General features: G+C 63.7%; 94 protein-coding genes and 2 pseudogenes. 50 read left to right on the forward strand and 46 right to left on the reverse strand.

What is annotated here, in order from left to right; translation table 11 throughout:
* Positions 1 to 216: 216 nt before the first annotated feature.
* The 5 genes from BN2475_RS09870 (at position 217) to BN2475_RS09890 (ending at position 5,563) form a co-directional block, all read left to right on the forward strand.
* On the forward strand, positions 217 to 1,158 hold the full coding sequence (locus BN2475_RS09870; protein ID WP_094779473.1) for an SDR family NAD(P)-dependent oxidoreductase: 942 nt from the start codon (positions 217 to 219) through the stop codon (positions 1,156 to 1,158).
* Positions 1,155 to 2,999, forward strand: a complete 1,845-nt coding sequence (locus tag BN2475_RS09875) for an FAD-dependent oxidoreductase (RefSeq protein ID WP_245841242.1) — start codon at positions 1,155 to 1,157, stop codon at positions 2,997 to 2,999. Before BN2475_RS09870 ends, BN2475_RS09875 begins: the two co-directional genes overlap by 4 nt.
* Positions 2,996 to 3,334 (forward strand): NIPSNAP family protein, encoded by a 339-nt coding sequence (locus BN2475_RS09880; RefSeq protein ID WP_094779344.1) that lies wholly within the window; start codon positions 2,996 to 2,998, stop codon positions 3,332 to 3,334. The genes BN2475_RS09875 and BN2475_RS09880 overlap by 4 nt, the downstream gene beginning before the upstream one ends.
* Positions 3,335 to 3,599: 265 nt before the next feature.
* A complete protein-coding gene (locus tag BN2475_RS09885) occupies positions 3,600 to 5,021 on the forward strand; it encodes an MFS transporter (protein ID WP_094779345.1) in 1,422 nt (473 codons plus the stop codon).
* Between the two features lie 290 nt (positions 5,022 to 5,311).
* Positions 5,312 to 5,563 carry a hypothetical protein gene (locus BN2475_RS09890; protein WP_094779346.1) on the forward strand — a complete coding sequence of 84 codons (252 nt, stop codon included), beginning with the start codon at positions 5,312 to 5,314 and terminating at the stop codon, positions 5,561 to 5,563.
* A 131-nt stretch (positions 5,564 to 5,694) separates the two neighbouring features.
* Here BN2475_RS09890 and BN2475_RS09895 read toward each other — a convergent pair whose 3' ends face one another.
* The 3 genes from BN2475_RS09895 to BN2475_RS34590 form a co-directional block, all read right to left on the reverse strand.
* Positions 5,695 to 5,946, reverse strand: coding sequence for a hypothetical protein (locus BN2475_RS09895; RefSeq protein WP_094779474.1), 252 nt, complete (start codon positions 5,944 to 5,946; stop codon positions 5,695 to 5,697).
* Between the two features lie 78 nt (positions 5,947 to 6,024).
* Entirely contained in the window at positions 6,025 to 6,408 is a 384-nt protein-coding gene (locus BN2475_RS09900) for a hypothetical protein (RefSeq protein WP_094779347.1), read from the reverse strand.
* 53 nt (positions 6,409 to 6,461) lie between these two features.
* Positions 6,462 to 6,602: a hypothetical protein gene (locus BN2475_RS34590; RefSeq protein WP_162844465.1), complete on the reverse strand. Its 141-nt coding sequence runs from the start codon at positions 6,600 to 6,602 to the stop codon at positions 6,462 to 6,464.
* Positions 6,603 to 7,155: 553 nt separating this feature from the next.
* On the opposite strand from BN2475_RS34590, the gene BN2475_RS09905 reads away from it, so the two are divergent.
* Entirely contained in the window at positions 7,156 to 7,707 is a 552-nt protein-coding gene (locus tag BN2475_RS09905) for a cytochrome b (protein ID WP_094779348.1), read from the forward strand.
* An 84-nt stretch (positions 7,708 to 7,791) separates the two neighbouring features.
* On the opposite strand, the gene kdgR is transcribed toward BN2475_RS09905, so the two are convergent.
* Positions 7,792 to 8,670 (reverse strand): DNA-binding transcriptional regulator KdgR, encoded by an 879-nt coding sequence (gene kdgR / locus BN2475_RS09910; protein WP_094779349.1) that lies wholly within the window; start codon positions 8,668 to 8,670, stop codon positions 7,792 to 7,794.
* 89 nt (positions 8,671 to 8,759) lie between these two features.
* Positions 8,760 to 9,530: a 2-dehydro-3-deoxy-D-gluconate 5-dehydrogenase KduD gene (gene kduD, locus BN2475_RS09915; RefSeq protein ID WP_094779350.1), complete on the reverse strand. Its 771-nt coding sequence runs from the start codon at positions 9,528 to 9,530 to the stop codon at positions 8,760 to 8,762.
* A 356-nt stretch (positions 9,531 to 9,886) separates the two neighbouring features.
* Between kduD and kdgT the strand changes: the two genes are divergently transcribed.
* Positions 9,887 to 10,903, forward strand: coding sequence for a 2-keto-3-deoxygluconate transporter (kdgT, locus tag BN2475_RS09920; RefSeq protein WP_094779351.1), 1,017 nt, complete (start codon positions 9,887 to 9,889; stop codon positions 10,901 to 10,903).
* A 146-nt stretch (positions 10,904 to 11,049) separates the two neighbouring features.
* On the opposite strand, the gene BN2475_RS09925 is transcribed toward kdgT, so the two are convergent.
* The gene (locus BN2475_RS09925) at positions 11,050 to 11,649 is read right to left on the reverse strand and encodes a GNAT family N-acetyltransferase (protein ID WP_094779352.1); all 600 of its coding nucleotides are present in this window, start codon (positions 11,647 to 11,649) and stop codon (positions 11,050 to 11,052) included.
* 294 nt (positions 11,650 to 11,943) lie between these two features.
* A complete protein-coding gene (locus BN2475_RS09930) occupies positions 11,944 to 13,389 on the reverse strand; it encodes an NAD-dependent succinate-semialdehyde dehydrogenase (RefSeq protein WP_094779353.1) in 1,446 nt (481 codons plus the stop codon).
* Positions 13,390 to 13,754: 365 nt separating this feature from the next.
* Here BN2475_RS09930 and BN2475_RS09935 point away from each other — a divergent pair, with 365 nt between their 5' ends.
* From BN2475_RS09935 to BN2475_RS09955, 5 genes are all read left to right on the forward strand, one after another.
* On the forward strand, positions 13,755 to 13,958 hold the full coding sequence (locus BN2475_RS09935) for a cold-shock protein (protein ID WP_008922053.1): 204 nt from the start codon (positions 13,755 to 13,757) through the stop codon (positions 13,956 to 13,958).
* Between the two features lie 270 nt (positions 13,959 to 14,228).
* Positions 14,229 to 14,621 (forward strand): hypothetical protein, encoded by a 393-nt coding sequence (locus tag BN2475_RS09940; RefSeq protein WP_094779354.1) that lies wholly within the window; start codon positions 14,229 to 14,231, stop codon positions 14,619 to 14,621.
* Positions 14,622 to 14,959: 338 nt separating this feature from the next.
* Positions 14,960 to 16,381: a hopanoid biosynthesis associated radical SAM protein HpnJ gene (hpnJ, locus tag BN2475_RS09945; RefSeq protein ID WP_094779355.1), complete on the forward strand. Its 1,422-nt coding sequence runs from the start codon at positions 14,960 to 14,962 to the stop codon at positions 16,379 to 16,381.
* The gene (gene hpnI, locus BN2475_RS09950) at positions 16,378 to 17,538 is read left to right on the forward strand and encodes a bacteriohopanetetrol glucosamine biosynthesis glycosyltransferase HpnI (protein ID WP_094779356.1); all 1,161 of its coding nucleotides are present in this window, start codon (positions 16,378 to 16,380) and stop codon (positions 17,536 to 17,538) included. Before hpnJ ends, hpnI (BN2475_RS09950) begins: the two co-directional genes overlap by 4 nt.
* A 103-nt stretch (positions 17,539 to 17,641) precedes the next feature.
* Positions 17,642 to 18,685 carry a lysylphosphatidylglycerol synthase domain-containing protein gene (locus tag BN2475_RS09955; protein ID WP_245841250.1) on the forward strand — a complete coding sequence of 348 codons (1,044 nt, stop codon included), beginning with the start codon at positions 17,642 to 17,644 and terminating at the stop codon, positions 18,683 to 18,685.
* A gap of 72 nt (positions 18,686 to 18,757) precedes the next feature.
* On the opposite strand, the gene BN2475_RS09960 is transcribed toward BN2475_RS09955, so the two are convergent.
* Both BN2475_RS09960 and BN2475_RS09965 read right to left on the reverse strand, forming a co-directional pair.
* Entirely contained in the window at positions 18,758 to 20,161 is a 1,404-nt protein-coding gene (locus BN2475_RS09960) for an ATP-binding protein (RefSeq protein ID WP_094779358.1), read from the reverse strand.
* Positions 20,158 to 20,817, reverse strand: a complete 660-nt coding sequence (locus tag BN2475_RS09965) for a response regulator (RefSeq protein WP_094779359.1) — start codon at positions 20,815 to 20,817, stop codon at positions 20,158 to 20,160. Before BN2475_RS09965 ends, BN2475_RS09960 begins: the two co-directional genes overlap by 4 nt.
* A 327-nt stretch (positions 20,818 to 21,144) precedes the next feature.
* Between BN2475_RS09965 and BN2475_RS09970 the strand changes: the two genes are divergently transcribed.
* The 7 genes from BN2475_RS09970 (at position 21,145) to BN2475_RS10000 (ending at position 26,989) form a co-directional block, all read left to right on the forward strand.
* The gene (locus tag BN2475_RS09970; RefSeq protein ID WP_094779360.1) at positions 21,145 to 21,510 is read left to right on the forward strand and encodes a hypothetical protein; all 366 of its coding nucleotides are present in this window, start codon (positions 21,145 to 21,147) and stop codon (positions 21,508 to 21,510) included.
* A 12-nt stretch (positions 21,511 to 21,522) separates the two neighbouring features.
* A complete protein-coding gene (gene hpnI, locus BN2475_RS09975) occupies positions 21,523 to 22,800 on the forward strand; it encodes a bacteriohopanetetrol glucosamine biosynthesis glycosyltransferase HpnI (RefSeq protein ID WP_094779361.1) in 1,278 nt (425 codons plus the stop codon).
* A complete protein-coding gene (gene hpnK / locus BN2475_RS09980) occupies positions 22,790 to 23,611 on the forward strand; it encodes a hopanoid biosynthesis-associated protein HpnK (RefSeq protein WP_094779362.1) in 822 nt (273 codons plus the stop codon). The genes hpnI (BN2475_RS09975) and hpnK overlap by 11 nt, the downstream gene beginning before the upstream one ends.
* Before the next feature lie 17 nt (positions 23,612 to 23,628).
* Complete coding sequence (locus BN2475_RS34230) at positions 23,629 to 23,805, forward strand: hypothetical protein (protein ID WP_159444542.1); 177 nt, start codon at positions 23,629 to 23,631, stop codon at positions 23,803 to 23,805.
* A 171-nt stretch (positions 23,806 to 23,976) separates the two neighbouring features.
* Complete coding sequence (locus BN2475_RS09990; protein ID WP_094779363.1) at positions 23,977 to 24,636, forward strand: response regulator; 660 nt, start codon at positions 23,977 to 23,979, stop codon at positions 24,634 to 24,636.
* Complete coding sequence (locus tag BN2475_RS09995; RefSeq protein WP_094779364.1) at positions 24,636 to 26,000, forward strand: sensor histidine kinase; 1,365 nt, start codon at positions 24,636 to 24,638, stop codon at positions 25,998 to 26,000. Before BN2475_RS09990 ends, BN2475_RS09995 begins: the two co-directional genes overlap by 1 nt.
* Positions 26,001 to 26,209: 209 nt before the next feature.
* Positions 26,210 to 26,989 carry a ProQ/FinO family protein gene (locus tag BN2475_RS10000; RefSeq protein ID WP_094779365.1) on the forward strand — a complete coding sequence of 260 codons (780 nt, stop codon included), beginning with the start codon at positions 26,210 to 26,212 and terminating at the stop codon, positions 26,987 to 26,989.
* 16 nt (positions 26,990 to 27,005) lie between these two features.
* Here the strand turns inward: BN2475_RS10000 and BN2475_RS10005 are convergent.
* Positions 27,006 to 27,874, reverse strand: a pseudogene (locus tag BN2475_RS10005) (TAXI family TRAP transporter solute-binding subunit).
* Positions 27,875 to 28,140: 266 nt separating this feature from the next.
* Between BN2475_RS10005 and BN2475_RS10010 the strand changes: the two are divergent.
* The 3 genes from BN2475_RS10010 to hypF all read left to right on the forward strand — a co-directional run bounded on the left by BN2475_RS10010 (position 28,141) and on the right by hypF (position 32,734).
* Positions 28,141 to 28,629 carry a DUF6084 family protein gene (locus BN2475_RS10010; protein WP_143325764.1) on the forward strand — a complete coding sequence of 163 codons (489 nt, stop codon included), beginning with the start codon at positions 28,141 to 28,143 and terminating at the stop codon, positions 28,627 to 28,629.
* The gene (locus BN2475_RS10015; protein ID WP_143325765.1) at positions 28,626 to 30,056 is read left to right on the forward strand and encodes a hypothetical protein; all 1,431 of its coding nucleotides are present in this window, start codon (positions 28,626 to 28,628) and stop codon (positions 30,054 to 30,056) included. Before BN2475_RS10010 ends, BN2475_RS10015 begins: the two co-directional genes overlap by 4 nt.
* A 272-nt stretch (positions 30,057 to 30,328) precedes the next feature.
* Entirely contained in the window at positions 30,329 to 32,734 is a 2,406-nt protein-coding gene (gene hypF, locus BN2475_RS10020) for a carbamoyltransferase HypF (RefSeq protein ID WP_094779368.1), read from the forward strand.
* A gap of 198 nt (positions 32,735 to 32,932) precedes the next feature.
* Here hypF and BN2475_RS10025 read toward each other — a convergent pair whose 3' ends face one another.
* Positions 32,933 to 33,820 carry a LysR family transcriptional regulator gene (locus tag BN2475_RS10025; RefSeq protein WP_094779369.1) on the reverse strand — a complete coding sequence of 296 codons (888 nt, stop codon included), beginning with the start codon at positions 33,818 to 33,820 and terminating at the stop codon, positions 32,933 to 32,935.
* A gap of 328 nt (positions 33,821 to 34,148) precedes the next feature.
* Here BN2475_RS10025 and BN2475_RS10030 point away from each other — a divergent pair, with 328 nt between their 5' ends.
* From BN2475_RS10030 to catA, 6 genes are all read left to right on the forward strand, one after another.
* Positions 34,149 to 34,877, forward strand: a complete 729-nt coding sequence (locus BN2475_RS10030; RefSeq protein WP_094779370.1) for a FadR/GntR family transcriptional regulator — start codon at positions 34,149 to 34,151, stop codon at positions 34,875 to 34,877.
* Positions 34,878 to 35,355: 478 nt separating this feature from the next.
* Positions 35,356 to 36,435, forward strand: coding sequence for a sugar ABC transporter substrate-binding protein (locus tag BN2475_RS10035; RefSeq protein ID WP_094779371.1), 1,080 nt, complete (start codon positions 35,356 to 35,358; stop codon positions 36,433 to 36,435).
* A gap of 8 nt (positions 36,436 to 36,443) precedes the next feature.
* A complete protein-coding gene (locus tag BN2475_RS10040) occupies positions 36,444 to 37,433 on the forward strand; it encodes an ABC transporter permease (RefSeq protein ID WP_425435502.1) in 990 nt (329 codons plus the stop codon).
* Positions 37,433 to 38,203 (forward strand): ATP-binding cassette domain-containing protein, encoded by a 771-nt coding sequence (locus BN2475_RS10045; RefSeq protein ID WP_094779373.1) that lies wholly within the window; start codon positions 37,433 to 37,435, stop codon positions 38,201 to 38,203. The genes BN2475_RS10040 and BN2475_RS10045 overlap by 1 nt, the downstream gene beginning before the upstream one ends.
* 377 nt (positions 38,204 to 38,580) lie before the next feature.
* On the forward strand, positions 38,581 to 39,738 hold the full coding sequence (locus BN2475_RS10050) for a muconate/chloromuconate family cycloisomerase (protein WP_094779374.1): 1,158 nt from the start codon (positions 38,581 to 38,583) through the stop codon (positions 39,736 to 39,738).
* A gap of 79 nt (positions 39,739 to 39,817) precedes the next feature.
* Positions 39,818 to 40,726, forward strand: coding sequence for a catechol 1,2-dioxygenase (gene catA / locus BN2475_RS10055; protein ID WP_094779375.1), 909 nt, complete (start codon positions 39,818 to 39,820; stop codon positions 40,724 to 40,726).
* 84 nt (positions 40,727 to 40,810) lie between these two features.
* Here catA and BN2475_RS10060 read toward each other — a convergent pair.
* Positions 40,811 to 41,034: pseudogene (locus tag BN2475_RS10060) on the reverse strand (oxidoreductase); the annotation flags it as partial.
* Positions 41,035 to 41,560: 526 nt separating this feature from the next.
* Here BN2475_RS10060 and BN2475_RS10065 point away from each other — a divergent pair.
* Positions 41,561 to 42,307 carry a glucose 1-dehydrogenase gene (locus BN2475_RS10065; RefSeq protein ID WP_094779376.1) on the forward strand — a complete coding sequence of 249 codons (747 nt, stop codon included), beginning with the start codon at positions 41,561 to 41,563 and terminating at the stop codon, positions 42,305 to 42,307.
* A 146-nt stretch (positions 42,308 to 42,453) separates the two neighbouring features.
* Here BN2475_RS10065 and BN2475_RS10070 read toward each other — a convergent pair whose 3' ends face one another.
* Together BN2475_RS10070 and BN2475_RS10075 are read right to left on the reverse strand one after the other, a co-directional pair.
* Positions 42,454 to 43,353 carry a LysR family transcriptional regulator gene (locus BN2475_RS10070; RefSeq protein ID WP_094779377.1) on the reverse strand — a complete coding sequence of 300 codons (900 nt, stop codon included), beginning with the start codon at positions 43,351 to 43,353 and terminating at the stop codon, positions 42,454 to 42,456.
* 153 nt (positions 43,354 to 43,506) lie between these two features.
* On the reverse strand, positions 43,507 to 44,736 hold the full coding sequence (locus tag BN2475_RS10075; RefSeq protein ID WP_094779475.1) for an amidohydrolase family protein: 1,230 nt from the start codon (positions 44,734 to 44,736) through the stop codon (positions 43,507 to 43,509).
* Between the two features lie 298 nt (positions 44,737 to 45,034).
* Between BN2475_RS10075 and BN2475_RS10080 the strand changes: the two genes are divergently transcribed.
* Both BN2475_RS10080 and BN2475_RS10085 read left to right on the forward strand, forming a co-directional pair.
* Entirely contained in the window at positions 45,035 to 46,066 is a 1,032-nt protein-coding gene (locus tag BN2475_RS10080; RefSeq protein ID WP_094779378.1) for a sensor domain-containing diguanylate cyclase, read from the forward strand.
* A 386-nt stretch (positions 46,067 to 46,452) separates the two neighbouring features.
* Positions 46,453 to 46,722, forward strand: coding sequence for a hypothetical protein (locus tag BN2475_RS10085; protein ID WP_162844466.1), 270 nt, complete (start codon positions 46,453 to 46,455; stop codon positions 46,720 to 46,722).
* A gap of 115 nt (positions 46,723 to 46,837) precedes the next feature.
* Here the strand turns inward: BN2475_RS10085 and BN2475_RS10090 are convergent, their stop codons facing one another.
* The 3 genes from BN2475_RS10090 to BN2475_RS10100 are packed head-to-tail and all read right to left on the reverse strand — an operon-like array spanning position 46,838 to position 52,229.
* Entirely contained in the window at positions 46,838 to 49,774 is a 2,937-nt protein-coding gene (locus BN2475_RS10090) for an Hsp70 family protein (RefSeq protein WP_174641916.1), read from the reverse strand.
* Positions 49,771 to 51,666 carry an Hsp70 family protein gene (locus BN2475_RS10095; protein WP_094779380.1) on the reverse strand — a complete coding sequence of 632 codons (1,896 nt, stop codon included), beginning with the start codon at positions 51,664 to 51,666 and terminating at the stop codon, positions 49,771 to 49,773. Before BN2475_RS10095 ends, BN2475_RS10090 begins: the two co-directional genes overlap by 4 nt.
* Complete coding sequence (locus BN2475_RS10100; protein ID WP_094779381.1) at positions 51,663 to 52,229, reverse strand: DUF2760 domain-containing protein; 567 nt, start codon at positions 52,227 to 52,229, stop codon at positions 51,663 to 51,665. Before BN2475_RS10100 ends, BN2475_RS10095 begins: the two co-directional genes overlap by 4 nt.
* A gap of 274 nt (positions 52,230 to 52,503) precedes the next feature.
* Here BN2475_RS10100 and BN2475_RS34840 point away from each other — a divergent pair, with 274 nt between their 5' ends.
* Positions 52,504 to 52,806, forward strand: a complete 303-nt coding sequence (locus BN2475_RS34840; protein WP_174641918.1) for a hypothetical protein — start codon at positions 52,504 to 52,506, stop codon at positions 52,804 to 52,806.
* A gap of 32 nt (positions 52,807 to 52,838) precedes the next feature.
* On the opposite strand, the gene BN2475_RS10110 is transcribed toward BN2475_RS34840, so the two are convergent.
* On the reverse strand, positions 52,839 to 54,059 hold the full coding sequence (locus BN2475_RS10110; protein ID WP_174641920.1) for a tyrosine-type recombinase/integrase: 1,221 nt from the start codon (positions 54,057 to 54,059) through the stop codon (positions 52,839 to 52,841).
* A 168-nt stretch (positions 54,060 to 54,227) separates the two neighbouring features.
* Here BN2475_RS10110 and BN2475_RS10115 point away from each other — a divergent pair, with 168 nt between their 5' ends.
* Complete coding sequence (locus BN2475_RS10115) at positions 54,228 to 55,301, forward strand: DNA-binding protein (protein WP_094779383.1); 1,074 nt, start codon at positions 54,228 to 54,230, stop codon at positions 55,299 to 55,301.
* A 359-nt stretch (positions 55,302 to 55,660) separates the two neighbouring features.
* On the opposite strand, the gene BN2475_RS10120 is transcribed toward BN2475_RS10115, so the two are convergent.
* The 8 genes from BN2475_RS10120 to BN2475_RS10155 all read right to left on the reverse strand — a co-directional run bounded on the left by BN2475_RS10120 (position 55,661) and on the right by BN2475_RS10155 (position 63,029).
* Positions 55,661 to 56,278, reverse strand: coding sequence for a DNA-3-methyladenine glycosylase I (locus BN2475_RS10120; RefSeq protein ID WP_094779384.1), 618 nt, complete (start codon positions 56,276 to 56,278; stop codon positions 55,661 to 55,663).
* Between the two features lie 21 nt (positions 56,279 to 56,299).
* On the reverse strand, positions 56,300 to 56,587 hold the full coding sequence (locus BN2475_RS10125) for a YciI family protein (protein WP_094779385.1): 288 nt from the start codon (positions 56,585 to 56,587) through the stop codon (positions 56,300 to 56,302).
* Positions 56,588 to 56,651: 64 nt separating this feature from the next.
* Entirely contained in the window at positions 56,652 to 57,239 is a 588-nt protein-coding gene (locus BN2475_RS10130; protein WP_094779386.1) for a TetR/AcrR family transcriptional regulator, read from the reverse strand.
* Between the two features lie 172 nt (positions 57,240 to 57,411).
* Positions 57,412 to 58,974 (reverse strand): DHA2 family efflux MFS transporter permease subunit, encoded by a 1,563-nt coding sequence (locus BN2475_RS10135; protein ID WP_094779387.1) that lies wholly within the window; start codon positions 58,972 to 58,974, stop codon positions 57,412 to 57,414.
* 81 nt (positions 58,975 to 59,055) lie between these two features.
* On the reverse strand, positions 59,056 to 60,315 hold the full coding sequence (locus BN2475_RS10140) for an HlyD/EmrA/EmrK family protein (RefSeq protein ID WP_094779388.1): 1,260 nt from the start codon (positions 60,313 to 60,315) through the stop codon (positions 59,056 to 59,058).
* A 41-nt stretch (positions 60,316 to 60,356) separates the two neighbouring features.
* Positions 60,357 to 61,871: an efflux transporter outer membrane subunit gene (locus BN2475_RS10145; RefSeq protein ID WP_094779477.1), complete on the reverse strand. Its 1,515-nt coding sequence runs from the start codon at positions 61,869 to 61,871 to the stop codon at positions 60,357 to 60,359.
* Between the two features lie 99 nt (positions 61,872 to 61,970).
* Positions 61,971 to 62,408 carry a MarR family winged helix-turn-helix transcriptional regulator gene (locus tag BN2475_RS10150; RefSeq protein ID WP_094779389.1) on the reverse strand — a complete coding sequence of 146 codons (438 nt, stop codon included), beginning with the start codon at positions 62,406 to 62,408 and terminating at the stop codon, positions 61,971 to 61,973.
* Between the two features lie 321 nt (positions 62,409 to 62,729).
* Positions 62,730 to 63,029 carry a hypothetical protein gene (locus tag BN2475_RS10155; protein ID WP_174641924.1) on the reverse strand — a complete coding sequence of 100 codons (300 nt, stop codon included), beginning with the start codon at positions 63,027 to 63,029 and terminating at the stop codon, positions 62,730 to 62,732.
* 316 nt (positions 63,030 to 63,345) lie between these two features.
* On the opposite strand from BN2475_RS10155, the gene BN2475_RS10160 reads away from it, so the two are divergent.
* Complete coding sequence (locus BN2475_RS10160; protein WP_094779391.1) at positions 63,346 to 64,707, forward strand: MFS transporter; 1,362 nt, start codon at positions 63,346 to 63,348, stop codon at positions 64,705 to 64,707.
* 305 nt (positions 64,708 to 65,012) lie between these two features.
* Here BN2475_RS10160 and BN2475_RS10165 read toward each other — a convergent pair whose 3' ends face one another.
* Positions 65,013 to 67,625, reverse strand: coding sequence for a penicillin-binding protein 1A (locus tag BN2475_RS10165; protein WP_094779392.1), 2,613 nt, complete (start codon positions 67,623 to 67,625; stop codon positions 65,013 to 65,015).
* A gap of 159 nt (positions 67,626 to 67,784) precedes the next feature.
* On the opposite strand from BN2475_RS10165, the gene fabV reads away from it, so the two are divergent.
* A complete protein-coding gene (gene fabV / locus BN2475_RS10170) occupies positions 67,785 to 68,981 on the forward strand; it encodes an enoyl-ACP reductase FabV (protein WP_094779393.1) in 1,197 nt (398 codons plus the stop codon).
* Positions 68,982 to 69,134: 153 nt separating this feature from the next.
* Here fabV and BN2475_RS10175 read toward each other — a convergent pair whose 3' ends face one another.
* Together BN2475_RS10175 and BN2475_RS10180 are read right to left on the reverse strand one after the other, a co-directional pair.
* The gene (locus BN2475_RS10175; RefSeq protein WP_245841245.1) at positions 69,135 to 69,515 is read right to left on the reverse strand and encodes a hypothetical protein; all 381 of its coding nucleotides are present in this window, start codon (positions 69,513 to 69,515) and stop codon (positions 69,135 to 69,137) included.
* A gap of 161 nt (positions 69,516 to 69,676) precedes the next feature.
* Positions 69,677 to 70,300 carry a glutathione S-transferase family protein gene (locus tag BN2475_RS10180; RefSeq protein WP_094779394.1) on the reverse strand — a complete coding sequence of 208 codons (624 nt, stop codon included), beginning with the start codon at positions 70,298 to 70,300 and terminating at the stop codon, positions 69,677 to 69,679.
* Between the two features lie 617 nt (positions 70,301 to 70,917).
* Here BN2475_RS10180 and BN2475_RS10185 point away from each other — a divergent pair.
* A complete protein-coding gene (locus BN2475_RS10185; RefSeq protein WP_094779395.1) occupies positions 70,918 to 71,793 on the forward strand; it encodes a lipid A biosynthesis lauroyl acyltransferase in 876 nt (291 codons plus the stop codon).
* A 62-nt stretch (positions 71,794 to 71,855) separates the two neighbouring features.
* On the opposite strand, the gene BN2475_RS10190 is transcribed toward BN2475_RS10185, so the two are convergent.
* Positions 71,856 to 72,101: a hypothetical protein gene (locus BN2475_RS10190; protein WP_094779396.1), complete on the reverse strand. Its 246-nt coding sequence runs from the start codon at positions 72,099 to 72,101 to the stop codon at positions 71,856 to 71,858.
* A 342-nt stretch (positions 72,102 to 72,443) separates the two neighbouring features.
* Between BN2475_RS10190 and BN2475_RS10195 the strand changes: the two genes are divergently transcribed.
* The 4 genes from BN2475_RS10195 to BN2475_RS10210 all read left to right on the forward strand — a co-directional run bounded on the left by BN2475_RS10195 (position 72,444) and on the right by BN2475_RS10210 (position 77,926).
* Positions 72,444 to 74,483 (forward strand): M64 family metallopeptidase, encoded by a 2,040-nt coding sequence (locus tag BN2475_RS10195; protein ID WP_094779397.1) that lies wholly within the window; start codon positions 72,444 to 72,446, stop codon positions 74,481 to 74,483.
* Positions 74,484 to 74,499: 16 nt separating this feature from the next.
* On the forward strand, positions 74,500 to 75,267 hold the full coding sequence (locus tag BN2475_RS10200) for a hypothetical protein (RefSeq protein WP_143325766.1): 768 nt from the start codon (positions 74,500 to 74,502) through the stop codon (positions 75,265 to 75,267).
* Between the two features lie 1,047 nt (positions 75,268 to 76,314).
* Positions 76,315 to 77,151 (forward strand): helix-turn-helix transcriptional regulator, encoded by an 837-nt coding sequence (locus BN2475_RS10205; protein WP_245841247.1) that lies wholly within the window; start codon positions 76,315 to 76,317, stop codon positions 77,149 to 77,151.
* 286 nt (positions 77,152 to 77,437) lie between these two features.
* Positions 77,438 to 77,926: a hypothetical protein gene (locus BN2475_RS10210; RefSeq protein ID WP_143325767.1), complete on the forward strand. Its 489-nt coding sequence runs from the start codon at positions 77,438 to 77,440 to the stop codon at positions 77,924 to 77,926.
* 637 nt (positions 77,927 to 78,563) lie between these two features.
* Here BN2475_RS10210 and BN2475_RS10220 read toward each other — a convergent pair.
* Entirely contained in the window at positions 78,564 to 79,460 is an 897-nt protein-coding gene (locus tag BN2475_RS10220; protein ID WP_094779401.1) for a LysR family transcriptional regulator, read from the reverse strand.
* 168 nt (positions 79,461 to 79,628) lie between these two features.
* On the opposite strand from BN2475_RS10220, the gene tam reads away from it, so the two are divergent.
* Together tam and BN2475_RS10230 are read left to right on the forward strand one after the other, a co-directional pair.
* A complete protein-coding gene (tam, locus tag BN2475_RS10225; protein ID WP_094779402.1) occupies positions 79,629 to 80,405 on the forward strand; it encodes a trans-aconitate 2-methyltransferase in 777 nt (258 codons plus the stop codon).
* Positions 80,406 to 80,613: 208 nt separating this feature from the next.
* The gene (locus tag BN2475_RS10230) at positions 80,614 to 80,979 is read left to right on the forward strand and encodes a hypothetical protein (protein ID WP_094779403.1); all 366 of its coding nucleotides are present in this window, start codon (positions 80,614 to 80,616) and stop codon (positions 80,977 to 80,979) included.
* 45 nt (positions 80,980 to 81,024) lie between these two features.
* Here the strand turns inward: BN2475_RS10230 and BN2475_RS10235 are convergent, their stop codons facing one another.
* The 3 genes from BN2475_RS10235 to BN2475_RS10245 all read right to left on the reverse strand — a co-directional run bounded on the left by BN2475_RS10235 (position 81,025) and on the right by BN2475_RS10245 (position 85,040).
* The gene (locus BN2475_RS10235; protein ID WP_094779404.1) at positions 81,025 to 82,239 is read right to left on the reverse strand and encodes a porin; all 1,215 of its coding nucleotides are present in this window, start codon (positions 82,237 to 82,239) and stop codon (positions 81,025 to 81,027) included.
* 44 nt (positions 82,240 to 82,283) lie between these two features.
* Positions 82,284 to 83,735 (reverse strand): APC family permease, encoded by a 1,452-nt coding sequence (locus BN2475_RS10240; RefSeq protein ID WP_174641922.1) that lies wholly within the window; start codon positions 83,733 to 83,735, stop codon positions 82,284 to 82,286.
* 300 nt (positions 83,736 to 84,035) lie between these two features.
* The gene (locus tag BN2475_RS10245; protein ID WP_094779405.1) at positions 84,036 to 85,040 is read right to left on the reverse strand and encodes an AraC family transcriptional regulator; all 1,005 of its coding nucleotides are present in this window, start codon (positions 85,038 to 85,040) and stop codon (positions 84,036 to 84,038) included.
* A gap of 210 nt (positions 85,041 to 85,250) precedes the next feature.
* Between BN2475_RS10245 and BN2475_RS10250 the strand changes: the two genes are divergently transcribed.
* From BN2475_RS10250 to styD, 3 genes are all read left to right on the forward strand, one after another.
* Positions 85,251 to 87,236, forward strand: a complete 1,986-nt coding sequence (locus BN2475_RS10250; RefSeq protein ID WP_094779406.1) for a primary-amine oxidase — start codon at positions 85,251 to 85,253, stop codon at positions 87,234 to 87,236.
* A gap of 7 nt (positions 87,237 to 87,243) precedes the next feature.
* Positions 87,244 to 88,224 carry a hypothetical protein gene (locus BN2475_RS10255; protein ID WP_094779407.1) on the forward strand — a complete coding sequence of 327 codons (981 nt, stop codon included), beginning with the start codon at positions 87,244 to 87,246 and terminating at the stop codon, positions 88,222 to 88,224.
* Positions 88,225 to 88,288: 64 nt separating this feature from the next.
* Positions 88,289 to 89,767 carry a phenylacetaldehyde dehydrogenase StyD gene (styD, locus tag BN2475_RS10260; RefSeq protein ID WP_094779408.1) on the forward strand — a complete coding sequence of 493 codons (1,479 nt, stop codon included), beginning with the start codon at positions 88,289 to 88,291 and terminating at the stop codon, positions 89,765 to 89,767.
* Between the two features lie 127 nt (positions 89,768 to 89,894).
* Here styD and BN2475_RS10265 read toward each other — a convergent pair whose 3' ends face one another.
* The 6 genes from BN2475_RS10265 to nirB form a co-directional block, all read right to left on the reverse strand.
* Complete coding sequence (locus tag BN2475_RS10265) at positions 89,895 to 90,260, reverse strand: ArsR/SmtB family transcription factor (protein WP_094779409.1); 366 nt, start codon at positions 90,258 to 90,260, stop codon at positions 89,895 to 89,897.
* Positions 90,244 to 90,705 carry an SRPBCC family protein gene (locus BN2475_RS10270; protein ID WP_094779410.1) on the reverse strand — a complete coding sequence of 154 codons (462 nt, stop codon included), beginning with the start codon at positions 90,703 to 90,705 and terminating at the stop codon, positions 90,244 to 90,246. The genes BN2475_RS10265 and BN2475_RS10270 overlap by 17 nt, the downstream gene beginning before the upstream one ends.
* A gap of 207 nt (positions 90,706 to 90,912) precedes the next feature.
* Positions 90,913 to 92,280 (reverse strand): MFS transporter, encoded by a 1,368-nt coding sequence (locus BN2475_RS10275; protein WP_094779411.1) that lies wholly within the window; start codon positions 92,278 to 92,280, stop codon positions 90,913 to 90,915.
* Positions 92,281 to 92,490: 210 nt separating this feature from the next.
* The gene (locus BN2475_RS10280) at positions 92,491 to 96,663 is read right to left on the reverse strand and encodes a bifunctional nitrate reductase/sulfite reductase flavoprotein subunit alpha (protein ID WP_094779412.1); all 4,173 of its coding nucleotides are present in this window, start codon (positions 96,661 to 96,663) and stop codon (positions 92,491 to 92,493) included.
* Between the two features lie 43 nt (positions 96,664 to 96,706).
* Positions 96,707 to 97,060: a nitrite reductase small subunit NirD gene (gene nirD / locus BN2475_RS10285; protein WP_094779413.1), complete on the reverse strand. Its 354-nt coding sequence runs from the start codon at positions 97,058 to 97,060 to the stop codon at positions 96,707 to 96,709.
* Between the two features lie 90 nt (positions 97,061 to 97,150).
* Positions 97,151 to 99,691: a nitrite reductase large subunit NirB gene (gene nirB / locus BN2475_RS10290; RefSeq protein WP_094779414.1), complete on the reverse strand. Its 2,541-nt coding sequence runs from the start codon at positions 99,689 to 99,691 to the stop codon at positions 97,151 to 97,153.
* 675 nt (positions 99,692 to 100,366) lie between these two features.
* Between nirB and cobA the strand changes: the two genes are divergently transcribed.
* Positions 100,367 to 101,182: a uroporphyrinogen-III C-methyltransferase gene (gene cobA, locus BN2475_RS10295; RefSeq protein WP_245841248.1), complete on the forward strand. Its 816-nt coding sequence runs from the start codon at positions 100,367 to 100,369 to the stop codon at positions 101,180 to 101,182.
* Between the two features lie 31 nt (positions 101,183 to 101,213).
* Here cobA and BN2475_RS10300 read toward each other — a convergent pair whose 3' ends face one another.
* Entirely contained in the window at positions 101,214 to 102,095 is an 882-nt protein-coding gene (locus tag BN2475_RS10300; RefSeq protein WP_094779415.1) for an MOSC domain-containing protein, read from the reverse strand.
* Positions 102,096 to 102,483: 388 nt separating this feature from the next.
* On the opposite strand from BN2475_RS10300, the gene BN2475_RS36510 reads away from it, so the two are divergent.
* The 3 genes from BN2475_RS36510 to BN2475_RS10315 all read left to right on the forward strand — a co-directional run bounded on the left by BN2475_RS36510 (position 102,484) and on the right by BN2475_RS10315 (position 105,451).
* Positions 102,484 to 102,702: a heterodisulfide reductase-related iron-sulfur binding cluster gene (locus BN2475_RS36510; protein WP_425435498.1), complete on the forward strand. Its 219-nt coding sequence runs from the start codon at positions 102,484 to 102,486 to the stop codon at positions 102,700 to 102,702.
* A 41-nt stretch (positions 102,703 to 102,743) separates the two neighbouring features.
* On the forward strand, positions 102,744 to 103,148 hold the full coding sequence (locus BN2475_RS10310; protein ID WP_094779416.1) for a heme-binding protein: 405 nt from the start codon (positions 102,744 to 102,746) through the stop codon (positions 103,146 to 103,148).
* Between the two features lie 119 nt (positions 103,149 to 103,267).
* Entirely contained in the window at positions 103,268 to 105,451 is a 2,184-nt protein-coding gene (locus BN2475_RS10315; protein ID WP_094779481.1) for a malate synthase G, read from the forward strand.
* 251 nt (positions 105,452 to 105,702) lie between these two features.
* Here BN2475_RS10315 and galU read toward each other — a convergent pair whose 3' ends face one another.
* Together galU and BN2475_RS34595 are read right to left on the reverse strand one after the other, a co-directional pair.
* A complete protein-coding gene (gene galU, locus BN2475_RS10320; RefSeq protein WP_094779417.1) occupies positions 105,703 to 106,620 on the reverse strand; it encodes a UTP--glucose-1-phosphate uridylyltransferase GalU in 918 nt (305 codons plus the stop codon).
* 303 nt (positions 106,621 to 106,923) lie between these two features.
* Positions 106,924 to 107,067 carry a hypothetical protein gene (locus BN2475_RS34595; protein WP_162844467.1) on the reverse strand — a complete coding sequence of 48 codons (144 nt, stop codon included), beginning with the start codon at positions 107,065 to 107,067 and terminating at the stop codon, positions 106,924 to 106,926.
* A gap of 240 nt (positions 107,068 to 107,307) precedes the next feature.
* Here BN2475_RS34595 and BN2475_RS10325 point away from each other — a divergent pair, with 240 nt between their 5' ends.
* Complete coding sequence (locus BN2475_RS10325) at positions 107,308 to 108,546, forward strand: acyltransferase family protein (RefSeq protein ID WP_094779418.1); 1,239 nt, start codon at positions 107,308 to 107,310, stop codon at positions 108,544 to 108,546.
* Between the two features lie 221 nt (positions 108,547 to 108,767).
* Here BN2475_RS10325 and BN2475_RS10330 read toward each other — a convergent pair whose 3' ends face one another.
* From BN2475_RS10330 to BN2475_RS10340, 3 genes are all read right to left on the reverse strand, one after another.
* A complete protein-coding gene (locus BN2475_RS10330) occupies positions 108,768 to 111,239 on the reverse strand; it encodes a glycosyltransferase family 4 protein (protein WP_094779419.1) in 2,472 nt (823 codons plus the stop codon).
* Entirely contained in the window at positions 111,236 to 112,702 is a 1,467-nt protein-coding gene (locus BN2475_RS10335) for a flippase (RefSeq protein ID WP_094779420.1), read from the reverse strand. Before BN2475_RS10335 ends, BN2475_RS10330 begins: the two co-directional genes overlap by 4 nt.
* A gap of 111 nt (positions 112,703 to 112,813) precedes the next feature.
* The gene (locus tag BN2475_RS10340) at positions 112,814 to 115,015 is read right to left on the reverse strand and encodes an NHL repeat-containing protein (RefSeq protein ID WP_094779421.1); all 2,202 of its coding nucleotides are present in this window, start codon (positions 115,013 to 115,015) and stop codon (positions 112,814 to 112,816) included.
* Between the last annotated feature and the right edge of the window lie 328 nt (positions 115,016 to 115,343).

Genomic DNA, 115,343 nt, shown 5'->3' on the forward strand with positions numbered 1-115,343 from the left:
TCCAGGCCCTCAGCGGTCGCCCAGAGTTCGCGCTTCAGCGCGTTACTCTGCTCCCATTAGTCGCTATGTACGAATTGTCCTGCGATGCGCTGTCTTTGTCCAATTCCCGCAGCAAGTGCGTCGCTATACTTTTTTCCATGTGAGGCACGGTTGAACCGCGCGACGGCGAGGGCCGGCCAGCGCACCGTACCGACGATCAAAACCATGGAGATTCGGATGACTAATCAAATCAGCCAAGGCAGCAGCGGCGCAACCGCGCGGCACTGGCTCGCGCTCGACGGCCAGGTCTGCGTGGTAAGCGGCGCGGCCGGCGGCATCGGCAGCGCGATCGCCCACGTGCTAGGCGACGCCGGCGCACGGGTGGCGCTGCTCGACCGCGATGAGGAAAAGTGCCGCGCGCTCGCGCAAACGCTGAACGCCAAGGGCATCGACGCACGTGCGTTCGCTTGCGATATCGGCGATATCGATAGCGTGCGCGCGACGGTGAACGACGTCGAGTCGGCATACGGCGCCGCGGACGTGCTGGTCAACAACGCCGGGCTGTTGCGCCCGGGCGGCATCGAGGAGATTGGTCTGGACGCATGGAACGCGATACTGCGAGTGAACCTGACCGGCTACATGCTGTGCTCGCAGCAGTTCGGTCATGGCATGTTGAAGCGGGGCGCGGGCGCGCTCGTCCATGTTGCGTCGGTGGCCGCGCATCATCCGCAAACCTACAGCGGTGCATATAGCCCCGGCAAGGCCGGCGTGGCGATGCTGTCGAAACAGCTCGCGGCGGAATGGGGGCCGCGCGGCATTCGCAGCAATACGGTGTGTCCGGGCATGATCCGCACGCCGTTGTCCGCTGCGTTCTATGAGCACGGCGATATCGAGCGCCGCCGCAGCGCGATGACCGCAAGCCGCCGCATCGGCGAGCCCAACGATATCGCCGATGTCGTCGCGTTTCTGGCCAGCGCACGCGCCGCATATGTGAACGGCGCGGAGATCGTCGTCGACGGCGGACTCGAAAGCATGCTGATGGACCTCGTGCCGCGGCCCGGCTTCGAGGCCACGCAGACCGCGCAGACCACGCAGACCACCCAGACCACCCAGACCACCCAGACCGCGCAGGCCTCGCAGACCGATCCGCGGACGCTCAAGCAAGGACGTGCATCATGACCAACACCACGCACAGCGCCACGCTGACGTGCGACGTGCTCGTCATCGGTTCGGGCGCGGGTGGTCTCTCGACGGCCATCACCGCGCGCAAGCAGGGACTCGACGTGATTGTGATCGAGAAGGAGCCGTTTTTCGGCGGCACTACCGCGTTTTCCGGCGGCGTGCTGTGGATTCCTGGAAATCGTCACGCGCAGAGCAACGGTGTGAGCGATACGCGCGAAGCGGCGCTCACCTATATGCGCAACGAGACCGGCGCATTTTTCGACGCCGCCGCTGTCGATGCGTTTCTCGATGCCGGGCCACAGATGCTCGACTTCTTCGAACGCGAGACCACGGTCAAATTCGTGCCGACGCTCTATCCCGACTATCACCCGAACGTCGGCGGCGGTGTGGACATCGGCCGCTCGGTCGTCGCCGCGCCATTCGATGCGCGTGCGCTCGGCAAGGACATCGCACGTCTGCGGCCGCCGCTGAAGACGATCACGTTCATCGGCATGATGTTCAACTCGTCGAACGCGGACCTCAAGCATTTCTTCAACGCCACGCGTTCGCTGACTTCCGCGCTTTACGTGGCCAAGCGCCTGGCCAGCCATCTGAAGGATCTCGTGTTGTACCGGCGCGGCGTGCAGATCACGAGCGGCAACGCGCTCGCCGCGCGTCTGGCGAAGTCCGCGCTCGACCTCGGCATTCCGATTCACACGAACACTGCGGCTCGCGAGTTGCTCGTCACGGGCCAACGCGTGACGGGGGCGCTCGTCAGCGGGCCGGACGGCGAAATGCGCATTGCCGCGCGGCGCGGCGTGGTGCTCGCGTGCGGCGGCTTTTCGCATGACGTGGCGCGTATTGCCCACGCGTATCCGCATGTGCGGCGCGGCGGCGAACACGTGTCGCCGGTGCCGTCGGGTAATACCGGCGATGGCGTCGGCATGGCGCAACGGCTCGGCGCGCAAGTGGCGATCCGTTACCCGCAACCGGCGGCCTGGATGCCGGTGTCGCGGGTGCCGATGCGCGACGGCAGCGTCGGCGTGTTCCCGCATCTGCTGGATCGCTACAAGCCCGGCATCATCGGCGTGACGCGTACGGGCAAGCGCTTCACGAACGAAGCGAATTCGTATCACGACGTGGGCGCGGCGATGATCGAAGCCTGCGCGAACGGGCGCGAGACCGCGATGTGGCTGATCTGCGATCACGCGACGATCCGCAAGTACGGGCTCGGCTACGCAAAGCCCACGCCGGTCCCGCTCGGGCCGCTGCTGCGCAACGGCTATCTGAGCACCGGCCGCACGCTCGCCGAACTGGCGCGCAACGCGGGCCTCGACGGCGCCGCGCTGGAAGCAACGGTGAAACGCTACAACGTCGGCGCAGCGCACGGCGAAGACCCCGAGTTCGGGCGCGGCACGACCTCGTTCAACCGTTACCTTGGGGACCCGCAGCAGCGGCCGAACCCGTGCGTTGCGCCGATTGGTGACGGGCCGTATTACGCGCTGAAGGTGGTGATGGGCGACCTCGGCACCTTCGACGGTATTTCGACGCGCGTGACCGGTGAAGTGCTCGATGTAGCGGGCACGCCGATCGCGGGTCTATACGCGGTTGGCAACGATCGCGCGAGTGTGATGGGCGGCAACTACCCGGGTGCGGGGATCACGCTCGGGCCGATCATGACCTTTGGCTATCTGACCGGCCGCCATCTGGCCGGCTTGAGCGAAGCGGACGTCAACGTTGGCCACGGCGGCCACGGCGGCCAAAGTGACCAAAGTGACCAAAGTGACCAAAGTGACCAAAGCGGCCAAAGCGGCCATCCCGCTGGCGCAACCGCAACCGCATTGAGGACAGGCACATGAGCAGCGGCAAACCTTTCGTCGATCACCGCATCTACACGATCCGGCCGCGCGGCATGTCGGAATTCATCGACGTATTCGACCGGCTCGCGATGCCGATCCAGGTGAAATATCTCGGCGCGCCGGTTGGCTTTTATATGAGCGACATCGGCGCATTGAATCAGGTTGTCCACCTGTGGGGCTACGAAAGCATCGCTGATTACGACCAGCGCCGCACCGCTCGCGACGCCGATCCGGAGTGGCCCGCCTATCTGCAGGCTTCCGCGCATCTGATCGTTGCGCAGGAGAGCCGGATCATCAGGCGCGTCGACTTCAGAAGCCTGGCGATGCTGCGCTAGCGGCGCGATACAAGGCACGAAAAGAGCACGATAAGGGCACGACAAGGGCGCGACACAGGAGGAGACAGACATCACCGATCAAACACTGCGCCGTGCGCGAGTCACGCGCCGGCTACCGCAATATCAGTAGCATTCCGAACAATAAAAAAATCATTTCATCCTATCACGGAGACATTGCAATGAAAGAGCCCCAGACAGTCAGGGCGGAAGTCCTGCGCCCGTACGATCCCGAACCTCGCTTGAAGCGCGCGCAAGGAGACGTCAAATGACTCACGCCGAACGCAGTGTGGATGTTCAGACTTTCATCGACCACCAGCGCTTCTCGCCGTTTCAATGGACGATTCTCGTCCTGTGCTTCCTCGTCGTTGCAGCGGATGGTTTCGATACGGCCGCGATAGGGTTCATCGCACCGTCGCTGGTGCAGCAGTGGGGCATCGCGCGCAGCTCGCTTGGCCCCGTGATGAGCGCGGCACTGGTCGGGCTCGGCATCGGCGCGCTCGCAGCCGGTCCTTGCGCGGATCGCCTCGGACGCAAGACGGTGCTGGTGTTGTCGGTGTTCTTCTTCGGTGTATGGAGCCTCGTGGCGGCTCGCGCGACGTCGATCGAATCGTTGACGCTACTGCGCTTTTTCACCGGTCTCGGTCTCGGCGCGGCGATGCCGAATGCCGTCACGCTGATGTCCGAATACGCACCCGCGCGAATCCGCGCGGTCGCGGTCAACGCGATGTTCTGCGGCTTCTCATGCGGCCTCGCGCTCGGTGGCCTCGCGTCCGCGTGGCTGATTCCGCATTTCGGCTGGCCCAGCGTGCTGGTGGCTGGCGGTGTCGGGCCGATCGTGCTGACCGTGTTGCTGCTGCTAATGCTGCCGGAGTCGGTGCAGTTTCTGGCCGTGCGCGGAAGGGCAGAGGATCGGCGTATCGCGCGCATCTTGCAACGTATTGCACCGCATAGCCGCTTCGACGGATGCCGTTTCGTTGCGGCCGATGGGCATGCGGGCCGCGAATCTACGGCGGATAGTGCGGACAATGCGGGCAACGCCGGCGAGCGTGGCCAATGGGCGCTCGGCATCGTGCTGTCGTCACGTTACCGCTTCGGCACGCTGATGCTGTGGCTCGCCTATTTCATGGGATTGCTGATCTACTACCTGCTCACCAACTGGCTGCCGACGTTGTTCAAGGACACCGGCTTCTCCGGCGAAAAGGCCGCGCTGATGACGTCGCTCTTTCCACTCGGCGGTGTGCTCGGCAACCTGTGCGTCGGCTGGATCATGGACCGCTTCGCCGGTCATCGTGTCGTCGCGCTGACTTATGTGCTGGTCGGTGCGCTGGTGTTGCTCGTGGGACGTGGCGTCGGCCACCAGGTCTGGCTCGGCACGCTGATTTTCCTGACCGGCACGGTGGCCACCGGCGCGGTGACGTCGATGTCGGCGCTCGCCGCAAGCTTCTATCCGACGCGCTCGCGTGCGACCGGCGTGGCCTGGATGCTGGGGATCGGCCGCGTCGGGGGAGTGGCGGGCGCGCTGGTCGGCGCGGCGCTGATGGGGCTGGGCTGGCAGTTCGGCGCGGTGTTCAGCCTGCTGGCTGTGCCGGCGATCATCGCGGCCGGCGGCGTGTATCTGATGATGCGCCGCATGCCGCTCGATGAATCGGCAATGGATGCGGCTGTTGCCGCGGCCGCGGTCAAATGACTGCTGCGTGACACGGGACGGGGTCTCGCAGCGGGGAGTGTGGCTGCTCGATCTTCCAGTAGAGGGTTCGACGGCGTGCCGCATCAAGGCAGCAGAGCTTCTCCTGGAACTTCTCGCAGAAGCTCTCGCGGAAGTTCTCAATAAGCAGCCGCTTCCATTGTGGTCTGAAAAACAACAGTGAATTCAGGATTCGCGGATTTATCCCGTCGCGCCCGGCACCTAGACTGGCTGCACCGCTGCGCGAAAGTCACATCAGCAGTGCGATCGAGACAATCTCTGGAGGTGGTTTCATGAAGTCGCTCATTCAAACTGTTGCTCTCGCCGCTGTTCTCGCCGCGCCGGTTGCGTCGTTCGCGCAGCCGGCCAGTCAGCCTGGGTCGCAGGATGCACAGGCCACGCAGATACAAGCTGACGAGCAGCGCGACGCCACTCAAACCGATAACAGCGGATATGGCGCGAGTAGCCACGGTACGTGGCAAGCCGGTCGCGACACCGATACCACGGTCAGCTCCTATTCGCCGCCGATCCGCAATGCGCGCTAGGCATCTAAAGTAGCTGCACACCTAAGGTACTTGAACACCTGAGGTACTTGAGCACCTGAGCGGATCACGAAGCAAACCATCACCATGCGCGCGATGAACACTTCGTCGCGCGCATGCCATCCGGTTTCCTGCTAGGGCGTGCGCAACAACAACGCCATCTCGTTGCGCAGCAGCGCGAGCAGATCGTCATCGCTAGGCCGCGTGCCCCAATGCCGCGCACCGGCTACCGATGCGATCGCTATCCATGAATGAGGCGGAAACCATTCGCGCAACAGTGCGCCGTCCTGGCGCAAACACAGTTGGCCGGTCTGTTCGCTGTATTCGGCGCTGATGAGCGAGCCATCGATGTGCGCCGTTACTCGTCTTGGATCGTTGCGTAGCAAGTCGTCGCTCCTGCAAAAGGGGTGGCGCGAATGCCAGCGCGGCACGGCCGCGTCATCGACGCTGCCGTGGCCCATGCGTCAGTGATCGCCGCGACCGTGGTCGTCGCCATGGCCATGCCAACCATTGTCGTGACCGCGCCAGTCGCCGTGCGGACCGCGGGCCTCACGCCATTCGCGCTGATCGTGATGACGCTCTTCCCACTCGCGCCGTTCCCAGTAGCGGTGGCCATCGTAATAACGCTCGCCATACCAGCCGGGGCTTACTACCACGACCGGAGGAGGCGGAGGCGGGGCTTCATACACCGGCGCAGGCGCGACATACACTGGCGCAGGCGCGTACGCGACGCCCGGCACGCCGATGTTCACGCCGACGTCGACGTGAGCGAGAGCGGCCGACGATGCACCGATCGAGAGGCCTGCAACGATCGCCAACGACATCCAGCGGTTTCGTGAATTGTTCATGTTTTATTCCCGGGTTTTACGATTGAGATGGGACGTTCTTGCGCGTGCTGCGCTTAGTCATGGTCGTGATCATGATGGTGCTCATGGTCGTGCTCATGGTCGTGATAACCGCCGCCATCGGGGACCACGATGCAACCGCTCAACGCGCCGCCGAGCGTCGCTGCCAGGATGATGAGCGCGAGGATTTTTTTCATGATGTTGCTCCGTAGCGTTTGTTTGTCCTTGTGACCCGAACTCTACTGAGCGGCGATATTTCGGTTGTGTTTGTGTGTAACAGGACGTGTCGATTCGGATGCGGCCGGCTCACGTGCGCAAGATGGGAAAAGGGCGCAGGCACTGTGCCGTGTCGGGTAGGCGGACAATCATCAGAGTGGCGAGCAAACCTTTGAACGCACTGCGAAAAGGCGCTGGTTTCAGGCATTGCACGTGCCGCTGCAGGTAGAACGGCTCATGCTCGAACAGTTCACGCGTCAATGACATCGTATTTCGCCGCGGATGTGCGACGCGGATACATTCAGTTGCAGACTCGGGATGTCGAGCGGCAACGTGCACGGTCGCTCGTCTGTTGCGCGTGTGCGTTTATATTTTCGAGATGATGCGCGTCGGGTGCGTCCTCAGCTTACGTTAAGATTTGGCCCGTAGCATCCGGAAATCGCAGCACCCGTAAAACGTACGCCCAGCCTTGCCGCATCCCGATGCGGCAAGGCTGTCTCCAATCGACAGCAATACGATCCGCAGATCACTCTGATGAAGCAATCCGACGAAGGCGCCTCGCGCTACTACACAGCGGGCTATGACGGTGTAGCCCGGTTTTTTCACTGGCTGGTGGTCTTGTTGATCGCCGCGCAGTTCGTGATCGGCTGGACCATGCCTGATATTCACAAGGGCACGCGTCCTGAAGGTCTGATCGCCTGGCATCTCGGTGTGGGTGCAGCGCTGATTGCCGCGGTGGTGCTGCGGATCGTCTGGCGAGTCGTTCACCCGCCGATGCTGGCGCCACTATCGCCTTTTCTGCGCGTCGTATCGAAGATCACGCACGGTCTGCTCTATCTTGCGCTATTGGTCGTACCGGTGCTGGGGTGGGCCAATGCGTCGTCGCGCGGCTGGTCGGTCAAGCTGTTCGGGCTGTTGCCGTATCCGGCGATTTCGTCGGTCGGCTCACCGGTTGGTCATGAGATGGGCGACATCCACGGTTATCTGGCGTGGGTGTTGTTCGCGCTGATTGCGCTGCATTTCGCGGCGGCGCTGTTTCACCGCTTCATCCTGAAGGATCAGGTGTTGCAGCGCATGCTGCCGTGATCGCGGTTTGCAACTCGCGGTTTGCAACTCGCGGTTGGCAGCTCGCGGTTTGCAATTCGCATGCAGCGCGCTAGCCGCGCGCTGCTACCCGGCGGCGGCATGCTCCGCTGGCGTCGCTTCGCGATAGCCGAGCCGGGCCGAGATCGAGCGACCCGACTGCTTGAGCAACGCGACGTAGTGTGACTTCGTGTCGGCGCCGCAGCGCATGGTCGGAAACGAAATCGACAGGCCGGCGATCACGTGGCCGAAGCGATCGAACACCGGCACCGCGATACACTGCAGTCCTTCCTCCTGCTCCTCGTTGTCCTCGCCATAACCTTGCTCGCGCACGCGCGGCAGAATGCTGAGCACCGCTTCCGCGCAGGTGAGCGTTTTCGGCGTCGACTTGCGCAATTCGATGTGCGAGAGCACGTCGCGTGCGTCGGCCGGGTCCATCCATGCGAGCAGCACCTTGCCGATCGCCGTGCTATGCAGCGGATTGCGCCGGCCGATGCGCGACTGCATGCGCAACCCGTAGTCGGCGTCGATCTTGTGGATGTAGATAATCGCGTCTTCGTCGAATGCGCCGAGGTGGACCGCTTCGCGCGTCACCTGACCAATGCGCCGCATCTCGACGTCGGCCTCGCGCACGAGATCGACGCTCTCCAGCGCCTTCGCGCCGAGTTCGAAGAGACGAATCGTGAGCCGGTAGCGCTCGGTTTCAACTTCCTGGGTCACGTAGCCGAGCGCCTTCAACGTCTGGATCACGCGATGCACCGTGGTCTTCGACATGCCGAGCCGTTGCGACAGTTCGCTGATGCCGATCTGCCCGCTGTCGCCGATCGCGCCCAGTATCGCGAACACGCGGCCGATCGACGACGCCGACTCGCCCCGTTCGTTGCCGGGGCCGCCGCTCTCGACACTTTGCGCGTCCTGCACCTGCGCGGCGCTGTCGTCCTTGCGCTGTTTGCCTGTTGCTGCCATTTCCGTGTTCCCTATCCATACGAACCGGCGTTGCCGATCAGCGTCGCTTGCGCGCGAGAGCATACCGTGTCCCGCATGTTTCTGTCGGGCTAGCGCGCGAGCCACCCGCCGTCTACAGCCAGTGTATGCCCATGCACGTAGTCCGACGCGGACGACGCGAGAAACACGACCGGTCCCGCGAGATCGTCCGGTGAGCCCCAGCGGCCCGCCGGGATGCGGTCGACAATTTCTTCGTTGCGCTGCGCGTCGTTGCGTAACGCCGCTGTGTTGGCGGTCGCCATGTAGCCGGGCGCGATCGCGTTCACGTTGATGCGCTGCGCGGCCCATTCGTTCGCGAGCAGCCGCGTGAGACCGAGCACGCCGCTTTTCGCCGCCGTGTACGACGCGACCCGTATGCCGCCCTGAAACGACAGCATCGACGCAACGTTGATGATCTTGCCGCCGCTTTGCTGTTTGACGAACTGGCGCGCGGCCGCTTGCGACAGAAAGAACAGGCTCTTCAGATTGACGTCGATGACGGCGTCCCAATCCGCTTCGGTAAAGTCGAGCGCGTGCTCACGGCGAATGATGCCGGCGTTGTTCACGAGGATGTCGATGCGCCCGAACGCTTCGAGCGCAGCGCGCACGATGTCGTCGACCGGTGCGATCGACGCGAGGTCGGCGCGCACGTCGGCGAAGCGGCGGCCGGTCGCCTCGACGCGTGCGGGCGTCGTGCCGGTGTCGGCGCGGCTCACGCCGACGATGTCGCAACCGGCCGCGGCCAGCGCGACCGCCATCGCGGCGCCGAGCCCCGTGTTGCTGCCGGTGACGATGGCGACCTTGCCGGTGAGATCGAATGTATTCACTGTTTTCAAACCCATGTCATATGCCGATGGTCGTCGCGATGGAGCAGGCGGCTCGTCAACGCAGCTCGCGCACCGCGAGGTCGTTGCGGGCGCATCGCCGCGTGCTTGTGGCGGCGCCGTTCCGGTCAGGAACTGTAGCGCAGAATTGCATTTCGGAACATCGGTCCGAAAAGTTTTCAAGGTGACATCAAGCCTGATAAGGCTGCTAGACCGCACGCGGGTAAACGATGACACATGATTTATCAATGAACGGAACGGCGTTCCTTTTGCAGGTGCTATATTGCGCCGGGAAGGGAGCAGCCCGGCGCCAGAACGGGACATTACCCCGGGTGATCCACCCGCTAACAGGACGCAAAGTCCATGGAGGAGGCATGAAGCTCAAGAAGGCCCTCGACCGCATTCCTGGCGGACTGATGCTGGTGCCGCTGTTGCTTGGCGCCTGTGTGCATACGTTCGCGCCCGGCGCGGGCAAATACTTCGGGTCGTTCACCAACGGCCTGATCACCGGCACTGTGCCGATTCTCGCGGTGTGGTTCTTCTGCATGGGCGCGACGATCGACCTGCGCGCGACCGGCACGGTCTTGCGCAAGTCGGGCACGTTGCTCGCGACCAAGATGCTGGTGGCGTGGATCGCGACGCTGATCGCAGCGCACTTCATTCCGGTTGACGGCATCAGGAGCGGGCTCTTCGCCGGGCTCTCCATCCTCGCAATCACGACGTCGATGGACATGACCAACGGCGGTCTTTACGCAGCGGTAATGCAGCAATACGGCACCAAGGAAGAGGCAGGCGCGTTCGTGCTGATGTCGGTCGAGTCGGGACCGCTCGTCAGCATGATCATTCTCGGCGCCACCGGTGTCGCATTCTTCGAGCCGCGGCTGTTCGTCGGCGCGGTGCTGCCGTTCCTGATCGGCTTCGTGCTGGGCAATCTCGACGGCGATCTGCGCGAGCTGTTCGGACGCTGCGTGCATCCGCTGATTCCATTTTTCGGCTTTGCGCTGGGTAACGGCATCGACCTGAACGTGATCGTGAAGAGCGGCTTGCCGGGCATCGCGCTCGGTCTCGCGGTGATCGTCGTAACCGACATTCCGCTGATCTTCGCCGACCGCTGGATTGCGGGTGGCAATGGGGCGGCGGGGCTGGCGGCGTCGTCGACGGCGGGCGCGGCGGTGGCCAATCCGGCGATCATCGGCGACATGATTCCGAGCTTCAAGCCGCTGGTGCCGGCCGCGACCGCGATGGTCGCGACCGCTTGCCTCGTGACCGCGATTCTGGTGCCGATCCTCACCGCGCTGTGGGTGCGCCGGCATCAGGCGCGCGACGTGTTGCGCGAGGAGTTCGCGGCCGCGCAGGCGGCGCCGCTCAACGAGCCGGACGCACGCGTTTGACGTTAGTTCGAGGCTGCCTCTGACACCGCGTTTGAAGTTGCGTTTGAAGTTGCGCTTCAAGTCGCGTTTGAAGTCGCGTCATGCAGCCTGTTTGCGTCCGACATGCGGCATGAACGGGCCATGATGCGTGACGGCGACGGCGCGCTTTACCGCCCGAGCCTTGCTTCGAGCATCGCCTTCACGCGAGGCCATTCATCATCGATGATGCTAAAGCGCACCGAGTTGCGCTTGCGTCCATCCGGCATGATCCGTTCATGGCGGACCACGCCTTCCTGTTGAGCACCGATCCGCAGAATCGCCGCGCGTGACTTCTCGTTGAGTTCATCGGTGGTGAATTGCACGCGCACGCATTGCAGCGCGTCGAACGCGTGACTCAGCAGCAGGTACTTTGCCTCGGTGTTCACCGCCGAGCGCTGCACAGACTCGCTCAACCACGTGTGGCCGATTTCGAGCTTGCGATTGACGCGGTCGATCTTCCAGAAGCGCGTGCTGCCGACAATCGCGCCGCTTTCGCGCAACACGATCACGAACGGCATCACGGTGCCGGCCGTGCGTCCATCGAGCGCGGTTGCGAGGTAGCCGCCGATAGTGTCCGGCCTCGGCACTACGGTCAGCTTCAGGTTCCAGAGTTCGCCGTCGGCGGCGGCATCGACGAGCGCTTGCGCGTGTTCTTGCCGCAGCGGCCGGAGTTCAACCGTCGTGCCGGTCAGAGTGGGCTGCATGAGTCGAGGAGTGGTGTGGTCCATGGCAATAAAAAAGGTCCGCGAGCGAGAGCTCGCGGACCCGTTTGGTGATTCGAAACAGCGCGGGCTGAGGATCACAAGGCTCGATCACAAGGCTCGGTGACGAGGCTCGGTCAAAAAGCTCGCCTTCGCCGGCACGCGCTGGCCCAGGCGTGGGCTAAGGTATGAGCCCGGGCAAGAGGCCGGGTAAGAGCCCGGATAAGCGCCCGGCTAAGAGGCCGGGTATGAGCCCGGATAAGCGCCCGGCTAAGAGCCCGGGTAAGAGCCCCGATAACCGCCCGGCCCGGCTAAGAGCCCTTAAACCGCCATCACCGACACCGCCTTCGTGACCAGATAGCCTTCCATCGCTTCCGGACCGCCTTCTGAACCGTAGCCGGAATCCTTCACGCCGCCGAACGGCATTTCCGGCGAAGGCGTGGCAGGCTGGTTGATCCACAGCATGCCGACTTCCATCTGCTGCGACAGCAGATGCACGTTGCTGAACGACTTCGTGTACGCGTAGCCGGCGAGACCGAACGGCAGACGGTTAGCTTCGGCGATCGCTTCCTCGAGCTTGTCGAAGCCACGAATCGCCGCGATCGGGCCGAACGGTTCGTTATTGAACACGTCGGCTTCGAGCGACACGTTGGTCAGCACGGTCGGTGCGAAGAAGTTGCCCGCATTACCGACCCGTTCGCCGCCCGTCTCGACTTTCGCGCCGGTCTTGCGCGCGTCGTCGAGCACCTTGGTCATCGCGGTGAGCCGGCGCGCGTTGGCGAGCGGCCCGAGGGTCGTGCCTTCCGCAAGGCCGTCGCCGAGCTTGAGGCTTTCGGCGTGCTTGACGAGCGCCGCGACGAATTCTTCGCGGATGCTGTTGTGCACGAGGAAGCGGGTCGGCGAAATGCAGACCTGGCCCGCGTTGCGGAATTTCGCGCCGCCGGCCGCTTTCACGGCGAGCGCCACGTCGGCGTCGTCAGCCACGATGACGGGCGCATGACCGCCCAGCTCCATCGTCGCGCGCTTCATGTGCGCGCCGGCCAGCGCGGCTAGTTGCTTGCCGACCGGCGTGGAGCCGGTGAACGTGACCTTGCGGATCACCGGATGCGGAATCAGGTAGCCGGAGATTTCGGCCGGGTCGCCGAACACGAGGCCGACCGTGCCGGCCGGCACGCCGGCTTCGACGAAGGCCCGCAGCAGCGCCGCCGGCGACGCCGGGGTTTCTTCCGGCGCCTTGACGAGGAACGAGCAGCCGCACGCGAGCGCCGCGCAGAGCTTGCGCACCACCTGGTTGACCGGGAAATTCCATGGCGTGAACGCCGCCACCGGACCGATCGGTTCCTTGAGCACCAGTTGCTGCGCGGCGAGGTTGCGCGACGGCACGATCCGGCCGTACACGCGGCGGCCTTCGTCGGCGAACCATTCGATGATGTCCGCGGCGGCCAGCACTTCGACGCGCGCTTCGGCAAACGGCTTGCCCTGTTCCTGCGTCATCAGGCGGGCGATGTCGGAGGCGCGCTCGCGCACCAGCGCGGCGGCCTTGCGCATCGTCGTGGCGCGTTCGTTGGCCGGAATCTTGCGCCACGCTTCGAAGCCACGTTGAGCGGCTTCGAGCGCGCGATCCAGATCGGCGATACCGGCATGCGCCACCTTGCCGATGGCCTCGCCCGTGGCAGGGTTGATGACGTCGAGGGTCTTGCCGCTGGCGGCGTCACACCATTCGCCGTTGATCAGGAGTCGGGTATCGGTGTAGCTCGGGATGGCCATGCTGGGTTCCTGTAAGTGGAAAAACGACAGGCCGCGCGCTCGCGAAACAATCGGACGAGACCTGCGCGGCCATGGATGGACTGCCGATACCGAATATCTTATCTGATTGGCGAAGATCGCATTGCCCACCCGCCCGGGCACGGTGCGCGCCGCTTGGGGGGAGGCCGTCGCGAGGCCGGGAAATCCACTGAGGCGGGAGCGCGCAAACAGGCGTAAAGTCAAGCGGCAGTGGCAGGAACCGGCGCGGGCCCGCAGCCGCGGACGCTGCCTGCAGCGGGCACGACCCGCGCACGGCAAGGTCCACAAGCGACCACCCACCGTCGGCGAATACAGCCCAATCAACCAGATGCACACGAGGAATCGACATGCCAACCGGTACAGTGAAGTGGTTCAACGATGCAAAGGGCTTTGGCTTCATCACCCCTGACGACGGTGGCGAAGATCTGTTTGCGCATTTCTCCGAGATTCGCACCGAGGGTTTCAAATCGTTGCAGGAAAACCAGAAGGTCAGCTTCGAAATCAAGCAGGGACCGAAGGGCAAACAGGCGGCGGATATCAAGCCAGTCTGAGAAAGCAGGGCGGCCCGCCCGCACGCTGAACGCGTGGGGCCGGCCGCATGGCGGCATTGGCCATATCGGCCATATTGGCCGTATGGTTTGCGCTGCTGCCGTTACAGGGTGCCGTCCACGGTAGCGCCGATTCCATCGAGTAATGCATCACGCATATCGACGAGCGTCGCGTCGCGCTGGTTGCGCGGATGCACTGCTGTCACCGCGAGCGCGCGCACAGCCTGGGCAGCGCCGCGCCGGTGCCCGCGAGGCCCAAACAACGAGGGCGTCGTGGACAAGGACACCGCATACAAGGAAATAACCGACAACGGTGGCGAAGCTTATGCGAGGTTCTTCGCGGCGCAGAACCCCGACGATCCGCTCACGCCGTTCTGCCATCGCTATCTGTTCGAAAAGGATCTCGCGGCGCGTACGGCCGCGCATGACGAAGAGCGCGGCTTCGCGGTGAAATCGCTGGCGCAGATGGAGTCGTCGTCGCACATCGCGCAGGCGGCGGCAAGCGCGTCGCGCGATGCGGCCACGGCGGCGCATACGTCGGCGCTGGCCGCGCGGCGCTCGGCGTTCTGGACCATGATCGCGGCGATCGCGTCGGCACTCGGTGTAGTGGTAAACGCTGCCCTGAATCTCGGCTGGCTCGAATGGGCAAGGCATCTGACGCAATGAGCTGACGCAATGAGCCGGCGTAATGAGCCGGCGCAATGAGCCGACGTAATGAACAAGTCCAACGAACTGGCGCAACGAGGCGGTCCAATGACCCGACCGCGCGAATCATCCTGCATTTTGCCGCGACCGGGATTGCGAAAAATTCCGCGCCATCTACGCAAAATCCCGCCATGAGATCGGTGCCGTTCGCAGCCGGAACGCAGTATTATTCTTCAGGTTTCCTTCAGCTTTGCTCCGTACCATTCGCGCCACGGCCTGTCGCTGTGCGTAAGCGCGCGGTGGTTCCCGTCCTTCCCGACAGAAAACTGAAAGCGCCGATCAGGCTTGCTGGGGCATCAATGAAAACTCTGTTCTTGCAGGCGCCGTCGTATGACGGCTTCGATGGTGGCGCGGGCTCGCGCTATCAGGCGAAGCGCGAAGTCCGCTCGTTCTGGTATCCGACATGGCTCGCGCAACCCGCGGCACTCGTGCCCGGTAGCCGGGTCGTCGACGCGCCCGCCGACAACCTGTCCGTCGAAGCCACGCTCGACATCGCCCAGGACTACGAGCTGGTGATCATCCACACCAGCACGCCGTCTTTCCCCTCCGACGCACTGTTCGCCGAAGACCTGAAAAAACGCAAGCCATCGCTGCTGGTCGGCATGGTCGGCGCCAAGGTCGCGGTCGATCCGCATAATTCGCTGACCGCCAGCGAGGCGATCGACTTCGTGTGCCGCGAAGAATTCGACTTCACCTGCCAGGAGATCGCCGAGGGCAAGCCGTTCGCGCAGATCAAGGGTCTGAGCTATCGCGGCGCGGACGGTTCGATCGAGCACAACGAAGCGCGGCCGATCCTCGAAGACATGGACGAACTGCCATTCGTCGCGCCGGTGTACAAGCGCGACCTGAAGATCGACAACTACTTCATCGGCTATCTGCAGCATCCGTACGTGTCGATCTACACGGGCCGCGGCTGCCGCTCGAAATGCACGTTCTGCCTGTGGCCGCAAACGGTGGGCGGTCATCGCTACCGCACGCGCTCGGTGGAAAACGTGCTGGCCGAAGTGAAGTGGATTCGCGACAACATGCCTGAAGTCAAGGAGATCATGTTCGACGACGACACCTTCACCGACTTCAAGCCGCGCGTCGAGGAAATCGCACGTGGCCTCGGCAAGCTGGGCGTGACGTGGTCCTGCAACGCGAAGGCGAACGTGCCGTACTCGACGCTGAAGATCATGAAGGAAAACGGCCTGCGCCTGTTGCTGGTGGGCTACGAATCCGGCGACGACCAGATCCTGCTGAACATCAAGAAGGGCTTGCGCACCGACATCGCGCGGCGCTTCAGCGAAGACTGCCGCAAGCTCGGCATCAAGATTCACGGCACCTTCATTCTCGGTCTGCCCGGCGAGACGCACGACACGATCCAGAAGACGATCTCGTACGCGCAGGAAATCAATCCGCACACGATCCAGGTATCGCTCGCCGCGCCTTATCCCGGCACGCGGCTCTACAACCAGGCCGTCGAGAACGGCTGGCTCGAAGAGAACAAGGTCATCAACCTCGTCAGCAAGGAGGGCGTGCAACTCGCGGCGATTGGCTACCCGCATCTGTCGCGCGAGGAGATCTATCACCAGCTCGAAAACTTCTACAAGCGCTTCTATTTCCGGCCGTCGAAAGTCTGGGAGATTCTGCGCGAGATGCTGACGAGCTGGGACATGATGAAGCGGCGCCTGCGTGAAGGCGTCAAATTTTTCCGTTTCCTGCGCGCCCACCAAGCGTGAGCGCCACGCACCTGGTCATGGTCACGTTGGCATACGCATGTGCGGCAGCGGCCGTGGTCGGCATCGGCTACACGGTGCTCGCCGGCGTGCTGATCGGGCGCTTCTTCGCCCGGCCGGTGTCCGCGCCGACCAGCTTCCCGCCGGTCACGATCGTCAAGCCGCTGCACGGCGACGAGCGGGCGCTGTTTGCCAATCTGGCGAGCTTCTGCGAGCAGGATTATCCCGGGGCCGTGCAATTCCTGTTCGGCGTGCACGACCCGGCCGATCCCGCGCTGCGCACCGTCGACGAATTGCGGCGACAGCATCCCGACGCAGACATGACCGTGGTGGCCGATGCGCGCCTCTATGGCCCGAACCGCAAGATCAGCAACATCCTCAATATGCTGCCGCAAGCGCGGCACGACGTGCTGGTGTTCGCCGACAGCGACGTGAGCGTCGGCCCCGACTACCTGCGCAACGTGATCGGAGAATTGCAGAAGCCGGACGTGGGACTCGTCACCTGCGCGTATCGCGGGCAGCCCGACCCGGGCTTCTGGCCGCGCCTGTCGGCGAAGGCCACCAACTACCAGTTCCTGCCCGGCGTCGTGACCGGTCTGGCGCTCGGGCTCGCGCGTCCGTGCTTCGGACAGACCATCGCGATGCGGCGCGACACGTACGAAAAAATCGGCGGCTTCACGCCATTCGTACGGCATCTGGCCGAGGATCACGCAATCGGCGAGGCGGTGCGCGCAATCGGCGAGAAGGTGGTGATCCCGCCGTTCGCGATCGCGCATGCGTGTGTCGAATCGAGCGCGAGGAAACTCATCGCGCACGAACTGCGCTGGAGCCGCACGATACGCCGGATCAATCCTTGGGGCCATCTCGGCTCGGCGCTGATCTATCCGTTTGCGTTCGCGCTGCTCGCCGTCGCGTTTTCGGGCGGCGCGCTGTGGGCGTGGCCGTTCGTGCTGGCCGCGATGGGCGCGCGGCTTGCGGTGCAGCTGCTGGTGGACCGCGCATTGCGGCAGCCGCATCGCGATCTGTGGTTGCTGCCGTTATGGGATATCGTATCGTTTGCGATTTTCGTTGCGAGCTTCAGGTCGTCGCGCGTGGTCTGGCGCGGTTTTAGTTTCAAAGTGGATGGTGACGGCCTGTTGTCGGCGGCACAGGACGAATGACGGATGAACGGCGGGTTGAACAGGCAATAATGCAAGATTTTTTCGAATCACAAAACGAACACGGCACAGCGGCAACCGGGCGCGCGCACGAGGCGGCCGCGTGATGAAGCATCTCGGCCGCGTGGCCGCGTTTGCCGGCCTGCTGCTATCTCTGTGGCTCGTCTGGCGCGCCGATCCAGGCGCCGTGCTCGGCGCGCTGCGGGCCGCCGGCGCGGGCCTCGTGGTGGCGGCGCTCGCCCATGTGCTGCCGATGCTCGCCAACGCGTGCGACTGGCGTTCGCTGATCCGCGGCGCGAACCGGCCGGGTCTCGGCAAGATGCTGCACCTCGTTTGGGTGCGCGAATCGGTCAACAGCATGCTGCCGGTGGCGCGCATCGGCGGCGAGCTGGTGTCGTTCCGCATGCTCAGGCGCTGGGGTGTGCGGCCGGCGACGGCGGCAGGCAGCATCGTCGTCGATATGCAGCTCACCGTGATCAGCCAGTTGCTGTTCACGATGGTCGGCATCGGGTTCCTGTTCGCACATGCGCACTCCGACACGCTGCGCCTCGCCGGACAACTGGCGTGGGGCGTGGCGGCGCTCACGCCGCTGTTGCTGCTGTTCGCGTTCGTCCAGCATGCGAACCCGTTCGAGCGCATCACGCGCGTCCTCAACCGGATGACGAGCGGCAAGCTTGCGGCGCTGGTCGGCCATTCGGCGCGCATCGACCAGTCCATCAAGCTGATCTGGCGGCGGCGCGCGGTGGTGCTGCGCTATCTGTTCTTCTGGCAACCGTTGCAATGCTTCATGACGTCGCTGGAAATCTGGCTCGCATTGCATTTTCTCGGCGTGCAAGTGACGCTCGTCGAAGCGGTGGTGATCGAGTCGTTGATCCAGGCGATCAGCAGCGCCGCATTCTTCGTGCCGGGCGGACTCGGCGTGCAGGAAGGCGGCTTCATCCTGGTCGGCGGCGCGCTCGGTCTCGATCCGTCCACCTGTCTCGCGCTGGCCGGCGCGCGGCGCATCCGCGACCTGCTGGTGTTCGTGCCGGGGCTGATCGCGTGGCAGTTCAGCGAGTCGTCTGAGCGCGCCGCGCGAAGTGCGCCGCGGGGTGCGCGGACCGTGCGGGCGCAGGCGCGCTCCGCCGTCGGTGAAACGAGCCGGCGCTAGGCCAGCTTCAGGCCCGCTTCAGGCCCGCTTCAGGCCAGTTCCAGGCGGGCACTGCGCTGGCGGACTGGCGTATCAGTGCGCGGGCGCGTGAGCGGGAAACGACACTTCGACCGCCAGCCCCCGATCGCCGATGCCTTTGCCCAGCCGCAGGCTAGCGCCGAAATGCTCGGCGATGCGCGCGACGATCGACAGCCCCAGGCCGCTGCCGGTCGCTTGATTGCCGGTCGCGCGAAAAAAACGATGCGTGAGCCGGGCCAGATCGTCAGATGAAACACCGGGGCCGTCGTCGCGCACGCTCACCTGCACGCGGTCGTCGGCATGCCGCACAGCGACTTCGATGTTGCCGCCGCTGCGTCCGTACTTGATCGCGTTATCGAGCAGATTGTCGAGCAGGATGCCGATCAGCACCGGTTCCGCGTTGATCTCGGCGCGCATGTCGCCGATCAGCGTCACGCTGATGTTTTTCTGCTGCGCGTTGCGCTGGTTCGCGAGCAGCGTGTTCTTCGCCACACTCGCCGGGTTGAGCGGTTCCGTCGACAGTTTCTCGTGCAAGTCCAGCCGCGCGAGCAGCAGCAACTGCTCCGCAAGCCGCGCGCTGCGATCCACGCCTTGCACCACGCGCTCCATCGCCAGCCGCTGCAACACCGTGTCCGGTTCGGCCAGCGCGACTTGCGCCTGCACCTTGATCGCGGCGAGCGGCGTCTTCAGTTCATGGGCGGCGTCGGCGGTAAATGCGCGCTCGCGCTCCAGCGAATTCAGCAGACGCGCCAGCATCTGATTGATCGCATCGACGAGCGGCCGCACTTCGAGCGGCGCGTGGCCGATGTCGACCGGCTCCATCCGGTGGATGTCGCGCGAGCGGATCGCATCCGACAGCAGCTTCAGCGGCGCCAGACTCCAGCCGATGCTGAACCACACCAGCAGCGCCAGCACCGGCAGTGCGACCAGCGTGGTCCGCGCGATCCGGCTCGCGACGCCGCTCACCAGATCGCTGCGCGTATTGGCCGGTTCGAACACCCGCACGGTGTGGCCGAGCGCGGTGTCGCGCAACGTGAACGAGTGATACATCTGGCCGCCCAGCATGATGTCCTGCGTGCCGCTGACGGCCGGCACTGGCAGATCCCACCCACCGAGCGCGCGCAATGGCGGACTGCCCGCCAGCACCTCGCCGTGCGCGTCGCGCACCTGGAAGAGAGCGTCGCGCGGCAGCGAGTCGTCGTCGTCGAGATCGTTGGCGCCTGGCTCGCCGCCTTTTTCTTCTTCGCGCACGTCGATGCGCGCGTTGGCGAGCGTGGTCAGATTGCGCTGATCGAGCAGCGCGAGAATTTGCGCCAGTTCCGCGAGACGCGCCCCTTCCCATTCGGCGACTTCGTGCGTGGCCTGACGATAGCTGGAGAGCAGCCCAACGCCCCAGATCAATGCAATGCTCGCCAGCACCAGCAGCACGAGGCGCCGGCGAATCGACGGGCCCATCACCCTTTCTCCACCACGTAGCCGATATTGCGCACGGTCTTGATCAACCCCGCGCCGAGTTTCTTGCGCAGATTGGAGACGTGCACCTCGATTGCATTGCTTTCGATTTCTTCCTGCCACCCATACAGACTCTCTTCGAGCCGCGAACGCGACTGAGGAATACCCTGATTGGTCAGCAACTGCAACAGGATCGCCCATTCGCGCGACGTGAGCGACACGCGCGTGTTACCCACTTCGACAGTTTGCGCAGCGGGGTTGACCGTCAGATCCTGATAGCGGATCAACTCGACACTGCGGCCTTGCGCGCGGCGCAGCAGCGCGCGGCAACGCGCGATCAGTTCGGTCAGGTCGAAGGGCTTGCCGAGGTAATCGTCGGCCCCCGCTTCGAGACCGCTAACCCGGTCGACCACCGTGCCTTTCGCGGTCAGCACCAGCACCGGCACGTGGTTGCCGGCGTCGCGCAGCCGCATCAACACCTCCATGCCGGATACGCGCGGCAAGCCGAGATCGAGTATCACGAGCGCGTAGGCGGTGGTGTCGAGCGCGAGATTGGCCTTGTGGCCATCGCGCGCCCAGTCGACCGTGAAACCGGCTTGACGCAACCCGGCTTCGATACCGCAGCCGATCAGGTCGTCGTCTTCTACGAGGAGTACGCGCATGAGTTCAGGGATTCCCTTTTAATGTAAATGGCATGACTACAAGCATATTGATGCAAGCGGCGAGTCGTGCATCCGAAGTTTAACCATGCTGTTCAGTACTTGCTTTATAGCGTGCGTTTGCTTAAGGTTTCCTTCAGCTTGAATCGATACTATCGGCCGTCAATGAACCGTTGCCGCGTGGCCAGATGAGCACGGCAACCGGTAGCGCGTCAGCCTGGCGCAATCCGATCGTAAGTGCATCGATGCAATGTTCGGCAAGCGCGGTTATGCTGATCCATTGTGCCGATTCATGGCGCCGTGCATCCCCTCAGGTCACGAGATCACGTTATGAAGCCAGTCACCGTCGACATACTGCGAGCTCATCTGCTGGCCGCATCGCTCACGGCCATGGGCGCCGGGGCCGTGGTCTGCGCAGCGCTGGTGTTGCCCGTGCAACAGAGCGGGTTCGGTTCGATGTCGGTCCGGCTGTGCGCGATCGCGGTGATCATCGGCGGCGTGATCGCGGTACGCGAATTCGCGCAGGCCGCGTTCAAGTTCGCTATCGAACGCCGCTATGCGTTGCGAGCGAGGCAATCCACGTTGCCCGCATGGCCGACGTCTGCGGTTGCGGTGGCATCGGATTGTCCGCGGCGCTGGCTCGTCACTCTCCATCTACGTCTTACGGGAACACCGTTCGTGCTGCCCGGGCACTGACGGAAACGGCTAATGGCGGCGCACGCACTGACGGCATGCCAATGGATCCTGCTGGCCGGCTGCACCGGCGCATCGCTGTACGCGATGCTCGCCGCTGTGGCGATGCCATTCTTCGGCACTCGCCGCAAGGCCGCGTTGGCGGGCCGCGATGCATCCAGTACACCTAACGGATCGATTGCCTGCGCGTCGCATCCCTTTGCGCAGGTCGGCGTCAGCGTGCTCAAACCGCTGTGCGGCGCCGAGCCGCGTCTCTACGACAATCTGCGGACTTTCTGCGAGCAACGCCATCGGCATTTTCAACTAGTGCTCGGCGTGTCGTCGCCCGACGATCCCGCGATCGCGGTGGTGCGCCGCTTGCAGGCCGCCTATCCCTCGCACGACATCGAACTCGCGATCGATACGCGCGTGCACGGCAGCAACCTGAAGGTCAGCAATCTGATCAACATGGCGGAGCGGGCGCGTCACGACATCATCGTAATCGCCGATAGCGATATCGCCGTCGAACCCGACTATCTCGACAGCGTCGCAGCGCCGCTTGCCGATCAGAATGTGGGCGTCGTCACTTGCCTGTACGTGGCGCGGGGTGTCGGCGGCTTCTGGCCGCGCGTGGGCGCGCTCTTCATCAACGAATGGTTCGCGCCGTCGGTGCGGGTTGCGCACGCGTCGGGTTCGCGCCGCTTCGGCTTCGGTGCGACGCTCGCGTTACGCCGCGCGACGCTTGAGCGCATCGGCGGCTTCGATGCGCTGAAAAACTGTCTCGCCGACGACTACTGGCTGGCCGAGCACGTGCGTGCGTTGGGGCTGCAAACGGTGCTCTCGCGGGTGATGGTCGCCACCGATGTGATCGAGCCGACCTTTAGCGCACTGTGGCAGCGCGAGACGCGCTGGCTGCGCACGATCCGCTCGGTGAATCCGTTGGGCTTCGCGTCGCTGCTCATCACGTTCCCGACACCGTGGGTGGTGACCGGCGCGTGGTTGACCGCTGCGCTGATGGCGGGCGCCTGCGCTCACGTGCCCGACGCCGCGAAATTCGTGAGCGCGGCTGCCACGGCGGCCGGGTTGGCCGCGCGCCTGCTGCTGCATTTGCGCGCCTCGCGTCGCGAGCGTACCTTCTGGCGCGATCTGCCGCTCGTGCCGTTGCGCGATACCTTGCTGGCGCTGCAATGGCTCGCCAGCGCGTTCGGCTCGCACGTGATGTGGCGCGGCACGCGCGTACCGGTCGGTGCGTCGCCCGCTCGCGCTGGGCGGTTGCGCGTGATGGACGTGATGGAGGCTTCCGATGGCGGCTGAGCCGCGCGGGCTGATCGTGACCGCCGACGATTTCGGCCTGCATCCGCGCGTGAATCTGGCAGTCGAGCGCGCGCATCGCGATGGTGTGCTGAGCGCCGCGAGCCTGATGATCGGCGCGCCAGCCGCGAGCGATGCGGTTGCACGTGCGCGTGCGTTGCCGCGGCTGCGGGTCGGTTTGCATCTGGTGCTGGCCGATGGCGACGCACTGGCGCCGCGTGCGTCGATCGGCGCATTGCTCGACGCGCACGGCCGCTTCGGCAACAACATGGTGCGCGACGGCGTGCGCTTCTTCTTTCTGCCGCACGTGCGCAAGCAGCTCGAACGCGAAATTCGCGCGCAGTTCCAGGCCTTTGCCGATACCGGCCTGACGCTCGACCACGTCAACACACACAAGCACTTTCATTTGCACCCGACGGTGCTCGGGTTGATCCTCGCGATCGGCCGCGAGTACGGCATGAAGGCGATGCGCCTGCCATTCGAGGCCAACGCGCCGCTCTGGTTGCGACCGTGGATCGCGCAGGTGAGGGCGCGCCTCGATCGCGCGGGAATCGCGCACAACGACTATGTGATCGGCGTGGCCCGCAGTGGACGGATGGACGAGGCGGCATGGCTCGCGGCGCTTGCCGCCCTGCCTGCCGGGGTGGGTGAAATCTATTGCCATCCGGCTACGGCCGGTGAGTTCGCGCTCAGTGACGGTATGCGCGATTACCGGCATGCCGATGAATTGCAGGCGCTGCTGTCGCCGCAGGTGGCCGACGCGATTCGCGCGTTGGGCGCGCCCGTCGGCGGGTTCGCCGACCTGCTGCCGTAGCGGGGTGTGAGCGGGTGGTGGCCTCGCGCGAACTGCGCTTCATACCGGCTGCTTCTTCAGCGCGGCTGTCGATGTGCGCCGTCACCGCCACCGTCCGTTTCGCTTTGGTCGTGGCTGATTTCCGGCTGACCGGTTACCTGATCGGCGACACGCTTGAACGGCAACGGTTGCCGGTCTGGCGCGCGGATCTGTAACTGAGCGGGTTGCGTATCCGTCAACATCATCGCGCCGGCCGCCCGCACGAGCACGCCGGCCGCTTTTTCCAGCGTGCCGTCGGCATTGCATCGGCGTGCCTTCGGCAAACCCTAAGGAAGCGTTAAGCTAGCGGCCCCGACAATGCGGGCAAACCGGACAGAGGAGAGGCCATGCGTCTGCTATTGGTCGAAGACGACGACATGATTGCCGAAACTGTGCTGGGCGCAATGCGCCGGGCCGGCTACGCGATCGACTGGGCCGCGGACGGCCGCGCGGCGGAGTTGTCGCTGGGCAACGGCGTGTACGACCTCGTACTGCTCGATCTCGGCTTGCCGAAGAAGGACGGCATCGACGTGCTCAACGCCTATCGCCAAAGCGGCGGTGCTGCGCCGGTCATCATCCTGACCGCACGCGATGCCGTCGACGAACGCATACGCGGTCTCGACACCGGCGCTGACGACTACCTGATCAAGCCGTTCGACCTCGACGAGCTGGCCGCGCGGGTGCGCGCGCTGTCGCGCCGGCGCACCGGCCAGAAGCAGCCGGTGTATGCGCACGGCGACCTCACGCTCGACCCGGCGGCGCACGAAGTCACCAAAAACGGCGCACCGCTCGTCCTCGTGCCGCGCGAGTTCGCGCTGCTGCAGGCGCTGATCGAGGAGCCCACGCGCGTGTTCACCAAGGCCGAGCTGGAAGAAAAACTGTACGGCTGGGGCGAAGAGGTGGGCAGCAATACAATCGAAGTCCACGTGCACAGCTTGCGGCGCAAGATCGGCGCGGACCAGGTCGTGACCGTGCGCGGGGTGGGCTATCGTTTGAAGAGGTGTTGATGACGTCGATTCGCCGCTGGCTGCTGGGCTGGCTGATCTTCGGCATGGCGGTGGCCGCGGCCGTGGCCGGCCTCGGGATCTTTCATACGGCACGCGAAGAAGCGGGCGAGCTGTTCGACTACGAGCTGCGCACGGTGGCGCTATCGTTGCCGTCGGACTTGAGGCACGCGGGCGGCGGCGAACAACGCAACCCCGACCTCGGCGGTCTGGCCGACGACCGGATCGTCATCGAAATCTGGGATCGCGACGGCGAGCTGATGTACCACTCGACGCGTACGCCCGCATTCCAGCGCATGCCCGAGGGCTTCCATACCGTCCAGCGTGGCGGATATTACTGGCGCACCTTCGGGGTGGATCAGCAGGATCGCTATATCCAGTTGGCGCAACCCGTCTCCGTGCGCGAAGACCTGGCGCTGCGCCTTGCGTTGCACACGCTGTGGCCACTCGCCGTGCTGCTGCCGGTGGCGATCGTGCTGGTGCTGCTGGTGGTGGCGCGCGGGCTGGCGCCGATCGGCAGTCTGTCGAGCGCGCTGTCGACCCGTTCGATCGACTCGCTCGAGCCGCTGCGTCTGGACGGCACCGTGCCGGTCGAAATCAGCCCACTGGTGGAAGCGCTCAACGATCTGCTGCAGCGCTTGCACACGGCGTCGCAGGCGCAGCGCACGTTTATCGCCGATGCCGCGCATGAGCTGCGTTCGCCGCTCGCCGCGCTGAAGCTGCAACTGCAGGCAGCTTCGCGCGATGGCTCGCTCAAGGGCGAGGGGCAGATGCTCGAGCGCGTCGAGGGGCGCGTGAACCGGATCATTCACCTCGTGCAGCAACTGCTCGCGTTGGCACGCGAAGACGCGTATCCGGTTACCTCGATGGTGCCGACCAGTCTGCGCCGGATCGGCGAGCACGCGGTGGGCGATTGTTCGCTGCTGGCCGAGACGAGGGACGTCGATCTCGGTCTCGTCTGCGAAGACGCCCGCACGCGGAACGACACCTATACGGTGTTGGCCGAGCCGCACGGGATGAGCGTTCTGTTAGGAAACCTGATCAATAATGCGATTCGCCATACGCCACGCGGTGGCCGCGTCGATGTGATCCTCAGGCGCGCGGGCGACAGCGTTGGGTTCGAGGTCGTCGATAGCGGCACGGGTATCCAGCAGGCCGAGCTCGAGCGGGTGTTCGACCGCTTCTATCGCGGCGAGGATGCCCGGGGCGAGGGCAGCGGGCTTGGCCTCGCGATCGTGTCGCGCATCGCCGAGCGGCATCAGCTCAGTCTGTCGCTGCGCAATAACGAGGGCCGGCCGGGCTTGAGCGTCGCGGTGTCGGGCCTGAAGTCATACGACGCTGAGGCGCCCGTGCCGGTCCGAACCTGACGCGCATTGACGCTGATCCTGGCAGCGCGCGTGCCGTGTCGAGCCCGAGGTCTCGTGCCGCGCCCGGCAGCAGTTGAAGCGGGAAACCCGGCGGGTGGCCGCAGCGGCGCGCGTCATTGCGGCGGCACGCGCGGCCTGCCGCTTGGGGTTGTCCGGAGCGCACAGTCACACACTGCTACAATCTCGTCTTTCTCGATCGATTGTGCGCTATGGGTTTCGAACAACTCGCTGAACTGAAGAAGCAACTGGCCGCGGCACGCGCCGAAGCCGCGCCTGCCGCCAAACGCGGTGCCAAGCCCGCTGCTTCCAAGCCAGCTGCCAAGCCAGCCTCCAAGACCGGTTCGAAGTCGGGCGCGCGGCCTGCCCGCCAGCCCGCGCAGCCGCGCGGCGACACGCCCGCGCCGCACGCGCATGCGAAGCCCGCGGCGGACGCGCGGCCGGTGGACCCGGTGGTGAAGTCGATCGGGCGTCTGCAAAAGCGCTTCCCGGTGGCGTTCCCGAAGAATCCGGCGCCCAAGCTGCCGCTGAAGGTCGGCATCTTCGAAGACCTCATCGCGCATGCGAAGGATCTGTCGCTGAGCGAAGCCGAGTTGCGCGACGCGATCAAGACGTGGTGCCGTGGTAGCCGCTACTGGAAATGCCTGGTCGAAGGCGCGGCGCGCGTCGATCTGACGGGCGCCGAGGCGGGCAAGGTCACCGCGCAGGAAGCGGCGGGCGCGCAGCGTTTGCAGGCGCATCGCGCGGCCAGGAGCGCGCCGAAGGCGCCAGCCGCAGCGGCGCAAGCGCCGGCGGCTGAAACGGCTAAAACGGCTCAAGCGGCGGCTGAAACGGCCGCTGAAATAGCGCTCACGCCGGTCGACGCTGCCACGAGTTCGCAGCCCGACGCCGACGGCAAGCCGCAGGCCAGTTCGACGGAACCGTCCGTCCAGACTGCAGAAGTCGCCGCCCCGGCGAACTCGCCGGCAGCGCCCGCCGCGCCCGACGCATAAAATCCCCACACCCCGGCTACGCGGTGCTGCGTTGTCGCGCACCCGCCGTCAGCCGGCTGCGCACGAAACCGACGTGTTCGCGCAATACGTAGAACGCGTCGGTATACGCAAGCGGCATGCGCAGCCGATTCAGCGACGCCTCGATCTGATCCAGTTGCGCGAAGAGCTGCTGGCGCTCGTCGTCGGTCGGATCGGCGAGCGCGCCGCGCTCGATCGCAATCAGCGAACCGTAGTAGCTGCGCGAGCGCACGCGCCATCGGTACAGCGCGGGCACGAGGCGCATGGCCGGAAACAGCAGCACCGCGACCGGCAGCAATAGCACGAGCGTGCGGTCACCGATGCTCGCCAGCCAGAACGGCAGCGTGCGGTAGAGAAAACTCTTGCCGTGCAAGCCGTCGCTCGGCACCAGCACGGTGTCGCCGCTTGGTGCGATGCCGTTGGCCTCCAGTAACTGGAGCGCAATCAGACGGGTGCCGCTGCCTTCGCGGCCGATCGCGACGCGCTTGCCTTCCAGTTGTGAAACTTGCGTGATGCCGGTGCCGCGATAGAAGACCACCACTGGCACATAGAACAGGCTGCCGAGCGACTCATCAGCGACGACGTGTCGTGCCCGGTTGCTACGCCCCCTTGCACGAGCGCGATGTCGACATGCTGCTTCGGGTCGAGCAGGCGCTGCAGGTTCTGCACGGAACCATCGGACTCCCACACGTTCAAGCGGATGCCGTTGCGCGCGAGGATTTTCCTGTACTGGTTCGCGGTGACGAGCAACGAACTGTCAGGCGGGCCCGCGCTCATCGTGATGGATTTCGGCGGCGCGGGATTGAGGAGCCAGACGATCAGCGTGATCGGTGTGCGCTCGGCAATTCGCTCTATTGACGGTGGCATGATCGCCTGCAGTTTTGCGACGTATCGATGGTCGCACTGGCCGCGAAACCTGGGGTATTTCCCGACGCTGACCTATACTCGAAAAAAGTTTTTCGGGCTCATCACGGTGGACACCATTCGAACCAGAACATGCAGCAGCTTCGATTGTTTTAACCGCACAGAACGGTAAAGACTTCGACCGGCTGTTGCAGACGTGACTGCCGTGCGGCACTCGCCGCGTCTCTTTGCGTGACTGAAAAGAACGTGGATCGCAGTGGAGACACATCATGGCGGAAGCAGACGACGTGCCCGATGGGCGCAAGACTCGACACGCGCCGGCTCGTTGGGGCACGACGTTGCGCCCGATCCTGTGGACTCATACGGCAGCGGTCGTGCCGCCTTTCACCGGGGAATGCATGCCCGCGCCGCCCGTGCCGTGCAGCTATGACTTCAACGTCGCGGCCAGCCAATATTTCCACGGCCTCGAAGAAGGCGAGATTGCGTTGCGGCTGCAATTCAGCGGCACGGTGTTCTATCGTGACGGCGCGGGCGCATTGCAGTCCGCGCCAATTCCTTTGCACAACGAAGCAACGTACCGGCTGCCGGTGGCGCTGTGGCGCGACATGACGACCCGTAACGATCCGAACGGTGCGTGGCTCTGTCTGCGCGGCGACGTGTTCGACCGTCTGGCGCGCTTCAGGACCCGGCGCGGTCTCACGAGTAGGGAGCAGGCGGTGACCAGTCTGCTCGACGGGCTCGAGGAGGACATATCGTGAACGCAGTCGACAGTGTGGTGCAGGCGGTGCTGTACGAAGGCTACCTGCTGTATCCGTACCGGCCGACTTCGGTGAAGAACCGGCAACGCTGGACCTTTGGCGGTGTGTACCCGCACGCGTATGCGGAGGCGTCCGGCAGCGATCCGTGGGTGGCGCAGTGCGAATGTCTGCTGCGCGGCGATGCACGCACTCGCGTCGCGGTGCGCCCTGGCTTTCTGCAGGTGATCGAGCGGACCGTGCTGGAGGTCGTGCAGAGCGTGGCAGACGCAGCCGCGCCAGCGGAGTTGGGCGAGCCCGCGTGGCGCACCGTGCCGCAGCTCGACATCGACGAACGGCGCTATACGCGGTGGCAGGAAGCCGCCGAGCAGCACATCGCGTTGCCCGTGCTGGGCCTCGGCGAGCTGCTGCAAGCGCCTCGGGAAATCGCGTTCTCGTTTGACGCGACCTGCGAGCTCGAACCGCTCGCGGACCGCGCCGGCACCTTGCGCGGAGCACTGCGCCGCACGCGCGCCGCGCTGCAAGGGCGCGTTGAAATCAGCGCCGCGCAGGTGGCGCCCGATGTCTACCGGCTCAAAACGCGCATCGTCAATGAGACGCCGCTCGAGTATGCCCGCGGCTTGACGCGCGATGCCGCGTCGCTGCGTGCGCTGGTGTCGTGTCATACCGTGCTCACTGTCGAAGGCGGCACGTGGTTTTCGTCGATCGATCCGCCGGACGCGCTGGCAGCCGCCTGCGCCGCGTGCCGCAACATCGGCCTGTGGCCGGTGCTGGTCGGCGATGAACGACGGACCGACACGATGCTTGCGTCGCCGGTCATCCTGTACGACTTCCCGCAGATCGCGCCGCGAAGCGCCGGCGATCTGTTCGATGCCGCCGAGATCGACGAGATCCTCACGCTGCGCATTCTGACCATGACCGACGACGAGAAGCGCGCAATGACCGCTACCGACGAACGAGCCCGCGCGTTGCTCACGCGCACCAAGGGGCCCGGCGGTGCACTGATCGGCAAATTGCACGGTAGCTTGCGGCGGGTGCGCGGGTTCGATCCGGCGCATGGCGCGGTGTCCAGGTCCACTGCACCGGACGATGCCGCGACGCGCGTTTCGCCGTGGGCCGAGCTCCTCCACGCGCGGCCGCAGCTCGCATACGTGCGAGTGGCAGGTGTCGAGATTCGCTCCGGTGATCAGGTGCGCCTGCGTCCACGCGGACGCGCGGACATCTTCGACATTGCACTGAGCGGCATGGTCGCGACGATCGAGTCGATCGAACGGGATTTCGACGACCACGTGCACGTAGCGGTGACCCTCGACGACGACCCCGACAAAGAGTTCGGCATGCAGCGCATGCCGGAGCATCGATTCTTTTTCGGACCGGACGAGATCGAACCGCTCGATCGTTCGTTCCGCCAACGGCGGGGTCTTCAATGAACGCGAAGCAGGGACCAGCGCGACCCGGATGCGGTGCCGGTCCTGATCTCGCCGTACGAGATGAACCGGTGAGCGGGCTGCGAGGAGTACTGAAGTATCTGTTTCTGCCGGTGCTGGTGTCCGGCGTGTTGCGAATATGAAGGACACCTAGCGTATATCCGCATTCGCAACATGGAAGCGAATGCATATCGGCGAATACGCGCAGGGAGCAAGCGATGGTCATGCATAGACAGCGTGCAGGTTCGGGATCGGGTTCGACACCGCCTCCGCCGATGCCTCGCCCAGTCGGCGAGGAGATTCGCGTGCGCGGACTGGTGCAGGGCGTCGGCTTCCGGCCGACCGTATGGCGGCTCGCGCATGCTTGCGGGGTGGTTGGCGATGTGTGCAACGACAGCGACGGCGTGTTGATTCATGCGTGGGGCGATGCGTGGACGCTGCAGCGCTTTATCGAAGGATTGAGCGCGGAATGTCCGCCGCTCGCGCGCATCGATGCGATCGAGCGGCATCAAATGAACGAGGCGGCGCACGCGAGCGACTTTCGCATCGTGCCGGGCGCGGCCGGTGCGGTGCAGACCGGCGTCACGCCCGATGCGGTGATCTGTGCCGACTGCGCGGCCGAGATCGCCAATCGGGCCAAGCGCCGCTATCGCTATCCGTTCACGAACTGCACGCATTGCGGACCGCGGCTGTCGATCGTGCAGGCGATTCCGTATGACCGCGCGAACACGACGATGGCCGCCTTCGTCATGTGCGACGCGTGCCGTGCCGAGTACGACGACCCCGCCGACCGGCGCTTTCACGCGCAACCGGTCGCGTGCCCCGCATGCGGTCCGCGCGTCTGGCTGGAGAGCCGCAACGGCGCGCGCATCGAGGGCGACGATCCATGCCGCGCAGCGAGCCTGTTGCTGCGGCATGGCGCGATCGTCGCGCTCAAGGGACTTGGCGGGTTTCAGCTCGCCTGCGATGCCTGCGACGAAACCGCGGTCGCGCGCTTGCGCCGCCTGAAACGACGCGAGCACAAGCCGTTCGCGCTGATGGCGCGCGATCTGCATGCGCTGCGCCGCTATTGCAGGCCCAACGAAGCCGAATGCGCGCTGCTCGCGAGCACCGGCGGACCGATCGTGACCCTGCGCGCCGACGGTCCCGAGTGTGTCGCTGAGAGCGTCGCGCCGGGGATCGACACGCTTGGCTTCATGCTGCCGTCCACGCCGCTGCATCGCCTGCTGCTCGAGTCGATCGATACCGCGCTGGTGGTGACGAGCGGCAACACCAGCAACGAGCCGCCGTGCATCGACAACGCCGATGCGCTCGCGCGGCTGGGTCGCATCGCCGATGTGTTTCTGATGCACGATCGCGACATCGCGCGCCGGGTCGACGATTCGGTGATGCGCGTGGTGCAGGGGGCAGCGTGCGTAATGCGGCGCGCCCGGGGTTATGCGCCCGCGCCGCTGCGGTTGCCTGCGGGTTTCGCCGACACGCCGGCGGTGCTGGCGATGGGCGGCGAACTCAAGAACACGTTCTGCATTGCACGCGACGCCCAGGCGATCGTCTCGCATCATCTCGGCGACCTGGAAGACGCATTGACGTATGCGGACTATCGCCGCGCGCTTGCGCAGTATCTGCGTCTGTTCGAATGTGAGCCGCAGGTCGTCGCGTTCGATCTTCATCCCGAGTATCTGTCGCGCAAGATCGGCTACGACCTTGCACGAGGCATGCGGGTTCCGGTGGCCGAGGTGCAGCATCATCACGCGCATCTGGCAGCGTGCATGGCCGAAAACGGCGTCCAGCTCGACGCGCCGCCGATGCTTGGTGTCGCGCTCGATGGCCTCGGTTACGGCACGGACGATACGTTGTGGGGCGGCGAATTCATGCTCGCGGACTATCGCGGCTATCAGCGTTTGGGCCGCTTCAAGCCGGTGGCGATGCCAGGCGGCATGCGCACGATCGACGAACCGTGGCGCAGCGCGTACGCGCATCTGCGCGCGGCGTTCGACTGGCATGACCTCGCGCGGCAATACGGCGGCCTCGACGTGCTGCACTTTTTGAAGCGGCGGCAGCACGCAGCGCTCGACGCGATGATCGCGCAACGTGTGAGCAGTCCCCGCGCGAGTTCCGCGGGCCGTCTGTTCGACGCGGTGGCGGCGACGCTAGGCGTGTGCCGCGAGCGCGTATTTTACGAGGGACAGGCTGCGATCGAACTGGAGGCGCTGGTCGATGCGCAGACGCTGAGCAACGACGGCGACGTGCACGCGTATCCGTTCGAAATCACCAGCATCGCGCCGGACGGTTTGCGCATGATCGAGCCGCGGCCGATGTGGCAAGCGTTGCTCGACGACCTGCAGCGCGGCACGCCGGTGCCGGTGGTTGCCGCGCGTTTTCACAAGGGGCTCGCGATCGCGATCGTGCGCATGGTCGAGTGTCTGGCCGACCTGCTGAGCGGACCGGTCGACGCGCGCAGCGTCGCGCTGTCAGGCGGCGTTTTCCAGAATCGCGTGCTGCTCGAACAGGTCGCGACCCGGCTTGGCGCGGCGGGCTTTCGCGTGTTGATGCATCGGCAGGTGCCGCCCAACGACGGCGGGCTGTCGCTCGGCCAGGCGGTTGTGGCGGCGGCGCAGCAGCACGACAGCGTGCGCGCCGCTGATGTACGGGGCGCACGACGCGGCGGGCAACTACGTTAAGAGGGTAACGAGCAGGCCCGGAAGGGTAATGAGCAGGCTCGGAAGGGTAACGAGCAGGCCCTGAACATAGGCGGGTATTTGATCGGCTTGTCCTGGGCCAGCGTCTTTGCCCATCTGTCCAGGTTTTTCAGGTGTGGCTGCGTAACCTGATGGCGGACATCGTGCGGCGTCTCGACGAACCCTGAGGCAAAAGCAGCGTCAGTCCCGTTTGAACAGCGTGCGCGCAAGCGAACACATCAGCGTGGTCGCGGGCGATTCGTCCTGCAAACGCCGGCTCATAATGATCGGCGATGCGACGCTGGCCGCGGGAATCGCGCGATACACCACACCGTGCGCGCGCAACCCCTCTACGCTTTCCGGAACCAGGCACACGCCCACTTGTGCGGCCACCAGACCCAGCGCGGTCTGCAACTCCCTGACTTCATGAATCGCCTTGGGCTCCAGCGCATGATCGTGCAGCGCGGATAACTGCTGGTCGGCATAGCTCGGCCGCGGCGTGCTCGGATAGACGATCAGCGTTTCCTGCGCGAGCGCGGCCAGCGTCAGCGGCTTCTTTTGCCGCGCGAGTGGATGATCCTGCGGCAACGCGGCGATCATCCGTTCTTCGACGAGCACTTCGCGCGCCAGCTGTGCGTCGTCAAAACGCAGACGACCGAAGCCGACATCGATACGGCCGCCCTTGAGCGCACCCAGTTGTTCGAGCGTGAACATTTCGATCAGCGACAGCTCGATATGCGGCGCAGCCTCCCGAAACGCGCGGATCACGGCGGGCAGTGCGCCGTATAGAGTCGACGGCACGAAGCCGATCACGATGCGCTCGGCCAGTTGCGCGAGGCGGCGCGTAAGCGGTGCGAGTTCGTCGGCTTCGTCGATCAGACGCCTGGCTTGTGTATAGAAAATGCGGCCCGCCTCGGTCATGCGCAACGGCCGCGAGCCGCGTTCGAACAGCGGCAGGCCCACGCTTTCCTCGATCTGCTGAATCTGCCGGCTCAGCGGCGGTTGTGTCATATGCAGGCGATGCGCGGCCCGCGTGATATTCATTTCTTCGGCAACCGCCACGAAGTAGCGGAGTTGGCGCAGTTCCATGCATACCCCTGAGGTATAAAGATTCTTGTCGAGTTCCGGACATGTGCTGGACGCGATTGTTGCATGCAGAGCAAACGGGCAGGCAGACAACACACTGGACGGAGGTTGTGCGAAGCAGAAGTCCGTACGTCGAGCGATGACATCGTTGCCACGAACGAGCGCGTCGCCCACCCTGATATCGCGTGCTATGCTTGAACAGGCATCGACCCACCATGCAGCGCAACCCTGTCCGAGTCGACAACGGAGTCTGTGCCGTCGCAAACGCTGTATGGATCGGAGCAGAACTGAACAGTGCATGACCGCGACCTCTGAACCGCGAGTTCTCAGCATGGACTATCGTCATCTGCAACAGCGCAAGAGCATGCATGGCCGCATCGTGCAAGAGCTCGGCATGGATATCGTCAGCGGTAAGCTGCAGCCGGGCCAGCGCTTGCCGGCGGAAGCCGTTCTGTGCGAGAGCTATGGCGTCAGTCGCCCGGTGCTGCGCGAAGCGACACGCGTGCTGGTGGCAAAAGGGCTGGTCGTGTCGAAACCGCGTGTCGGCAGTGTCGTGAGGCCGCGTGCGGACTGGCACATGCTCGACCCGGATGTCCTGTACTGGACCATCAACAGCGTTCCGGAAGGAGAGTTCTTCAGTTCGCTGCTGACCGTGCGCCGTATCATCGAGCCCGCCGCGGCGGCGCTCGCCGCCAGCGCGGCGACCAGCAACGACCTTGCACGTATCGCATCCGCGTTTGACCGGATGGAACACGCGCAAACCACGAGCGAGCTGCTCGATCCAGACCTCGAGTTTCATCGCGCGATCATGACAGCGACGCACAACGACATGCTGGCGTACATCGGCAACATGTTATCGCTCGCGCTGACGGAATCGATCAGACTGACCAGTCGTCATCCGGACACGCATGCACTGTCATTGCCACGGCACAGGGCGATCCTCACCGCAATCCAGAATCGTGACCCGCTAGGCGCGCGGCATGCAAGCCTTGTTCAACTCGAAAACGCGCGCGCAGATGCTGAGAGCATCCTGGAAGTCGGCAGCCACCACCCGGCATGAATGGTCCAAACCGCACGCGAATGAGCGTTCCTGATCTGCCCGATAGTCATACTATTGAGGCGATGTGTCACGCCGACCCTGATCGGCTCTACTTGAACGGCCCGCGAAGAAGTCTTCGTTCGTGGACTCGACTCGTTATCCGCCACGAGCTAGTCAAACGCCGACACTGATGCTTGCCGACAACGGGGCGCGACAGCTTTCGTCGAGCATCAAACGGGGCACTCAAATATGAGGTAATAGCTCCGAATATTTACGCAGGCGCGAGCGGTGTGTCGGCACCAGTAATAGTCGGACTAGTTAAGGGTATACATCGATTGAGGGGAAAAGCGCGTGATATAGCATTTTCCACAGGGTCGTCTGGCGCACGCGCATGCACACGCGTTTCGTGAAGTGTGGTGGGGCCCGGCACTGGCGCTTTCCTGGCCCGCGCCGTCATGCACAGTGGAGTTATTCAATAACTGCGAGACTGGAGACTGACATGGCGGAACAACAGGAAGGCAAGGAGGAAGTGCAACGCACGCGCCGCGGATTGCTGCAAGGCGCGGGCCTCGGTGCAGCGCTGGCCATGTTTGGTGGCGCGTTGACTCCGGCACAAGCCGCGGAAGCGGGGCCGTTCCCGGAGCATAAGCGCTGGAAGATCGTCTTCGTCAACCACGTCACCACCAATCCATTCTTCGTTCCGACGCAATATGGCATTCAGGACTCCACAATGTTGCTCGGGATGGACTATCAGTGGACCGGCTCGGCCAATGCCGACATTGGTGAAATGGTGAATGCGGTCAACGCGGCGATCGCCGGTAAGGCCGACGCCATCGCCGTGCCGATCGTCGATCCGAAAGCGTTCGACAAGCCGATCCAGGCGGCGCTGGACGCAGGCATTCCGGTATTCGCCTATAACGCCGATGCGCCCCAGGGCACGGCCAATCCTCGTCTGTCCTATATCGGTCAGGATCTGTATCTGTCCGGGTATCAGATGGGCGAGCGCATCGTCAGCCTCATCGACAGCGGTCTGGTCGGCATCTTCATTGCGACGCCGGGGCAGCTCAACATCCAGCCGCGGCTCGACGGCGCGGTAGCCGCCATCAAGAAGTCCGGCAAGAAGATCGACGTGGAAACCATCGCGACGGGCGCGACGGTCAACGAGGAGCTCTCGAAGATCAAGTCGTTCTACCTGGGTCACCAGGACCTCAAGGGCATGTTCGCCGTCGACGCCGGCAGTACTCAAGGCGTTGCAGAGGTGATGAAGGCGTCGAACCTGCCGGCCAAGGGCGTACACGGCGGCGGCTTCGACCTGTTGCCGCGCACGGTCCAACTGATACACGAGGGCTTTCTGGACTTTACGATCGATCAGCAGCCTTACGTGCAAGGCTTTTACACCGTGGTTCAGGCGTTCGTGTTTCTCTCGTCCGGTGGGCTCGTCGGTCCGGCCAATGTCAACACGGGCCTGAAATTCGTCACCAAAGGCACGGTCGAACCGTACCTGAATACTTCGACACGCTATGAAGGCAAGAGCACCAAGCCGCAGATCGTGCCGCGTTCCGGCGGAATCAAAGGGTGACGTCTTCTGTGACGGAAAACTCGAAACCGCGTGAACGCCGGCGGCTATGGTCGAGACCGGTCTGGCTTTCCAGCGAGGTTCGCATCCTGGCCGTTGCGCTGATCCTCTGCGCCTATTTCGAAACCGCCAATCGTGACTTTCTGCTGACGGGCGCGAGCCTGGAGAACCTGTCGCAGTTCATCGCCCCGGTTGCGATCATTGCCTTTGGCGAAATCATGCTGATGATCGGCGGCGAGATCGATTTGTCCGCGGGGATGGTTTTCGCGTTTGCACCTTTTGTCATGTATTTCGCCAGCGAGGCGGGCTTGCCTGTCTGGGTCGCTGTGCTGGCTGGCCTGCTTGCAGCGGCCGTAGTCGGACTGGTCAACGGCGCGGTGACGGTGTACCTGCGCATTCCATCGTTTGTCACCACGCTCGGTACGCTATTTTTCGTCAACGGCTTCACGCTGACGATCTCACGCGGCACACCGGTGCCACCGCCCGAGGGTACGAGATTGGCGGCGATCATGGGTGCATGGGGTTACAGCGAGATCATCTGGGCAGTGGTTATCGCTGCCGTCATGCACGTCCTGCTTCGCCATACGCGCTGGGGCTTGCACACTATCGCAGGCGGGGCGAACCCGCTCGGCGCGAGCGAAGCCGGTATTCATGTCAGACGCCTGAAACTCGGCAACTTCATTATTGCCGCTGTGCTGGCGGGCTTCACAGGGATTCTCGAGGCTTTCCGGATTTCGTCGATCGATCCGCAAGCAGGCGGCAACCAGATCATGTTCCTCGCGGTCGCTGCGGCGGTGATCGGTGGTACGCCACTGGCCGGCGGATCGGGCACGATCATCGGCGGCCTCATCGGTGCTGCCGTGCTGGGCATCCTTAACGACGGATTCACGCTGATCGGTATCAACGCCTTCACGTTCAACATGATTCTCGGTGCCGCGATCCTCGCAGCGATGATCTTCAACATCCACGTCGTTCGTCTCGCGCGCAAGGGAGAGTTGTGATGTCGGAGCTACCGGAGGCGCTGCGCGGCGAGGATATCGTCAAGCGGTTCGGCGCCGTCACGGCACTCGATGGTGTATCGCTGACACTCAGGCAAGGCGAAATACTCGGGGTATTGGGCGACAACGGTGCGGGAAAGTCGACCTTGATCAAGATTCTGACCGGGTTTCATCAGCAGACAAGCGGCAAGCTCTTCATACACGGCGCGGAAACGATGCTTCGCTCGGTCGATCACGCGCGTGCGCTGGGAATCGAATGCGTCTATCAGGATCTGGCGCTGGCCAATTCGCTGAGCATCTATCACAACATGTTCCTGAATCGGGAGATCATCCATCGGGGTCCTTTCAGGCTGTTGAACAACCGCGCCATGCGTAGTCGCGCGGCGCAATTTCTCGAAGAGATCGGCGTGCACGTGCCATCGGTCGACCTGGCGGTCGAGCAGCTTTCCGGCGGACAGCGGCAGGCCATCGCGGTCGCTCGCGCGGTCCATTCGGATGCGAGGATTCTGCTGCTCGACGAGCCGCTCGCGGCGATGGGTGCTCGCGAAGCGGGGCTCATCATCGACCTGATCTTGCGGCTCAAAAAGAAGGGCGGCCTCGCTATCATCATGATCATGCACAATTACGCGCAGACGCTCGATATCGCCGATCGCGTCATGCTGATGCAGCGCGGCCGCGTGACTTATCAACGCGAGGCGGCCAGCACATCGGTGGCGGAGTTGATGGATATCGTGCGACGCGAATATCGGGCAATGCGGACGAATGGGCAATGACCTTTCAACATGATTAGGAATACCTGTATTCCGGCAAGCGAATAGAGCCGGATTGCGGCGCACGGGTTGATGCTGTGAGTGGACTTCACCATGTTCTTTGAAGTTCATGTGCGTGCGCTCGAATCTTCCGCCTGCTTCTATCTGCCGCTCGCTCGTGGCGGCGAAATATCTCCTGGTGCCGGCAGCGATCTGATTGTCCAACTGGACCGTCGAATCACACCTGCCACACGCAAGTCTCTGGGTATGCGGATGTCATCCGGCCGATTCCGGCATTTCATACCGTCAGAGTATGGAAGTAGTCGGAATCGGTGTTGGACTGCTGCGCAAGTTTGTTTCTAATATGAGGCTCCCCGTACAGCAGTTCAGGAGAGCAACGCATGCTAGCAACACCCGTGAAGATCGAGAGCGTGGAGACGATTCTCGTCGACGTACCGACGATCCGTCCGCACCGCCTCTCGGTCGCAACGATGAACTGCCAGACGCTGGTGCTGGTGCGCATCCGTTGCGCGGATGGCGTGGTGGGTGTCGGAGAGGGCACCACCATCGGCGGCCTCGCGTACGGCGAGGAAAGCCCGGAGAGCATCAAGGTCAACATCGACACGTATTTCGCGCCGCTGCTCAAGGGCATGGACGCGACCCGTCCGGGCGCGGCGATGGCCAGATTACGCGAGCTGTTTCAAGGCAACCGGTTCGCCAAATGCGCGCTCGAGACCGCCCTGTTCGATGCACAGGCGCAGCGCGTCGGCGTGCCGTTGTCGGAGCTGTTCGGCGGGCGCGTGCGCGACTCGGTGGACGTCGCGTGGACGCTTGCGAGCGGCGACACGACCCGCGATATCGACGAAGCGGCACGCGTGTACGAGGCGAAGCGTCATCGTGTGTTCAAGCTGAAGATCGGTTCGCGCACGGTGGCCGACGACGTCGCGCATGTGGTCGCGATCGGCAAGGCGCTGGTAGGACGCGGCGAAGTACGGGTCGACGTGAACCAGGCGTGGAGCGAAGCGGAATCGATCTGGGCCGGCCGCCGTTTCGCCGACGCCGGCGTCACGTTGATCGAGCAGCCGATTGCCGCCGTCAATCGCGCGGGTCTGAAGCGTCTGACCAAACTGGCCCAGGTGCCGATCATGGCGGACGAAGCGCTGCACGGCCCGGCGGATGCATTCGCGATTGCCAGCCAGCGTGCCGCCGATGTGTTCGCCGTGAAGATCGCGCAATCGGGCGGCTTGAGCGGCGCCGCGCAGGTGGCCGCGATTGCGGCGGCTGCGAACATCGATCTGTACGGCGGCACGATGCTCGAAGGCGCAGTCGGCACGATCGCGTCGGCGCAACTCTTCAGCACGTTCGGCGAGTTGAAGTGGGGCACGGAGCTGTTCGGCCCGTTGCTGTTGACCGAAGAGATCCTGACCGAGCCGTTGCGCTACGAGAATTTTGCGTTGCATCTGCCGCAAGGGCCGGGACTTGGCATCAAGCTCGACTGGGACAAGATCGACCGGTTGCGGCGCGATACGCGCCAAGGCGCTGTCATTTCCATGAAGTGAAGTTGTTGGCTGATTTATTCCTCAGTCATCCATTGGCTATCCATTAGTCATCCAGAACATCGAACGAAGGAGATACCCCATGAACAGGCAAACCATCGACGCGCTGCTGCAAAAGATCAACGACAGCGCCACCAGTGAAGGCAATCCGCGCACCAAACAGATCGTGAACCGGATCGTGCGCGATCTGTTCTATACGATCGAAGATCTGGACGTGCAGCCCGACGAGTTCTGGAGCGCGCTGAACTATGTCGGCGAAGCCGGCAAGAGCGGCGAACTGGGTCTCCTCGCCGCGGGGCTCGGATTCGAGCATTTTCTCGATCTGCGCCTGGACGAAGCGGAAGCGAAGGCCGGCATTGAAGGCGGCACGCCGCGCACGATCGAAGGTCCGTTGTATGTGGCGGGCGCACCGGTGTCCGACGGGCATGCGCGGCTCGACGACGGCACCGACCCGGGCCAGACGCTGGTGATGCGCGGGCGCGTGCTCGGCGAAGACGGCAAGCCTGTGGCCCATGCGCTGGTCGAAGTGTGGCACGCGAACCATCTCGGCAACTACTCGTATTTCGACAGGTCGCAACCGGCGTTCAATCTGCGCCGCTCGATCCGCACGGATGCCGACGGCAAGTACAGCTTTCGCAGCGTCGTGCCGGTCGGCTATAGCGTGCCGCCACAAGGGCAGACACAACTGTTGCTCGATCAACTCGGCCGTCATGGGCATCGTCCGGCGCATATCCACTTCTTCGTTTCCGCGCCGGGGTTCCGCAAGCTGACCACGCAGATCAATATTGAAGGCGACCCGTATCTGTGGGACGACTTTGCCTTTGCCACGCGCGATGGCCTCGTGCCGGCACTCAGGCAGGCCGAAGGTGCCGAAGGCAAACCGTATGACGTAGACGGCAACTTTGCGTTGATCGACTTCGACTTCACGCTGTTCAACGAGCGCGACAATCTGCCGGGTGCCGAAGTGGAGCGGGTGCGCGCCGAAGCCTGACGCGTCGGACGCAATGACAGAACGCGTCTGAATCCACGACAAGCATTTATCGACCCTGACTGCGTGGCGTATGGCTTGCCGCGCAGTCGTCGCACGCGACACGCGGCAACAGATCAGCTTGCCGTCGCCCGTTCGGCTTTGCTCAGACAATGGTCGCGATGCTCGGGCACGCCACTCACCAAGTCGCACATGCGGGTGTGGCCCACGCCACCGCTCTCACCGCACGATGTGTCCACCTCGATGCCGACCGACGCCCACGCCGCGACGATGGTCGTATCCTTGTCAATGCGCACCGTCGTGCCGCTGCTTCTTCGTCTGTCTGCTCGCCCTCGGAATTCAATCGATGGCGCGCGTGTTCGTTTAAGAATGTGATGGAAGCGAACGGAAGGAGGGCTATCGTGTGGTCCATCATTCTGGATATGGTCGGTGCGTTGGCCGTACTGGCAAGCGTGGCCGCGCAGATTGCGCTGTTACGCAGGCGCTGAAATCAACCTCAATGCGCTGGTGAGCCGCATAACGCCGCCGAATCGACGCGGCGCGAGGCGTTCGAGCAACGCATCGCGTTGCCACACTCTTGTCGCGCAATCCCCATACAGATTTTCTTTCCCTCTACGGCACGCTGACGCTGTTATGCCATAGCAGCCCGAATCGCGCTCCTGCCGATTGTTCGTCTCAACCGACGTATCTATTCGCCGCCAGCCGCTTTATCCGCGCCGCCGACCTGCTTACATTGCATCCAGTGACAGCGCCACTGCAGGTACAGCTTCATCGACGTCAGCCCCGCGAATCTCCGCGACAGCGCGTCGGCGCGAAACCCATTTAAAGGAATCGATCATGAGCAAGCTCACAGGTAAGGTTGCGGTTGTAACCGGCGCATCGAAAGGTATCGGCGCGGCCATCGCGAAGGCATTGGCGGCGCAGGGCGCGTCGGTGGTGGTGAACTATGCGTCCAGCAGGCAAGGCGCCGACAGTGTGGTCGCGGCGATCACCGCAGCGGGCGGCAAGGCCGTGGCCGTTGCGGGCGACGTTTCGAAAGCGGAGCACGCGCAAGGCATCATCGATGCGGCCATCGAAACCTATGGCCGTCTCGACATCCTCGTCAACAACTCGGGCGTGTACGAGTTCGCGCCGATCGCAGATATCACCGAAGAGCATTTTCATAGGCACTTCAATGTGAACGTGCTGGGTCTGCTGTTGACCACGCAGGCGGCGGTCAAGCATCTTGGCGAAGGCGGCAGCATTGTCAACGTCAGCTCGGTGGTGAGCCGCATCACGCCGCCAGGTAGCGCCGTCTATACGGCAACCAAAGGCGCGGTCGATGGCATCACGGGCGTGCTCGCGAAGGAACTCGGTCCGCGCCGGATTCGGGTGAACTCCATCAATCCGGGTATGGTCGAGACGGAAGGCGCGCATAGCGCAGGTGTCATCGGCTCCGATCTGGAAACGTGGGCGGTCAACACGACGCCGCTCGGGCGCATCGGCCAGCCTGACGAGATCGCCGATGTGGTCGTGTTCCTCGCCTCCGACGACTCGCGCTGGATAACGGGTGAAAGTCTGATCGCAAGCGGCGGATTTCGTTAAGGCGTGGTGTGCGAAGGTGTACGACGCGGCTAGCGAGCACGGTGGCCGCGCGCAAGAGAGGTCGCGTTTTTTCGTTGCTTTTCCGTTTTGTGGCAGGCGCACCGTTGTCATGACGGTGCGCCTTTTTATTGTTCAGTCGCGCTGGCTCACTTGAAATAGCCCACCGCCAGGTCGATGAACTCGCGGACCTTGCGCGGCACGAACTCGCGGCTCGGATAGACCAGCGAGACGGCGACGTCGCCATTAAGCACCGCATAGTCGTCGAGGACTCGCACCAGCGTGCCGGCGCGCAGTTCGTCGGCGACCATTTCGAGCGGCAGCAAGGCGATGCCCATCGCGCCCAGTGTCGCCTGCTTCTGCATGATCATGCTGTTTACCGTGAACGACGCGTCGAACGCGAAGCTCTCCTCGCTGCCGTCACCGTTGCTGAATATCCAGTTGTTGTGCGGACTGGCGTCGGGCGGCGCGGCGATCACCCGATGCCGCGCGAGATCGGCGGGCGCGGCGGGATGCCCGGCCTTCGCGAGGTAGGCGGCAGCCGCTACCGGCACCGCGTGCGAGTTGAGCAGACGGCGCACCACCAGAGATTCCGAGCGGATCATGTGCTCGGTCACGATGCCTACATCAAAACCGCCTTCGAGCAGATCGACGCGTTTCTCGGTCAGCGTGACGTGCAGATTCACGTGCGGAAACCTCGCCTGGTAGTCGGCGAAAAGCGGCGTGAGGCGAAACAGCGAGAAGCTGCCCAACGCGACGATGCGCAGATCGCCCGCGACTTCCTTCGAGGTCGTGGTGGCACGCGATTCGACCTCCTCGAGTTCGGCCAGCAGCACGCGGCAACCGCTGGCGTATTGCGCGCCCGCTTCGGTCAGCACGACCTTGCGCGTGGTGCGCTGGAACAGGCGGATGCCGAGATGCTGTTCGAGGCTCGACACATGGCGCGTTACGACCGAGGTCGAGACGCCGAGGTGCGCTGCGGCCTGCGCGAAGCTGCCCGCGTCGGCGACCTTGACGAAAGCCTGCATGGCCTGAAAGAGATTGATCATGTAAGTGCTAAAACGTGTTCGTGAGGCTTCGAGGGTTCTGGTGCTGACGACTGGAGTGCTGTGCCGGGCTTGCGGTTGGCCTTGGGGTTGGCCTGGCTGTTGGACTGTCGCGTCAAGCGGCGCCGCACATTGGCGTGCGTCACGGCGCGCCGCTCACCGGCCGATCCGATGCGTCGCGGGCGCGCCGTGGCGTGCGACGATCCGGCCGTTCGCCACCACCAGCTTGCGCGGCGGCCGCGCGACGATCGCGTGGGCGAGCCCGTCTGCATCGAGCAGAACGAGATCGGCGCGTGCGCCCGCTTGCAGCCCATACTGCGCAAAGCCGCAAGCGCGCGCTGCAGTAGTGCTCACACAGTCGAACGCGAGCGCGAGGTCGTCGTCGCGGCGCAGGCCGTAGCGCATCGCGATCAGCATCGCGCGCTCGAGCATGTCCGGCGAGCCGTACGGTGTCCACGTGTCGCGAATGCCATCATTGCCGCCAAACAGCGTGACGCCTTTGTCGATGCAGGTCTTCAGCGGCGGCACCGGCGTCGACGGCGGTGCGGTGGTCAGCAGCGCGACGCACAGATCGGCGATGCGCGCAAGCAGGGTATCGCGCTCGCGCTCGGGCAGTGCGCCCAGACAGAACGCGTGACTCACGACCACCTGTCCCTGCATGCCGAGCGCCGCCACGCGATCGAGCAGCAGGCCGAACGTGAATGCGCCGATTTCGCCCGGCTCGTGCAGATGGATGTCGATGGGTTTCTGATGACGCTGCGCGAGCTCGAACGTCAGGTCCAGCGACGTCACCGGATCGCCGTCGATCAGCGCGGGGTCGAGTGCGCCGAGCACATCGGCACCCGCGCTCAGGGCGCGATCGAGCAGCGCGTCAGTGCCTGGCCGGCCGAGCAGTCCCGATTGCGGAAACGCGACGATCTGCATGTCGAGCACATCGCGCAGCGTATCGCGTGTGGCCAGCACGCCTTCGAGGTGACGCAGGCCTGCGTCGGTGTCGATATCGACGTGGGTCCGCAGGCGCGTCGTGCCCGCCTGCACGAACGCTCGGGCCAACGCGAGTGACTGAGCGCCCGCGTCGTGGCCGCTCTGCGCGCGCCAGCGCCGTTCGTTTTCGATCCGGTCAGTCAACTTCGGCCCGACTTCGTTGCGATACCAGCTCATGCCCCACGTGGTCTTGTCCAGATGCGTATGACCTTCGACGAAACCGGGCAGCAGCAGCGCACCCGCGCCGTCCTCGATCGCGCCGCCGGGCTCGCGCGGCAGGTTCGGGCCGATGGCCGCGATGCGGCCGTTGGCGATCGACACGTCGACGCGCGTGCCATCGGTCTGACGCACGTTCGTCATGAGCCAGGCGTGGTTCGTGGTGTGAGTGACGGTCGTGGTCATGCGCGGCTGACGGCGGTGCGGGCGATCGACGGCGCCAGGCGGCGTGCGTGCGATTGTCTGTTGAATGAGGTGAATCAGGTGCGCTGCCCGCAATCCAGGCCAGCGAAGGGCGGCGCGCGGCTGGTGCGTGAATTGTACTTCGTGGGGCCGGCCTGTCGAGCGCCGCAGCCGCGCAACCAGGCCGGCGAGCGGGCCAGCGCGGACCTACCGGGCGCGACGCTTCACGCGCCGGCGCGAGCACTCAAGTTTCGCGTGCGCGTGCCGTTGACACGAACTGATCACATTCTGGAACCCAGCCGTGCACCTCGCTTACAGTAACGACCGCCTGTCCAGCCGGACGACAGCCGATCCGTCCGCCGCCGGCGAACCCGAGGTGGAGTCTTCGGTCATCGAGTGGCTGTTGCACGATGACCAGGTGATGCGGGAGTGCTTCATCCACGCGGCGGAAATCCTCAAGAGCGTAACCGGCGCCGCGATCACCGCGATCACGCTGCTCGACGAGGAGCACCAGCACTACCGCGCCGAGGTCGGCATGGCGATGCCGCTCGTCACGCGAGCGCGTTCGCTGGCCGACTATGCGGTGCGCGACGCCGAGCTGTTCGTCATCGAAGACGCGCACGACGACAGCCGCTTCGGCGAATGCATGCTGGTGCAGCGTCATCCGTTCGTGCGCTTTTACGCGGCGATTGCGTTGCGCGCGCCCAACGGCGAGATCGTCGGGGCCTTGTGCGCGATGGACCCGTCGCCGGGCCGGCTCGACGCGGGGCAGCGGGGCGTGTTCTATCACCTGCGCGCGATGATCGAAAACGATCTGAAGATGCGCACGGCCACTGCGATCGATCCGCTCACCCAGTTGTACAACCGGCGCTTCCTGCTCGAAACCATTGCGTGCCGCTGGAAGCAGGCGCAGGACGGCGACGTGATGGGCTCGGTGGTGGTCGACGTCGACTGGTTCAAGCAATACAACGATACCTACGGCCACCCGGCGGGCGACCATTGTCTGCGTCAGGTGGCTTCGGTGATGCAGGCGGCGGCCGATGGCGAGTGCATGGTGGCCGGGCGCATGGGCGGCGAGGAGTTCGGGCTGCTGGTGCTGCATGCGCAGTCCGCGACGCTCGAAGCCACGCTCGACACGCTGCGGCAAGGCGTCATGGACCTGGCGATCGAGCATCGCGCTTCGCCGCTTGGCGTGGTGACGGTGAGCCTGGGGGCGTCGTTGACGCGCATCACCGAGTCGTCGCGCTCGGCACATCGCGAAGGCTTCGCGAGTGCGGACCGCGCGTTGTACCGGTCGAAGCATCGCGGCCGGAACCAGGTGACGATGGCCTAGCATGGCTTTCTGCGCGAGCGTGCGCATGAGCGACGGTCGGTTCGATCGCCGGACGAAAAACCACCGGGAAGACGCCGGCCGCTTTTCCTTGCGGCGGCAGCCGCTGTCATGCGGCGACGAGCAAAGGACGCCTGCATCCGCAACGCCTGCACACTGTGCGTGAAAATCACGCGCACGTGCACGTGCACGTGCTGCTGTTGCTGTTGCTGGATCACGCATAAGGTCTCCTTAAGGTGTGGCTGCTTAGATAGCGGCCTGGGACGTCAGGATGAAGCCCGCCAGCGAAGCACGATCGCACGATCGGCAACGCCGGGCCCGGCCAGCAGGATGCGGCAGGCGGACACCTGACGACATCACGTACACCGAAAACGGCTGGAAAAACAACGATGTCCAAGGGAAGAAAACCTGGTCAGCAGGCTGAAAAGAGGCAATTCAGCTCCCTCTATCTGATGGAGTTAGCCAGAGGGAGCTCACACATTGCGAGCACACTGAGTCCCGCGACTCAACACGAGGCGATCGCCGAGGTACTGCAAGAATTTCGTCTGCAGCACGGCGCGGACAAGCTTTTGCTCTTTCGCGATCTGCTCGCGCAGCGGCTGAAAGATCGTGAAAATCCGCAGGCGGCGCAGGCTGTATTGAGTTTCGACCCGCGCTAGCCGCGTTCGCATTCATGTAGGTATCCGAATCAAATTGCCGAAGCCGATCCCGGTGGCATTGCATTGTGTCGCGCGAGTCGGGTTGGCTGAGACTGCACGCAGCGAAATCCGGGCTTCAACTCGCGATCAGCTTCAACCCTGCGGGCAAGGATTCGCCAAACACGCGGCCTTCGTCGGCGTTATCGAGCTCCACGCTCTCGCTCACCATCATGACCCATGCGCGCGGCGCATTGGCCGTCTCCAGCCGGCGCACGACCGCCTTGCGCAAGTCGTCGGGCAGGTCGCGCGAGCGGTCGCCGGTCATGCGGGCGATCTGCACGGCGGCGAACGCGGCGGGGTCGACCTTCTTCCAGTCGAGCGCGAGTATCGTGTTCAGCCACTGTCCGGCGATCTCCGGCGGCACGACGCTATGCGCGCTACCGTAGAACGGCCGCCGCGCGCCGATGCGCCCGACCGCCCACCAGCTCTGATGATTTTCGGCAGGCTTCTTCAGCCGCGTCAGCACCGACTCGCCGAGTTCGATCTTGCGTTCGACCGGAATCCGTTCGAGCGACGCGCTCAATCGAACCATGTCGGTGAAGCCCGTCTTCGCGACGTCGAACGGTAGCTTGTGGCGCGATTGCGCGGCTGCCTGCAGATACGCCATCGCATCGAGCACGCGCAATTGCGCGCTTTCGTCGAGGCCGCCAGCGGCACGCCGCCAGAGCGTCCACCACTCCGACCAGACCTGGCCCTCGTTGACGTATTGAATGCCGTCGTCGAACAGCGACCAGAGCTGCTCGACGCGCCATTCGTCGAGCGCATAGCCGAAGCCGGGCCGTACGCAATAGCCGGCCAGATTCAGCCAAAGCCGCTCGTGATCCGCCGAACGCCGTCGACGGCGTGCGCGTTCCCATAACGCGCCGAACAGCTCGCGCAGTAGCGCGCTGTTCCAGCTGTCGCGCGGCCCAAGCAGTTGTTCGAGTCGCGTGCGCAGCCGTTTGATTTCTTTGGGGTCGACCTTTTGCGTGCGCGAGCCGAAGCAGCGATCGATCTGTTCGAGCGCGTCGTCGAGCGCCGGATGCCGGGCCGGCGCGGCGTCGGCCAGCGCATGCCCGTGTGCGTCTTTGCCGCGCAACTGGAATTCGAGCAGCCAGCGTTGCGCGGGATCGTCGAGCTCGATGCAGTGCACGTCGAGCGTGCCGACTTCGGTGAGCGACGTCGCGATCTGCACGCGGGTTTCGCCTGCGCCGCGTTCGCCGCGCGGCTGCACGACGGTCGCAATCGGCGGCAGGCGCACGAAGTCGCCATTCGCCAGATCGGTCAGCTCGCCGGCTCGATAAACCGTATCCGCGCTCGACGACACCAGGTGAAAGCGCACCGGATGCCCGAGGCGCAGCGCGAACGTCCGATCCGCGATGAGGATTTCGTGGCCTTCTTCGGTGCCGCGCGGCAGCAGACAGATGCCGCGTTGCGCGGGTGCGTCGTTGTCCTCACCGTTGGCGGTGTCGTCGAGCACGAGGAAATAGCTGCGCGGCGAACCGCCGCCGATTTTCGGCGCGCTGCCCGCGCGTGCCAGCGAGTAGGCGACCGCCCCGCGGGCGACGGCCACGTCGGGATTGTCGTTGTGCAGCACGTTGAGCGCGGTGCCGCGCCAGTTGCCCAAGGTTTCGGCGAGACGTCGCGTGAGCGCTTCGGCGCGGAACACGCCGCCGTTGAGCAGCAGCGTGTCGGGCACGGGCAGGGTGTCTTCGGCGCGCTCGCTGCCTGCGTCGCTGGCTGCGTTGTTGCCTGTTTCGCTGTCTGTTTTGCTGCCCGAGTCGCTGCTTGCGTCGCCGCCGTTGCCGCTAGTGGCAGTGGCAGAGTCAGCGCCCAGCGCTTTGCGCGATTGCGCCGCGAAGCGGCCCAGAAACGCCGCGATATGGCGCGTGACCGCGGCGTCGGTCGCGTAGGGCAGGCCGAATTCGACGATCGCGCCGCGCGGCCTGCCTGGCCGTTCATGCGATGCCACCGCCGGAAAGAAGCCATCGACGATGACCCGCTCGACTTCCTCGCGCGTGACCTGCACGGTGCGCGCGCCGCCGATCAGCTTCGACCCCGCGCCGAGTAGCGTAATCGACGCCGAATCGGGCGCATCCGGACCGAGCAGTTGTTCCTTCGCGCCGCGGCAGCGTTCGACCAGTTGCGACAGGCTGGCCGCCGACAAACGCGTGCGCCCGTCGCTGCCCGGCAGCCGCGCTTCGACCAGATGCGCGAGCGCCAGATCCATATTGTCGCCGCCGAGCATCAGATGATTGCCCACGCCGATGCGCGTGAGTTGCGGCTCGCCGTCGCGCAGGCTCACTTCGATCAGCGTGAGATCGGTGGTGCCGCCGCCGACGTCGCAGATCAGCACGAGTCGCGTGTGCGCAAGTTCGCTCGCGAGCCGTTCGCGATGATGAAACAGCCAGTCGTAGAACGCGGCTTGCGGCTCTTCCAGCAAGCGCAACCCGGGCAGGCCAGCGATGCGCGCCGCTTCCACTGTCAGCGCCCGCGCGCCTTCGTCGAACGATGCGGGCACTGTGAGCACCACCTCCTGCTGTTCGAGCGGCGCGTCGGCAAAGCGCCGATTCCACGCGGCGCGCACGTGCGCCAGATAGCTCGCGCTGGCCTCGACGGGGGAGACCTTGCGGACGTCGTCAGCGGCGCCCCACGGCAGGATCGGCGCGACGCGGTCGACCGATGCGTGCGACAGCCAGCTCTTCGCGCTTGCCACCAGACGCCCCGGCACCTGCGCGCCGAGCAGGCGCGCAAGCCGGCCGATCACGACCGGGGCTGCGGCGTCGCCCACTGCGTGATCCGCACGCGACCACGGCAATTGCAGATCGCCCGCGCTCAGCTCGCCTTCGGCCGCGTGATAACGCACCGAGGGCAGCAGCGGCCGCGCGGCGACTTCACCGGGACTCACCAGCTGCTCGATCTCGAACACGCGAATCGGCTGTGGCTGCCCCGGCGAACCGGTCTGCGCGTACGCAAGCACCGTGTTGCTGGTGCCGAGATCGATGCCGACGCTGTACCGCTTCATCTCATTCACGCAGGCGCGTTGCCGCGCACGTCGAACTCGACTTTCCAGCGCTCGTCGGAGTCACGCGGAATCGCTTCGAGCTCGAGCGTGCCCGCTTCGGTGACGCGCGCATGCAGTTTCACCGGCACGACTTCGCCGGGGGTGCGGCCGGCGGCCGGCAGCGACGCCTCGATTTCGTCGAGCTCCTGCAACTCCTCGGGACCCCAGTAGTCGAGCAGCGTGCCGACCTGGTCCTGGCGACGCACCGACGACCCAAAGAAGCGGAAGTGCACCGGCTCGCCGACCACGAGGCCGAACTCCTGCGCCGGCAGCGCGGCCTCCGTGCCTTCCTCCATGCCGAACGGCGCGATGCACAGCGCCTGCACGGGCGGCTCGAGGCCGGGCACGGCCGGCATCGCCGATTCGATCGCGATGTAGTACGCGCGTGCGGTGCCGCCGCGAATCCGCACGCCCTTGCCACGTCGCACGTAGCCGTAATAGGCCGCGCCACGCGCGACGGCCAGATCGAGGTCCGCGCCTTCGAGCAGCCGTGCCGGTGCCGCGCCTTCCGCCGCGAGCCAGCTGTTGAGCGTGCCCATGATGCGTTCGATCAGCAGCGGCGACTTGAACACGCCGCCGTTGAACAGCACGGCGGTGGGGTGCAGGAAGCTCGCGCCGTCCACGGCGGCGTTGTCACCCGCGTCACCACCCAGGTTGCCAACCAGGTTGCCAGCCGTGCCGCGCAGACCTTCGAGTTCGGCCAGCGCGCCCACCTGCCGGCCAAGGAAGGCTGCCAGATGCCGCGTGATGCCCGCGTCCTGCGCGTAGGGCAGGCCGAGTTGCGTCAGGCCGACGCGGGCGCGGCTCACCGGGCGCGCCGCGCTGTCCACCTGCGGGAAGAAGCCTTCGAGGATCGTCTGCGTCAGCTCCGTGCGCGTGAGCTCAGTGCGGATCGAGCCGCCGATCAGCTTCGAGCCGCGGCTCGGCACGACCAGCGGCACGGTATCGGTGGCGGGATCGGACAGCAGCGTCTCCTTGGCCGAGCGGCATGCGTAGGTGAGGGCGCGCAGTTGCCACGCGTCGGCCTGGGTGCCTTGCGCCGCGAGCTTGCGCGCGACCACATGCGCGAGCGCGAGGTCCATGTTGTCGCCGCCGAGCAGGATGTGTTCGCCGACCGCGACGCGATGCAGTTCGAGATTGCCTTCGCGCTCGATCACCGCGATCAGCGAGAGATCGGTCGTGCCGCCGCCCACGTCGACCACGAGGATGATGTCGCCGACCTTGACCTGCTTGCGCCACTGCCCGTCGCTCTTCTGAATCCAGCTATATAGCGCCGCCTGCGGTTCTTCCAGCAAGGTCATGCGGCCGTAGCCGGCGGCCTCGGCCGCTTCGGCGGTCAGCTCGCGGGCGGCCGGATCGAATGACGCGGGGATCGTCACCGTGATGTCCTGCTCGCCGAACGGCGCGTCGGGATGCGCGTGGTCCCACGCCTCGCGCAGATGCGTCAGATAGCGCACCGAGCTTTCGAGCGGCGAGACGCGTGCGACTTCGGGCGGCGCGTCGTTGGGCAGGATCGCCGCACGGCGATCGACGCCCGGATGGCACAGCCAGCTCTTTGCGCTCGACACCAGCCGGATCGGCGTGGCCGCGCCGCGGCTGCGGGCAAGCTCGCCGACCGCGAACTCGCGCTGGCCGGTCCACGGCAGATAGAGATCGCCTGAGGCCAGTTCGTCGGGATGCGGCAGATAGAGAAAGGAGGGCAGCAGCTCGAGGTTGTCGATCGCGCCGGGGCCCGTGAGCTGCGCGATCGGCAGTACGCCCTGGGCGGTTTTCTCACCGTCGCTCGCGCTCGTGTCGACGAAGGACAGCGCGCAGTGAGTGGTGCCCAGGTCGATACCGATGGAATAGCGTGCGTCGCTCATAGCTCCACCTCGGCCGGTGCGATCACGTTGGCGTTATGGCTGTCGGTCAGTTTCGGCAGACGCACTTCGTCGACGCGCCAGCCGCGATGGCTGATGCTACCGCTGAACGGCGCCTTGCCGACCACATTGCCGGTCAGGCGCACCGCGCTCGCGTCGAAACCCTCGGGCAGCGTGACGCGGCTGCCTTCGGCTTCGTCGCGCACCGGGCGGATCGTGAAATGCTCGCGCAGCGTCGCGCGGCAACCGTCGTGCACGAGGCGCGCGGCGGCACCGATGTCGGCGTCGCTGTAGCTCTTGATGTCTTCCTCGACGAAATCGATGAAGCGCGCGTCCCGTTGCAACAGGCCGAGCAGTTGCAGCGCCGCGTCGGGGCTGGCTTGCTTGAGCGTGGGTGCGGGTTGCGGGGCGGGGGCAGGGGCGGCAGTCGGTGCGGGCGCGGTGGCGGCACGGCCCTGGCGCAGACGCAGCACGCTGGCGGCGAATTCGCCGTCGCCGAGGATGCGGAAAAACGTGCTGACGGCAAGTGAAATCCTGCCGAGGAAAGATGGGTTCGAATCGGTCATAAATGCTCCTGAGGTGCGCTGTCAAAGGACGAGCTGTCCTGGCCGCGCCGCCCGCGGTGGGCCGCGCAGCCTTGGCTAGCCTTGTGCGGGCCGGCATCCTGCGTGGTTGCGAAGAGCGCAGGCAGGCTTGCCGCCGACGCGCGCTCAACTCGCCGTGGCGGCGTGTGCGGCGCGCGCAAAACCCGTATTTTGCCTTGTGGCGTGCCCGAAGCGGGCAAAGCCGGCAATTCTAGCGGGCAATGGGGCGAGATTGGCGGGTGGTTGCGAGCGAATTGTGCGGGCTGGCGGCGGGTGCGCGCACGCAGCACGCGTCGCGAGCGAACTGCTCGGTCAGTTCGGTTTCGATCCGGTGAACCCCGGTGCGCTTGCCGACAGATGGCGCTGCACACGCGCCAAGCCGGTTTGCCGCATTGCCCTCGATCGCGCGTGCCTCGTCGAAGTGGCTATTACGCTGCATTACAAAGCAGCAAAGCAGCAAAGCAGCAAAGCAGCAAAGCAGCAAAGCAGCAAAGCAGCAAAGCAGCAAAGCAGCAAAGCAGCAAAGCAGCAAAGCGGCACCTATTTGCGGGGAATTTGATTAGCACGTGACTCGCATCAGGCGTCTCTGCATTAAGTATTGCCCGTATCCTCGTCTTTAGTTTGGGACGCCCCCCAGTTCATCCGGTGACGATTAACGGTTTCCGTATGCCGTGCGTCGTCTTCCGTGTGCAGATAAAGACTCGTCGTGTTCAGCGATACATGGCCAAGATTGTCACGGATGGTGCGCAAATCAACACCGCCATCGGCCTGATGAGAACCGGCGGTGTGTCGAAGCCAGTGAGCCGACGCCCGTTCGAGTTCGTCGGCACGGTCGGCGAACTCCGTTGCTCTGCCGCGCAGCCACGACGCGGCGCCGCCGAAGATGCTCTTGATCGCATCGTGGATCGCCGAGCGGGACAGGCAACGGTTTCTGCCTTTGAATGGAATGACGAGCGGCGTTTCCTCGGACCGGGTGGGCAGGGCGGCGAGGCCATTCAGTGTCCGATAGCTGCGCAGTTCCTGGACCAGTTCGGCCGAAACGGGAACGATCCGTTCCTTGTCGCCCTTGCCCAGCGTTTCGAGCCACCATTGATCCTGGCCGTCCGCGCCGAGCTTTCTGAAAAAGTTGCCCATCTGGCCGCCGGCGACCTCGGAAATGCGCATGCCCTGCAGATAGAACAGCGTGGTCAGCCACCGGCAACGGGCGTAGTACGCGCGTTGGGCGTCGGTTTCCTGCGGCAATTGTTCGACGAACAGCTTGACTTCATCCCACAGAGAGCTCGACAGATAGCGCGTCACTCGCGGCGCCGAGCGCCTCGCACGTTGGCGCAACAGTGCCATCGGATTGCCGCGCAGATACCCGGCGTTGACCAGCCAGGTGAACATCGCGTTCAGAATGATCAGCGCCTGACGCTGGCTGGCCGGCGACAGCGGCCCATTGAACGGTCGCCAGCGTTCGTCGCCGCGCGGATACTTGCCGCCATTGGCGGACACCCAGCGGCTCGCGGGCTGCGGATCGACGAGAAACGTCTTGAAGATCAGCAGATCTTCATGCGTGAGCGACGACAGCGGCTTGCCGAGTTGCACGACGGCCCACAGCAGCAGCCGCTCGGCTTCCTTGCGATAGTTGTCGAACGTGGTTTTGGTGTCCGCGTAGTTCGACAGCCACGCGCGCACCGCGTCCAGATCATTGCGGGCCGAGAGCTGCGAATTTTCGATCGGGCCACGATTGATGCCGTCGCGGCCGTCGAGACTTTCCGGTACGGCGAGCGATTCGACAGGCTGTACGGTAACGAGCTGGGCATTGGACACTGTTTGAGCACTCCGGATGGCGCGGGAAACGGCAAATCAGGCAACTATGGATAGCACACGACATTATAGTACTAATGTCGTGTATGTTGATGGATAGAGCGTGATTTTTTATATATTACGTTGTATTATCAACGAATCTATCCTTTTAATGTGTCCGCACGCGCGCCCATGACCCTCGAAACCGACATTGAAGCTGTCCGCGAACATGCATCAGACACGCAGGCTCTGTATCGCGAGGTCTGCGCGCTAATGTTTTTCCGCTACGGCGAAACACCGACCGCGAACCGTCTGTATCAGCTGGTGCGCAAAGGCAGCATGAGCGCGCCGGCCAAGGCGCTGCGCGACTTCTGGGTCGAAGTGCGCGAAAAGACCCGGGTCGATGTCGGCCGCCCGGACTTGCCGCCTGAAGTCGCAACCGCGGCCGGTGAACTGGCCGCCAACCTCTGGCGGCTATCGAACGATGCCGCGACCGCCGCGCTGGATGCGTTCAGGCAGGAAGCGCAGTCGGACGTCGCGGCCGCACGCCAGCGGGCACAGGAGATGGAGTCGCAACGCAATGACGCGGCGCTGAAAGCCGAACAGGCTGCGAGCAGCGCCGCTACGCTCGTCCAGCAGATCAGCGGGCTTGAAGCGCGCCTCGTCGAGCTGCAGACCGCCAACGACATGCTGACGGCGCAATTGGCTGCGTCGAAGGACGAGATCGCGGCGGGCGCCGCCGCGCTGGCGGACGCCAGACGCGATTTCGCCGAGGAACTGGCCAAACTGCGCCGATCGCACGATCAGAACGAACAGAGGCTGGCCGCCGCGGAAAAGCGCGCGCTGCTTGAGATCGAGAGTGAACGGGCGGCGGCCAGCCGAGCGCGCAAAGAGCTCCAGAGCGCCAATGAACGGATCGCGCTGCTGGAGGCTGAACATCGCTCGGAGCGCGACGCTCTGCGTGATGGGCTCGCCACCGCGAAAGCTGAACTGGCCGCGTCGACAGCACGATGTGCGGTGATTGACGCGCAACTATCGGAGAAGGACGCGTTACTCGCCGAGCGGCTTGCATCCGCCGACCTGCTGCGCCAGCGTCTCGAAACCATGTCGCGACAATTGCCAACGGCGCGGGCGACGGCGCGTACCGAAACGACGCCCGGCCGCCCTGCTCGCCGTTCCCGCGCGAAGGCCGAGCCTCGAGGCCGTGCGTCGATCGATTTTTCGGGCGGACCGTTCGTCAAACGCGTGCCAAACCACAAGCGATGACATTAGTCGCTGCTGCAACGGGAAGGCGATGGTGGCTGCGTTTGAGCTTTGTCTTGCGCGCGCTATGAGCACATCTGGGGGGGCGCTTCAGAAAACGGAAAATAAAGCACGCTATGCCTGGCCGTCGCACTGCGCAAGATCGGCCGCATCGAACGAGTTGTCCACGCGATGCTCGCACGCGGTGCCCCACCCGATGCAGGTTTGCTGTTGTCATTACCTCTCAGCTGGGAGCATATCAATCTGACCGGCGACTACGTGTGGCGACACAGCCAGAAATTGCAGGAGGGGAAATTCCGGTCGTTGCGATCGCTGCCGGAGGCGTCTGAGCGCTAACCGAAGAACATAGCCAGCCTGGATATTCACTCACTTCGCGTCTTCAGGCCTGAACGAATGCGCCTTGCCTCTGCTGCCGCGGAACGAATCACGCAGCCGGGCACATGATCATTGATCAAACCCATAGCCTGCATGAAGGCGAACATCGTCGTGGGCCCGACGAACTTCCAGCCCCGCCGCTTCAGTTCTTTCGACAGAGCGATCGACGCGGGAGATGTCGATGCACTCTGTGGCGCGTCACATTCGTCGGGTGCAGGTTCGTATCTCCAGAAGAAGTTGGCGAGCGAGCCCGACTCAGCCTGGAGTTCGACGGCTTTGCGGGCATTGTTGATTACGGCCTCAATCTTGCCTTTGTGCCGGATGATTCCTGCGTTCATGAGAAGCCGGTTGACATCGCGCTGGTCGTAGCCGGAAATAACGTGAAAGTTGAAGCCGTCGAAGGCATCGCGGAAATTTTCCCGTTTGACAAGGATCGTGCGCCAGCTCAATCCCGACTGGAAACCTTCGAGACTGATCTTTTCGAATAGCCGGATGTCGTCCGCCACCGGGTAGCCCCACTCATTGTCGTGATAGGCGAGAAACTCGGGAGCCGTTCCAGCCCAGCCACAACGGGGGCGTCCGTCGGGTGCCACAAAGAGATCCATGTACTTCTCCTCCCTGTTTCGTCAGTTGCTCAGGAACGCCAATTCAGGAGAGCTAATGTTAGGCTCGATGTCAACGATCTCGGCCTTGACAATGTCGTGAACCACGAACGGATCGTTATTGACACGGGCTTGCAGCTCTTCGAACGTCGGGCCTGCGACAAGAATGGCTCCGCCTTGCCCAGAGCGAATGCTGCCGACAAGTAGGAAAACTCCCTCATCGATGCCTTTCCCGATCCATTCGCGATGCGCAGCCATGTGCTCAGGCGCCCGAGTCTTGTTGGCAGAAAAGCGAAGCAGAACAACGTACAAGTGAATTCTCCTTGCGAAAGGTCGAAACAGGAAACGAGTGGATGCACAATTGCTCGTCGGCTCGTTACGCTGTGCGGGTAGCTACATCGTTGGCGTTGGCAAACTGCGCGATGAGCCAGGCATTGAGCCGGTTCACTTCACGCTGCGCATAGTCGTGGTCGCCGAATGCGTTCAACAATGTGGCGACTCCCTGACTGAACGTCAGGACATGCAATGCAAGATCGTTCGCGTCTGCCTGGCGGCCAAGTGCCTCGAATTGCTCGCGCAGCCAATTGCGGAAAGTCTCGAAAACACCTGCAGCCTGGGCACGCAAAGGATGTTCCAGCTTGGCGAGTTCGTTCGTCAGGGTTCCGACCGGGCATCCGTAGTTTTCAATGTCCTTCCGGTTGGCAATCACGATCTCCACAAACCGCTGGATTCTCTCCAGTGGTGAAGCTGCGCCTTCATACCAGCAGGCCAGCATTTCGCGCGTACTTGCAAGGCGCGCCTGGATAACCGCCTCGAGGATTTCGTCCTTGGTTTTGAAGTGGTAATAGAAATTGCCCCGGGAAATCCCGACTGCTTCTGCAATCGACGCGAACGAGGTTGGCTCGTAGCCCTGTTCGTAGAACAACCGGTTCGCGGCATCCACGATCTGTTCGCGTGTCCCCATGTGCTTGCCTCTCCAGTGCAGCCCAGGACAATTGTCCCAAGCATGATGGCGGCGATTCTAGGACAATTGCCCTACGACAGCAAGCACAAGCGTTAATGGCTAAACGTGCTTTATATTCCGTTTTCTCAAGCGCCCCCATCAGCGAGCGGCCGCAAAGCCGCCCGCTCCCCGCTCAATGCCCGCCTGCTCCCGCGGCGGCGGCTGCACTTGCATGATCGGGCTTCGTCACCCAGATCAGCGGAATGATCAACACGAAGATCACCGCCGACAGCCAGAAAATATCGTTCAGCCCGAGCATCGCCGCCTGCGTGTTCATCGAGTGTTCGAAGAACGTCAGCGCCTGAGCGGGGCTGCCACCGAGTGAGCCGTGCAGCGAGTCCAGCGCGGACGTGAAGACCGGACTGTCGACACTCGTCTGCTCGGCCAACCGCGCGTGGTGCATGATCGTCCGATCGTTCCATCCCGTCGACGCCAGCGACGTGCCCACCGCGCCGGCAAACACCCGCACGAAATTCGACAGCCCCGCCGCCGCCGGAATCCTGTCGGCGGAGAGGCCCGAGAGAATGATCGCGGTGAGCGGCACGAAGAAGAACGCGGTCGGAAAGCCTTGCAGCAGGGTCGGCACGACGAGCGTCCAGGTATCCACGCCCGTCGTGTAGTGCGAGCGCATGAAGAACACCACGGCGAAGCCCACGAATGCCAGCGTCGCCAGGACCCTCGCATCCGACTTCGGCATGAGCTTCGCGATCACCGGTGCGAGGATCACTGCGAAGATGCCGAGCGGTGCGGTCGCGAGACCCGCATCCACGGAGCGGTAGTTCAGATATTCTTGCATCCATTGCGGCAACAGCACGAGGTTCGAGAAAAACACCGCATAGGCCACTGAAATGGCAATCGTGCCGCCGAGGAAATTTCGTTTTCCGAACAATTTCAGATCGACGATCGGATTCTTTTCGGTCAACTCCCAGATCACGAAGAACGCGAAGCTGATCGCGGCGAATAGGGTCAACGCGACGATCACTGGCGAGCTAAACCAGTCGAGGTCCTTGCCCTTGTCGAGCATGATCTGCAACGAGCCGACCCACGCGATCAGCGAGATCAGCCCGACCTTGTCGATCGGCAAACGCCTCGTCGGGGTCTCGCGGGTGCGATAAATGGCCCACGTCACGCCGGCGGCAAACAGGCCCACCGGGATGTTGATATAGAAGATCCACGACCACGAGTAGCTGTCGGTAATCCAGCCACCGAGCGCCGGGCCGGCGATCGGGCCGACCGTTGCGGTCATCGCCCATAACGCCAGCGCATGCGAGCTTTTCTCCTTCGGATACGAGCCGAGCAGGATCGCTTGCGACAGCGGAATCAACGGACCCGCCACCGCGCCTTGCACGATCCGCGCGGCGAGCAGCACCGGCAGATTCGGCGCGATGCCGCAAAGCCACGACGACAGCACGAACAACAGGATCGCCCCCACGAACAGCCTGATCTGCCCGACGCGCTGCGTGAGCCAGCCGGTCAGCGGAATCGCGATCGCATTGGCGGCCGCGAACAGCGTGATGACCCAGGTCCCCTCGTCCACCGACACGCCCAGGTTGCCGGCGATCGTCGGAATCGCCACGTTCGCGATCGACGAGTCCAGCACGTTCATAAACGTGGCCAGCGCCACGGCAAGCGTCGCCAGCACGAGCTTGCCGCCGGTCAAAGGCGGCAGCGCCGCTACGTTGCTAGATCCATTCATGTCATCACCTGTCGGGGAAAGTGAAAATATCTGACTTGTCAGTTAATTGGGCGAAACAAACCGGCTCGGACGACTGCCGCGTCAACCCGCTTTGGGCGTTGTGTTCTTCTGCGCTGTGTTCTTCTGCGTCGTGCTCGCCGCCATCTCGCGCTTCGCCGGCATGTTGCGCGCGATGATCCTGGCAATTTCGACGTCCGCATCGGCGCCATACTGCGCGAACACATCCGTGCGATACGAAGTGCCGGCCGCCGCGCCGAGCTGGGCGCCCGACTGCTCGCGCGTGTCGACGTCGACCTGCATCGACAGACCGATCCGCAGCGGATGCGCCTCCAGTTCGCGCTGATCGAGCTGGATTCGCGCCGGCAGCCGCTGCACGACCTTGATCCAGTTGCCGGTGGCGTTCTGCGCGGGCAACACCGCGAAGGCGGCGCCCGTCCCCGCCGAGAAGCCCACTACTCTGCCGTGATACTTGACGCCCGAGCCGTACACGTCGGCGCAAAGCGTGACGGGCTGACCGATGCGCATGTGCTTGAGCTGGCCTTCCTTGAAGTTCGCATCAACCCAGACGCCGTCGAGCGGCACGATCGCCATCAGCGGTGTGCCCGGCGCGACGCGCTGGCCGACCTGCACCGATCGCCGCGCGACGTAGCCGGTCACCGGCGCGGGCAACGTGTTGCGCGCGTAATTCAGGTAGGCGTCGCGCACCTTCGACGCGGCGGCCTGCACGTTCGGGTGCTCTTCGATCGACGTGCGGTCGGTCAGCGCGTGGTTGGCCTCGGCTTGCTGGCGCGCGGCGTCGAGCGCGGCCTGCGCGGAGCTGACCGCGTCGCGGGCATGCGCGATGTCTTCGCCGGACACGGCACCCGTCTCGGCGATCGCCAGCCGCCGCTTCAGGTCGTCGTTCGCACGCGCGAGATCGGACTCGCGTTGCGCGATGGTCGCCGCGTAGAAATCGTTGTTCACGTAGAGGCCGCTGACCTGCCGCACGGTCTGGCCAAGTGCCGCTTCCGCATCGGCGAGCGCAATCTTCGCGTCGGCGTTATCCAGCGTGACGAGCGGCGCGCCCTGCTTGACGATCTGCGTGTCGTCGGCATTCACCGCGACGACCGTGCCGCTCACTTGCGGCGTCAGTTGCACGAGGTTGCCGCTGACGTACGCATCGTCGGTGGACTGATGATATTGGCCTACCGTGACGTAGTACGCGCCGTAAGTCGCGCCCGCCACCACGACGGTTGCGGCAAGCAGCGTGAGCAGCAGCTTGCGCTTCGTTGCGGGCGGCGGCGCTTTGAGAACCGGGTCCGCGTCCGCACTCGTGCGGACGGTGTTGATCGTGTCGCTCATGATGTGGCTCCTGATAGCAATGAAAGTGTCGCGATGGCGTTTCAACGCGCGGCGATGACGGCTCGAGTGCTTGATGACGGTGCGGCCGATGCGGCCGGCGTGGTCGCATCGGCGCTATCGACATAGCCGCCGCCGAGCGCTACGGCCAATGCGATCTGCTGATCGCGCCGGTTCATCCTGAGGTTGGCGACTTGCTGGTCGGCGGCGAGCGCGGTGGTGTCGGCGTTCAGCACGGTCAGCTGATTCGTGAGGCCGGCCTTGTACTGCGTGAGCGCCAGCTGGTCGGCGCCGCGGGCGGCGTCCTGGGCGGCCTGGGCGTCGGCGAGTTGCTGATCGGTCGAACGGATTTGCGCGAGTTGCGTCGCGACCTCGGATAGCGCGGTGACGAGCGTCTGGTTATAGGTGGCCACCGCGTAATCGAAGTCGGCGTAGCGCCCCTTCAATTGCGCGCGCAATTGGCCGCCATCGAAGATCGGCAGGTGGATCGCCGAACCGACCGACGCGGTGCGGCTCGCCGCGCTCAGAAAGCGGCCGAAGCCGAACGCGTCGAGGCCGATCGCTGCGCTCAGATTGATGTCGGGATAGAACTCGGCCTTGGCCTCTTTGACGTCGTGTGTCATCGCGTCCACACGCCATTTCGCGGCCACCAGATCGGGACGGCGGCTCACGAGATCGGCGGGCAGATTGTCCGGCAGACGCACTTCATCGCCGACACCGAGCGTCGGCCGCGTGATCGCGAGACCGCGGTCCGGCCCGGCGCCGAGCAACGCCGCCAACTGATAGCGGGTCGTGAGAATGCTGCCGTCGAGCGCTGCGAGCGTTGCGCGGCTGGTGGCGAGATTGGCCTGCGCGGTCTTGCGTTCCACTTGCGTGTCGAGACCGCTGGCGATGCGCCCCGCAGTGATGCGGTCGATCTGCTCGCGCTGGGTGATCTCCTGCTGCGCGATGTCGCGCAACGCGTAGAGCCGCGCAAGCTGGTTATACGCGCGAGTCATCGCCGACGTGAGCGACAGCCTCACTACCTCCTCATCGGCACGGCTTGCCTGCAGTTGCGACAGCGAGGCCTTCAGCGCTTCCCGATTCTTGCCCCACAGGTCGAGATCGTAAGAAGCGGACAGCAATGCCTTGTTTTCCGATTGCCACGAACCGGCGGTCGGCGGCGGCACGAGCGCGGTGCTCGAAAACTGCTGGCGCGTGAACGAGTACGTCGCGCCGACTTGCGGCATCGTGGCGGCTTTGGCAGTGTCGCTGTAGGCTGCGGCCGCAGCGACCCGGGAGCGGGCCTGTTCGACCGACGGGTTGTCCTTCAGCGCTTCCACGAGCAAGGCCTTCAGTTGCGCGTCGCCGAACTGGTCGGCCCAGTCGGCTGCCGGCCAATGGCCATTGTCCTGCGGAATGCTTTGTTGAGTCGCGTAGCTCTGCGGTTGCGCCATCTGCTTGTCGCTCGAGATGCCGGCGTAATTCGCGCAAGCCGACAACACGGCCGCGAAGATCACCGTCACACCAAACTTCGCGATCCGCGAACCGGCCGCCCGCCGAATTAACTGTGATTTCATTTTCTGACCTGTCAGATAATTGGGTAAAAAAATCGCCGCGAGCATCCACAGCGCTATCCGTCCTTTGTTCGTCCTTGTGCGCGTTCGTTTGCGTTGTGGCTAGTCCGCGAGAAACTTGTTCAGCAGACGGCGCAATTCTTCGAATTCGGCTTTCGTGAATTTTCTCAGACGCCGGTTCAGCACCACCGGGGCGATCTCCGGAAGCCGCGCGGCGACCGCTTCGCCCTCCTTCGTCAGCTTCAGATTGACGACGCGGCGGTCTTCGATGCTGCGCGAGCGCTCCAGCAAACCTCTCGTTTCCAGCTTGTCGAGCATGCGTGTCATCAGCCCCGTGTCGATGCCGAGGAGCTTCGACAATTCGAACGGCGTGGTCGCCACGCCCCGCCGCATGGACAGCAGAATGCCCATCTGCTGACTGGAGACGTCGAGTTCCTTGAGAGCGGCATCCATTTCGGTCGCGAGCACATTACGCGCTTTGGTGATCGAGAAGCCCACGCTCTGCGTCAGGCTGAAACTTTCCGGCGAGTAGTGGTTCATCGCGACCTCCAGGTTGATGAGCCGAACTTTATCTGCAAAGTCAGATATTGTCAAAGATGAATTCGGGCACTTCAGTGTTTCATGACGAGTCCCAATCTGGGCAATCCGTGCTTCTGGCGCCGCGCTGAAGCGGTTAGCCTGAAATGGCCCTAGCCGGCCACTCCGGCCACTCAATAGAGCCGGTCAGGCATGTGGGCTGCCGTCGAGTCAATTCACCTGGAAGAATGCGTTGTGCGAGCGCCTGCCCGGCGCCGATGCGCTGGTCTTCGCGATGCTGATGCGAACAAACCGGTGGCGCAGTTCAAAGCCGCCCGTTTGAATCTAGAACTTCGGATGACACTCGAAATTGACCGACGATGCGTGCTCCGTCATCACCCTCACGCCGCTGACGGTTTCCGTCGTGATACTGCTTTGCATGCCGCGACGCTCGCAGTAGTCGCGCGCTTCGTTAATTGCGTGCTCATGGGCACGCGCCCATGCCATCCGGCCGCCGGTCGCGCTTGCCGCCACCGTGTAGGTGCCGGGTTTGTCGGTGGCAACGACGTCGGACGTCGATGCGCAACCGGCGAGGCTCGCGCACGCGGCGAGCGCCGCGATCAGACCGCGCCCGCGCCTCGACAACCCGGGTCGACCCGCGGGCGTTGCGCACGCGTCGTGCTGTTCCAACCTGCGCTCCGAATGATGAATGACCATGTAAATACCTGCACGCTTCCGACCGATTACCGAAGCGCGATTATCCGTAATCGCGCGTGAGAGATCAGCCTCCGCGTCCGAAAACACTGTTGCGTGCGCTTGAATAATGACTTGGAGTCAGCAGGTACGCTGCAGTTCTGGCGTTGCCCGGATTTTCGCAAACGCCTTTCGCAATTGCGCTCGAGCGACTACTCTGTAACGACCCCGTTCAAACATACTGGGCCCTGACCCGGAGGAGACATTGATGGAGCTCGAAGCACGTACCATAAAACGTGTGACGGTTCGGCTCGTGCCGTTCCTGATCCTTTGTTATTTCATCGCCTATCTGGACCGCGTCAATGTCGGCTTTGCCGCGCTGCAGATGAACAAGGCGCTCGACCTGTCGGCCAGTGCATTCGGGTTCGGCGCAGGCATCTTCTTCATCGCGTACTTCTTCTTCGAAGTCCCATCCAATCTGCTGCTCGAACGCTTCGGCGCGAGCCGCTGGATCGCGCGGATCATGTTCACGTGGGGCATTCTCGCGGGCGCGATGGCGTTCATTCCTGATATCGCACGCTTCACGGGGCTCTCGGCCGCGCATGTGTTTTATGGCCTGCGCATCCTGCTGGGCGTGGCCGAGGCCGGCTTCTTTCCCGGCATCATCTTCCTGCTCACATTGTGGTATCCGGCGGCGTATCGCGGTCGCATGGTCGGCTATTTTATGGCGGCGATTCCGCTGTCCACCGTGATCGGCGGGCCGATTTCGGGCGCGTTGCTGTCGCTCGACGGCCACGGCGGACTGGCCGGCTGGCAATGGGTCTATCTGATCGAGGCGCTGCCCGCCGTGCTGCTGTCGTTCGTGGTGCTGTTCTATCTGACCGACCGCCCGGCCGACGCCAGCTGGCTCGCCACCGAGGAACGCGACTGGCTGGTCGCGCGCCAGAAGCATGAGCGTGCGCATCGCGAGGCCGTGCGCAAGTTCAGCGTGAAGGAGGCGCTGATCAACCCGCGCGTGCTGGCGATCGCCCTCATCTACTTCGGTGCGAACGCGACCAACTACGGGCTGAGTTTCTTCCTGCCGCAGATCGTCAAGTCGTTTGGTCTCACCAACCTGCAGACCGGCTTCGTGACGTCGCTGCCATATATCGTCGGCGTGATCAGCATGGTGCTGTGGGGGCGGCATTCCGACCACAAGCTCGAACGCAGGTGGCACGTGGCGATCGCGCTGCTGGTCGCGGCCGGCGGCATCGCGGCGGCGGCCGGGCTCGACAATCCGGTGCAGAAGATGATCGCGCTGTCGATCGCCGGCTTCGGCATCTTCGGCTGTCTGCCGGTGATCTGGACCTTGCCGGCTGCATTCCTGTCGGGCGCGGCGGCTGCGGGCGGGATCGCCGCGATCAACTCGCTCGGCAATCTGGCGGGCTTCTTCGGGCCGTTCGCGATGGGGTGGATCAAGGACAGCACGGGCGGCTTCGGCGCAGGGTTACTGTGCCTGTCGGGTGCGGGGCTCGTCGGGGTCGCGGCCGTGTTGCTGCTGCATCACGACCCTGCGCTCGAAGCGTCGTCGTCCGGGCTTCCCGATCCGGGGTCGCGGCGGCCTGAGGTCGCGCCGTCCTCGCAGACATAAGCCAGCATGCTGGCCGGACGCGCGGCCTGCTTTTGGCCTGCTTTTGACCGCTTCGCGTGACGGGTCCACGCCCGGCTAGTCGGGATGCCGGCGTGTTGGCAGGACGATCGGCCCGCTTTGGCCCGCTTCGCACAACGGGGCCACGTCGGGCTAGTCGGGATCGAGCGGCGGCCACGGCGCGCCGTTGCGCGTGCCAACGTCGCGCTGCCGCCCCCTCGCCCTGTTCGTCGCGCGGCACGGCGTCTTCGCGTGCCGCGGTCTGGCGTCGTCGTGGCGTCGGACCCGCCACGCCGCCCGCCCCTACCTCAATGCGCCGCGCCGCCGTTCGTCGACGCACCCTCGTTGTTCGCATTGCCGGCGTCCGGCGACACGACGTCGTCCGGCGTGGGCGTCGGCGCGATGGCCGGTTCGCCACCGCCATGCGCTTCGCCATCGACTGCCCCGCTCACGGCCGCCGCAGCGGCGCCCGGCGCCGTCAGCAACGGTGGTTGCGGTGCCTGCGCTGGCGCGTGCGGCTCGACGGCTGTCTGCGCCGCAGCGGACGCGGCAGATGCAGCAGATGCAGCAGATGCAGCAGATGCAGCAGATGCAGCAGATGCAGCAGATGCAGCAGATGCAGCAGACGCCGCAGGCTCGAGCGGTGGAACAGGCGCAACAGGCGCAACCGACGCGTCGTGTGCCGGCTGACGCCCCGGCGCATGCGTCGCGACCTGCTTCTCCGGCCGCGCCGGGCTCGCCGCGAAGAGCTGCTGGAACCACGCGCGCAACCTGCCCGCACGTTCCGCAAACCAGCCCGGCTCCTGCGTGGTGTCGAACCTGACGCGGCTGTCGACGAGCCGCGAGCGCTGCGCGCGCTGGAAGAAATCGCCGACGATCGGCAGCGCGCTATGCGCCCCCTGGCCCCAGTAGTCGCTGCGCAAAGTCACGCGGCTGTCGTTGAAACCCACCCACGCGCCCGCTACCAGTTGCGGATGAATCAGGATGAACCAGCCGTCCGCATTGCCTTGAGTCGTGCCGGTCTTGCCGGCGACGTCGCCGCGCACGCCGAAGCGGCTGCGAATGCTCGAACCCGTGCCCCGGCTCACGACGTCACGCATCACGTCGATCAGCGTGCGGGCGGTGTCGGCGGGTAGCTCCTGGCGGGGCGGCGCGGGCGCGAACTCGGCCAGCACCTCGCCATTGCGATCCTCGATCCGCGTGACCATCACCGGCTCCACGTAGCCGCCGAGGTTGGCGATCGTACCGTAAGCCGCGACCATTTCCTTCAGCGTGACCGGACTCGTGCCGAGCGCGAGCGACGGCACCGGGTTCAGCTCGCTGTCGCGCACGCCCATCGCGCGTGCCAGTCGCGCGACCTTGTTCGGGCCGACCGTCTCCATCACCTGCGCGGTAATCCGGTTGCGCGAATACGCAAGCGCGTCGCGCAGGCTGATCGCGCGCTTGCTCGGCTCGTCCTCGTCGCTCGGACGCCAGATTTCGCCACCCGCCAGCGGGATCTCGACAGGCTTGTCGACGAAGGTGTCCGACGGTTTGGCGCCGGCTTCGAAGGCCGCCGCGTAGACGAACGGCTTGAAGGTCGAGCCCGGCTGCCGGCGCGCCTGCTGCACATGGTCGAACGGGTCCTGGCTGAAGTCGCGGCTGCCGACCCACGCCCTGATCTGGCCGTTGCGCGGGTCCAGCGCGAGGAAATCCGCCTGCACGCGGGTTTTCGTCTCGCATACGGTCTGCACCAGATCGCGGTCGGCCATCAGACGCTTGAGCGCGTCCTGGTCGGTCAGGCCCGCGTCTTTGGCGGCGCGGTAGTCGGGCGTTTCACGCAGGAAGGTCGGCAGCAGATCCTTGCCGCCCGCGCAGCCCGCTCGCGTACCCCACGCCGAGTTCGCGATCCCCTGCAACTGGTTGCCCTGCAGCGTTACGGCCTGGGTCGCCATGGTCTGCAGCCGCGAATCGATGGTGGTGCGGACCACGAGGCCATCGGAATAGATGTTGTAATCGTGGCGATCGGCCCACGCCGCGAGCCACTTGCGCAACTGTTGCGCGAAGTGCGGCGCGGGTCCGGGCGGCTCGGTCTGGCGCTCGAAATCGATGCGCAGCGGGCGCCGCTTGAGCGTTTCATAGGCGGCGGGCGTCAGCTTGTCGTACTTGACCATCTGCGCGAGCACCGTATTGCGCCGCTGCAACGCACGCTCCGGGTTGAGCACCGGGTTGTAGTAACTGTTGCCCTTGAGCATGCCGGCAAGCGTGGCGCTTTCCAGCACGTTCAGGTCGGACGCGGATTTGTCGAAATAGGTGCGCGCGGCCATCTCGATGCCGTACGCGTTGTACAGGAACGGCACGGTGTTCAGGTAGGTTTCGAGGATCTCGTCCTTGGTGTAGAGCGCCTCGATCTTGAACGCCGTGATGGCTTCCTTGAGCTTGCGCGTCAAAGTCGGCGCGCGGCCGATCTCGTCGGGATACAGATTGCGTGCCAGCTGCTGGGTGATGGTCGAGCCGCCCTGGCGGTCGCCGGAAAACGTGTGCAGTGCGGCCGACGCGGTGCGCCGCCAGTCGAGGCCGAAATGCTGATAGAAGCGGTGATCCTCGGTGGCGATCAGCGCGTTCACCACGTTTGGCGAAATGTCCTTCAGCTTGACCCACTCGCGGTTGGACGGCTTGAACTCGGCGAGCAGCTTGCCGTCGGCCGACAGTATCTGCGCCGGCTGTTCGATCTTCGCCTTGCGGATGTCGCCGATGCTCGGCGTGAACGGAATCAGCAGCAGCACGTACAGCAGCACCAGCACGGGAACCGCCGCGCACGCCCACGCCACGCCGCGGCGGGTGGGATGGCGCAGGTGCTGCAGCGCCTGCGCGATTAGCGGGTTCGCGATTGTCAGCCCTCGTTCGAGGGCCGCCAGAAATGAGGGGATGAGGCGCTTCACGCTTGCTACCGTCTGCCGGGAAAGGCGCAATCCTACCAAGATGCGCGGCGAGCGCCCGAATTTTGCATGGCGCGCGCCCAAACCGGCGCGGCGTGCCGGCGGGTCCCGGCAATAATCGCGGGCCACTATAATGTCGCCAATTCCGACAAGAGGTGCTTCATGATCATCAAACCGCGCGTGCGTGGCTTTATCTGCGTATCCACCCATCCGACCGGCTGCGCAGCCAACGTCAGGGAACAGATCGAGTACGTCAACGCACGCGGTCCCATTGCCAATGGCCCGAAGAAGGTGCTCGTGATCGGCGCGTCGACCGGCTACGGTCTCGCCGCGCGCATCAGCGCCGCATTCGGCAGCGACGCCGCCACGCTCGGCGTGTTCTTCGAGCGCGCCGGCAGCGAAACCAAGGCGGGCACCGCCGGCTGGTACAACACCGCGGCGTTCGAGAAATTCGCGACGGAAAAAGGCCTGTACGCGACCAGCATCAACGGCGACGCGTTCTCCGACGAAGTCAAGCAGCGCACCATCGAGATCATCAAGCGCGATCTCGGTCAGGTGGATCTCGTCGTCTACAGCCTCGCCGCGCCCAAGCGCACGCATCCGAAGACCGGCGAGGTGTTCAGCTCGACGCTCAAGCCGGTCGGCCGCGCGGTGAATCTGCGCGGTATCGACACGGACAAGGAAGTCATCAAGGAAACTGTGCTCGAACCCGCGACCCAGACCGAGATCGACCACACCGTCGCGGTGATGGGCGGCGAGGACTGGCAGATGTGGATCGACGCGCTGCTCGAAGCCGGCGTGCTCGCGGACGGCGCGAAGACCACCGCGTTCACCTATCTCGGCGAGAAGATCACCCACGACATCTACTGGAACGGCTCGATCGGCGCGGCCAAGAAGGACCTCGACCAGAAAGTGCTGGGTATCCGCGCGAAGCTCGCGGCCAAGGGCGGCGACGCACGCGTCGCGGTGCTGAAGGCGGTCGTCACGCAGGCCAGCTCCGCGATTCCGATGATGCCGCTGTATCTGTCGCTGCTGTTCAAGGTGATGAAGGAGAAAGGCACGCACGAAGGCTGCATCGAGCAGGTCTACGGCCTCTACAAGGAGAGCCTCTACGGCGCCGCGCCGCACATCGACAGCGAAGGCCGTCTGCGCGCGGACTACAAGGAGCTCGACGCCGACGTGCAAGCCCGCGTGCAGGCGCTGTGGAATCAGGTGACCGACGACAATATCTACGAGCTCACCGATTTCGCCGGCTACAAGACCGATTTCCTGCGCCTGTTCGGTTTCGAGATCAAGGGCGTGGATTACGAGGCGGACGTCAATCCCGACGTGCAGATTCCGAAGCTCGTCCAGGTTTGATGTAGTGAGGTAGCGGGGCCCGCCCCGCTACTGTGTTACCCCGCCACTTTTTCCCCGCTTTTTCCCCGCTTCGCCGTGCGGCATGCGCGAGCGCGCCATCGAGTCGCGCAACGCGTACGGCGCGCGCATCATGTGCACCACGCGCACCACGCCTCAGCAGGGAAACGCCCCCTGCAGCGAACGGAGAATCGCGAGGCCGATCGGAAAGTCGTCCGAGATGCCCGGATGGTTGGCGAAAAACGCGTCGAGCAACGGGTAGACGTTCTGATTGCCGATCGCGAGCTGTTCTGGCGGGCAGAACAGCGGCGGCCGCTTCTTCGACACCAGATCGCCATTCGCCCAGCCTAGCGCGTTGATCGTGCCGGTGATGTACGCGGCATAGATCGAGTTGTTATCGGCATGAGCCCATTTTTTGTATTGCGAAGCCGTCATCTCGGCGCTCGCATTCAGAGTGAAAAACGCTGTCAGCAAAGCCAGCGCGAACTTCGATACCCGCATCCCCGAACCTTCGATCCATGTCAGAAAAGCGGCCATTGTAGGTGAGTCGGGACCCGATGCGCAGAAGCGCTGCGCGCGTACGAATCCGTAAGCGTCGCAGCGGCATTTCTGTAAGCGAAGCGCCACGCGCGAAACCCTCGCGCAAACCACGCCGTACGCGTTTGACGGCCGCAGTCCAATGGACGGCGGCACGCGGTTTATGGCGTGCCGTTGCGACAATAGTCGCGATAGCCCTCACGCTCCGCCAGGCGCGCCATATACGCCGCGAGCGCCGGAAAATCAGCATGTCGCAGCGGCGTCTCGAGCCAGCGGTTGGTCGATAGCGCGATCGGAATGTCCGCGAGCGAGAACGTCTGCCCCGCGATGAACGCGCCGGTCTGCTCCAGCTGACTTTCGACGATCGCCATGTGCTTCGTCCAGTTCGCGCACGACAGTTCGATCTGCTCGCGGTCCTGATGCGCCGGCGAATGCCGCACCAGCGCGAGAAACGCGTAGCTCCACGCCCGATTGAGCTCGCTTGCCTGCCAGTCGATCCATTGATCGCAGCGCGCTCGCTCGCACGGATCGGTCGGGTAAAGCGACTCGCCGCGATAGCGGCCGGCGAGATAACGGATGATCGAATTGGACTCCCACAGCACGAAGTCGCCGTCGCGGATCACAGGAACCATTGCGTTGGGATTGAGCGCGCGAAATTCGGGGGTGTCCGTCGAGCGGAATCCCGAGCCCCAGTCTTCCTGTTCGAACGAAAGCCCGAGTTCCGCACAGGTCCATAGGACCTTGCGGACGTTGATCGAGGAAGCCTTGCCGAGTATCTGCAGCATGGGTCGTGGCGTGCAAGGGTTGTTGACGGGTCGATGATACGGGCCGCCACCGTTTGCGTCACGTACGCGCCGGGTCAGGCCTTGCGCGTTGCACCGGCGTCGGGCCGCGATCAGCCCTTGCGTAGACCGCAATAGTTCTGTCGACACCCCGATGTGGCCGTGGCGCGGCAAAGCGCGAGCGCGTTGCCACTTTTATGTTCCTTCGAATCGTAATAAAAGCGTCAATTCGCGTAAGTCCGTACTAATTTGGTCACTTCGCATCGCGAGGGCGGGATTGCGCGCCAGGTTGTTGTTTCAACGGGAGAAGTTATGGCGGTTAGAGGTCGACGAAGGCAACCACCACCCGCAGAATCCCCATTGAGTTGTGGAACAGCGTCGTCGATGCTAGCGGCGACTACTCATGACCAGAAGCTTTGGCGCAGGTCGCATCTAAGCCGCCTGTAATGCTCGGTAACTTCGCAAGTCGTCCAAGTAACCCAGTGATCACGCTTGGACTGTATGGTCCACGGTTAATATATCGAGCGAAAATATTCCCACGAAGCAGTGACGAGCAGAAAGGTCGCCTGCCTGGCGTTTGACTTCGCTTTCCAAACTTCACCATCCATAGGGCACAATCTTTGAAACGCCTCAGCTTTGCGCTCATCGTGGTGTTGCTACGCACGCTTTCCGTACTTCCTTACAAATTCGTCGCAAGACTCGGGATGGTTGTCGGCACTGCGCTGTATGCGCTTCCGAGCCGCCGCAAGCAGATCGTCCAGGTGAACTTGCGTCTTTGCTTCCCTGAGAAGACTAGCCGCGAACGTCAGAAGCTCGCCCGAGCGCACTTCCGCCATGTTGTTCGCAGCTATCTCGAGCGAGGCATCCAGTGGTTTGGCAGTGCGCAGTCGATCCAGGATATCGTCCAGATCGAAAGCAAAATTGATCTCCATGACGATACAGCCCCGCCCACCATCTTTATGGGTTTTCACTTCGTGGGCATTGAGGTCGGCTGCATGCTCTACTCGACGCACCTTCCCGTCGCCTCACTATACACACGAATGTCAAACACAGCCCTATGCGACCTGGCCAAGCGGCAACGCGGCAGATTCGGCGCAGAGATGATCGAGCGCGCGACAAGTGCCAGAAAGATCGTGGGATTGTTGCGTTCCGGCAAACCGGTCATGCTCGCGGCGGATATGGACCAGGGCGTTGACAACTCTGTCTTTGTCCCTTTCTTTGGCGTTCCCGCCTGCACGCTCACAGCCGTTTCGCGTCTCGCGAAACTGGGGCGCGCGAGGGTTGTTCCCTTCGTGACTGAGGTGCTTCCGAATTGTCAGGGGTATAAGTTGACGATTTTCGAGCCGCTCGCAGACTTCCCATCGGCGAGTGATGTAGTCGACGCGCACCGCATGAATGCGTTCCTTGAGGAACAGGTCGTTAAATTTCCCGAGCAGTATTACTGGGTGCACCGACGTTTTAAGCACCGACCACCGGGTATGGCATCGGTATATTGAACGGTTCGCCTGGTCATGGAGCCTGCAGGCAGCGTTTCCCGGCATCAACGTGTTGTGTGTTTTCAAAGTTTGCGTAGCCAGACCTTTTCTTGCTCGCCAATGGAACGACGGACCGGATGCCCGAACGTCTCAGCAAGGAAGGTGCCGAACGACGCATCATGGCCGTACTGCGTCGGTTGTTCCTGAGTGGTGAAGTCGCCGGACGTTCGAACGTCTCCAGCCCCCGCCAGGAGCCACCTCTTTTCTCGGCCTATGCAGTGATCCGTTAGCTGGGCGATAAATTTCCGATTTTCTTCTTGAAATTTCAAGCCGGCTCTACTACTTTTTAATTCGTAAAATCGACAGATATCACGTGGAGTAAAAAAACCGCGACTGTTCCACATAATGTCGGCTAACACTTTACTTGCATCGGCACTATAAATCCATCAAAAAGGTCTGGCTCGCGAGTAAACGGGTTATCCAGTGCAAAGACCCGAGGAAGCGGAATAAAAAAGAAATCGACTCGTTCGATTGATTTCCCTATCTGCACAGTCCATGGTCCCCTTTTATGGAGTGTGCGCGAATCGGGATGCTCCGGATTTTTCGATCTACCTGAAATGGCTCTGAGCGGCCCAAGGCAGTGTGTCTTTAGTTCTTAAGAAGGAGGTAACATGCCAGACACTATGACGCAAATACTCTCGTCAGGCTCGCCAGGGAGCAAGGTGAACATCGCTGTATTGGGAGATGGATTCGCTGACGGCGCAGACCAGACGACCTATAACAATAAGGTCAATGATCTACTGTTTAACGGCTTATTCAAAAACGACTACTTTTTCGAGGACATACAGGCATTTAATGTTTATCGCGTCAATCTGATTTCCGTCGACTCCGGTGTTGGCACGAAGACGTACGACAACGGTACTCTTCTAAGCACGGTCACAAAGAATACCGCGCTGGGTTACTACTACAGCGGTTCATGGTCTCATTGCTGGCTTGAGGGCGGCGCAAATACCTCGACGCTTGTAAGCAATGCACTCAACACATGGGTGCCAGACCACAATCTGGTGCTCATATTGCTGAACAATCCAGGCTTCGGTGGTTGCGGTGGGGGAGGTTTCGCGGTTTTGCCGCTCGGTATCACTTGGGACACGATTGCTCACGAGTTCGGTCACGGTCTCGGCGGATTTTGCGACGAGTATTGCGAGACGGATAAGACTTATATGGGCGGGGAGCCAGGGTGCGTCGATAACACGATCAACACCAACCGCACTACGTTAAAGTGGGGAAGGTTCGTGAACCCGAGCACGCCTATCCCCACCGGGAAAGGAAAATGCGCCGACTATACAGAAGGTGCCCGACCCGTAGACTGGGACGACAACCAGAGTGTAGGGCTCTTCGAGGGTGCGGGTACTCTCACGCAAGGTATATACAGACCGGTAATCAATTGCCGCATGCGCTCCAATCTCCCACCGTATTGCCCCGTTTGCTACACGCATATGAAGTCGCTGAACGACGCCCAGACGCAGCGAACGTTCCTGCAGGTGTACCCGGGAGATTTCAATGGTGATGGAAAGTCGGACGCCCTGATCCACAATAGCAATGGCATCATGTTGTACCGTTCGAACGGCACTCAGCTTGACGTCCAATTCAGTGTGGTCAATTTGGTACCCGGCTCGTGGCAGTTCCAGGCGGGGGACAAGTTCTGGACCGGTGACTTTAATCACGACGGCAAAGACGAGGTGCTGGTTTTCAATGGATCCGATTGGGTGATGCCTTATCTCGGGCTGCTTGCAGACGACGGCAGTGGCGGACTCAAGTTGATCGCCCGCTACGATGGTTCAATGCCCGGCTGGCAATTCAATCGCAACGATCAGTTCTTCATTGGAGATTTCAACGGGGACGGGCTGGTCGATGTCTTTGTGTTCAATGGTGCGGACTGGTCCATACCCTATCTCGGTATGTTGCAATCCCACGGGACCGGCCTTACGCTGGTCCGCCGATACGACGCTAACCTGCCCGGGTGGCAGATGCGTCCAACAGACCAGTTCTTCGTCGGCGACTTCAACGGTGACAAGAAGGCCGACCTATTGGTCTTTAATGGCAGTGCGTGGTCGATCCCTTATTTCGGCATGCTGGCTTCGACGGGGAGCGCACTTTCGATGTCTACCCGTTACGATGGCAATATGCCGGACTGGCAAATGCGCCCTTCCGACCAACATTTCGTCGGAGACTTTGATGGCGACGGGAAGGCGGATTTATTCGTATTCAATGGCGATGCATGGTCAATCGCCTATCTAGGGATGCTGAAATCGACCGGCTCCTCCCTGACCATGACTCAGCGGTACGACGGCAATGCCCCAGGTTGGCAAATGCGCAGCCATGACCGCCATTACGTTGCTGACCTTAACGGCGATGGCAAGAGCGATCTGGTCGTGTTCAACGCCAATGACTGGGGTCCGGTATATCTAGGCCGTATGATTTCAACAGGATCGGGCTTGAGTTGTGACTGGTCAGCTGACTGGATTGGTGGCTGGCATCTAGGGACCGTGGACAATTTTGAACCGTGTAACTACACGGGAATCGGCGGCAAGCGTAACCTTTTTGTGCATAACACGAATTGGTTCGGCATGCTAAAGAGTGCCAGCCCATGGGCACTCGACCAGATCTATTACCGCTGGATCCACAACTACCGATATGGTCACAATTTCTGAGAGGAGTGCCGAAGCCATGACAGATCAGAGAGAGACTCGTCCTCCAGTTCTTCCGAACGAGCAAAAGCCGATGGGTGCGCCGGTCGTTCACGCACCGGGACTGCCGTTCATGGAGAGCGTCGGGGAGGTGAGGACAGTATTGCGGAACATGGCCCTGCCTCTGATGGCAGCCGACGCCGCGACCGAGGTTAGCGGCGAACATCTCATGGAAAAGGCGGGCACCATGTCCGAGATGCCGCCCTCCCACAACTCTGGCCCGCAAAGGGCTTCGGAGGTGACCATGCCCACACGGTCCGATGGATATCTTCGTTTAGAGGTTCGCTTTGAGAATGGGAAGCTCTCGGTCATAGGTGCGAAGATCGTGCCCGGAGCACTGACCAACCCCACTGCCTTGATTCAGGGAAAAGCCTACGAGGTGTTGATCGCCGATCAACAAATCTCGGTCGGCTCCCTTCCGGATGTAGGCGTTCGCCGTGCGTTTGCGAATCGTGACGTCCCGGGTCCAGAAGGCAAGCACCGGTTCGTCCAGGTTCCCGCCTTCGAATTCTTCGTTCGGGTCCCCACAGTTCATATCACGGCTGAAAACTTGTCGAAGATGAACGTCATCCTTTATGAAGTACGAGAGACGCCGGATCGGCTTGTCCCCACTCTTGCAATGCAAAAGCAGCCGGGAGTCGAAGCTATGGAGGTAGTCCGCGTATCCGGCATCCAATTGGAGTCTATACCCGAGGTCGTTCGTTTGCAGTTGGAGGCGATCATCGACGAGAAAAGGAACGCGCATTAGCGGTTTCCTCCCTCGAGCGTTGTCCAACGCCTGCCCACATACGCCACCGCATACTCACGCGGCATTAGGCATGGGCAGGCGTCGAACAAACCTCAAGACTTGCCGGATCGAGCCTGTATTTCAATGGCTGGTACCTGAGGCGGAGCCGACGTTCGAACGCGCTGTCGGGGCAATGGCAGGTGATCGAAATCTCGCGGACGGATGCACAGACCCAGGCCGGCCGCTACCTGGATGACCACGTCAACGAAAACAGCAGGACGCATCTTCCGCGAATAGGCCGCGCGCTTATCGAGCGTTGCCGTTGTGTCTGGCGCTGGCCGAAGCTGTCAGCGAAATGCCAACAAGGACGGCAACAAAACTGAAAGTGAGGCGCGGGCTCACGGGTTCATGCCGGAACAGAACGCCGCCGAGCGCCGCAATGGGCGGCACCAGCAGTTGGATGGCAGCCGCGGACATTGCCGGCAGTCTTCGGATCGTCGAACTTCACACTACAAAGCCAATTGCTGATGTCACGGCACCAGAAGCCACAGCGAGGGCAACTCCGGCTGCGCTCGCATGTGCAGGGCCGTAAAGGATCAATCCTAAGACGATGCAGATCGGTGTCGCCCGAAGGAAGTTTCCTGTCGTTGCTGATAGTGGACTCGCGGCGCGCTGGCCTCGCGGGGTAGAGAGCCCCCATGCCTCAGCACGGCAAGCATGCGGGGATCAGCGCGACCACATGGCGGGCGGGCGTTCGTCTGGCGCGAGTCGACTCTCGCTCGACGGTGTCCCATGCCGCGAGGTTGCAGATGTTTTCAGACTGCCCTTCTCCAGTTGCCGCTGTTGTGCCATCCGCGCCAGATTCAAGGTGATCTTTCTCAGGCTCGCCACGTTGCGGGCGGCTGCCTTGTCCCGCGTCTGCCGGGTGTCGTCGCCCCGTGAAACATCGAGTACCCAGTGCTGCCTGGTTCCAGTTGATGACGGTCGCGTCTGTGAGCGGCGCATCAGTATCGAGCGCCGTGATGCGCCTGGGTACTACCTGAAAAGGTGGTACCCTCATGCTCACCGATGATCGGTGATCCGCACATTTTTCTTGGGGACGACATGCTTCCATTCGCGGATTCCACCAATCCACCGGTCCACGATGACATCTACGCACTCTGGGATCGGCTGGCCGAGTTCTCAGCAGGTGATGGCGATGTCGCGCTGCCCCATCTGCTAACCACGCTCTGTGCCATGGTCAAGGCACAGAATGCGCTTTGGGCCGTTGTTGTGCGATTGCCTTCGCTCGCGCCAAAGGATCCTTTGTTCGGCTGGCGTCCACGACTGGTTCGGCTCCTGCATCCGGTACCGGCGATGGTCGCTTCCGTGCAGGAGCAGTACGACACGCTCTGGTCCGGCCACGTCGACTCGTCACATGTCGTGGCCGCGTCAGGGAACGAGCCGTTCTGCGCCAACCTGCTCTTCGAGGCGATGCCCGCCGAATGGTTTGAAGGTGAGCATTATCGGCGCCACTACCTCGAAGTCGGCCACGGCGACAGCATCCAGGTGCGTTGCTCGCTCAACGACGATGTGCGGATTCATCTCTTCGTGTTTCGCGATGTGCGGGCACCCCGCTTCTCTGCGCTGGATCTCGAGCGTCTGGGCTTCGTGATGCATGGGCTGAGATGGTTCAACCGGCAGCAACTGCTCAGCCACGGCCTGCTCATCGCCGACGCTCCCCTGACGTCGGCCGAGCGAAGGGTGCTGCTGGGGCTGCTCGACGGACTCACGGAAAAGCAGATCGCGCAGAAACTCGACCAAAGTCCGAACACGACGCATGTCCACATCAAGTCGATCTACGCCAAATTCAACGTCCGGAATCGCTCAACGCTCACCGCGCTGTGGCTCGGCAAGTTGCGATAGCGAACTGCAGGCGCTGGGGCGTTCCAAACAGCGATGCAAGGATCGCGTGAGATGCGGGAGCCCGCCGATTCGGACTTGTTGATCACCAACAAGGTGAGGGGCCTTAGGGCAGTCAGTCAGACGTACCTCCCAATTCACACCTCGCCGTCGACACCGGCTGGGCTCACGCGATCACCTATTCAGGTTATGTTCGGGCGTCAGCGAATAATCTACGATCCCGTAGAAGATCCAGGCCGCAATTGTGTTGCAGGGTGACCATAAGAATCACAGATACGGGGACCAGGCCTTGTCGTCGAACGAAGGGGATCACGTCATGATTTCTGTACCGAAAACGGGCCGTCAGGCAGCGAAGCGTCATCCTGTGCATCTCGCTGGACTCGTTGCAATTGCTGGCGTCGCTGTGGCCTATGGGCTGCAAACGCAGCCGATAAAGGGGGGCGCTGCGGGACGGGCTGGCGGGAGTTACGAGAAGGCGTGGGCGGTGGTTGCGGCCTCGGGTGACGCGGGGAAGTTTGTCGCTTCGAACTATCGGACTTGCATCGAAGCCCCCGACACGAGCTACACGATGACGGATTGGTGGCTCACCATCGTTCACTCGCGCTTGAACACGGCGGCGCAGTGCGGCCTGAAAACCGTCTCCCGTGCGTCAATGAAGGGTGACGCGTTTGTCGCCCAGGTGAAGGGCGTGATCGGCAGCCTGCCCACGCTAATTGCCGTGCCTGACCAACCGGCTCGCACGCTCCGATGGTTCGTCATTGACGATCGACCCACGTAATGCGCTGAGGGTGACGCGATCTACGACTGCTCCCTCGACCTGCACCGGTGGGCCGCAACATGCGGAATGACTGCGGAACGTTGTGACGGCGTCTGGGGCGGCATCTACGTGCACGACCTGAAGAGATTCAGTACTACCAGCAGCACGTCTACCTGCAGAGAAGAAGTAAACGACAATTCATCGATAAGGAATCCTATCATGTATCGCGCCTCCCGAATTAGCGGCAGTGTGCTCATCGTCCTGCGCAAATTCCGCATTCGTGCAGGCTGCATCATCCGGTCCTGTCATGCACGCCAAGCTCAACGCCGAAGAGTACGGGTGGATATCGAGGGATTATGAACCGCGCGATGAGAGTCACTATCCGAAAAACGTGATTGCGCAGACTGTTGATGTCCGGATTTCCGCAATCATCGGTCGGTCATGGGCTGCCGACGACCGCTTTGGGTCGTGCGTCCTCCATCAGTGACCTTGACGATTAGTCAACCCGGTACCAGCGACCAGATTCTGGGCACGCAGCGGCCGGTGCGCCGTTCAACCAGACTTGCTCTTCATCCCGTTGCAGCGATGTCGAAGTGTCGATGTCGAATGCCACCTTAAGTGCGTGCGGAACATGGGCGTCTTCGATGGGAAATGCGGCCTACCCCTTGAGCGTCGCCTGCTCGCGGATCATGTCGTACAGCGCCTGCGCCGCCGGCGACAGTTGCGCGCTCTTGCGCGCGACGAGGACGAGCGTGCGGGAAACGGTCGGCTGCGTCAGTTCGATGGTGCGCACCGTCGGATACGCGCCGTTCTGCAACGCGAGCGCCGGCACCACCGCCGCGCCGACCCCTTGCGCGACCAGTCCCACCGCAGTCGAGCTGCGCTGGACTTCGTAGAACGAGCGCAGCGTGAGGCCGCTCTTTTCCAGGGCGACGTCGAGCAGCGCGCGGTTGCCGCTCACCTCGCCGGCGAAGATCAACGGATAAGGCTGCAGTTGCGGCCAGCCGATGCGCCGCCGCTTCGCGAGCGGATGATCCTGATGGCAGATCAGCACGTAACGGTCTTTCGTCAGCGGCACACTGGCCAGATCCGGATGATGGCCGCGGGCGATATTGATGCCGAACTCCACCTCCCGGCGCAGCACGGCCTCCTCCACCGCCGCCGACGCGTGATCGAGAATCCTGATCCGGTTATGCGGATAGCGCGCCGAATACGCCTGCAGAATGCGCGGCAAATATTGCACGCCGACCGTCGGCACACACGCGATCGACACATCGCCGCGACGGGCCACGCCCGTTTCGCGGATCTCCACCAGCGCGTCGGCGAGTTCGCCGAGCAGCCGGCGCGCCTGCGGCAGAAAACTGCGGCCGATTTCCGTCAGCGCCATCGAGCGCGTGGTGCGTTCGATCAGCGTGACGCCGAGAAACGCTTCGAGCTTGCGCAACCGCTGTGTGATCGCCGTTTGCGTAACGTGCAGTGAATCGGCCGCGCCCTGGAAACTGCCGCGATCCGCGATCGCGACGAATGCCTGAACGCCGAGGGTGTCGATTTTCATCAAAAAAATGAAGGAATCGGAGCAATAAATTAATTTTACGCCGCTGCTGTCGCGGTTGAGAATGGACGGATTGGATCGGATCGGTGCGCGACACCGCCGACGTCACCAACGTCACCAACGTGAGCGTCAGCCGCCGATCCGGCCATCCCCCCACACAAGGAGCATGAGATGACATCGACGACCGACTGGCAGGCCAGGCAGTACGTGCTGTTCGAAAACGAGCGCACGCGCCCGGTCAGGGATCTGCTGGCGGCCGTGCCGCCCACGCAGGTGCGGATCGCGGTGGACATCGGCTGCGGGCCCGGCAATTCGACCGAAACGCTCGCGGCGCACGCACCCGGCGCGCGGATCACCGGCCTCGACAGTTCGGCAGACATGATCGCGGCAGCCCGCGAGCGGCTGCCGCAATTCCAGTTCGAGCTCACCGATATTTCGACGTGGGCCGCCACCGGCCCGTACGACCTGATTCTCGCCAACGCGGTCCTGCAATGGGTGCCCGACCACGAACGGCTGTTTCCCGCGCTGGTGCGCAAGCTCGCGCCGGGCGGCAGCCTCGCCGTGCAGATGCCGGACAATCTGGACGAACCCGCGCACCGGCTGCTGCGCGAGATCGCGGCGCACGGCCCGTGGGCAGGGCAGCTCAAGGGCGTCGAGCGGACCATGCGTCATGGCGCCGACTGGTACTACGGCCTGCTCAAGCCGCTGTGCGCGCGGGTCGACGTCTGGCGCACCGTCTACCATCACCCGCTCGCGGGCGGCGCCGACGCGGTGGTCGAGTGGTTCAAGGGCAGCGCGCTGCGGCCGTTCCTGGCCGGGCTCGACGCCGCCGGCCAGCAGGCGTTCCTGCAGCGTTACCGCGACGAGATCGCCGACGCTTATCCGGCTCAGCGCGACGGCACGGTGCTGCTGCCATTTCCGCGGCTGTTCGTCGTCGCCACGCGCTAGCGGCGCCTGCTTCACCCGACCGGGCGCAGCGCCCGTGACGCGCGCCAACCGCTAATGGTCAAACGGCGCAACGGTGCGGCGGTGCAACGATGCGTCAGGGTACGTCGGTAATTGCCCACCGTGAATTCTGCGTGATATTGTTAATGAAAGCGGAGGATGGCGGCCCGCCGTCCCCACCGGGAAGCAATTTACCGCAGCGAGCGTCGCCATGAGTGATGTACGCCATCATCTGAGTCCACGTGACCGCCTGGAGCTGTTGTGCTGGCTCACATGCGGATGCCTCGGCGCTTATTACCTGAACGAGGACTGGCCCGACGCGGCGTTTCATGTGCAGGCCGCCCATAAGTGGCTCGACCGCCGCGCACGCGAAGCCGACTGGCTTACCATCGCGAAGCTGTCGGCGACGGCCGTCGAAATCGCTCAGCGGCACGCACGGTTCGTCGACACCGATTGGGCACGCGATGCGGTCGAGGAAATTCTCGATACCGACGAACTCGACCCGCAAGCAAGGTTGGTCAGGCAAGTGCTGGCCGATTGCCAGAATGCATTGGCGGATAAGCGGGCAGCGGACTAGGGTTGAGCGCTCGCGCGGATTTCTGGCGAACGCCTGCCCCACCCGCTAAAAGTTGTGCCGCAGCCCCACTACCACGGCGAGCTGCTTGTCCGTATCCGAATTGACGAGGTTCGGAATCTGCGCGAGGTTCTGCGTCGCGCCGGTCGACGGATCGATCCCAAGTCCCGCACCGGACGACTTCTGCCCGATCGCCACCGCATACAAGGCCGTGCGTTTCGACAGGCTATACACGGCGCCCAGGTTCACCTGATGCACTTGCGTCGAAGCGCTGCCCGCCGGTTTCGCGTGATTGAAGATATAAGCGAAGCCCAGCTGCAAATCCGGCGCGAGCGCATACGTGGTGTTCAACTCGGCAATGTCGAAAGAGACGTCCGCTCCGTCGGGTCGCGCTGCGCTGGCGAAGTACTGGCTCTGTGACAGTCGCGTATGCGTATAGGTCAGCGCGACGCTGGCCTTGCCGAACGCGTACGATCCCCCTGCTCCGGCAATGCGTACCTTGCTCGCGTCCTGCAACAGGCAATACGACGCGCTCGCGTTGGCGCAACTGAAGTCGCCGATATATCCGCTGGTGCCGCCCAACGCGGCCTGCAATGGCTGATTCAACTCGAGATAGCCCACACTCAGCGACAAGGGCCCGTGCACGTAATTCGCCGCCAGCGCCCAGCCCTTCTTCTGCGAGAAATCACCCGCGACGCCGCCGAAGCTGAACAAGCCGCCGAACGTCAGCCCGCCGAAGCTCGGGCTGATGTACTTGATCGAGTTGTTGAAGTTGAACGCTTCGTTCAGATTGTCGACGTCGCCGAAATGCGAACCGTACAGCGTCGCCCAGTTATTGCTCGATACATACGCGCCCAGGTAATCGGAGAACGGATCGTATTGACGGCCGAGGGTCAGCGCGCCATAGCCTGGGTTGCTCAAGCCGACCCACGCGTTGCGGTTGAATAGCGTGTTCGTCTGCAGCATCGCACCGCTGCCGATCAGGAAGCTGTTCTCCAACGTGAAGTTGATCGTCGTTCCTCCTCCGATGTCCTCCGTGCCCATCAAACCCCAGCGCGACGGCACCAGATTGCCGCCCGTCAGCTGGTAATTCGCGTGGCCGTTGGTGCTGCCGTCGGCGAGCGTGGTCTGCTGGTTGCTGGTGTAGACGAGGCCGGCGTCGACCGTGCCGTAGAGCGTGACCGAGGATTGCGCGTGTGCGCCGATCGCGAGGCCGCACGCGGCCAGCGCAAGCGCCGAGCGCTTGACGATATTGTCTGCCATGTTTTTTTCCCGGAAAGTGGGGGGCTTTTTTTTGCGCGGACCGATTACTGGCCGAAGCGAGCGTAGATATGCGGGCGCTTCTTGCGCAGGATGAGACCGATCAGCACGCCGATCAGCGCGACGGCGAACACGATCCACGGGAACGATTTGACGATGGGACTATCGGAGCCGCTGAGTGCGTCGAGATTGCGCACGAGAATCACGCCGATAAACAGCAGACCGAGACCGCCGATCAGCGGCGCGACGAACGCGTGCCACACACGGGTATCCTTGCGGTTCTTGCGGAAGAACGCGATCACCGAAAAACTCGTCACGGCCTGCAGCATCACGATGCCAATCGTGCCGAGCGCCGAACTCCAGCTGAACACGATGTTGAAGGCGTCGCTGCCCGCCGCGATGAAGAGCCCGAGCAGCACGCACACCGACAGGGTTTGCAGATAACTCGCCACATACGGCGACCGGTAGGTGGCGTGCACTCGGTTGAGCGCCTGCGGCAGGATGCCTTCCAGACTCAACGCGTGGATATAGCGCACCAGCGTGTTATGAAACGACAGCAGGCTCGCGAAAATACTGCTGAGCAACAGCAGGCTCATCACCGTCGTCACCGCGCCACCCAGGTATTTGCCGGACTGAATGAACCAGAAATCGCCGGGTTGTCGGGTCGCGACCGTGACCACGTCGGCGAGGCCATACGCGCAGACGATCGTCCACGTCACGAAAGCGAAGAACACCAGAATCAGCAGCACCGACACATACGTCGCACGCGGCACCGTCACCTTCGGATCACGGCATTCCTTGCCGTAGATCGCGGTCGCCTCGAAGCCGATGAACGACGCAAACGCGAACATCACCGCAATGCCGGGATGTCCGCTGAAAACATGTCGCGGCGCGAGCGGCGCGAGCGTGAGACCGTCGGGGCCGCCGCCATGCACGACGATGGCGATCGCGAGCAACAGCAGGATGCCCAGTTCGAGACACATCAGTACGCCGAGCAGCCGGCTATTCAGATCGATGCCGCGAATCCCGGTGAATTGCACCACCGCCACGCAGATCAGCGAATACCCGTACCAGGGCAGCGCGATATGCAGCAGCGGCGACAGAATCACCGTGCAGAAAAAACCAAACAGGCCATAGAGCGCGATCTGGATGAACGTGTACGACATCAGCGCGACCAGTGCGCCGGCCATCCCCAATGGTCGCCCGAGTCCGGCGGTGATGTACGCGTAGAACGCGCCGGCTCGCACCACGTGCCGGCTCATCGACGCAAAGCCGACACTGAAAATCAGCAGCACCGCGCCGGCGATCACGAACGCGCCCGGAACGCCTGCGCCGTTGCCGAGACTGATCGCCGGCGGCACCGCGCCGAGCATGCCGGTCAGAGGCGCTGCCGCGGAAATCACCAGAAACACGATCTGCCATAAACCTAGCGTATTGCCGTTCAATTCGATGGGGTTCTCCGCGTCGACCGGACTGGTCGGCGAATAGGGTTCATTCATCGCTGCCTCTCATGTGGTTGGCTCGTCTGAAACCCGCCTGAACCCGGTACGACTGGTCAAGGCGTTCATTTGACCGACATCAAATGCTTCGGTGTGAGCGCATGTTAGGTAGCTAAAAAATAAATTGACTTCGCGAACCGCGCCAAATTTTCGATAAACCGCGCCAATGGCGCGCGAACACAGAATCCGTTGGCTTGCTGTAAATGATTAGGAGATCAGAATGATTTCAAGGGGCACACAGTAGTGCCGCGAGGCTTTCGAAATGAAAGCCTCGCGCGTGCGTCGCGCGTGATGGGTGTGTCACGTGGGCTTGTTTTTCCAATTGCGGGTGGCGCGCCATAACACGGTCGCATCCGCATAACCGACCGCGCGTGCGATCGCCGCATTGGTCAGTCCGTCACGTTCGAGCAGCCCGGCGACGCTGCGCTGCCGCTCCTCGCGCAAAATCTGCCGCACCGATGTGCCCTGCTCCGCGAGATGCCGTTGCAGCGAGCGATGCGAGAGACCGAGGTCCTTCGCGATGTCCGCGACGATCAGCTTTTCATGCGCGAGCCGTCGCGTGATCAGATCGCGCACCTGCTCGACGATGCTGTGCGGCACCGTATCGCTCGCAATCAGATCGGTGGCATGCCGCTCCATCATGCGCGCCATCTGCGTGTCGGCGCTCTTGAGCGACGCGGCGAGATCCTGCGGACGCAGAATCATGCCATTGCAAGGCTGCTGAAAGCGCACCGGCACGCGAAAGATCCGCGCATACGGTTTGAGGTCCGCGGGCGCCGCGTGCTCGAAATGCACTTCGACCGGATTCCATGCCGCACCGCGCACGAGCCGGATCATATGGCACATGATCGACAGGCTGTACTCCGCATCCTGACGACGCGGCCAGATTTGCGGACTGGCAATCTGGTAGGTCCAGATCGGCCATTCGTCGTCGTGCAGCAATTCGCAGGCGGTGGTGTTCTGCCATGACGCGAGCGCGAGCGCGAACTTGCGCAGCGCCGCCCGCAGCGTCGGTGACGAAAGAAACACCAGGCCCGCCGGTCCAAGCTCCGTCAATTGCAATTCACTGCCGAGCCGCAGGCCGAGCGAGCTTTCGCCGAGCACCTCGGCCGCACGCTCGAAGGCCGCCACATAACGTGTGAGCGGCAGCATTTCATACGGATTCGACAGCAGCCGCCGGCTCATGCCGAATGCCTGCAGCAGCGTGTCGCAATCGGCGCCCGATTGATCCAGTGCACGCACGACCGGTCCCATCACCGCCGCGCGAATCATCGGGAAACTGCCATTGAGCGTGACTTTTTTCATGTTGAGCGTCTCCTCTCCAGTCTGCGCCGTCGTGTTGCCCGAGTCGTTTCTCCTCGTCTCTTCTGGCGCACTTTATCGTTCAATTGGCGCGATAAGCAAGCGCGAAAATATTATTGGGTTCCTACGATTTGCCATCGACTCAGCGTGCGCTGCTCGCTATAGCGGCTCACGAGCACGCTGTCCGGTCCAGCAACTCCTTACGGGAATCTTATGAACACGAATGCCACGAAAGCTGCTCACGCCCCTGTTCATCCGCTCGATCCGCTGAGCGGCGCAGAAATGCAGCTTGCCTGCGATCTCGTGAAGGCCGCCGAAAAACTCGATTCACACGCCCGCTTTCCGATGGTCGAATTGCGCGAGCCGCCCAAAGCCGAAGTGCTGGCGTTCAAGAGCGGCGCGTATTTTTCGCGCACGGCCTTCGTGCTGGCAATCGACCGCTCGAACGGCGCGACGATCGAATTCGACGTGGATCTGAGAGAAAAGCGCATCGCGGCGCGCCGTGTGTTGCCGTTCGATCAGGCGCCTTATGGTCAGCCGCCGGTGATGATCGACGACTTCATGAACGCGGAGCAGATCGTCAAGAGCGACGAAGCATGGCGCGTCGCGGTGATGAAACGCGGGCTCACCGAGAAAGATCTGGAGCGCGTGCAGGTCGATCCGTTTTCGGCCGGCTGCTTCGATCGCGACAACGAAAACGGCCGGCGTCTCGTGCGTTGCGTGAGCTACTACCGCGAACGCGTGACCGACAACGGCTACGCGCATCCGATCGAAGGTGTGGTCGCGGTGGTCGATCTGCTCGAAAAGAAAGTGATTGAACTGATCGACGACGGCCGCATCATTGCGGTTCCGCGCGCCAAACACAACTACGACACACCGAGCCTCGGCGAGCCGCGCAAGACGCTCAAACCGCTGTCGATCAGCCAGCCCGAAGGACCGAGCTTCACCATCGACGGCTGGCACGTGAGCTGGCAGAACTGGACCTTTCGCGTCGGCTTCACGCCGCGCGAGGGGCTGGTCTTGCACCAACTGTCGTGGGACGACGGCAAGAGCGCGCGCCCGATCATCTACCGTGCGAGCGTCACGGAGATGTGCGTGCCCTACTCCGACCCGAGCACCAACCACTACTGGAAAAGCGCGTTCGACGCGGGTGAATACGGTCTGGGCAAACTCGCGAACCAGCTCGAACTCGGTTGCGATTGCCTCGGCACGATCCGCTATTTCGACATTCCGTCCGCGGACGATTTCGGCAATGAGTTCGTGATGAAAAACGCCGTGTGCATGCACGAAGAAGACTATGGCACGCTGTGGAAACACTATGAATTCCGCACCGGCGTGTTCGAAATGCGCCGCTCGCGCCGTCTCGTGATTTCGTTCTTCGCCACCGTCGGCAATTACGACTACGGCTTCTACTGGTATCTGTATCAGGACGGCACGATTCAGCTCGAATGCAAGCTGACCGGCATCGTGCAAACGTCGGCCGTGGCCGACGGCGACACGTATCCCTGGGGCGGCATGATCACGGAGAGCCTCGGCGGGCCGACTCATCAACACTTCTTCAATGCCCGCATGCACATGATGGTGGACGGCGAACGCAACACCGTCACCGAGCATGAATTCGTGCCGCGCCCGATTGGCGAGACGAATCCGTATGGCAACGTCTTCGATACGACCAGGCGCGTATTCACGACCGAGAGCGAAGCCGCACGTCTTGCGAATGGCAGCACGGGGCGCTACTGGAAGGTCACCAATCCGAACGTGAAGAACGCGGTCGGCGCGCACCCGGGCTACAAGCTGATCGTCAACGACTCGCCGCTGATGCTCGCGGACCCGCGTTCGAAAGTCCGTCAACGCGGCGGCTTCGCGACCCGACACGTGTGGGTCACGCCGTTCGATCCGGCCGAGCGCTATGCCAGCGGCGATTATCCGAACCAGCACTCGGGTGGCGACGGCTTGCCGCGTTATATCGAGGCGAACCGCAACATCGAGAACGAAGACATCGTGTTGTGGCACAGCTTCGGTCACACGCACGTGTGCAAACCCGAGGACTTTCCGGTGATGCCGGTGGAGTACGCCGGCTTCATGCTCAAGCCGAACAACTTCTTCATGGGCAATCCGACGATGGACCTGCCGGCCGAGCGCGATCAGAACAGCGTCGAAGACGGTAAGTCCACCGATCATGGTTGCTGCAAGCACTGAGCCGGCGATGCGCGGCGCGCGAGCTGCTGGCGGCATCACGCATCTGCGCGAGGTGTGCGCGGCCGGGTCCGCTTGCGCACTGATCGCGGGCGGTGGCGCTGCGCTGTCGCTGCAGGCGGACCTCAGCCGACACACGGGCGCGCTGTGGATGAGCGCGCTGGCACTGGCGGCGATGATGGGCGCACCGCTCCTGATGGCGCGTTCAGCCGGCCGGCATGCGACGCTGGCGAGCGCCGCGACGCTGAGCGTGACGATGAGCGCGATGAATGCGCTGCCCGCGTCTCTGAGCGGATTGCGGCACGGCAGCGTGGTGGCCGCGCTGATGATCGCGGCGGGCGGAGCCTTGCTGCTTTACTGGCGGCATCTGGATAGCGCCGCCGCCGAGACGCCTCATCACACCTATCAGCCCATCGAAGCGCCACACGCGGCCAGCGCGGCGGCTCTGCTCGCATTGCTCGCAGGATTGTCGAGCGGCAGTCTCGCGCGCTTCCAGTTGTACGCGCTGTGCGGGTCGAGCGGCGCGCAACCGCTCTGGCAGATCGTGCTGTCGCTCGCCGCTGTTTGCGCGCTGGCCTGTGTCGCCGACCGGTCGCGTGGCAACGGTATGCTGATGAGCTTGTACATCATGCGCGCGGTACTGATCGGCGGACTCGCGAGCGCCGACGATCCCGCGCTCGCACCGCTCGCGGCCAAGATCTTTCTGCTGCTCGCCTGTCTGACGATACCGGCGCTCGCGAACTTGCGCGCCAATCCGAAGCGCGTATTGAACGCGAGTTGCCCCGGCATCGCGCATCACGCCGGCATGGTGACGGGCGCCGCGTTATCGACCGCGCCGTACTTTTTCGGCGATGGATTCGTCGTGCTGTTTGCGCTCGGCGCAATGGCGAATCTGCTGTGTGCCGCGTCGCTCGCCAGCCGTCGGCACGGCCGCAAAACGTTTTCCCCGCACGGCAATCGATACCGTCGCGAGGCACACCCTTCGGGTTGACGCGACGCCAACCCATCCCACGAGACTCAACGAGACTCAACGAACCCAACGGAGACGACACACCATGAGCGCACCCCACCTCACGACGACACTGCCGCAGACGATGTTCATCAACGGCGAGAAAACCCGCAGCGCAGCAGGCAAAACCTTTCCGGTCTTCAATCCGGCGACGTCGGAAGAGCTCGCGCAGATTCCCGACGCGTCGGAGTCCGATATCGATCACGCGGTCAGAACATCGAAGGCGGCCTTCGAATCCGACACGTGGCGCAACATGCCGCCCGCCGCTCGCGAACGGCTGCTGCTGAAGCTGGCCGATCTCGTCGAACAGCACACCGACGAACTCGCGACGCTGGAAACGCTGAACCAGGGCAAGCTGATCGGCTTCGCAAAGATGCTCGAAGTATCGGGCAGCGTTCAATGGCTGCGCTATATGGCCGGCTGGGCCACCAAGGTCGAAGGCACGACCTTCGATCTGTCGATTCCGTTTCCACCGGGCACGCGCTACAACGCGTCGACGCGGCGCGTGCCAGCGGGCGTCGTCGCTGCGATCGTCCCGTGGAATTTCCCGCTGCTGATGGCAGTGTGGAAGATCGCGCCGGCGCTCGCATGCGGCTGCACCGTGGTGCTCAAGCCCGCGGAAGAAACGCCGTTGACCGCGATCCGGCTCGCCGAGCTGGCGCACGAAGCGGGCTTTCCGCCCGGCGTGTTCAACGTCGTCACCGGTCGTGGCGAGACGGCCGGCGCGGCGCTGGTCAAGCATCCGCTGGTGAACAAGGTCACCTTCACCGGATCGACCGAGGTTGGCCGCATCATCGGCCGTCAATGCGCCGACGATCTGAAGCGGGTCTCACTGGAGTTGGGCGGCAAGAGTCCGGTGATCGTGCTCGACGACTGCGATCCGCGCAAGGCGATCGAAGGCGCGGCCGGTGCGATCTTTTTCAATCACGGCCAGGTTTGCACGGCGGGCTCGCGCCTGTATGTCGCGCGCTCGATCTATGACGAGGTCGTGCAGGGCATCACCGCCGTGGCCGACAGCATCGCGCTCGGCTCGGGTTTCGATGCGGCGACGCAAATGGGACCGATGGTGTCCGCGCGGCATCGCGACAAGGTGCTCGGGATGATCGCGCAAGGCAAACAGGAAGGCGGCGAGATCCTGTCGCGCGATGCCCGCGTGGAGCGCGACGGTTATTTCGTGCGCCCGACGGTGATCGCCAATCGCGCGTGCAAGCCGCTGTCCGTAGTCAGGGAAGAAGTGTTCGGCCCCGTGCTGGTGGCGATGCCGTATGACGACCTCGACGACGTGCTGGGCGAGGCGAACGCGTCCGAGTATGGGCTCGGCGCGAGCGTCTGGACCAATCAGCTCGACAAGGCGTTGCGACTCGTGGATGGCATCGAAGCAGGCACGGTGTGGGTCAATACGCACAACATGGTCGATCCGGCGATGCCGTTCGGTGGATTCAAGGCATCGGGAATCGGTCGCGAGCATGGCAAGGCGATCATCGATTCGTATACGGAGAGCAAGTCGGTGTGTATTGCCTATTGACGCTGTATTGCTTGCGCGGCGCTTGTGGCTGCGTGCCTGCCGTACCGGCACGATCGCCGCAGCCGCCGCAGCCGCCGCCGTAGAGTTATGTGTGAAAAAGCAAATCAGCGGGACGCGTCATGCCCCTTCACTCCTCCACCCGCTCCTTCAACCTCGACAACGCGTGATCCCATTGCCGGGAGATCGCATCGAGCGCGCGGCGCGCTTCTTCCAGGTGAGCCGGCGTGAACGCCCACAAGCGCTCACGCCCCACCTTGACGTCGTGCACGAGGCCCGCGCTGGCGAGTACCTGCAGATGCTGCGTAACGGACTGCCGCGTGATCTCCGTTCCCGCAGTCAATTGCGCAATCGACATCGCACTGCCCGCGCACAACACGGCGATCAAGCGCAGGCGCGTCTCGTCGCCGAGTGCCGCGAAAACCGGCGCGGCGCTGCGCAGCATCGACGCCCGTGCGACCGGCTTGCCCGATGCACTTCTAACCCTTGGCGACATGCTGTTCGAGGTTGGTCATCTGTTGCCCCCACCCGCCGTCGTTCATACGGAACGCTTCGTCGCGGCGCGCGGGCGGCAGCTGGTCGAAGCCTGATTCGACGACACGCAGCAAGGTGCCGCCCTCCACCTCGGTCAACTCGAACACCACCAGCGTGGTCGGCTCGAGCGAATAATCGATCGACGTATCGACGGCAGCCGGATGCCAGCGCCACGACAGATGATGCTCGGGCGCGACACGCTCGACCAGCACGTCCATCACGAGATACTCATAACCGGGATAGGTAATATTGCCCTGCACGGATTGCCCGGCGACGAACTGCTTGCCGGTCAGATTGACGCCGAACCATTGCCCGAATTCCTCGGCATTGGCCAACGCGCGCCAGACTCGCGAGCGCGGCGCCTTCAACAGAATCTGCTTTTCAATGCGATCGGTGGATGTGTTCATATGCAGCCTCCTCGCTGCATATTAGGAACGTCATCGGCAATATGCAAGTCGTTGTATGCGTGCGCAGCGCACGCAGCATGGCGCGACGAGCGCGCCATGCGGGAGGACTGCAGGGAATCCGGCCGCCACCGCCGTGGTTTGCCGGATGCCTACTCGCGCTGCCCCGCTGCCCGCTTGCCGATGCATCCCTGTGCCGATCGCGTTGCGTTACTCGGTGGCGTGCGCGTGCATCACACTGGTTTGCATCGACCATGCCATCCACGGACGGCGCAGCGCGACGATCGCGAGGAATGCGCACGCGGCCAGCGCGCCGAACGTCGCGAAGCCCATCTGATAGCTGCCCGTGCTTTCCTTCGCAATGCCCATCACGACCGGCAGATAAAAACCACCGATGCCGCCCGCCGCGCCGACGATGCCCGACATCAGACCGGTGCGGCCCGCCCACCGATGCGGCACCAGCTGGAAGGTCGCGCCGTTGCCGAGACCGAACGCCACGTAGAGGCACAACAGCAACGCAATGCCGCCCGCCATCGAAGGCATCGTCGCGGCGAACACGAAGTCGCACAGCGAAATGACCGCCAGCAGCACCGTCAACGCACGCACGCCGGACACCTTGTCGGCAACGAGGCCGCCGAGCGGACGTACCATTGCGCCGATGGCGGCGAGCAGCGCCATGAACAGACCCGCATCGATTTTCGACAGTTGATAGAGGTTGGTCAGCAGCAGCGAAACATACGACGACATGCCAACGAAACCACCGAACGTGATGCTATACACCAGCATGATCACCCACGTATCGCGCTCGCCGAGCACCGAGCGATAGCGCGTGGGCAGCACGGCGATCGCCAGCAACGCGCCGATCACCGGCAACAGCAGCACACCGGTCTTGCCCGCGCCGAACAGGCCGGCTTCGACCAGCAGCACGAGCACGATCAAACCGACCAGCGTCACGGCGAAGCTACCGAACGCGCGCAACACGCTGCCCGACTTCACGCCCCCATCGTTGGCCCAGAAATACAGCGTGATCGCAGCGATCGCGAGCAACGGCAGTGCGCCGCCGGTGGCCATCTGCCAGCCGTAGCGCGTCGCCAGTTGCGGAAACAGGAAACCGTCGAGCACCGCGCCGATGTTGCCCGCCGCGGCGAGACCCAGCACCAGGCCCTGCACTTTGGGCGGATAGTTGCTGCCCGCCATCGGCAATGCGACGGCAAAGCTCGCACCGCCGACGCCGAGGAACACGCCGAGCACCAGCAGTGTCTCGTATGACGGCACCGACTGCATCAATGGCAGCACGACAGTCGGCACCGCCGACAGCAGCACGCCCAGCAGCGCGATGCGCTTGCCATGCGCCGATTGATACAGATTGCCGAGCGTGACGCGCAAGATCGCCGCGGACAGCACCGGCACGGCGACCAGCAAACCCTGATGCGCGGGCGTCATCGCAATGCTCTTGCTGATGAACGGCGCGAGTGGCCCATACAGCACCCACACGGTAAAGCCGGTGTCGAAATACAGGAAGCACGCCACCAGCGCACGCCAGTCGCCGCTCTTCAGAGAGCTCATCACGTTCTTCATTAGATATCCTCACAAAACTGATTTAACGACTGTCCGACCGCTTGCGCTGAGCGCCATGCACCGACAAGTCACGATGTTGCAAAAACCAGCCTTACCATGCAATCGCCATGCCAATGCGGGTCCGTCTTTTGAGGCCTGATTGCGTACGGCTCACTCGTTGAAAACCAGTGGCCGTGCCCGCGTTGCCCGCGTTAAAGAGCGCCCCGCCGCTCAATACACGTCGCGTGCGTAGCGTTTGTCGCGCGCCAGACGGTTCACGTATTCGGCGGCTTTCTCTTCGCTCATGCCGCCGTGCGTGGCGACCACGTCCTTGAGTGCCGCGTCGACATCGCGTGCCATCCGGTTCGCGTCGCCGCAGACGTAGAAATGCGCACCCTCTTCGAGCCAGGCCCACAATTGCGCACCTTGCTCGCGCATGCGGTCCTGCACATAAATCTTGTCGGCCTGGTCGCGCGAGAACGCGAGGTCGAGCCGGGTCAGCACACCGCTGTCGCGCATCGCTTCGAGTTCGTCGCGATAGTAGAAATCGGTGGCCGCGTGTTGCTCGCCGAAGAACAGCCAGTTGCGGCCGCGCTCACCGCGTGCACGGCGCTCGTGCAGAAAGCCGCGAAACGGTGCAATGCCGGTGCCGGGGCCGACCATGATCATCGGCGTGTCGGTTTGGTGAGGAGGACGAAAGTGTGCGGACTTCTGCACGAACACGGGTACGTTGACATCACCCGCACGGTCGGCGAGAAACGTCGACGACACGCCTTTGCGATGACGGCGGCCATTGTTGTAGCGCACCGCCGACACCGTCAGATGCACTTCGCCCGGATGCGCCTTCGGGCTCGACGCGATCGAGTACAGACGCGGCTGCAGACGCTTGAGCATGCCCGTCAATTCGGGCGCCGTGAGTTTGACCGGAAATTCGTGCAGCACGTCGGCGAGCTGCTGGCCCCACAGCCATTGTTTGAGATCGGCCTTGCGTTCGGGCGTGAGCAGATCGCGCAGCGCGCCGTTGCTGCTGCGCGCAGCGATGACCGCGAGCGTGTCCGGACCCGGTCGCGCTATTTCGTAGTGCTTGCCGAGTGCATCGGCGAGACGCATGTCGCCCGCGCCCGCCACGTGCACCGGCGCGTCTGCGCTGGCGCCGCTGAGGCTGATCAGTTCGTCGACCAGCTCGGGACAATTGACCGGCCATACGCCGAGCGCATCGCCCGGTTCGTATTCAATGCCCGAGTCGCCAGTGGCGAGCGACACGTAGCGCGTATCCTTCGCCGCGCCGTGCTGGTTCAGGCGCAGGTTGCTGACGATCCTCGACGCGGCGGGACGCGCCTTGGTCGGCAGCGCGCCCGGCACCACCGCGTTGATCATGCCGTCGCGCGGCACCGCGTGCAGCGCCGCATCTTCTTCCTTGATGCGCACGATGATGCGTTCGAGCCACGCGTCGGCCTTCTGCTGATATTCGCCGTCGCAATCGACCCGCTCCATCAGACGCTGCGCGCCTTGCGCGGCGAGCCGTTCGTCGAGCCGGCGGCCATGGCCGCAGAACTGGTCGTAATTGCTGTCACCGAGCGCGAGCACCGCGAAGTGCACGCCAGCCAGACGTGGCGCGCAAGCGGCGCTCAATTGCGTCCACAAATCTTGCGCGTTGTCGGGCGCGTCGCCATCGCCGAACGTGCTCGTCATCAGCAGCACGTATTGCGCCTTCGCGAGCGACGACACCGGATAGTCCGCCATGCACGAGGTGCGGATTTCGAAGCCCGATTCCATCAGCCGCGTGGCATAACGCTCGGTCAGCGATTCGGTGTTGCCGGTTTGCGAGGCCCACAGCAGCGTGACCTTGGGCCGCACGCGCACGATACGCACGGTGGACGCGTGGTCGTCGTCCATGGACGCTGCTGCTGGCGCGGCGGCAGGCGCTGCCGCGAGACTCGTGCTGTGGCTGTACAGGCCGGCTAGCAGACCGTCGACGTACAGACGGCTAGTCGCATCGAACGGCGCGTTGCCCGGCAGAACCGGCACGCGGTCGATGCCCTGCGCTTCAGTCGAACGCAGGCCGCTGACGAAGCCGTTCAGATAGGCGCGCTCGGCGTCGGTGAACGACGGCGTGGGTGCGGCCGGTAGTTGCAGCAGGCTGGTGAGTGCGTTGATACGGGGCATATCCTGATCCTTGGCGCTCGCAATAACGGCGGATGCTTCGGCGGGCGTCTCGCCTTCGTGATTCAGAACCGGCTCAAAAGTCTCGACCGTGACCGGACTCAACGCGACCGCACAGAATTTCAGTTCGGGCTGCTGAGAAACCGGATCGATCGCGTCGCTGGTCACTGCGTTGATACACAGGTCGTCGCCGAACACATCGTTCCAGTGCATCGGCGCGAAGCAGTTGCCTGCGCTCACGCGCTCGGTGACGACCGCAGGCAGTACCGCGCGGCCACGGCGCGAGCGGATCTCGACCGGGTCTGTCGCGGCGATGCCGAGCGCGGCCGCGTCTTCGGGATGAATCTCGACGAACGGCCCCGGGTTCAGCTTGTTGAGCATCGCGACCTTGCCGGTCTTGGTCATCGTGTGCCACTGATGCTGCAAGCGGCCCGTGTTCAGCACGATCGGGAATTCGCGATCCGGCACTTCAGCGGGGGCCGCATAAGCGCGAGCGAAAAACACGGCTTTGCCGCTTGCCGTCGGAAAGACGAGGTGCGGCCGGCTGCCGTCGGGCAGCTCCTTGAGCGTCTGGCTCACGCCGTCGTTGATGTAGCGGACCGGGTTGCGATCGGCTGAGTCGGCTGCCGCGAGCGGCCATTGCAACGGCGCTTCCTTCAGACGGCGATGGCTTGCGCCGCGCAGGTCGTAACCCGTTTTCGGGTTCGACGTGCGGGTGATTTCAGCGAATACCTCTTCGGCGCTCGCGTAGCTGAATGCGTCGGCGAAACCCATCTCGCAGGCGACTCGCGCGATGATCTGCCAATCCGGCAACGCCGCGCCCGGCGGCTCGATGCCCTTTTGCATCAGCGTCAGATTGCGCTCGGAGTTGATCATCACCCCTTCCGCTTCGGCCCATAGCGAGCCGGGCAACAGCACGTCGGCGTAGCGGTTGGTCTCCGTGTCGAGGAACGCGTCCTGAGCGATCACCAGCTCGGCGCCGCGCAAACCGGCAATCACGTTCTGGCGGTTGGCGACACTCGCCACCGGGTTTGTGCAGATGACCCAGCACGCCTTGATCTCGCCCGCGGCCATCCGCGAGAACATGTCGATCGTGCCGTTGCCGACCGTGGTCTTCAGCGTGCCGGGTGCAATGCCCCACAGGTCTTCGATAAACGCGCGGTCCGCGTCGACCAGCACCGAACGCTGGCCCGGCAAGCCCGGACCCATGTAGCCCATTTCGCGGCCGCCCATCGCGTTCGGTTGCCCCGTCAGCGAAAAAGGTCCGCTGCCGCGCCGGCAGATCTTGCCGGTCGCCAGATGCAGATTGCAGAGCGCGTTGGTGTGCCACGTGCCGTGCGTGCTCTGATTCAGGCCCATGGTCCAGCAGCTCATCCACTCTTTGGCACTGCCGATCATCTGCGCAGCGCGGTGGATGTCCTCGACGGCGAGACCCGTGATCCCGGCCACGTGTTCCGGCGTGTACTGCGCAAGAAACGCGGGCATCGCGTCCCAGCCTTCGGTGAACCCGGCGATGAACGCGGCATCCGTCGCACCGTTTTCGTGCAGCAGATGCAGCAGGCCGTTGAGCAGCGCGAGGTCGGTGCCTGGCTTGATCTGCATGAACAGATCGGCCTTCTCCGCCGTCGCGTTGCGGCGCGGATCGACGACGATCAGCTTCGCGCCCGCCTTCACGCGGTCCATCATGCGCAGGAACAGGATCGGGTGGCAGTCGGCCATATTCGCGCCGATCACGAAGAACAGATCGGCGTGATCGATGTCCTCATACGATCCCGGCGGGCCGTCCGCGCCGAGCGAAAGCTTGTAGCCGCTGCCGGCGCTCGCCATGCACAGGCGCGAATTCGATTCGATGTTGTTGGTGCCGACGAATCCCTTCGCCAGCTTGTTGACGAGGTACTGCGCCTCGATCGACATCTGGCCGGATACGTAGAACGACAACGCATCCGGTCCATGTTCATCGAGCAGGCCGCGCAGGCGCGCCGCCGTGGCGCTGATCGCCTTGGCCATCGGCAGCGGCACCGGGTCTTCGTCGCGCGCATGGCGCACGAACGCGCCTTCCAGACGGCCGGACTTGCGCAACGCGACATGCGCCGACTGCCCCTTCGTGCACAGCCGCCCGAAATTGGACGGATGCTCCTTGTCGCCGGAGATCTTCACGACCTGGCCGTCCTCGACATGCAGCACCATTCCGCAGCCAACGCCGCAGTAGGGGCACACGGTTTTTACGCTGTTTGAGGACATGGCGGGCTATGTAGTTCGAAAAGAAGTCGGGAGATTCAGCGGCTCAGACTGCGACCCACACGTGACCGTTTTCCACGCGCGTCGCGAACGAGCCGACGGAATACGACGGGCTCTCCAGACACTCGCCGGTGCGCAGATCGAAGTGATGCTTGTAGATCGGCGAGGCGACCACGATGCGCTCGCCGAGGCTGCCGATTAGCCCGCGCGACAGCACGGCCGCCTGCGAGCCCGGATCGAAGTTTTCGATCGCATACACGGCCGGGTCGGCGTCGTGGCTATTCACATGAAAGACCGCCACCTGTTCGCCGTTGACCAGCGCGCAGACACCCGTGTTGGGCACGATGTCGTTGAGCGGGCAGATGGCCGTCCAGGAGCGTGGTAGACGATCGTTGTTCATGACGGAAGTCCTCGCGAGGTGAGCAAATAAAAGGGCAATGAGTGGGCAATGAGTGACACAAACAGCGGATGCAAACAGCGGATGCAAAAATCACACGGTTTCTACGGCGACAGGAATCACCACGTGCCGTGCTTGCCGTTCGGCAGGCGTCGCCGGGCGGATCTGGCCGCGCTCCTCGACGAAGGCGACGTTGCTGTCGGACTCGCCGCTGTTGACGAAATGACGGAAGCGCTTGCGCGTTTCAGGATCGGTGACGGCCTTCTTCCATTCGCATTCGTAGGTCTCGACCACGTGCCGCATTTCCGATTCCAGGTCCGCGGCCACGCCGAGGTGATCGTTGACCACCACGTCGATCAGATAGTCGAGCCCGCCTTCGAGGTTGTCGCGCCACACGCTGGTGCGTTGCAGACGGTCGGCGGTACGCACGTAGAACATCAGGAAGCGGTCGATGTAGCGGATCAGCGTGTCCTTGTCGAGGTCCGCCGCGAGCAGTTCGGCGTGACGCGGCTTCATGCCGCCGTTGCCGCACACATAGAGGTTCCAGCCCTTCTCGGTGGCGATGACGCCAACGTCCTTGCCCTGCGCTTCCGCACATTCGCGGGTGCAGCCCGACACGCCGAACTTGATCTTGTGCGGCGTGCGCAGCCCCTTGTAGCGGTTCTCGAGTTCGACCGCGAGCCCCACCGAATCGCCGACGCCGTAACGGCACCACGTCGAGCCGACACAGGACTTCACGGTACGCAGCGATTTGCCGTAGGCGTGTCCGGATTCGAAGCCCGCGGCGATCAATTCTTCCCAGATGAGCGGCAGCTGTTCGACGCGTGCGCCGAACAGGTCGACCCGCTGACCGCCGGTGATCTTCGTGTAGAGGCCATATTTCTTCGCGACCTGGGCCACTGCGATCAGGCCGTCGGGCGTCACCTCGCCGCCCGGCATGCGCGGCACCACTGAATAGGTGCCGTCGCGCTGGATGTTGGCGAGGTAGTAGTCGTTGGTGTCCTGCAGCGACGCGTGCTCTTTCTTCAGTACGAATTCGTTCCAGCATGACGCGAGAATGCTCGCCACCGCCGGCTTGCAGATATCGCAGCCGAGGCCGTGACCGTGCTTCGCGAGCAATTCGCCGAAGCTGCGCACGCCTTCGACACGCACGATGTGATACAGCTCCTGGCGCGAATACGGGAAATGCTCGCAGACGTGGTTGTTGACCGCGAGGCCCTGCTTCTTCATCTCGGCCTTCATCACCTGCGTGACGAGCGGCACGCAACCGCCGCACGACGTGCCGGCGCTGGTCGCGCATTTGAGCGCGCCGATATCGGTGGCGCCCGCGCACACAGCGGCGCACAGATCGCCCTTCGACACGTTGTTGCACGAGCAGATCTGCGCGGCGGCCGGCAACGCCTCGACACCGAGTGCGGGCTTCGCGCTGCCGTCCGCTTGCGGCAGGATCAGGAACTCCGGCGCTTCCGGCAGTTCGATGCGGTTCAACATCATCTGCAGCAGCGTGCCGTATTCGCTCGCGTCGCCGACCATCACGCCGCCCAGCAGATACTTGCCGCAATCGGACACCACCAGCTTTTTGTAGAGCTGCTTGCGTTCGTCGCTGAACTGATACGAGCGGCTGCCCGGCGTGGCGCCGTGCGCGTCGCCGATGCTCGCGACGTCGACACCCATCAGCTTGAGCTTGGTGCTCATGTCGGCGCCGTTGAATTCGGCCGCGCCGCCGAGCAGTTGCTTCGCCACCACGCGCGCCATGTCATAGCCCGGCGCGACGAGCCCGAACAGCTGGCCGTTCCACAGCGCGCATTCGCCGATCGCGTAGATGTGCGCATCGCTGGTGCGGCACGCGTTATCGACCACGATGCCACCGCGCGCACCCAACGTCAGACCGGCTGCGCGCGCCAGATCGTCGCGCGGACGGATGCCCGCGGAGAACACGATCATGTCGGTGTCGAGGTGGCTGCCGTCCGCGAACTGCATACGGTGCGTGCCCGCTTCGCCGTCGACGATCGTGGTGGTGTTCTTCTGCGTGTGCACCGTCACGCCCAGCTCTTCGATCCGGGTCCGCAGCACGCGGCCGCCGCCATCGTCCACCTGCACGGCCATCAGACGCGGGGCGAATTCGACCACATGCGTTTGCAGGCCCATGTCGCGCAACGCCTTCGCACATTCGAGACCCAGCAGTCCACCGCCGACCACCACACCCGTGCGCGAGCGCGCGCCGCATTCCTGCATCGCTTCGAGGTCGTCGATGGTTCGGTACACGAAGCAATCGGTGCGCTCGCGGCCCGGCACCGGCGGTACGAACGGATAGGAGCCGGTGGCGAATACCAGCTTGTCGTACGGCAAGGACTCGCCGGTCGAGACGGTCACGGTGCGTGCGTCGCGATCGATCGCGACGGCCTTCGCGTTGAGCTTGAGCAGCACGTTCTGGCGTTCGAAGAAACCCGGCTCGACGAGCGACAGATCGTCCGCCGTCTTGCCCGCGAAAAATTCGGACAGGTGCACGCGATCGTAGGCCGGCCGCGATTCTTCGCACAGCACCGTGATGTCGAGGCCGTGAGCGGCATCTTGCGCCAGGCACTCGACCAGTTTGTGGCCGACCATCCCGTGACCGATAACGATGATTTTCATGAGCGCGATGTCCTCAGTGTGCTGGGCTTCGTGCTTCGCGGCGGTACCCGGCGAAGCGATTGCGGAAATAAAGACGGCGTCCCGCGAACCCAGTCGATGACTGAATCCGGGGGACGCCGTTGTCCTGACCTGTACTGCAGCGGGTGGTTTGTTTTGCACTCGCGCCGGACCCACATTGATCCGATGGCATGACTCAACGCAAGGCCTGTGCCAATTGCACCGAATGGGTCCGCAAAGGCCGTGGTGCGTGGCTGCACGGGCAATCGCGGGAGCGCGCGGCGCACCGCGAGCGCGATGCGTTTTGATGCAGCGAGGCACAGGGATGGTGCGACGCAGCACTGTGCGCGTGCGGTGCACGGCCCTCGCGCGGTGCGTCGACGGCACGTTTGCAGCGCCGCCCGCTGCGTGTCTTGAAGGCTTTCGTGCGAGTCGGCGATGGGTGGCGTGGTACTTGCATAGTCGAGCACAAAGTCATTCAGGCAACGCGGCCGCGATGACATGAAGCACTTACCCAGCAGATCGCAGCAACGGACAACGGCGTCCCTCGTGAGCACCACGAGCGGACGCCGTTTTTTCTCGCGCAGCGGTCTGACATGCGTTTGCGATCCCATAAGCAAACCCATGGGCAAACCCATAAGCAACCCACACGCAACACAGCAAGCCAAGGACACCGCGATGAATACGAACACTGGCAAGGTCACGCTATTGAGCGCCGGCCCGGGCGAGCTCGATCTGCTCACGCTCAAGGCCGCCAAAGCGCTCGCGGCCGCCGACGTCGTGCTGCTCGACGACCTCGCGAATCCCGACATCGTGACGCTCGCGCCGCAGGCTCGCGTGATTCGCGTCGGCAAGCGCGGCGGCTGCCGCTCGACGCCCCAAGCGTTCATCGAACGCATGATGCGGCGCTACGCGCTCAAGGGCTTGCACGTGGTGCGCGTGAAAGGCGGCGAAGCGCTCCTGTTCGGGCGCGCTGGCGAGGAACTCGCAGCGTTGCGCGAGGCCGGCGTCGCGGTGGAGATCGTCAACGGCATCTCGTCGGGCTTCGCGGCCGCGGCGGGGCTCGGGATTTCGCTCACGCATCGCCGCCATTGTCACGGCGTGAGCTTCGTCACCGCGCACACCGAAGATCACGGCGAGCCGGACTGGGCCGCGCTCGCCGCGACCCGCACGACGCTGGCGATCTATATGGGGATGCGGCGCATCGGCAAGATCGCCGACGCGTTACTCGCGAGCCTGCCGGCCGACACGCCGGCCGCCGTGGTGCAATGGGCCGGCGGCGCCGACGAGCGGCGCCTCCTGACGCGCCTCGACCGGCTCGCAGACGATGCGATGAAGGCGGGCTTCGAGAGTCCGGCGGTGATTCTGGTGGGCAGCGCGATCGGCGAGAGCGTCGAGCGCGTGTGGGGGGATGGTGACGCAAACCGCGACGCAAGCCCGGCGACGCACGCGGGGGAACTGCTCACCGACGCCGCGATCGCCCACGCGGCGTGACGCGGGCCGGCGGCTGCGGCGCATGCTCAATTCAATCGCCGAAGCCCAGTTGCGCCTCGACCGTCTGCCCAACCCGCAGCCACGCGCCGGCCCCGCTCGCGACCAGCGCGTTGTTGCCGAACGTCATCGCTCCGTCGCGTTGCGGATTCGCGCGGTAGACGCTCATGGTGTCGGTCGGTTCGTTCGACCAGTCGGGATCGGGCGCGCCTTTCGCCTGATCGATGGTGGGCATCGGACAGCGCGAGCACGGTTTGACGAGCTGCAGTTGCACACGTTGCAGCGCATCCGCGTCGCTCTCGACGCTCAAAGTCTCCACATAGTCCTCTTCATACGCATCGAGCCCGGTCAGCACCACGTTGGGGCGGAAACGGTCGATCGGAATCGCCGGCGCACCTTTGCGGTTCAGGCGCGTGTTCAGGTCGTCGAGCGAAGCCTGGCCGATCACCAGTAGCGGAAAGCCATCGGCGAACTGCGTGGTGGCGCCGCCGACGCTGCCCGTGTAGTCCGGGTCGACGATGCGCTCGCGCTCAGGATCGAAACGCAGCAGCCGCGCCGGCACGCCGAGAAAATCAGAGAACCAGGCCGCGCAGGCGTCGCCGGTGTCGAGGCCGTATGCAGCGTCGCTCCAGACCGCGGTCTGCACCTTGCGCGCCGCGCCGAGCTGCGCGGTGTCGAGCGGCGTGCGCAGTTCGCTCATGCCGGGCGCGCGGATCACGAGATCCTGTGCGCCCAGTTCGACCTTGATCAGCGCCATGCGCGGATACGCGCGCTGCGTGAACATCGCGCCGTGCGGATCGGTGACCATCCAGCAGCGATCGTATTCGAGACCGGTCGCGAGCAGGCGCGCTTCGCGCAGCGCGATGCCCGCGCAGGATTTGACCGGATAGATGAACAGCTCGCTGATGGCAGGCATAGTGTGATGGGCGTGTGGGGCACGAGTGATGTGAGCAAGGCCCGATTGTAAAACGCTCTACTCCCAGCCTTCCAGTCGCAATGTCATGCGTACGAGCCGCTGTTCTTCCGGTTCGATGTCGCGCGGATTCGCGCACATGCTGGTGCATCCGGCGGCCCGTTGCCGAACGCCTGCTGCGTGAGGGTGTGCGCCGTGCGATCGTGCATCCCGCGATGCTCGGCGCGCTGTTGAAAACCGGCCGCGCGATGCGGCCGTTTCTTCCGGCTGCGCTTGGACGTAAAATTCCGAGGCATAGTGCCCGCCCGCAAGCGCGGCCGGCAACGCGGCATCCGCGCACCATGCCGATGCTGGAAGGCTGCGTGCAACCCGCGCTGTCACCCTCACCGCCGTGCCCGATGCCCATCTGTGTTGCGGATCGGCGGGCACGTATTCGATCACCCAGGCCGAGCTTGCGAACCGCTTGCGCAAGAACCGGCTCGATGCGCTGGGAAGCGGCCAGCCGGAGCTGATCGTCACGGCCAACATCGGCTGCCGGACGCATCTGGACGGCGCCGGGCGCATGCCGGTGCATCACTGGATAGAACCAGTGGAAGCATCATTAACATAACCGAGCCATAGCCAGGCCATAACCGAGACAGGACATTCATTATGCTGAACAAACCCGTGTTGACCGTTGCCGAAACGACCCGCATCCTCGAAGCCGCCCGCGCGCATGCCGAGAACAACAACTGGGCCGTCGCGATCGTGGTGGCCGACGACGGTGGACATCCGCTCGCCATGCTGCGCCTCGACGGCAGCGCGCCGGCCAGCGCGTACATCGCGACCGAGAAGGCCCGCACCGCGGCGATCGGCCGTCGCGAGACCAAGGTGTATGAGGACATGATCAACAACGGCCGCACCGCGTTTCTGAGCGCGACACTGCAAGGCACGCTCGAAGGCGGCGTGCCGGTGATCGTCGACGGCCAGGTGGTCGGCGCGGTCGGCGTGTCGGGCGTCAAGTCGGATCAGGACGCGCAGATCGCGAAAGCGGGAATCCAGGCGATCGCCGCTTGAGTGCGGATGCCTGCGGATGCCGCGCGAAGCGGCCATCCCGTACAACAACCAGCTAACCCGTGGCAACCCTGTGGACCGATGCCCCCTCATCGGTCCCGTTCAGACAGATGGAGCAGTCGATGACTCAGATGAACCCGCGCGGCGCCCTGCAGGTCGCCGCCAACCTCGACCAGTTCGTTGAAACCGAAGCCCTGCCCGGCACCGGAATCGACAGCGCCGCATTCTGGTCGGGTTTCGACGCGCTCGTGCACGAGCTGGCGCCGAAAAACCGTGCGCTGCTCGCCGAGCGCGACCGCCTGCAAACCGAACTCGACAACTGGCACCGCGCCCATCCGGGGCCGGTGCGCGACCTGCGCGCGTACCGTGCGTTTCTCGAAAGCATCCGCTACATCGTGCCGGTGCCTGCCAGCGTCAAGGCCACGACCGACCACGTGGACAGCGAAATCGCCGAACAGGCCGGCCCGCAGCTCGTCGTGCCGTTGTCGAACCAGCGCTATGCGCTGAACGCGGCGAACGCGCGCTGGGGCAGCCTGTACGACGCACTGTACGGCACCGATGCAATCCCCGAAACTAACGGCGCCGACCGGCAGAAGGCCTTCAATCCGGTACGCGGCGCCGCGGTGATCGCTTATGCGCGCAAGTTCCTCGATCAGGCCGCGCCGCTCGCGAACGGCTCGCATGCCGACGCCACGCGCTATAGCGTCGAAGGCGGCAAGCTGGTCGTCGCGCTCGCGAATGGCACGAATGGCACGAGCGAGCTGAAGTCGCCCGCGCAATTCATCGGCTACCAGGGCGACGCGAGCGCGCCGTCCGCGGTGCTGCTCAAGCACAATGGCCTGCACATCGACATCCAGATCGATGCGAACGATCCGATCGGCAAGACTGATGCCGCGCATGTGAAGGACGTGGTCGTCGAAGCGGCGGTCAGCACCATCATCGATTGCGAAGACTCGGTCGCGGCCGTCGATGCAAACGACAAGGTGCAGTTGTATCGCAACTGGCTCGGCATGATGAACGGCGAGCTGACCGAAGAGGTCACGAAGAACGGCAAGACCTTCACGCGCCGGCTGAACGCCGACCGTGAGTACACCGGTGCGGATGGCAAGTCGCCGGTCAGGCTGCATGGCCGCTCGCTGCTGTTCATCCGCAACGTCGGCCACTTGATGACCAACCCGGCGGTGCTGACCAGGGACGGCGAGGAAATCCCGGAAGGCATTCTCGATGCGGTGATCACCACGCTGTGCGCGCTGCACGATCGCAAGCATCAGTTGAATTCGCGCACCGGCTCGATCTACATCGTCAAGCCGAAGATGCACGGCCCGGCCGAAGTCGCGTTCGCGAGCGAGTTGTTCGCACGCGTCGAAGATCTGCTGAAGCTGCCGCGCAACACGATCAAGATGGGCATCATGGACGAGGAGCGCCGCACCAGCTTGAACCTGCTCGCCTGTATCGCCGAAGCGTCGGCGCGGGTCGCGTTCATCAACACGGGCTTCCTCGATCGCACCGGCGACGAGATGCACTCGGCGATGGAAGCCGGCCCGATGATGCGCAAGGGCGACATGAAGTCGAGCACGTGGATCGCCGCGTACGAGCGCAGCAACGTGCTGGTCGGTTTGAGCGCGGGGCTGCGCGGCCGCTCGCAGATCGGCAAGGGCATGTGGGCGATGCCCGACCTGATGCACGCAATGCTCGAACAGAAGATCGCGCATCCGAAGGCCGGCGCGAACACCGCATGGGTGCCCTCGCCGACCGCCGCGACGCTGCACGCGCTGCACTATCACCAGATCGACGTGCAGGCGGTCCAGCAGGAACTGGAGCGCACGGACTACGCGAAGGTGCGCGACGAACTGTTCGACGGCCTGCTGACGATTCCCGTGGTCGAATCGGCACAGTGGAGCGACGAGGAGATCCGCGCCGAAATCGATAACAACGCGCAAGGCATTCTCGGCTACGTGGTGCGCTGGATCGACCAGGGCGTGGGTTGCTCGAAGGTGCCGGACATTCACAACGTCGGCTTGATGGAAGACCGGGCAACGCTGCGTATTTCGAGCCAGCACATCGCTAACTGGCTGCGTCACGGCGTGGTGAAGCGCGAGCTGGTCGAAGAAACGTTCAGGCGCATGGCCAGGGTGGTCGACCAACAGAACGCCGGCGACCCGCTGTACCAGCCGATGGCGCCGGGCTTCGACACGATCGCGTTCAAGGCCGCGCAGGCGCTGGTGTTCGAAGGACGCCAGCAGCCGAGCGGCTACACGGAACCGTTGCTGCACAAGTTCCGGCTGGATGTGAAGAAGCAGGGTTGAGGTGATTCGGCCGCGCCGCGCCGCGCAGGCCACACCACGTCGCGTACGCTGAAAACCGTATGCGAAGCGCAGGCTGATTGAAACGACAACGGGCGCCGCGTGATGCGGCGCCCGTTGTCATTTGCGCGAGGCGTTGCGTGCCGCGCGACTGTCAAGGCGAGCCGCGCAGTGCGTTTCGGACGGCGTGCGTCCCGCACACCGCCTCGCCCTGCACACTCAAACCCGCACTCAAACCCGCACTAAACCGTCACTCAGGCCGCTTCGGCCGTGTACCGGGCCGGCAAGTCGGCCTGCGTGTTGCCCTGCATGTAGGCCTGCAAATACGCTTCGAATTCCGTCTTCACTTCCGGGTGGCGCAGCGCGAATTCGACCGTCGCCTTCAGATAGCCGAGCTTGCTGCCGCAATCGAAACGCGTGCCGAAGTAGCGATACGCCAGCACCTGTTCTTCGGTGAGCAGCGACTGCACTGCGTCGGTCAATTGCAGTTCGCCGCCCGCGCCCGGCTTCAGCGCGCGGATATGCTTGAAGATGGTCGGCATCAGCACATAGCGGCCCACCACGCCGAGATTCGACGGCGCCTGGTCGGGCGCCGGCTTTTCGACGATGCCCGACAGCTTGATCACGTTGTCCTCCCACTCGCGGCCGTCGACCACGCCATACGAACGGCTATCTTCGCGCGCGATGGTTTCGACGCCGATCACCGAGCTGTGATAGTGATTGAACGTATCGACGAGCTGGCTCATCACCGGCTTCGAGCTGTACAACAGGTCGTCGGCGAGAATCACGGCGAACGGGCTGCCGCCCACCAGTTTCTCGGCGCATAGCACCGCATGGCCGAGACCCAGCGCTTCGGCCTGTCGCACGTAGAAACAGTCGACGTTGGCCGGCTTGATGCTGCGCACCAGATCGAGCAGCTTCTGCTTGTTGCGTGCCTCGAGTTCGGCTTCGATCTCGTAGGACTTGTCGAAGTGGTCTTCGATCGCGCGCTTGCTGCGGCCCGTCACGAAGATCATCTCGGTGATGCCGGCGGCAATCGCCTCCTCGACCGCGTACTGGATCAGCGGTTTATCGACGACCGGCAGCATTTCCTTTGGACTTGCTTTGGTAGCCGGCAGGAATCGTGTCCCGAGGCCCGCTACGGGAAACACGGCTTTGGTGACTTTCAGCATGGTAGGCATTCCCACATCGGTTAGAAGTTGGTGTGTTGGCGGACCTGGCGGCCAATCGATGTCGCCGGCAAGAGATGTCGCCGGCAAGACTAGCAAAAAAATCCGCCGGGTTCATATGCGAACTTCACGTGCGGATTTTTCTCTGCATGCATCAAATAATTCAATTCGCATTCGCATGCCGTATATCGGGAAAATACCGGAAATAATTGCTTATGTGAATTGAATTATTTTTCGGAGACAGAGAAAATTTTACAGCGCCCCGTAGACGCGGGCGATCACAGTGCGCATACGCGAGCCGCAGTGTTATTCCTGTTCTTCGACCGGAGGCAGCTTGCCCGGATTCATCCGGTACCGGCGAATAGGCTCGTTGCGCAAGGCCTCCCGGTAAGCGGAGGCGGCGGCGAGGATCAGCAGCACGGCGATGCCGGCGAGTAAATGCAGGTTCATGACTTCACCTCTGGTCAGGATATCCGTGCCTCAAATTAGCACGACAAAAGCGGCAAATAATTCGATGCCACATTGACTTATGCTTAATTACAATTCGTCACAAAATCGCCGTGTAATTCAATTCAACGGGGATTTTTTTAACAGTTTTCTTGCGGCCGCCGTGCTCTAGCATGTGAGACATCGCGGGCGCGCATGGCGCCCGGCTATCCGCTTTTCCTCCGTTCAGAATAAGGACCGCGCATGAGCGACTCAGCACTGGATGCCGCCGGCTCATCCCTGCCCCTCTCCCCGCCTCGTCAGAGCGCCGCCACATCAGGTGCGCACAGCGATGCGCGCGCCGACAGCGCAGGCAAGGAGCATGTGATCGATGCGATGCGGGGCTTCGCCGCGCTACTGGTCGCGTATTTCCATTGCCGCCAGGTGGCATGGGTCGGCATGCAGACGTTTCACCAGAGCGTCGGCCATGCGCTCAGTCCGGGCGTGCTCGCCGCCTATCTGACGTTCCCGATTGCATGGGGCTCGGCGGGCGTGCCGATTTTCTTCGTGATCAGTGGCTATTGCATCCATCGCGGCGGTGCGTTGCGGCTCGCCAGCAATCCCGCTTACCGGCTCGACGCGGGCAACTTCTGGGTGCGCCGCTTCGCCCGCATTTATCCGGTGCTGCTCGCCGCGCTGGTGCTGACCTTCGCGCTCGACTGGTTCAGCCTGCAACTGCCACCGGTCAGCCACAAGATCCGCGAGATCGGTTTGCAGTCGTTCCTCGTCAATCTGTTTTCGCTGCAGGGCGTGGCCGGCAAGACCTATGGGTCGAACGGCGCGCTGTGGACGCTGTCGCTCGAAGTGCAGTTCTATGCGGTCTATCCGCTGCTGTTCGCGCTGCGCCGGCGCATCGGCATGACGTCCGTGCTGGCGATCGTCGCCGTGGTGAATGTGCTGTCCGCCTATGTGCTCGAACGTCACGACATCCAGTTCTTCACGTCGTACTGGTTTTCGTGGACGCTCGGCGCGTGGATCGCGGACGCCCGCGCTCGGCGCGCGCCGCACGCACCCGCATCGGCGTGGCTCTATGGCCTCGCCGCGGGCTTCATCGCGCTCGGCTGCGCGGCGTTCCATTTTGGCCAGTACGGCGCGTTCCAGTTGTGGGCGCTCGGCTTCGCGTTCTATCTGTACAAGGCGCTCGACCATCGCAACGGCAAGCCGCGCAATACGGCCGCGATGCGCGTGCTGTCCCGCGCACTGTCCCGCGTGCTGTCCCGTTTCGGCGACTTCAGCTTCTCGCTGTACCTGATTCATCTGCCGATCTTCGTGCTGCTGTCGTCGGTGCTGTTCCGCTCGTCCCTGCAAATGTCGATCTGGCCGTCGTTCGGCTATATGCTGGTGGCCGTGCCGGTCGCTTATGTGTTCTACCGGGTGGTCGAACTGCCCGCCATGAAGTGGTCGGCCAGCTTCAAACCGAAAGCGGCGGCGCCGCAGCGATAGAAAAAGCGGAGCGAGAGTCGCAGGACTTTCGCTCCGCTGCTTTCACTCCGCCGTGTCAACGAAAAGGACCACCCGAGTCCCCGTCTATCCCCGCGTCAAACTCATTCGCGTCGAAGCTGCTTTGAAGTTGCTTTGAAGCTGCATCCGAGGGCTGGGCGTGCGGCCCAGCCCCAAGCCCGTCCGACATGCCGCCTGCCATCGCTCAACGCCCCCAAGCCTCGTTAGCGCTCCACCACGCGCTGCAAAATCCGCGCGACGCCGTTCACATACGTAGCGGTGCCGAACCGGCTCAGCGCGGTCTGATAACCGTTTCTGACCAGCCTGTTGCGCAGCTCGTCGTTCGAGCGCAATTGCGCGAGCACATCTGCAAGACCGTGCGCGTCGGCTGGCGTGCACAGCACACCGTTCTCGTAGTCGTCGATGATCTCCAGCACGCCGCCCGCGCGGGCCGCCACCACCGGCCGCTGCGCCAGCATTCCTTCGACGATCACGCGACCGAACGGCTCCGGGGTGATCGACGTATGGACGACCGCGTCGACCGCGCACATGCAGGCCGGAATGTCGTGCTGGAAGCCGAGGAAATGCACTCGCTCGCCAAGCTCGTGCGCGGCCACGAACGCATGCAATTCGCTCTCGTACTGGTCCTCGCCGAACAGCGGCGCGCCCACCAGCACCGCGTGCATTTGCGGATTGAGCACCATCGCCTCGAGCAGCACGTGCTGCCCTTTCCAACGCGCGAGACGGCTGAACGAGCCGACCAGGAACGCGTCCTGCGGCAGATTCAGGCGCTCGCGCAGCGTCGCTTGCGGGACCGTGCGCAACGCGTCGAACGGCTCGGCGGCGATACCGTTGAACACTACGTCGATGCGCTCGTCGTCGAACCGGGTGAGCGCGGCGAACGCACGCGCCGACGCGGCCGAATTGGCGATCACGTGCGTGAGGCCGAGCCGCGCGCACCACTTGATGATCGCCAGCTGCTTACCGCCAAAATGCTCGGGGCTGACGATATCGCGCAGATGCCAGACCACCGGGCGCCGCGCGAGCTTGCCGGCGATCGCGCCGATCACCATCGCGCGCTGCGTGTTCGCGTAGATCACGTCGGCGTCGCGCGCCCGTTTGGCGGTCGCCCGCACGAGCGACAGCAAGCCCTTGAGCGCCTCACCCTTCGGCAGCGACCCGCCCTGCTTGCGCACATGGCGTAGCGCGCCCGCATCCAGCACGTTGACGGTGACGCCGGTCCTCGCGAGCGCCGTGCGGAACGGGCCGTCGTCGAACAGCACGATCTCGATACGCGAGCGCAGCGCCTTGACGATTTCCAGCAGCGACAGCTCGGCGCCGCCGAGCACGCCGCTCTGATCGACGGCGAGAATGCGCGGCGCGTTCGCGACCGCCTCGGCCTTGTACGGCGCGCCGTGCGGCAGCTTCGCCGTGCGCAATGCCGGCACCGCCGAGCGCACGTGCGCGAAGAAACGTTCGCGGAAATGCGCGATGGAAAACTGCTCGGCATTGGCGCGGCAATCCACGGGTGAAAAGCGCCGGATGTTCTCGTCGAAGCGCTCCACCGCGGCGATGATCGATTCGGTATCCTGTTCATCGAAGAACATGCCGGTCGGCCGTGGCTCGGACAAATCGCGCACGGTTTCGAGCGCCCCGCCCTTGCCGTAGGCGATCACCGGCGTGCCGCATGCCTGCGCCTCGACCACTGAGATGCCGAAGTCTTCTTCGGCCGCGAACACGAACGCCTTCGCGCGGCTCATCCGGTCCTTGAGCACCTTGAACGGTTGGTAGCCCATGATCTCCACGTTCGGCCCCGCCTTCGCGCGGATCTTCTCCATGTCGGGACCATCGCCGATCACCACCAGCTTGCGCTGCGGCATGCGCGCGAACGCTTCGACGATCAGGTCGATCTTCTTGTACGGCACCATCCGCGACGCGGTCAGATAGAAGTCTTCCTTTTCGGTGCACAGCGAGAAGGCTTCGACATCGACCGGCGGAAAGATCACCTGCGCATCGCGCTGATAGACCTTCTTGATGCGCCGCGCGATAAAGTCGGAGTTCGCGACAAAGCCATCGACCGAATTCGACGTGCGGATATCCCAGTTGCGGATGTAATGCAGAATCAGCCGCGCCATTGCCGACTTCGGGCCGTTGGTCAGCTTCGACTGTTGCAGGTATTGATGCTGCAGGTCCCACGCATAGCGGATCGGCGAATGCACGTAGCTGATATGCACCTGGTCGGGGCCGGTCAGAATGCCCTTGGCGACCGCGTGACTGCTGGAAATCACCACGTCATACGCCGACACGTCGAGCTGCTCGATGGCGAGCGGCATTAGCGGCAGATACGAGCGATACCTGGTGCGCGCGAGCGGCAACTTCTGGATGAACGACGTCGTGACGGACTTGCCACGCAGGAAGCTGCGGTCGTCGAGAAAATCGACGAGGCTGAACAGGTCCGCATCCGGAAAGCACGCGATGATCTGCTCGAGTACTTTTTCCGCGCCCGCATACGTGACGAGCCAGTCGTGCACGATCGCGATGCGCACCGTCTTGTCGGTGCGTATCGCGGCGCGGCGCGGGGTGACCCGCGAGGTGGCCTCTACGCCGGGCAGCGCGGTGAGTTCGCTCAGGGTGCTGCGCGTCGCCGGTCGCAGCACGGCTTCTTCCAGGACTTCTTCAAGGACTTCGTGGTTCATGTGCTTTTCCTCGGATTCAGTCGCAACAGCAGTGAACGCGCAAGATTGCGCAAAGCGGGGGTCATCGTGATCGACCAGGCGACGTTCGCCGCGACCATCAACAAGCCGGCGCTGATCGCCAGCGCGAGACTCGGCAGGAAACTGGCAAGCCACAGGCTGGCCAGCAGGAACGCGAGATGGGCCAGCATGTCGAGCGTGATCTGGCGCGCACGGATCGCGGAGAAATGAAGGAGTACGGCATAGTCGAACAGTGCCCGGCCGGCCACGGCGATCGCCGCGCCGGTCAGGCCGAAGTGTGTGATGCCGAGCCACAATGCACCCGCGAAGAGCGGCAATTCGACCAGCCCGACCTTCGCAGCCATGGCCGGATTGACCTGCGACTGGATCAGGATGCGCGTCACGTTCGCCTGGCCGACCAGCCACACGGCGATGATCATGATGCGACCCACCGGCGCGGCCACGGTGGCGATCTCAGAGCCGACCCACAGATGCAGAAACGGTTCGAGCACCAGCATCGCGACCAGCGCGACCGGCGTAAACACACCGTTGAGAAATTCGAGCGACTGCTGCGTGATGGTGTCGGCATCCGCGCGGCCGACCGCCGACAGACGCGGAAACAGCGTGCGCACCAGTGCGGTCGGCACGATGTTCAGACGCGTGACGAGGTTTTGCGGCACCGTGTAGTACGTAACGAAACGCGCGCCCAGGCGCGAGCCGAGCATCACGCGATCGAGCGAGTCGGCGATCATCGTGGTGACGCTGGCAATCAGCATCCAGCCGCCGAAATTGAACAGTCCTTTCGCCACGCCGAATTGCGGCGGCAGAACGCGGCGGATTTCCAGCACTTTCAGCGCCGAGCGGCCCAGCAGCAAGGCAGCCAGAATCCGCGCGAACACCGCGGCGGCCAGCACGTTCTGCAGCGTTGCGCCCAGCCATAGCGCGGCGCCGAGCGGCAGCAACTGGAACAGGAAAGTGCCGATGGTCTGATTGGTGTTGTACACGCCGAAGCGTTCCGCGCCGTTGATCGCGCCGGCGAACACCCACGACACGTTGGCGATCGGAATCGCCAATGCGAGCCACGGCAACGCCATATACACCTCGTGCTGCAACTCGGGCGAGACCTTGGTGAAATACGCGGTGTAAAGGAACGCGCCGAAATAGATCATCAGCCCGCCGACCACGCCGGTCGCGAGATTGAGCCATGTCGCGCTCCAGAACACGCGCGCACTCTCCTGCTGGTCGCCGGATGCGCGCGCCTTCGAGATGTGGTTCTGCGCGGCCATGCTCATGCCGAGATCGAGAATGCCGAAGTAGCCGATCAGCGTCCACACGAGACTGATCACGCCGTAGCGCTCGACGCCGAGCAGCTTGATATACGACGGCACGGTCACGAGCGAGACGAAGGTCGGCAGCACCAGTCCGAAGAAATTGATCGCTACGTTTCTGAGAATGCCTTTGTCCATCAGATGCCTTGAGTTGACTACGTTTGCGTTGCGGATTGCGCGGGCTTATCCCCATTTGCCTGGCATTGCGAAGCAATGCCTCACGTCACCCAACTGATACCCGCCACCCGATCAAGGTTTCCAGCGATACATCATCACTTTGCCGCGGGCGTCTTCCTCGACGAATATCAGGTACTCGCCATTGCTACGCTGCGCCGCGCTGATGCCGTTGGGCACGTCGACCCAGCCCGACGCGCGGCCCACTTCCGCGCCCGGGCGAATCACGCCGAGTTCCTTGCCGCTGTCCTTGTCCCATACGTGCACGGCGCCGACCGGTTCGACACCGAAGAGGTACTGCCCCTCGACGGTCAGGCCGATGATCGTGACGATGGGTTTGCTCTGCGTTTGCCACGGCAACACGATCGTGTAGCGCGGCACCGGCGCGGCCGCCGACCAATGGTCGTAGCGCATCAGCACGCGGCCCACTTCCTTCCAGAAGCCGTGGTCGAACGGCGCGTCGGACGTATAGCCGCTCACGTACAGCGTGTCGGTGGCGGGGTCGTAGATGGCGCGGCGCAGTTCCGTGAAGGGTTGCGGCACCGGGTATTGCGTCAGGTTCGAATACGAGTAGACCGGATTGCCCTTCGCATCCAGCCCGCCGAAACGGAAGCGATAGATGCCCTTGTTGTCGCGTGTGCGCCAGATGTCGCCGGCGGTGTCCACCCACCAGCCCCAGCCGCCCGCGAGCTTGGTGCCGCTCGTGTTGGGCGTGAATTCGTCGGCATTGAAGCGGCCGTCGCCATTGGTGTCGCGCCACATCCAGTCGCCGCCCGGCGGCGCATTCGGCACCTTCGCGACCGCGCGCTCGCGGCCTGCGATGAAGCCCGACGGAATCGCCGTTTCGCCCTCGTGCTGCGGATCGAAGCGATAGATCTTCAGATGGTCCGCATACATGTCCGTCAGGTACAGGAACGTGCGGCCCTTCAGCTTGCGCGCGATCGGCAGGCCCGGATACTGATCCGTGTGGAACACCGGGTCGTCCGGATACCTGAAGCGGTTCGACAGGAAGCCCGCGTATTTCCAGTCCTGTCCCGCAGGCTTCGACAGATCGAGTTCGAAGCGCTTGTTGCCGGTATAGACGCTGTCCGGCCGCGCCGGATCGATCCACGCGCCATCGACGAACAGGAGCCCCTGCACCTGCCAGTTCTGTTTGCCATCGGCTGCATAGCTTTCGAGCGTCGCGCCGAGGCCCGCGCCGATCGGCTCGTAGCGCGGACCGATGCCGTTGGTCGACACATACACGTTGCCGCGCGCATCCACGCCGACGCCGGTCAGTCCATTGAAACGCTGTGGCCCCGGCTTGCCCGCGACGCCGTTGAATATGCCGCCGCGTTCGCCGAGCGCGCCCGACTCCGCATAGCGGCCCTCGCGCTTCGTGAAGAACAGCACCTGCTGGCGCGGACCGTTGTCGGCGATCAGGATGCGGCCTTGCGCATCGACGGCGAGATCCACCGCCACCGCATCCGCCGGCAGCGTGAAGTCTTCATCGATGCGCTGGCCGGTGGCGGCGTAGTGTTCGACATGCGGCGCGCGCTCGTTGCGGGTGCCGCTCAGCACCCATAGCGTGCCGTCGGCCGCGAGCGCGATGCGGCCGGGCTCGTGCACGCTCCACGTGGCCTTGCGTTGCATCGATTCGGCGTCGTACACCTCGATGCGATCGCGTGCGGTGTTCGCCGCATACAGCGTGGTGTCGTTCGCCGCCAGGCCGCCGATTTCGGCGCTCGTGCCGGTCGGCTCCTCGTTCATCATCAGGAAGCCGGCTGCGAGTTGCGCGTGTGGGTCGGCGCTGTTCGCGGCCGGCTGGAATGGCGCGACGCGTTTCGGATCGGCGATCTGGCGGCGTGAAATGCCAAACCATTGCTTGCCCTTCTCCGGCCACACACCCTGCCCGACCAATCGTCCCTTTTCGTTACCGACCGCAATCGCCACGAACGCGTACTTGCGATTCACCGCGATCGCGTTGCCACCGCCGTTGCCCCAACCATGTGTGCCGCCCGCGAAGCCGAGCATCTTGCCGTTCTGATAGACACTGGCTTCGGCGCCGCTCTCGTCCCACGGCGCGTTGGTGTACACCTTGCCGTCGGGCGTTACGGCAATCGCGGTGATGTTGATCTGCGCCCACGTGCCGTCACCGAACCCGAAGCTATTGCCGAGCCATGACGTCTTCGCGTTCAACACGGTTTCAGCGCACACGCTGAAACTGGCCGATCCCGCAGCCATGCCTGCGACGCATGCCGTCACGGCGAGCCAGCTTTTGAACGTGAAACGCAGCAAGGTAGATCCTCCAGTCAACGCCGCACCGCGCTCGGGGCAAACCCCGGCGCGGCGACGCAATCCAGTGAGTGACGGTCGAACCGCCGCAAGCCACGCAAGAACGTGTGACCGATTCGTGCAGGAAGGACGTAGGCGATACCGATGCGGAACCGAATGGCTTGACGCGCAACCGCGCCCATCCACACGGAACACACAGAACAAACGGAACGCGCGGCGCACGCGCCATCCCGGCCATGCCAATCCGCACGGCTTACATTACGCGGAAAAAACCCCGCGACGAAAATAGAAAATAATTCAAAAATATTCGACGCATTAAATACTGGGAAAG

Source organism: Paraburkholderia ribeironis (genome assembly GCF_900019265.1).
GTDB classification, from domain to species: domain Bacteria; phylum Pseudomonadota; class Gammaproteobacteria; order Burkholderiales; family Burkholderiaceae; genus Paraburkholderia; species Paraburkholderia ribeironis.

Excerpts from the sequence above, each read along its gene's own strand:
- BN2475_RS10075 (WP_094779475.1), bottom strand. The coding sequence starts at position 44,736 with ATGACCACGACCGTCACTCACACCACGAACCACGCCTGGCTCATGACG.
- BN2475_RS10270 (WP_094779410.1), bottom strand. The coding sequence starts at position 90,705 with ATGAACACATCCACCGATCGCATTGAAAAGCAGATTCTGTTGAAGGCG.
- BN2475_RS10220 (WP_094779401.1), bottom strand. The coding sequence starts at position 79,460 with ATGAAAATCGACACCCTCGGCGTTCAGGCATTCGTCGCGATCGCGGAT.
- BN2475_RS10310 (WP_094779416.1), top strand. The coding sequence starts at position 102,744 with ATGCTGAACAAACCCGTGTTGACCGTTGCCGAAACGACCCGCATCCTC.
- BN2475_RS10300 (WP_094779415.1), bottom strand. The coding sequence starts at position 102,095 with ATGCCTGCCATCAGCGAGCTGTTCATCTATCCGGTCAAATCCTGCGCG.
- kduD (WP_094779350.1), bottom strand. The coding sequence starts at position 9,530 with ATGGGTTTGAAAACAGTGAATACATTCGATCTCACCGGCAAGGTCGCC.
- BN2475_RS09970 (WP_094779360.1), top strand. The coding sequence starts at position 21,145 with ATGAAGCCAGTCACCGTCGACATACTGCGAGCTCATCTGCTGGCCGCA.
- BN2475_RS09905 (WP_094779348.1), top strand. The coding sequence starts at position 7,156 with ATGAAGCAATCCGACGAAGGCGCCTCGCGCTACTACACAGCGGGCTAT.
- BN2475_RS09900 (WP_094779347.1), bottom strand. The coding sequence starts at position 6,408 with ATGAACAATTCACGAAACCGCTGGATGTCGTTGGCGATCGTTGCAGGC.
- BN2475_RS10135 (WP_094779387.1), bottom strand. The coding sequence starts at position 58,974 with ATGAATGGATCTAGCAACGTAGCGGCGCTGCCGCCTTTGACCGGCGGC.
- hpnK (WP_094779362.1), top strand. The coding sequence starts at position 22,790 with ATGGCGGCTGAGCCGCGCGGGCTGATCGTGACCGCCGACGATTTCGGC.
- nirD (WP_094779413.1), bottom strand. The coding sequence starts at position 97,060 with ATGAACAACGATCGTCTACCACGCTCCTGGACGGCCATCTGCCCGCTC.
- BN2475_RS34590 (WP_162844465.1), bottom strand. The coding sequence starts at position 6,602 with ATGAAAAAAATCCTCGCGCTCATCATCCTGGCAGCGACGCTCGGCGGC.
- BN2475_RS10315 (WP_094779481.1), top strand. The coding sequence starts at position 103,268 with ATGACTCAGATGAACCCGCGCGGCGCCCTGCAGGTCGCCGCCAACCTC.
- BN2475_RS10065 (WP_094779376.1), top strand. The coding sequence starts at position 41,561 with ATGAGCAAGCTCACAGGTAAGGTTGCGGTTGTAACCGGCGCATCGAAA.
- BN2475_RS10085 (WP_162844466.1), top strand. The coding sequence starts at position 46,453 with ATGTCCAAGGGAAGAAAACCTGGTCAGCAGGCTGAAAAGAGGCAATTC.
- BN2475_RS10100 (WP_094779381.1), bottom strand. The coding sequence starts at position 52,229 with ATGACCGATTCGAACCCATCTTTCCTCGGCAGGATTTCACTTGCCGTC.
- BN2475_RS10205 (WP_245841247.1), top strand. The coding sequence starts at position 76,315 with ATGATCGGTGATCCGCACATTTTTCTTGGGGACGACATGCTTCCATTC.
- kdgR (WP_094779349.1), bottom strand. The coding sequence starts at position 8,670 with ATGGCAGCAACAGGCAAACAGCGCAAGGACGACAGCGCCGCGCAGGTG.
- fabV (WP_094779393.1), top strand. The coding sequence starts at position 67,785 with ATGATCATCAAACCGCGCGTGCGTGGCTTTATCTGCGTATCCACCCAT.
- hpnJ (WP_094779355.1), top strand. The coding sequence starts at position 14,960 with ATGAAAACTCTGTTCTTGCAGGCGCCGTCGTATGACGGCTTCGATGGT.
- BN2475_RS10235 (WP_094779404.1), bottom strand. The coding sequence starts at position 82,239 with ATGGCAGACAATATCGTCAAGCGCTCGGCGCTTGCGCTGGCCGCGTGC.
- BN2475_RS10175 (WP_245841245.1), bottom strand. The coding sequence starts at position 69,515 with ATGGCCGCTTTTCTGACATGGATCGAAGGTTCGGGGATGCGGGTATCG.
- BN2475_RS10130 (WP_094779386.1), bottom strand. The coding sequence starts at position 57,239 with ATGGGGACACGCGAACAGATCGTGGATGCCGCGAACCGGTTGTTCTAC.
- kdgT (WP_094779351.1), top strand. The coding sequence starts at position 9,887 with ATGAAGCTCAAGAAGGCCCTCGACCGCATTCCTGGCGGACTGATGCTG.
- BN2475_RS10070 (WP_094779377.1), bottom strand. The coding sequence starts at position 43,353 with ATGATCAATCTCTTTCAGGCCATGCAGGCTTTCGTCAAGGTCGCCGAC.
- styD (WP_094779408.1), top strand. The coding sequence starts at position 88,289 with ATGAGCGCACCCCACCTCACGACGACACTGCCGCAGACGATGTTCATC.
- BN2475_RS09875 (WP_245841242.1), top strand. The coding sequence starts at position 1,155 with ATGACCAACACCACGCACAGCGCCACGCTGACGTGCGACGTGCTCGTC.
- BN2475_RS10240 (WP_174641922.1), bottom strand. The coding sequence starts at position 83,735 with ATGAATGAACCCTATTCGCCGACCAGTCCGGTCGACGCGGAGAACCCC.
- BN2475_RS10140 (WP_094779388.1), bottom strand. The coding sequence starts at position 60,315 with ATGAGCGACACGATCAACACCGTCCGCACGAGTGCGGACGCGGACCCG.
- BN2475_RS10150 (WP_094779389.1), bottom strand. The coding sequence starts at position 62,408 with ATGAACCACTACTCGCCGGAAAGTTTCAGCCTGACGCAGAGCGTGGGC.
- BN2475_RS10255 (WP_094779407.1), top strand. The coding sequence starts at position 87,244 with ATGCGCGGCGCGCGAGCTGCTGGCGGCATCACGCATCTGCGCGAGGTG.
- hypF (WP_094779368.1), top strand. The coding sequence starts at position 30,329 with ATGCCTCGCCCAGTCGGCGAGGAGATTCGCGTGCGCGGACTGGTGCAG.
- BN2475_RS10250 (WP_094779406.1), top strand. The coding sequence starts at position 85,251 with ATGAACACGAATGCCACGAAAGCTGCTCACGCCCCTGTTCATCCGCTC.
- BN2475_RS10035 (WP_094779371.1), top strand. The coding sequence starts at position 35,356 with ATGGCGGAACAACAGGAAGGCAAGGAGGAAGTGCAACGCACGCGCCGC.
- BN2475_RS09935 (WP_008922053.1), top strand. The coding sequence starts at position 13,755 with ATGCCAACCGGTACAGTGAAGTGGTTCAACGATGCAAAGGGCTTTGGC.
- BN2475_RS10000 (WP_094779365.1), top strand. The coding sequence starts at position 26,210 with ATGGGTTTCGAACAACTCGCTGAACTGAAGAAGCAACTGGCCGCGGCA.
- BN2475_RS10120 (WP_094779384.1), bottom strand. The coding sequence starts at position 56,278 with ATGGATCTCTTTGTGGCACCCGACGGACGCCCCCGTTGTGGCTGGGCT.
- BN2475_RS34595 (WP_162844467.1), bottom strand. The coding sequence starts at position 107,067 with ATGAACCTGCATTTACTCGCCGGCATCGCCGTGCTGCTGATCCTCGCC.
- BN2475_RS10200 (WP_143325766.1), top strand. The coding sequence starts at position 74,500 with ATGACAGATCAGAGAGAGACTCGTCCTCCAGTTCTTCCGAACGAGCAA.
- cobA (WP_245841248.1), top strand. The coding sequence starts at position 100,367 with ATGAATACGAACACTGGCAAGGTCACGCTATTGAGCGCCGGCCCGGGC.
- BN2475_RS10195 (WP_094779397.1), top strand. The coding sequence starts at position 72,444 with ATGCCAGACACTATGACGCAAATACTCTCGTCAGGCTCGCCAGGGAGC.
- BN2475_RS10025 (WP_094779369.1), bottom strand. The coding sequence starts at position 33,820 with ATGGAACTGCGCCAACTCCGCTACTTCGTGGCGGTTGCCGAAGAAATG.
- galU (WP_094779417.1), bottom strand. The coding sequence starts at position 106,620 with ATGCTGAAAGTCACCAAAGCCGTGTTTCCCGTAGCGGGCCTCGGGACA.
- BN2475_RS10160 (WP_094779391.1), top strand. The coding sequence starts at position 63,346 with ATGGAGCTCGAAGCACGTACCATAAAACGTGTGACGGTTCGGCTCGTG.
- BN2475_RS10335 (WP_094779420.1), bottom strand. The coding sequence starts at position 112,702 with ATGGACAAAGGCATTCTCAGAAACGTAGCGATCAATTTCTTCGGACTG.
- BN2475_RS09880 (WP_094779344.1), top strand. The coding sequence starts at position 2,996 with ATGAGCAGCGGCAAACCTTTCGTCGATCACCGCATCTACACGATCCGG.
- BN2475_RS10115 (WP_094779383.1), top strand. The coding sequence starts at position 54,228 with ATGACCCTCGAAACCGACATTGAAGCTGTCCGCGAACATGCATCAGAC.
- catA (WP_094779375.1), top strand. The coding sequence starts at position 39,818 with ATGAACAGGCAAACCATCGACGCGCTGCTGCAAAAGATCAACGACAGC.
- BN2475_RS10050 (WP_094779374.1), top strand. The coding sequence starts at position 38,581 with ATGCTAGCAACACCCGTGAAGATCGAGAGCGTGGAGACGATTCTCGTC.
- BN2475_RS09990 (WP_094779363.1), top strand. The coding sequence starts at position 23,977 with ATGCGTCTGCTATTGGTCGAAGACGACGACATGATTGCCGAAACTGTG.
- tam (WP_094779402.1), top strand. The coding sequence starts at position 79,629 with ATGACATCGACGACCGACTGGCAGGCCAGGCAGTACGTGCTGTTCGAA.
- BN2475_RS09995 (WP_094779364.1), top strand. The coding sequence starts at position 24,636 with ATGACGTCGATTCGCCGCTGGCTGCTGGGCTGGCTGATCTTCGGCATG.
- BN2475_RS10045 (WP_094779373.1), top strand. The coding sequence starts at position 37,433 with ATGTCGGAGCTACCGGAGGCGCTGCGCGGCGAGGATATCGTCAAGCGG.
- BN2475_RS09890 (WP_094779346.1), top strand. The coding sequence starts at position 5,312 with ATGAAGTCGCTCATTCAAACTGTTGCTCTCGCCGCTGTTCTCGCCGCG.
- BN2475_RS09965 (WP_094779359.1), bottom strand. The coding sequence starts at position 20,817 with ATGCGCGTACTCCTCGTAGAAGACGACGACCTGATCGGCTGCGGTATC.
- BN2475_RS09955 (WP_245841250.1), top strand. The coding sequence starts at position 17,642 with ATGAAGCATCTCGGCCGCGTGGCCGCGTTTGCCGGCCTGCTGCTATCT.
- BN2475_RS09870 (WP_094779473.1), top strand. The coding sequence starts at position 217 with ATGACTAATCAAATCAGCCAAGGCAGCAGCGGCGCAACCGCGCGGCAC.
- BN2475_RS10145 (WP_094779477.1), bottom strand. The coding sequence starts at position 61,871 with ATGAAATCACAGTTAATTCGGCGGGCGGCCGGTTCGCGGATCGCGAAG.
- BN2475_RS09930 (WP_094779353.1), bottom strand. The coding sequence starts at position 13,389 with ATGGCCATCCCGAGCTACACCGATACCCGACTCCTGATCAACGGCGAA.
- BN2475_RS10010 (WP_143325764.1), top strand. The coding sequence starts at position 28,141 with ATGGCGGAAGCAGACGACGTGCCCGATGGGCGCAAGACTCGACACGCG.
- BN2475_RS10095 (WP_094779380.1), bottom strand. The coding sequence starts at position 51,666 with ATGAGCGACGCACGCTATTCCATCGGTATCGACCTGGGCACCACTCAC.
- nirB (WP_094779414.1), bottom strand. The coding sequence starts at position 99,691 with ATGAAAATCATCGTTATCGGTCACGGGATGGTCGGCCACAAACTGGTC.
- BN2475_RS10275 (WP_094779411.1), bottom strand. The coding sequence starts at position 92,280 with ATGAAGAACGTGATGAGCTCTCTGAAGAGCGGCGACTGGCGTGCGCTG.
- BN2475_RS10280 (WP_094779412.1), bottom strand. The coding sequence starts at position 96,663 with ATGTCCTCAAACAGCGTAAAAACCGTGTGCCCCTACTGCGGCGTTGGC.
- BN2475_RS10030 (WP_094779370.1), top strand. The coding sequence starts at position 34,149 with ATGGACTATCGTCATCTGCAACAGCGCAAGAGCATGCATGGCCGCATC.
- hpnI (WP_094779361.1), top strand. The coding sequence starts at position 21,523 with ATGGCGGCGCACGCACTGACGGCATGCCAATGGATCCTGCTGGCCGGC.
- BN2475_RS10265 (WP_094779409.1), bottom strand. The coding sequence starts at position 90,260 with ATGTCGCCAAGGGTTAGAAGTGCATCGGGCAAGCCGGTCGCACGGGCG.
- BN2475_RS09925 (WP_094779352.1), bottom strand. The coding sequence starts at position 11,649 with ATGGACCACACCACTCCTCGACTCATGCAGCCCACTCTGACCGGCACG.
- BN2475_RS10180 (WP_094779394.1), bottom strand. The coding sequence starts at position 70,300 with ATGCTGCAGATACTCGGCAAGGCTTCCTCGATCAACGTCCGCAAGGTC.
- BN2475_RS10330 (WP_094779419.1), bottom strand. The coding sequence starts at position 111,239 with ATGAACCACGAAGTCCTTGAAGAAGTCCTGGAAGAAGCCGTGCTGCGA.
- BN2475_RS10245 (WP_094779405.1), bottom strand. The coding sequence starts at position 85,040 with ATGAAAAAAGTCACGCTCAATGGCAGTTTCCCGATGATTCGCGCGGCG.
- BN2475_RS10325 (WP_094779418.1), top strand. The coding sequence starts at position 107,308 with ATGAGCGACTCAGCACTGGATGCCGCCGGCTCATCCCTGCCCCTCTCC.
- BN2475_RS09885 (WP_094779345.1), top strand. The coding sequence starts at position 3,600 with ATGACTCACGCCGAACGCAGTGTGGATGTTCAGACTTTCATCGACCAC.
- BN2475_RS10230 (WP_094779403.1), top strand. The coding sequence starts at position 80,614 with ATGAGTGATGTACGCCATCATCTGAGTCCACGTGACCGCCTGGAGCTG.